This is a genomic window from Streptomyces sp. NPDC057950 (assembly GCF_042887295.1).
In the GTDB taxonomy this organism is placed as follows: domain Bacteria; phylum Actinomycetota; class Actinomycetes; order Streptomycetales; family Streptomycetaceae; genus Streptomyces; species Streptomyces kaempferi.
Map to the genome: position 1 here is coordinate 115,344 of NZ_JBHVPP010000018.1, position 113,095 is coordinate 228,438.

The 113,095-nt window shown below is 71.7% G+C and carries 101 protein-coding genes and 1 riboswitch (1 of these 102 running past the window's edge); of the genes, 60 read left to right on the plus strand and 41 right to left on the minus strand.

All coding sequences use genetic code 11. The annotated features are described in order from the left end of the window. Window positions 1-48 precede the first annotated feature (48 nt). Genes ACFVTC_RS27835 through ACFVTC_RS27845 form a run of 3 tightly spaced genes read left to right on the plus strand, consistent with a single transcriptional unit; the run spans window position 49 to window position 3,216 of the window. Window positions 49-1,773 carry a hypothetical protein gene (locus tag ACFVTC_RS27835; RefSeq protein WP_390131247.1) on the plus strand — a complete coding sequence of 575 codons (1,725 nt, stop codon included), beginning with the start codon at window positions 49-51 and terminating at the stop codon, window positions 1,771-1,773. Further along, window positions 1,766-2,143, plus strand: coding sequence for a hypothetical protein (locus ACFVTC_RS27840; protein WP_390131248.1), 378 nt, complete (start codon window positions 1,766-1,768; stop codon window positions 2,141-2,143). The genes ACFVTC_RS27835 and ACFVTC_RS27840 overlap by 8 nt, the downstream gene beginning before the upstream one ends. A 2-nt stretch (window positions 2,144-2,145) precedes the next feature. Then, the gene (locus tag ACFVTC_RS27845; RefSeq protein WP_390131249.1) at window positions 2,146-3,216 is read left to right on the plus strand and encodes a hypothetical protein; all 1,071 of its coding nucleotides are present in this window, start codon (window positions 2,146-2,148) and stop codon (window positions 3,214-3,216) included. 44 nt (window positions 3,217-3,260) lie between these two features. Here ACFVTC_RS27845 and ACFVTC_RS27850 read toward each other — a convergent pair whose 3' ends face one another. After that, window positions 3,261-4,145, minus strand: a complete 885-nt coding sequence (locus ACFVTC_RS27850; protein WP_390131250.1) for a GNAT family N-acetyltransferase — start codon at window positions 4,143-4,145, stop codon at window positions 3,261-3,263. A gap of 240 nt (window positions 4,146-4,385) precedes the next feature. On the opposite strand from ACFVTC_RS27850, the gene ACFVTC_RS27855 reads away from it, so the two are divergent. From ACFVTC_RS27855 to ACFVTC_RS27875, 5 genes are read left to right on the plus strand one after another with little or no spacing between them, the layout of a single operon-like run. Next, entirely contained in the window at window positions 4,386-5,906 is a 1,521-nt protein-coding gene (locus ACFVTC_RS27855; RefSeq protein ID WP_390131251.1) for an aldehyde dehydrogenase family protein, read from the plus strand. Window positions 5,907-5,956: 50 nt separating this feature from the next. After that, window positions 5,957-7,492 carry a GMC family oxidoreductase gene (locus ACFVTC_RS27860; RefSeq protein WP_390131252.1) on the plus strand — a complete coding sequence of 512 codons (1,536 nt, stop codon included), beginning with the start codon at window positions 5,957-5,959 and terminating at the stop codon, window positions 7,490-7,492. Next, window positions 7,492-8,640, plus strand: a complete 1,149-nt coding sequence (locus ACFVTC_RS27865; RefSeq protein ID WP_390131253.1) for a glycine betaine/L-proline ABC transporter ATP-binding protein — start codon at window positions 7,492-7,494, stop codon at window positions 8,638-8,640. Before ACFVTC_RS27860 ends, ACFVTC_RS27865 begins: the two co-directional genes overlap by 1 nt. A 1-nt stretch (window position 8,641) precedes the next feature. Then, complete coding sequence (locus tag ACFVTC_RS27870) at window positions 8,642-10,600, plus strand: ABC transporter permease (RefSeq protein WP_390131254.1); 1,959 nt, start codon at window positions 8,642-8,644, stop codon at window positions 10,598-10,600. A 1-nt stretch (window position 10,601) separates the two neighbouring features. Beyond that, the gene (locus ACFVTC_RS27875) at window positions 10,602-11,558 is read left to right on the plus strand and encodes an ABC transporter substrate-binding protein (protein ID WP_390131255.1); all 957 of its coding nucleotides are present in this window, start codon (window positions 10,602-10,604) and stop codon (window positions 11,556-11,558) included. Between the two features lie 61 nt (window positions 11,559-11,619). Here the strand turns inward: ACFVTC_RS27875 and ACFVTC_RS27880 are convergent, their stop codons facing one another. After that, entirely contained in the window at window positions 11,620-12,150 is a 531-nt protein-coding gene (locus ACFVTC_RS27880; RefSeq protein ID WP_390131256.1) for a carboxymuconolactone decarboxylase family protein, read from the minus strand. A gap of 46 nt (window positions 12,151-12,196) precedes the next feature. Here ACFVTC_RS27880 and ACFVTC_RS27885 point away from each other — a divergent pair, with 46 nt between their 5' ends. Further along, window positions 12,197-13,612 (plus strand): PLP-dependent aminotransferase family protein, encoded by a 1,416-nt coding sequence (locus ACFVTC_RS27885; protein WP_390131257.1) that lies wholly within the window; start codon window positions 12,197-12,199, stop codon window positions 13,610-13,612. Between the two features lie 290 nt (window positions 13,613-13,902). On the opposite strand, the gene ACFVTC_RS27890 is transcribed toward ACFVTC_RS27885, so the two are convergent. Next, complete coding sequence (locus ACFVTC_RS27890) at window positions 13,903-14,742, minus strand: hypothetical protein (protein WP_390131341.1); 840 nt, start codon at window positions 14,740-14,742, stop codon at window positions 13,903-13,905. 131 nt (window positions 14,743-14,873) lie between these two features. Between ACFVTC_RS27890 and ACFVTC_RS27895 the strand changes: the two genes are divergently transcribed. Both ACFVTC_RS27895 and ACFVTC_RS27900 read left to right on the plus strand, forming a co-directional pair. Beyond that, entirely contained in the window at window positions 14,874-15,230 is a 357-nt protein-coding gene (locus ACFVTC_RS27895) for a hypothetical protein (protein WP_390131258.1), read from the plus strand. 56 nt (window positions 15,231-15,286) lie between these two features. Continuing rightward, window positions 15,287-16,471, plus strand: coding sequence for a glutathionylspermidine synthase family protein (locus tag ACFVTC_RS27900; protein ID WP_390131259.1), 1,185 nt, complete (start codon window positions 15,287-15,289; stop codon window positions 16,469-16,471). A 54-nt stretch (window positions 16,472-16,525) separates the two neighbouring features. Here ACFVTC_RS27900 and rocD read toward each other — a convergent pair whose 3' ends face one another. Next, window positions 16,526-17,770: an ornithine--oxo-acid transaminase gene (rocD, locus tag ACFVTC_RS27905; protein ID WP_390131260.1), complete on the minus strand. Its 1,245-nt coding sequence runs from the start codon at window positions 17,768-17,770 to the stop codon at window positions 16,526-16,528. Window positions 17,771-17,852: 82 nt separating this feature from the next. Further along, a riboswitch (ZMP/ZTP riboswitch) is annotated at window positions 17,853-17,940 on the plus strand. A 31-nt stretch (window positions 17,941-17,971) separates the two neighbouring features. Here rocD and ACFVTC_RS27910 point away from each other — a divergent pair. Then, window positions 17,972-19,417, plus strand: a complete 1,446-nt coding sequence (locus tag ACFVTC_RS27910; RefSeq protein ID WP_390131261.1) for a glycine hydroxymethyltransferase — start codon at window positions 17,972-17,974, stop codon at window positions 19,415-19,417. Between the two features lie 29 nt (window positions 19,418-19,446). Here the strand turns inward: ACFVTC_RS27910 and ACFVTC_RS27915 are convergent, their stop codons facing one another. The 3 genes from ACFVTC_RS27915 to ACFVTC_RS27925 all read right to left on the minus strand — a co-directional run bounded on the left by ACFVTC_RS27915 (window position 19,447) and on the right by ACFVTC_RS27925 (window position 22,112). Next, complete coding sequence (locus ACFVTC_RS27915; protein WP_390131342.1) at window positions 19,447-20,049, minus strand: hypothetical protein; 603 nt, start codon at window positions 20,047-20,049, stop codon at window positions 19,447-19,449. A 607-nt stretch (window positions 20,050-20,656) separates the two neighbouring features. After that, window positions 20,657-21,550, minus strand: a complete 894-nt coding sequence (locus tag ACFVTC_RS27920; protein ID WP_390131262.1) for a hypothetical protein — start codon at window positions 21,548-21,550, stop codon at window positions 20,657-20,659. Further along, complete coding sequence (locus tag ACFVTC_RS27925; protein ID WP_390131343.1) at window positions 21,543-22,112, minus strand: RNA polymerase sigma factor; 570 nt, start codon at window positions 22,110-22,112, stop codon at window positions 21,543-21,545. The genes ACFVTC_RS27920 and ACFVTC_RS27925 overlap by 8 nt, the downstream gene beginning before the upstream one ends. Before the next feature lie 145 nt (window positions 22,113-22,257). Between ACFVTC_RS27925 and trpS the strand changes: the two genes are divergently transcribed. Together trpS and ACFVTC_RS27935 are read left to right on the plus strand one after the other, a co-directional pair. Beyond that, window positions 22,258-23,271, plus strand: coding sequence for a tryptophan--tRNA ligase (gene trpS / locus ACFVTC_RS27930; protein WP_390131263.1), 1,014 nt, complete (start codon window positions 22,258-22,260; stop codon window positions 23,269-23,271). 162 nt (window positions 23,272-23,433) lie between these two features. Continuing rightward, a complete protein-coding gene (locus ACFVTC_RS27935; RefSeq protein ID WP_390131264.1) occupies window positions 23,434-24,015 on the plus strand; it encodes a 2'-5' RNA ligase family protein in 582 nt (193 codons plus the stop codon). 7 nt (window positions 24,016-24,022) lie between these two features. Here ACFVTC_RS27935 and ACFVTC_RS27940 read toward each other — a convergent pair whose 3' ends face one another. Together ACFVTC_RS27940 and ACFVTC_RS27945 are read right to left on the minus strand one after the other, a co-directional pair. Then, complete coding sequence (locus ACFVTC_RS27940) at window positions 24,023-24,778, minus strand: decaprenylphospho-beta-D-erythro-pentofuranosid-2-ulose 2-reductase (protein WP_390131265.1); 756 nt, start codon at window positions 24,776-24,778, stop codon at window positions 24,023-24,025. A 42-nt stretch (window positions 24,779-24,820) separates the two neighbouring features. Further along, window positions 24,821-26,251, minus strand: coding sequence for an FAD-binding protein (locus ACFVTC_RS27945; protein ID WP_390131266.1), 1,431 nt, complete (start codon window positions 26,249-26,251; stop codon window positions 24,821-24,823). A gap of 142 nt (window positions 26,252-26,393) precedes the next feature. Between ACFVTC_RS27945 and ACFVTC_RS27950 the strand changes: the two genes are divergently transcribed. From ACFVTC_RS27950 to ACFVTC_RS27960, 3 genes are all read left to right on the plus strand, one after another. Then, the gene (locus ACFVTC_RS27950) at window positions 26,394-26,900 is read left to right on the plus strand and encodes a phosphatase PAP2 family protein (RefSeq protein ID WP_390131267.1); all 507 of its coding nucleotides are present in this window, start codon (window positions 26,394-26,396) and stop codon (window positions 26,898-26,900) included. Beyond that, window positions 26,893-27,834: a decaprenyl-phosphate phosphoribosyltransferase gene (locus tag ACFVTC_RS27955; protein ID WP_390131268.1), complete on the plus strand. Its 942-nt coding sequence runs from the start codon at window positions 26,893-26,895 to the stop codon at window positions 27,832-27,834. The genes ACFVTC_RS27950 and ACFVTC_RS27955 overlap by 8 nt, the downstream gene beginning before the upstream one ends. Before the next feature lie 210 nt (window positions 27,835-28,044). Then, on the plus strand, window positions 28,045-29,031 hold the full coding sequence (locus ACFVTC_RS27960) for a YihY/virulence factor BrkB family protein (RefSeq protein ID WP_390131269.1): 987 nt from the start codon (window positions 28,045-28,047) through the stop codon (window positions 29,029-29,031). Here the strand turns inward: ACFVTC_RS27960 and ACFVTC_RS27965 are convergent. Beyond that, window positions 28,985-30,280, minus strand: a complete 1,296-nt coding sequence (locus ACFVTC_RS27965; RefSeq protein ID WP_390131270.1) for a D-alanyl-D-alanine carboxypeptidase family protein — start codon at window positions 30,278-30,280, stop codon at window positions 28,985-28,987. The two genes, ACFVTC_RS27960 and ACFVTC_RS27965, sit on opposite strands and share 47 nt — an antisense overlap. A gap of 91 nt (window positions 30,281-30,371) precedes the next feature. Between ACFVTC_RS27965 and ACFVTC_RS27970 the strand changes: the two genes are divergently transcribed. Continuing rightward, entirely contained in the window at window positions 30,372-30,614 is a 243-nt protein-coding gene (locus tag ACFVTC_RS27970; protein WP_168529830.1) for an SCO4848 family membrane protein, read from the plus strand. A gap of 19 nt (window positions 30,615-30,633) precedes the next feature. Further along, the gene (locus ACFVTC_RS27975; protein ID WP_390131271.1) at window positions 30,634-31,932 is read left to right on the plus strand and encodes a metallophosphoesterase; all 1,299 of its coding nucleotides are present in this window, start codon (window positions 30,634-30,636) and stop codon (window positions 31,930-31,932) included. Between the two features lie 43 nt (window positions 31,933-31,975). Here ACFVTC_RS27975 and ACFVTC_RS27980 read toward each other — a convergent pair whose 3' ends face one another. From ACFVTC_RS27980 to ACFVTC_RS27990, 3 genes are all read right to left on the minus strand, one after another. Continuing rightward, complete coding sequence (locus ACFVTC_RS27980; RefSeq protein WP_390131272.1) at window positions 31,976-34,396, minus strand: sulfatase-like hydrolase/transferase; 2,421 nt, start codon at window positions 34,394-34,396, stop codon at window positions 31,976-31,978. Window positions 34,397-34,550: 154 nt separating this feature from the next. After that, complete coding sequence (locus ACFVTC_RS27985) at window positions 34,551-36,020, minus strand: ATP-binding protein (RefSeq protein ID WP_390131273.1); 1,470 nt, start codon at window positions 36,018-36,020, stop codon at window positions 34,551-34,553. Beyond that, a complete protein-coding gene (locus ACFVTC_RS27990; RefSeq protein WP_168529836.1) occupies window positions 36,017-36,706 on the minus strand; it encodes a response regulator transcription factor in 690 nt (229 codons plus the stop codon). Before ACFVTC_RS27990 ends, ACFVTC_RS27985 begins: the two co-directional genes overlap by 4 nt. 162 nt (window positions 36,707-36,868) lie before the next feature. Between ACFVTC_RS27990 and ACFVTC_RS27995 the strand changes: the two genes are divergently transcribed. Next, entirely contained in the window at window positions 36,869-39,283 is a 2,415-nt protein-coding gene (locus ACFVTC_RS27995; protein WP_390131344.1) for an MMPL family transporter, read from the plus strand. A gap of 148 nt (window positions 39,284-39,431) precedes the next feature. Here the strand turns inward: ACFVTC_RS27995 and ACFVTC_RS28000 are convergent, their stop codons facing one another. From ACFVTC_RS28000 to ACFVTC_RS28015, 4 genes are all read right to left on the minus strand, one after another. Continuing rightward, on the minus strand, window positions 39,432-40,106 hold the full coding sequence (locus ACFVTC_RS28000) for a TetR/AcrR family transcriptional regulator (RefSeq protein ID WP_390131345.1): 675 nt from the start codon (window positions 40,104-40,106) through the stop codon (window positions 39,432-39,434). Window positions 40,107-40,239: 133 nt separating this feature from the next. Continuing rightward, on the minus strand, window positions 40,240-40,758 hold the full coding sequence (locus tag ACFVTC_RS28005; protein WP_390131274.1) for a thiol-disulfide oxidoreductase DCC family protein: 519 nt from the start codon (window positions 40,756-40,758) through the stop codon (window positions 40,240-40,242). After that, window positions 40,755-41,162 (minus strand): hypothetical protein, encoded by a 408-nt coding sequence (locus ACFVTC_RS28010; protein ID WP_390131275.1) that lies wholly within the window; start codon window positions 41,160-41,162, stop codon window positions 40,755-40,757. The genes ACFVTC_RS28005 and ACFVTC_RS28010 overlap by 4 nt, the downstream gene beginning before the upstream one ends. A gap of 153 nt (window positions 41,163-41,315) precedes the next feature. Then, a complete protein-coding gene (locus ACFVTC_RS28015; RefSeq protein ID WP_390131276.1) occupies window positions 41,316-41,726 on the minus strand; it encodes a VOC family protein in 411 nt (136 codons plus the stop codon). A gap of 265 nt (window positions 41,727-41,991) precedes the next feature. Here ACFVTC_RS28015 and ACFVTC_RS28020 point away from each other — a divergent pair, with 265 nt between their 5' ends. From ACFVTC_RS28020 to ACFVTC_RS28030, 3 genes are all read left to right on the plus strand, one after another. Beyond that, on the plus strand, window positions 41,992-42,447 hold the full coding sequence (locus ACFVTC_RS28020; protein WP_390131277.1) for a TM2 domain-containing protein: 456 nt from the start codon (window positions 41,992-41,994) through the stop codon (window positions 42,445-42,447). Further along, a complete protein-coding gene (locus ACFVTC_RS28025) occupies window positions 42,440-42,847 on the plus strand; it encodes a DUF2752 domain-containing protein (protein ID WP_390131278.1) in 408 nt (135 codons plus the stop codon). The genes ACFVTC_RS28020 and ACFVTC_RS28025 overlap by 8 nt, the downstream gene beginning before the upstream one ends. Window positions 42,848-43,084: 237 nt before the next feature. After that, window positions 43,085-43,348, plus strand: coding sequence for a TM2 domain-containing protein (locus tag ACFVTC_RS28030; RefSeq protein WP_390131279.1), 264 nt, complete (start codon window positions 43,085-43,087; stop codon window positions 43,346-43,348). A 67-nt stretch (window positions 43,349-43,415) separates the two neighbouring features. On the opposite strand, the gene ACFVTC_RS28035 is transcribed toward ACFVTC_RS28030, so the two are convergent. The 5 genes from ACFVTC_RS28035 to ACFVTC_RS28055 all read right to left on the minus strand — a co-directional run bounded on the left by ACFVTC_RS28035 (window position 43,416) and on the right by ACFVTC_RS28055 (window position 47,759). Further along, window positions 43,416-44,195, minus strand: a complete 780-nt coding sequence (locus ACFVTC_RS28035) for a succinate dehydrogenase iron-sulfur subunit (RefSeq protein ID WP_390131280.1) — start codon at window positions 44,193-44,195, stop codon at window positions 43,416-43,418. Next, the gene (gene sdhA / locus ACFVTC_RS28040) at window positions 44,195-45,949 is read right to left on the minus strand and encodes a succinate dehydrogenase flavoprotein subunit (protein ID WP_390131281.1); all 1,755 of its coding nucleotides are present in this window, start codon (window positions 45,947-45,949) and stop codon (window positions 44,195-44,197) included. Before sdhA ends, ACFVTC_RS28035 begins: the two co-directional genes overlap by 1 nt. A gap of 24 nt (window positions 45,950-45,973) precedes the next feature. Beyond that, entirely contained in the window at window positions 45,974-46,465 is a 492-nt protein-coding gene (locus tag ACFVTC_RS28045; RefSeq protein WP_168529850.1) for a succinate dehydrogenase hydrophobic membrane anchor subunit, read from the minus strand. A 5-nt stretch (window positions 46,466-46,470) separates the two neighbouring features. Then, on the minus strand, window positions 46,471-46,851 hold the full coding sequence (gene sdhC / locus ACFVTC_RS28050; protein ID WP_390131282.1) for a succinate dehydrogenase, cytochrome b556 subunit: 381 nt from the start codon (window positions 46,849-46,851) through the stop codon (window positions 46,471-46,473). Window positions 46,852-47,132: 281 nt separating this feature from the next. Further along, a complete protein-coding gene (locus ACFVTC_RS28055; protein ID WP_390131283.1) occupies window positions 47,133-47,759 on the minus strand; it encodes a 2-oxo-4-hydroxy-4-carboxy-5-ureidoimidazoline decarboxylase in 627 nt (208 codons plus the stop codon). A gap of 309 nt (window positions 47,760-48,068) precedes the next feature. Here ACFVTC_RS28055 and ACFVTC_RS28060 point away from each other — a divergent pair, with 309 nt between their 5' ends. The 9 genes from ACFVTC_RS28060 (at window position 48,069) to ACFVTC_RS28100 (ending at window position 56,955) form a co-directional block, all read left to right on the plus strand. Next, the gene (locus tag ACFVTC_RS28060) at window positions 48,069-49,646 is read left to right on the plus strand and encodes a glycoside hydrolase family 20 protein (protein ID WP_390131284.1); all 1,578 of its coding nucleotides are present in this window, start codon (window positions 48,069-48,071) and stop codon (window positions 49,644-49,646) included. Between the two features lie 356 nt (window positions 49,647-50,002). After that, on the plus strand, window positions 50,003-50,740 hold the full coding sequence (locus ACFVTC_RS28065) for a DUF4328 domain-containing protein (protein WP_390131285.1): 738 nt from the start codon (window positions 50,003-50,005) through the stop codon (window positions 50,738-50,740). A gap of 157 nt (window positions 50,741-50,897) precedes the next feature. Continuing rightward, entirely contained in the window at window positions 50,898-51,491 is a 594-nt protein-coding gene (locus tag ACFVTC_RS28070; protein WP_390131286.1) for a hypothetical protein, read from the plus strand. Window positions 51,492-51,669: 178 nt separating this feature from the next. Next, window positions 51,670-52,065, plus strand: coding sequence for a hypothetical protein (locus ACFVTC_RS28075; protein ID WP_390131287.1), 396 nt, complete (start codon window positions 51,670-51,672; stop codon window positions 52,063-52,065). 113 nt (window positions 52,066-52,178) lie between these two features. Further along, window positions 52,179-53,651 carry an MFS transporter gene (locus tag ACFVTC_RS28080; protein ID WP_390131288.1) on the plus strand — a complete coding sequence of 491 codons (1,473 nt, stop codon included), beginning with the start codon at window positions 52,179-52,181 and terminating at the stop codon, window positions 53,649-53,651. 195 nt (window positions 53,652-53,846) lie between these two features. Then, the gene (locus ACFVTC_RS28085; RefSeq protein ID WP_390131346.1) at window positions 53,847-54,524 is read left to right on the plus strand and encodes an RNA polymerase sigma factor; all 678 of its coding nucleotides are present in this window, start codon (window positions 53,847-53,849) and stop codon (window positions 54,522-54,524) included. A gap of 35 nt (window positions 54,525-54,559) precedes the next feature. Continuing rightward, the gene (locus tag ACFVTC_RS28090) at window positions 54,560-54,826 is read left to right on the plus strand and encodes a hypothetical protein (protein WP_390131289.1); all 267 of its coding nucleotides are present in this window, start codon (window positions 54,560-54,562) and stop codon (window positions 54,824-54,826) included. A gap of 375 nt (window positions 54,827-55,201) precedes the next feature. Next, the gene (locus tag ACFVTC_RS28095; RefSeq protein ID WP_390131347.1) at window positions 55,202-55,864 is read left to right on the plus strand and encodes an RNA polymerase sigma factor; all 663 of its coding nucleotides are present in this window, start codon (window positions 55,202-55,204) and stop codon (window positions 55,862-55,864) included. Continuing rightward, window positions 55,864-56,955: a hypothetical protein gene (locus ACFVTC_RS28100; RefSeq protein ID WP_390131290.1), complete on the plus strand. Its 1,092-nt coding sequence runs from the start codon at window positions 55,864-55,866 to the stop codon at window positions 56,953-56,955. Before ACFVTC_RS28095 ends, ACFVTC_RS28100 begins: the two co-directional genes overlap by 1 nt. A gap of 301 nt (window positions 56,956-57,256) precedes the next feature. Here the strand turns inward: ACFVTC_RS28100 and ACFVTC_RS28105 are convergent, their stop codons facing one another. Continuing rightward, window positions 57,257-58,123: a L,D-transpeptidase family protein gene (locus ACFVTC_RS28105; protein ID WP_390131291.1), complete on the minus strand. Its 867-nt coding sequence runs from the start codon at window positions 58,121-58,123 to the stop codon at window positions 57,257-57,259. A gap of 271 nt (window positions 58,124-58,394) precedes the next feature. Between ACFVTC_RS28105 and ACFVTC_RS28110 the strand changes: the two genes are divergently transcribed. Continuing rightward, entirely contained in the window at window positions 58,395-59,975 is a 1,581-nt protein-coding gene (locus ACFVTC_RS28110) for a methylmalonyl-CoA mutase (RefSeq protein WP_390131292.1), read from the plus strand. A gap of 80 nt (window positions 59,976-60,055) precedes the next feature. Continuing rightward, the gene (gene leuE / locus ACFVTC_RS28115; protein ID WP_390131293.1) at window positions 60,056-60,706 is read left to right on the plus strand and encodes a leucine efflux protein LeuE; all 651 of its coding nucleotides are present in this window, start codon (window positions 60,056-60,058) and stop codon (window positions 60,704-60,706) included. 198 nt (window positions 60,707-60,904) lie between these two features. Here the strand turns inward: leuE and ACFVTC_RS28120 are convergent, their stop codons facing one another. The 3 genes from ACFVTC_RS28120 to ACFVTC_RS28130 all read right to left on the minus strand — a co-directional run bounded on the left by ACFVTC_RS28120 (window position 60,905) and on the right by ACFVTC_RS28130 (window position 64,691). Next, window positions 60,905-62,065: an acyltransferase family protein gene (locus ACFVTC_RS28120; protein WP_390131294.1), complete on the minus strand. Its 1,161-nt coding sequence runs from the start codon at window positions 62,063-62,065 to the stop codon at window positions 60,905-60,907. A 314-nt stretch (window positions 62,066-62,379) separates the two neighbouring features. Next, window positions 62,380-63,714 (minus strand): polysialyltransferase family glycosyltransferase, encoded by a 1,335-nt coding sequence (locus tag ACFVTC_RS28125; protein ID WP_390131295.1) that lies wholly within the window; start codon window positions 63,712-63,714, stop codon window positions 62,380-62,382. Further along, window positions 63,711-64,691 carry a glycosyltransferase family 2 protein gene (locus ACFVTC_RS28130; RefSeq protein WP_390131296.1) on the minus strand — a complete coding sequence of 327 codons (981 nt, stop codon included), beginning with the start codon at window positions 64,689-64,691 and terminating at the stop codon, window positions 63,711-63,713. The genes ACFVTC_RS28125 and ACFVTC_RS28130 overlap by 4 nt, the downstream gene beginning before the upstream one ends. A gap of 198 nt (window positions 64,692-64,889) precedes the next feature. Here ACFVTC_RS28130 and ACFVTC_RS28135 point away from each other — a divergent pair, with 198 nt between their 5' ends. The 13 genes from ACFVTC_RS28135 (at window position 64,890) to ACFVTC_RS28195 (ending at window position 84,780) form a co-directional block, all read left to right on the plus strand. Further along, window positions 64,890-66,239, plus strand: coding sequence for a DUF6716 putative glycosyltransferase (locus ACFVTC_RS28135; protein ID WP_390131297.1), 1,350 nt, complete (start codon window positions 64,890-64,892; stop codon window positions 66,237-66,239). 44 nt (window positions 66,240-66,283) lie between these two features. Then, window positions 66,284-67,591, plus strand: coding sequence for a cytidylyltransferase domain-containing protein (locus tag ACFVTC_RS28140; RefSeq protein ID WP_390131298.1), 1,308 nt, complete (start codon window positions 66,284-66,286; stop codon window positions 67,589-67,591). Between the two features lie 13 nt (window positions 67,592-67,604). After that, window positions 67,605-68,540, plus strand: a complete 936-nt coding sequence (locus ACFVTC_RS28145) for an N-acetylneuraminate synthase family protein (protein ID WP_390131299.1) — start codon at window positions 67,605-67,607, stop codon at window positions 68,538-68,540. 38 nt (window positions 68,541-68,578) lie between these two features. Next, entirely contained in the window at window positions 68,579-69,709 is a 1,131-nt protein-coding gene (locus ACFVTC_RS28150) for a hypothetical protein (RefSeq protein ID WP_390131300.1), read from the plus strand. Window positions 69,710-70,128: 419 nt separating this feature from the next. Continuing rightward, window positions 70,129-71,148, plus strand: a complete 1,020-nt coding sequence (pstC, locus tag ACFVTC_RS28155) for a phosphate ABC transporter permease subunit PstC (RefSeq protein ID WP_390131301.1) — start codon at window positions 70,129-70,131, stop codon at window positions 71,146-71,148. A 1-nt stretch (window position 71,149) separates the two neighbouring features. Beyond that, window positions 71,150-72,445: a phosphate ABC transporter permease PstA gene (gene pstA / locus ACFVTC_RS28160; RefSeq protein WP_390131302.1), complete on the plus strand. Its 1,296-nt coding sequence runs from the start codon at window positions 71,150-71,152 to the stop codon at window positions 72,443-72,445. Beyond that, window positions 72,445-74,220, plus strand: coding sequence for a phosphate ABC transporter substrate-binding protein PstS (locus tag ACFVTC_RS28165; protein WP_390131303.1), 1,776 nt, complete (start codon window positions 72,445-72,447; stop codon window positions 74,218-74,220). The genes pstA and ACFVTC_RS28165 overlap by 1 nt, the downstream gene beginning before the upstream one ends. After that, entirely contained in the window at window positions 74,217-76,865 is a 2,649-nt protein-coding gene (locus ACFVTC_RS28170) for a hypothetical protein (RefSeq protein WP_390131304.1), read from the plus strand. Before ACFVTC_RS28165 ends, ACFVTC_RS28170 begins: the two co-directional genes overlap by 4 nt. Window positions 76,866-77,250: 385 nt before the next feature. After that, the gene (locus tag ACFVTC_RS28175; RefSeq protein WP_390131305.1) at window positions 77,251-79,248 is read left to right on the plus strand and encodes an Ig-like domain repeat protein; all 1,998 of its coding nucleotides are present in this window, start codon (window positions 77,251-77,253) and stop codon (window positions 79,246-79,248) included. Between the two features lie 80 nt (window positions 79,249-79,328). After that, on the plus strand, window positions 79,329-80,237 hold the full coding sequence (locus tag ACFVTC_RS28180; RefSeq protein WP_390131306.1) for a sortase: 909 nt from the start codon (window positions 79,329-79,331) through the stop codon (window positions 80,235-80,237). Window positions 80,238-80,466: 229 nt separating this feature from the next. Next, window positions 80,467-81,270 (plus strand): phosphate ABC transporter ATP-binding protein PstB, encoded by an 804-nt coding sequence (gene pstB, locus ACFVTC_RS28185; RefSeq protein ID WP_390131348.1) that lies wholly within the window; start codon window positions 80,467-80,469, stop codon window positions 81,268-81,270. A 571-nt stretch (window positions 81,271-81,841) separates the two neighbouring features. Beyond that, a complete protein-coding gene (locus tag ACFVTC_RS28190) occupies window positions 81,842-83,131 on the plus strand; it encodes an amidohydrolase (protein WP_390131307.1) in 1,290 nt (429 codons plus the stop codon). Between the two features lie 578 nt (window positions 83,132-83,709). Continuing rightward, window positions 83,710-84,780 (plus strand): BMP family protein, encoded by a 1,071-nt coding sequence (locus tag ACFVTC_RS28195; RefSeq protein WP_390131308.1) that lies wholly within the window; start codon window positions 83,710-83,712, stop codon window positions 84,778-84,780. Between the two features lie 295 nt (window positions 84,781-85,075). On the opposite strand, the gene ACFVTC_RS28200 is transcribed toward ACFVTC_RS28195, so the two are convergent. Beyond that, on the minus strand, window positions 85,076-85,420 hold the full coding sequence (locus tag ACFVTC_RS28200) for a hypothetical protein (protein ID WP_390131309.1): 345 nt from the start codon (window positions 85,418-85,420) through the stop codon (window positions 85,076-85,078). 370 nt (window positions 85,421-85,790) lie between these two features. Here ACFVTC_RS28200 and ACFVTC_RS28205 point away from each other — a divergent pair, with 370 nt between their 5' ends. From ACFVTC_RS28205 to ACFVTC_RS28230, 6 genes are all read left to right on the plus strand, one after another. Beyond that, a complete protein-coding gene (locus ACFVTC_RS28205) occupies window positions 85,791-86,840 on the plus strand; it encodes a BMP family protein (RefSeq protein WP_153288961.1) in 1,050 nt (349 codons plus the stop codon). Window positions 86,841-87,095: 255 nt separating this feature from the next. Then, window positions 87,096-88,757 (plus strand): ABC transporter ATP-binding protein, encoded by a 1,662-nt coding sequence (locus tag ACFVTC_RS28210; RefSeq protein WP_390131349.1) that lies wholly within the window; start codon window positions 87,096-87,098, stop codon window positions 88,755-88,757. Beyond that, window positions 88,754-89,884, plus strand: a complete 1,131-nt coding sequence (locus ACFVTC_RS28215) for an ABC transporter permease (RefSeq protein WP_390131310.1) — start codon at window positions 88,754-88,756, stop codon at window positions 89,882-89,884. The genes ACFVTC_RS28210 and ACFVTC_RS28215 overlap by 4 nt, the downstream gene beginning before the upstream one ends. Continuing rightward, the gene (locus ACFVTC_RS28220; protein WP_390131311.1) at window positions 89,881-91,143 is read left to right on the plus strand and encodes an ABC transporter permease; all 1,263 of its coding nucleotides are present in this window, start codon (window positions 89,881-89,883) and stop codon (window positions 91,141-91,143) included. The genes ACFVTC_RS28215 and ACFVTC_RS28220 overlap by 4 nt, the downstream gene beginning before the upstream one ends. Continuing rightward, a complete protein-coding gene (locus ACFVTC_RS28225; protein WP_390131312.1) occupies window positions 91,140-91,583 on the plus strand; it encodes a cytidine deaminase in 444 nt (147 codons plus the stop codon). Before ACFVTC_RS28220 ends, ACFVTC_RS28225 begins: the two co-directional genes overlap by 4 nt. An 81-nt stretch (window positions 91,584-91,664) precedes the next feature. Then, window positions 91,665-92,948: a thymidine phosphorylase gene (locus tag ACFVTC_RS28230; RefSeq protein WP_390131313.1), complete on the plus strand. Its 1,284-nt coding sequence runs from the start codon at window positions 91,665-91,667 to the stop codon at window positions 92,946-92,948. A 733-nt stretch (window positions 92,949-93,681) separates the two neighbouring features. On the opposite strand, the gene ACFVTC_RS28235 is transcribed toward ACFVTC_RS28230, so the two are convergent. Next, the gene (locus ACFVTC_RS28235) at window positions 93,682-94,602 is read right to left on the minus strand and encodes an AEC family transporter (RefSeq protein ID WP_390131314.1); all 921 of its coding nucleotides are present in this window, start codon (window positions 94,600-94,602) and stop codon (window positions 93,682-93,684) included. Window positions 94,603-94,749: 147 nt separating this feature from the next. Here ACFVTC_RS28235 and ACFVTC_RS28240 point away from each other — a divergent pair, with 147 nt between their 5' ends. Then, window positions 94,750-95,136, plus strand: coding sequence for an STAS domain-containing protein (locus ACFVTC_RS28240; protein ID WP_390131315.1), 387 nt, complete (start codon window positions 94,750-94,752; stop codon window positions 95,134-95,136). Here ACFVTC_RS28240 and ACFVTC_RS28245 read toward each other — a convergent pair. Together ACFVTC_RS28245 and ACFVTC_RS28250 are read right to left on the minus strand one after the other, a co-directional pair. Further along, window positions 95,038-96,030, minus strand: a complete 993-nt coding sequence (locus ACFVTC_RS28245) for a sigma-70 family RNA polymerase sigma factor (RefSeq protein ID WP_390131316.1) — start codon at window positions 96,028-96,030, stop codon at window positions 95,038-95,040. The genes ACFVTC_RS28240 and ACFVTC_RS28245 overlap by 99 nt on opposite strands. Window positions 96,031-96,234: 204 nt before the next feature. After that, window positions 96,235-97,518, minus strand: a complete 1,284-nt coding sequence (locus ACFVTC_RS28250; RefSeq protein WP_390131317.1) for an MFS transporter — start codon at window positions 97,516-97,518, stop codon at window positions 96,235-96,237. A gap of 62 nt (window positions 97,519-97,580) precedes the next feature. On the opposite strand from ACFVTC_RS28250, the gene ACFVTC_RS28255 reads away from it, so the two are divergent. After that, window positions 97,581-98,588, plus strand: coding sequence for a LysR substrate-binding domain-containing protein (locus ACFVTC_RS28255; protein WP_390131318.1), 1,008 nt, complete (start codon window positions 97,581-97,583; stop codon window positions 98,586-98,588). On the opposite strand, the gene ACFVTC_RS28260 is transcribed toward ACFVTC_RS28255, so the two are convergent. Then, window positions 98,582-99,343: a prolyl oligopeptidase family serine peptidase gene (locus ACFVTC_RS28260; protein ID WP_390131319.1), complete on the minus strand. Its 762-nt coding sequence runs from the start codon at window positions 99,341-99,343 to the stop codon at window positions 98,582-98,584. The genes ACFVTC_RS28255 and ACFVTC_RS28260 overlap by 7 nt on opposite strands. A gap of 113 nt (window positions 99,344-99,456) precedes the next feature. On the opposite strand from ACFVTC_RS28260, the gene ACFVTC_RS28265 reads away from it, so the two are divergent. Both ACFVTC_RS28265 and ACFVTC_RS28270 read left to right on the plus strand, forming a co-directional pair. Beyond that, window positions 99,457-100,611 (plus strand): adenosine deaminase, encoded by a 1,155-nt coding sequence (locus ACFVTC_RS28265; protein ID WP_390131320.1) that lies wholly within the window; start codon window positions 99,457-99,459, stop codon window positions 100,609-100,611. A 141-nt stretch (window positions 100,612-100,752) separates the two neighbouring features. Then, complete coding sequence (locus tag ACFVTC_RS28270) at window positions 100,753-101,106, plus strand: ATP-binding protein (RefSeq protein ID WP_390131321.1); 354 nt, start codon at window positions 100,753-100,755, stop codon at window positions 101,104-101,106. 56 nt (window positions 101,107-101,162) lie between these two features. Here ACFVTC_RS28270 and ACFVTC_RS28275 read toward each other — a convergent pair whose 3' ends face one another. The 5 genes from ACFVTC_RS28275 to afsQ1 all read right to left on the minus strand — a co-directional run bounded on the left by ACFVTC_RS28275 (window position 101,163) and on the right by afsQ1 (window position 105,072). Continuing rightward, window positions 101,163-101,363 carry a PspC domain-containing protein gene (locus ACFVTC_RS28275; RefSeq protein ID WP_266701008.1) on the minus strand — a complete coding sequence of 67 codons (201 nt, stop codon included), beginning with the start codon at window positions 101,361-101,363 and terminating at the stop codon, window positions 101,163-101,165. A 93-nt stretch (window positions 101,364-101,456) separates the two neighbouring features. Continuing rightward, window positions 101,457-102,008, minus strand: a complete 552-nt coding sequence (locus ACFVTC_RS28280) for a VanZ family protein (RefSeq protein WP_390131322.1) — start codon at window positions 102,006-102,008, stop codon at window positions 101,457-101,459. A gap of 192 nt (window positions 102,009-102,200) precedes the next feature. Continuing rightward, entirely contained in the window at window positions 102,201-102,830 is a 630-nt protein-coding gene (locus ACFVTC_RS28285; RefSeq protein WP_390131323.1) for a hypothetical protein, read from the minus strand. Beyond that, a complete protein-coding gene (locus tag ACFVTC_RS28290) occupies window positions 102,827-104,398 on the minus strand; it encodes an ATP-binding protein (protein WP_390131324.1) in 1,572 nt (523 codons plus the stop codon). Before ACFVTC_RS28290 ends, ACFVTC_RS28285 begins: the two co-directional genes overlap by 4 nt. Beyond that, complete coding sequence (gene afsQ1 / locus ACFVTC_RS28295; protein ID WP_390131325.1) at window positions 104,395-105,072, minus strand: two-component system response regulator AfsQ1; 678 nt, start codon at window positions 105,070-105,072, stop codon at window positions 104,395-104,397. Before afsQ1 ends, ACFVTC_RS28290 begins: the two co-directional genes overlap by 4 nt. A 307-nt stretch (window positions 105,073-105,379) precedes the next feature. Between afsQ1 and ACFVTC_RS28300 the strand changes: the two genes are divergently transcribed. Then, window positions 105,380-106,156 carry a SigE family RNA polymerase sigma factor gene (locus tag ACFVTC_RS28300; protein ID WP_390131326.1) on the plus strand — a complete coding sequence of 259 codons (777 nt, stop codon included), beginning with the start codon at window positions 105,380-105,382 and terminating at the stop codon, window positions 106,154-106,156. 160 nt (window positions 106,157-106,316) lie between these two features. On the opposite strand, the gene ACFVTC_RS28305 is transcribed toward ACFVTC_RS28300, so the two are convergent. After that, the gene (locus tag ACFVTC_RS28305; RefSeq protein WP_390131327.1) at window positions 106,317-106,949 is read right to left on the minus strand and encodes a uridine kinase; all 633 of its coding nucleotides are present in this window, start codon (window positions 106,947-106,949) and stop codon (window positions 106,317-106,319) included. A 127-nt stretch (window positions 106,950-107,076) separates the two neighbouring features. Here ACFVTC_RS28305 and ACFVTC_RS28310 point away from each other — a divergent pair, with 127 nt between their 5' ends. After that, entirely contained in the window at window positions 107,077-107,484 is a 408-nt protein-coding gene (locus ACFVTC_RS28310; RefSeq protein WP_390131328.1) for a hypothetical protein, read from the plus strand. Between the two features lie 36 nt (window positions 107,485-107,520). Here the strand turns inward: ACFVTC_RS28310 and ACFVTC_RS28315 are convergent, their stop codons facing one another. From ACFVTC_RS28315 to deoC, 3 genes are read right to left on the minus strand one after another with little or no spacing between them, the layout of a single operon-like run. Further along, on the minus strand, window positions 107,521-108,420 hold the full coding sequence (locus ACFVTC_RS28315) for an aldehyde dehydrogenase family protein (RefSeq protein ID WP_390131329.1): 900 nt from the start codon (window positions 108,418-108,420) through the stop codon (window positions 107,521-107,523). Then, entirely contained in the window at window positions 108,413-109,849 is a 1,437-nt protein-coding gene (locus ACFVTC_RS28320; protein WP_390131330.1) for an aldehyde dehydrogenase family protein, read from the minus strand. Before ACFVTC_RS28320 ends, ACFVTC_RS28315 begins: the two co-directional genes overlap by 8 nt. A 5-nt stretch (window positions 109,850-109,854) precedes the next feature. Continuing rightward, window positions 109,855-110,850 (minus strand): deoxyribose-phosphate aldolase, encoded by a 996-nt coding sequence (gene deoC / locus ACFVTC_RS28325; RefSeq protein ID WP_390131331.1) that lies wholly within the window; start codon window positions 110,848-110,850, stop codon window positions 109,855-109,857. 133 nt (window positions 110,851-110,983) lie between these two features. On the opposite strand from deoC, the gene ACFVTC_RS28330 reads away from it, so the two are divergent. Next, the gene (locus ACFVTC_RS28330; RefSeq protein WP_390131332.1) at window positions 110,984-111,619 is read left to right on the plus strand and encodes a PH domain-containing protein; all 636 of its coding nucleotides are present in this window, start codon (window positions 110,984-110,986) and stop codon (window positions 111,617-111,619) included. Window positions 111,620-112,042: 423 nt separating this feature from the next. Here ACFVTC_RS28330 and ACFVTC_RS28335 read toward each other — a convergent pair whose 3' ends face one another. Continuing rightward, window positions 112,043-113,095: the 3' portion of a phospho-sugar mutase gene (locus ACFVTC_RS28335; protein ID WP_390131333.1), read on the minus strand. 585 nt of this gene lie beyond the right edge of the window; the window shows 1,053 of its 1,638 coding nt (coding positions 586-1,638); its start codon lies beyond the right edge, outside the window; its stop codon occupies window positions 112,043-112,045.

Sequence of the window (113,095 nt, forward strand, 5' to 3'; positions counted from 1 at the left end):
CCTCAGCAACCACAGCCACCACGGAACACTCTGTCCGGCGAGCCGGGTGTGCCGCCTGGGGCCAGTGAGGCGACGCGGCTGCTCTGCGCGGGCACCTACCTGGACGCGGGCTACCGCGACGCGGTGATCGAGGAGCTGTACGTCCACGAGGAGCGGCTCGCCGCCCCCTCGCTCGGCCACGACGCGGCGCGCGTCCTGGCCCACGCCCTGCGCGCACGCCGGCTCGAACTGGGCTGGGCGGCCGCGATCCTGGGACTGTGGGCGGTGGGTTTCCCGCTCTCCAACTACCTGCTGGCCGTCCTGCTGTTCCCGTGTCTGGTGCTCGCCACCGCCTCCTGGATCCGGGGCTCGCAGGAACGTCCTCCGTGGTACCGGAAGGTCCCGGCGTGGTGGCTGCGCTGGTGGGGGCGGTTCTTCCTGATCTACGCCTCGGTCACGACGGTGCGTGTGGCCTTCGGCGCCGTGGACCAGCAGGAACTCTTCGACTTCTTCGACTCCTTCCTCCCCACCCTTGTGGCGAGGGCGCTCTTCGAGAACGGCGGGGTGCGCATCCAGCCGGTCAACGCCTGGTCCGCGCTGCTTGTCCTAATGCTGGTGGCGGTGTGCGTCGCCGTGCAGCGCGGACAGTTCGCGCGGGCGCTGGCGCACGAGCTGCACCCGGCGCGTTTCGGCGACATGGCCGCCGACCCCGCCGAACTCGCCGAGGGGCGGCGCTTCCAGCGGCTGCGGCAGCGCATCCGCGTCGAACAGCACTCGCCGCTGGTGATGTACCACGCGGCGCACCCCTTCTGCGGTGCCGGGCAGGCGCAGGACACCTGGAGTCTCGCCGTCGAACTGCGGCCGGACCCGGAGCGCCGGGAGCCGCCGCTGCCCATCAACAACCGGGTGATCCTCGACCGCGTCCACGAGCTGCTGGCGCGGTTGCGACTACCCTCGCCGCACGCGGGCGGCGCGGTCCGGGACCGGCTGCGCCGCCTGGAGATCGACGAGTGCGTCTTCCTGCCGGTGGCGGGGCTGCCCCGCAGGGACCTCGCGCCCTACCACCAGGACGCGTTCGTCGTGCACAGCGCCGAGTCGGTCGAGGAGGGCGGCGAGACCCGCCGGCACTTCCTGCGGGCACGGGTCGGCGGCTGGGAGGAGGAAGTCGTCACCACCGTCTTCGTCCGCGTGCACACCCAGGGCGGCATGCTGATGCTGGAGATCGCCCCGCACGTCCTGCTGCCGGTGCGCGCCGACTTCGAGAACGCGGACCGCGTCGCCCACCAGCACCGTCACAACAGCCCGCTGGGCAAGGCGGTGTGGGCGCTCGCGCGCACGCCCCGGTCGGGGCCCCTCGCGGCCGTGACGGTGGGCCGGGGAGTGGCCCTGACCTGGCGGATCCTCACCGCGGGCTACGGCGCGGCGATGCCGGACGGGCCCGCCCGGTCGGTGCGCGAGCTGGGCTCCGGTGACACCGCCTCGCTCTTCCAGGAGATGGACGTCGCCCGCTATCTCAAGTCGATCCAGGACCGGGTCGCGCAGGGAGTGCGGCAGGTTCTGAAGGACTCGGGCTACCGGACCGACGAGTTCGCCCAGAAGGTCGTCAACGTGAGCGGCGGCAGCACCCTGATCGAGAACGCGCAGGGGGCGTTCGCCCTCGGCGACAACAACGTCGTCACCAACAGGGCGCCGAGTACACCGAGTACGCCGGGCGCGCCAAGTACGTCCGGTGCACGGGGCGCGTCCGACGCGCCGGGCACACCGAACGGGGCGGGAGGGGATGGGAATGGCTGACGAGCAGGCCGCCGGAAGAGGATCCATCAACATCAGTGGTGTCAGCGGGGCCTTCGCGATCGGCGACGGGAACAACGTCGTCAATCAGCCGGGCGCCGGAGCGCCGCCGCGCGACCCGGCGCACGAGGAGCTGCTGCGCCAGGTGCGTGAGCTCCGCGCCGACCTGGGGCGGCTGGTCGCCAGCAGCCAGACGGCCGGGTTGGACGGCGAACTCGCCGTGGCGCAGGCCGAGATCGAGGAGTCGGGCCGGGCGGGGCAGAGCCGGCTCACCCGGCTCCGGCAGGCCCTCACGGACGCAGGCGCGCTGACCGGGCTGCTGGCCTCGGCGGGCGCGGTGGCCGAATCCGTCGCCGCGCTGTTGGGGAACTGACCGTGGCCGGCAAGGACGAGGTCCACTGGAACGCCGAGACGCAGAGCTGGGAGACGGGCGGCGCGCCGCAGAGCCGCTACACCCCGCCGCCTCCGCCGCGCCCCGGGTTCGAGCCGGTCCACCCGCCCGCGCCCGCCCCCGGTCCGGCTCCTTTCCCGGGCCCGGGGGACGAGGCCGGTTCCGCCGGCGATTCCGGATCCGCCTCCGGCTCCGGCTCCGGTCCAGCCACCGGCGCGGGTTCCGACCAGCGGAGCCAGTACCCGGCCCCCGCCCTCTTCCCGGCCCCCGACCAGGGCGGATTCCACCCGCCCCATCCGGCCTACTCGATCCCTGCCTCCCCTCCCGCTCCGGGTCCCGCGTCGCGGCCCTCGGCGCGGCGCGTGGTCGCGGTGCTGACCGCGGCCCTGCTCGTCGGCGGGGCGGCGGGTTTCGGCGGCTGGTACGTGTGGAGCAGGGACAGCGGCGGCACGCACAAGGACGACGCCCGTACCAAGGTGTCCACCGCGCCCACCGGCCCGAGCGCGCAGGAGTCCACACCCGTGACCGGGTCCGCCTCCACCCCGGGACCGACCCTGGACGCCACCTCCGCGTCCCCCTCGGCGAGCGCTCTCCCGGCCGGGTACCACCGTGTTTCGAACGGCGAGTTCGGCATGGCGGTACCGGACGGCTGGCAGCCGCAGACGCAGAGCGGGAAGAACGGCGTCACGGTCTACTTCTTCCGGGAATCCGGCGGAGGTCCCCGCTATCTCCAGGTCTTCCGGGTCAGCGAGGACGACCCCACCCCGCGCGGCACGCTCACGGCCGCCGAGAAGGACCTCAAAAAACGGCTCCCGGGCTATCACCGCAACAGCCTTGAGACCGTCCCCGACGCCCGGGGCGAGGCCGCCGAGCTCGACTACTCCCACCCCAGCCAGAAGTGGGGCGTCGACCTGCGCACCCTGGACCGTGTCATCCCGGCCGGCGGCGGTGAGCTGTACGTCGTCCTCACCTCGGGACCGGTCGACGCTTGGCCCGAGCTGCGGCAGGTCCAGGAGGCGGCGGTGACGACGTTCTGCCTGGCCGGCGCCTGCTGAACCGAGGCACGGGCCGCCCGCCGCGGCGGCCGCCCCGGGAACGATCAGAGTCGCTTCTCGAACCAGTGAGCGGCGTAGACGTTGTCGTCGTACCGGGGGATCTCCTCGTATCCGCAGGCCCGGTACATCGACTGCGCCTCGGTGAGCACCGCGTGCGTGTCGAGCCTTACGACCGCGCAGCCGCGTCCGGCGGCCTCCTGCTCCAGTCCGTGGAGGATCCGTCGCGCCAGACCGAGCCGCCGGGCCCCTGGACGCACCCACACATGGCGGATCTCGCCGACCCCGGACTCCAGGAGCCGCAGCGCCCCGCACCCCACGGGACGCCCTTCCTCGTACGCGACGAGGAAAGCACCCGAGTCCCCGGACACCTCGTCGGGACGTACGAGGGCGGCGGGGTCGAACCCTTCCGGGAACCGCTCGTCGATGTCGGCGGCGTACCCGGCGAGGCAGTCGCGCGCGTCGCGGGAGGCGCCGTCGACGGATTCGACGGTGATGGCCGCCAGTCGCAGCAGCCGCTCGGCGGTGCCGATGGCGGCGGTGAGTTCGTCGCGCCGCCGCTCGTCGAGTCCGCCGAGCAGTCCTTCGGCGAGCGCGTCGGCCCGCCGGTTCTGCTCCTCGATCTCGTCGCGGCCGGCCGGCGTGAGCTCCGCGACGCGTAGCCGGCTGTCCTCGGCCGGCACGCTCACCCGAACCAGCCCCTGCGCCTCCAGCGCCCGGACCATCCGGCTCAGATATCCGGCGTCCAGGCCGAGCCGGCTGCGCAGCTCGCGCAGGGACACCCCGCTCCCGATCTCGAACAGCAGCCGTGCCTCGCCGAGCGGCCGGTCCTGTCCCAGGTAGCGGTCGTCCAGGACTCCGATGCGGCGGGTGAAGTACCGGTTGAAGCGCCGGAGCGCCCGTACGTCCTCCGCCGACACTGCCTCCGTCATTCTTTGACCTTAGTCAAAGAAGAAGGGGAGAGGAAGGAAGACGGAGGGAGGGAAGGCCGGGCGGGCCATCCAGCGTGTGCCGCTTCTGGTCATGTTTGTGCCGATTTTTCAGTGACGCGGCGCACTTCCGGTCACCGATCGTGCATGCAATCCGGGTCGGGGGGCATGCGCTCCCGGTCCCCGAGAGTGACACGTGTGTGACGCAGGGGAACGGATCAGGAACGGAAGGCAGCACCGACCATGGCCGGACACCAGGCTCAGCAGGCAGAACAGACCCTTCATGTGGGCGGGGAATGGCGCGCGGCCGCATCCCGCGCGACCCGCGAGATCCTCGATCCCGCGGATGCGAAGCCGTTCGCCGTGGTCGCGGAGGGTGACGAGCGGGACACCGACGCGGCCGTGGCGGCCGCGCGCGCCGCCTTCGACGCGGGCCCGTGGCCGCACACCCCCGTCGCCGAGCGGGCCGCGCTGCTGCGCCGTGTCGCCGACCTCCTGGTCCGCGACCGTGACGAGCTCGGGCTGCTGGAGAGCCGGGACGCGGGCAAGACGGTAGAGGAGGGGCGCGTCGACATCGACTGCGTCGCGGACGCCTTCCGGTACTTCGCCGACCTCGTCGTGGGGGAGGGCGGCGGCAGGGTCGTCGACGCCGGGTCCGAGGACGTCCACAGTGTCGTCGTGCACGAGCCGGTGGGCGTCTGCGCGCTGATCACGCCCTGGAACTATCCACTGCTGCAGGCCAGTTGGAAGGTCGCGCCCGCGCTGGCCGCCGGGAACACCTTCGTCGTCAAGCCGAGCGAGATCACGCCGCTGACGACGGTCGCGCTGCTGAGGCTGCTCGTCGAGGCCGGTCTGCCGGCCGGGGTCGCCAATCTCGTCACCGGGCCGGGGCACACGGTCGGTGCCCGCCTGGCCGAGCACCCCGACGTCGACCTCGTCTCCTTCACCGGTGGCCTGGTCAGCGGGACGAAGGTGGCCAGGGCCGCCGCCGACACCGTCAAGAAGGTCGCCCTCGAACTCGGCGGCAAGAACCCCAACGTCGTCTTCGCGGACGCCTGCGCGACGGACGAGGACTTCGACACCGCCGTCGACCAGGCGCTCAACGCGGCCTTCATCCACAGCGGCCAGGTCTGTTCGGCGGGCTCCCGTCTCATCGTCGAGGAGTCCGTGCGCGAGCGCTTCGTCGCCGAACTCGCGCGCCGCGCCGGGCGGATCAGGCTGGGCCGCGGCACCGAGGAAGGTGTCGAGTGTGGCCCGCTCGTCTCCGAGCAGCAGCGGGAGAGGACCGAGACGTACGTCGCCTCCGCGCTGGCTGAGGGCGCGGTGCTGCGGGCCGGCGGCCGGCGCCCCGAACCGTCCGACAGCAGGCCCGCCACCGGCTACTTCTACGAGCCGACCGTCCTCGACCAGTGCCAGCGCGGGATGAAGGTGGTCCGCGAGGAGGTCTTCGGGCCCGTCCTGACGGTGGAGACCTTCCGCACCGAGGAGGAGGCCGTCGCGCTCGCCAACGACACCGAGTACGGGCTCGCGGGTGCCGTCTGGACGTCCGACGCGGGCCGCGCCCGCCGGGTCGCCGGACGGCTGCGGCACGGCACCGTCTGGATCAACGACTTCCACCCCTACCTCCCGCAGGCGGAGTGGGGCGGCTTCGGCAAGAGCGGTGTGGGGCGCGAGCTGGGCCCGGCGGGCCTCGCCGAGTACCGCGAGACGAAGCACGTGTACCAGAACCTCGCGCCCAAGCCGGTCCGCTGGTTCGCGGGCTGACCCCAGTGCCGCGACCCCCCACCGCACACAGCACCCTGGAGCACGACCACATGCACGAGAACACGTACGAGAACACGTACGACTACGTCGTCATCGGAGGCGGAACGGCCGGCTCCGTGATCGCCTCCCGGCTCGCCGAGAACCCCGACGTCACCGTCGCGGTCATCGAGGGCGGCCCGAGTGACGTCGGCCGGGAGGACGTCCTCACCCTGCGCCGCTGGATGGGCCTGCTCGGTGGCGAACTCGACTACGACTACCCGACCACCGAGCAGCCCCGCGGCAACTCGCACATCCGGCACAGCCGGGCCCGGGTGCTGGGCGGCTGCTCCTCGCACAACACGCTCATCGCGTTCAAGCCGCTGCCCTCCGACTGGGACGAGTGGGAGGCCGCCGGCGCCGAGGGCTGGGGCGCGGTGCCGATGGAGGCGTACTTCGCGCGGCTCCTCAACAACATCGTCCCGGTCGACGAGAAGGACCGCAACGCCATCGCCCGCGACTTCGTCGACGCCGCGCGGTCCGCGCTGGGCGTCCCCCGCGTCGAGGGCTTCAACCAGCAGCCGTTCACCGAGGGCGCCGGCTTCTTCGACCTCGCCTACCACCCCGAGGACAACAAGCGGTCCAGCGCGTCGGTCGCCTATCTGCACCCGGTGATGGACGAGCGGCCCAACCTCACGCTGATGCTGGAGACCTGGGCGCACCGGCTGGAGCTGGCGGGGAGGCGCGCGACGGGCGTGCGCGTCCGCACCAAGGACGGCGAGGAGATCCTCGTACGGGCGAAGCGCGAGGTCGTGCTGTGCGCCGGCGCCGTGGACTCGCCCCGGCTGCTGCTGCACTCCGGCATCGGACCGGCCGCCGATCTGGAGGCACTCGGCATACCCGTCGCCCACGACCTGCCCGGTGTCGGCGAGAATCTGCTCGACCACCCCGAGTCGGTGATCGTGTGGGAGACGGACGGCCCCGTCCCGGAGAACTCCGCGATGGACTCCGACGCGGGTCTCTTCGTGCGCCGCGACCCCGAACACGCGGGTCCCGACCTGATGTTCCACTTCTATCAGGTCCCGTTCACGGACAACCCGGAGCGGATCGGCTACGAACGCCCCCCGCACGGCGTCTCGATGACCCCGAACATCCCCAAACCGCGCAGCCGCGGACGGCTGTACCTGACGAGCGCCGATCCGGCGGTCAAGCCCGCCCTCGACTTCCGCTACTTCACGGACGAGGACGACTACGACGGCCGCACCCTCGTCGACGGGATCCGCATCGCCCGCGAGATCGCGGCGACCGAGCCGCTCGCGGGCTGGCTCAAGCGTGAGGTGTGCCCCGGCCCGGACGTCACGGGCGACGAGGAACTGAGCGCTTACGCGCGCCAGGTCGCGCACACCGTCTACCACCCGGCGGGCACCTGCCGGATGGGAGCGGTGGCGGACACCGACGCCGTGGTGGACCCCGAACTGAGGGTGCGCGGCCTCGACGGCCTCCGCGTCGCCGACGCGTCCGTCTTCCCGACGATGCCCGCCGTGAACCCGATGATCGGGGTGCTCATGGTCGGGGAGAAATGTGCCGAGCTGATCGGGGGCGGTGCGTGATGAGTACCAGCGCCAGTAGTGCCAGTAGTGCCAGTAGTCCTGCCAGTAGTGCCGGTAGTGCCGGTAGTGCCCGTGACGTCGGTACGGCGAGCGGCGCCGGCAGCCCCGTCTTCTCCGTCGACGGCCTGTGGAAGGTCTTCGGACCCAGGCCCGAGCGGGTCCCCGCCGACCCCGAACTCGCCGCCCTCACCCCCGCCGAACTCCGCTCCCGCACCGGCTGCACCGCCGCCGTCCGGGACGTCGGCTTCGACGTGCGCAAGGGGGAGGTCTTCGTCGTCATGGGCCTGTCCGGCTCGGGCAAGTCCACCCTCGTACGGTGTCTGACCCGGCTCATCGAGCCGACCGCGGGCACGATCGCCATCGACGGCGAGGACGTACGCGCCATGGACCGGTCCCGGCTGCGCGAACTGCGCCGCCACCGCGCCGCGATGGTCTTCCAGCACTTCGGCCTGCTCCCGCACCGCTCCGTCCTCGACAACGTCGCCTACGGCCTGGAGATCCAGGGCGTCGGCAAGGCGGAGCGCCGCGAGCGGGCCGCCGGGGTCGTCGCCAAGGTCGGCCTCGAAGGCATGGAGCACCGGAGGCCCGGTCAGCTCTCCGGCGGTCAGCAGCAGCGCGTCGGGCTCGCCCGCGCCCTCGCCGTCGACCCCGAGGTGCTGCTCTTCGACGAGCCGTTCAGCGCGCTCGACCCGCTCATCCGGCGTGACATGCAGGAGGAGGTCGTCCGCCTCCACCACGACGAGGGCCGCACGATGGTCTTCATCACCCACGACCTGAACGAGGCCCTGCGCCTGGGCGACCGCATCGCCCTGATGCGCGACGGCCGCATCGTCCAGCTCGGCACGCCCGAGGAGATCGTCGGCTCGCCCGCCGACGACTACGTCCGCGAGTTCGTCAGGGACGTGCCGCGCGAGCAGGTCATGACGGTGCGTACGGCGATGCGGGCCGCGTCCGCGGACGAGGCCGCACAGGGCCCGGCGGTCGCACCGGAGACGACCGTCTCGCAGGCCATCGAGGCGGTGGCGCGCTCCGGCGGCCCGGCACGCGTCATGGAGAAGGGACGCTGCCTGGGGGTCGTGGACTCGGCGGCCCTGCTCGGGGTGGTGGCGGGGACGGACTCCGCGGCCCACGGTGAGGAGGTGGCCTGAGATGGCCGTCGTCACCGCGACCGTCGGGCACACCGGCGTCTCCGCCCTGCTCAAGAGCGCCACCCGGCACCGCGCCGTGGCCAAGATCCTGCTGCTCGCCGTAGCCGCGGCCGTCCTCGTCCCGGTCCTCGACTCCCGCTGGGCCAGCGGCACCTGGCCGCACGCGCTCACCGTCGACCTCGCCGGGCCGCTCGGCAGAACCAGCGACTGGATCATCGACAACCGGGACAGTCACCCGCTGTTCCTGTACTTCTTCGGCTACGTCAGCAACGCCGTCGTCCTGTGCGTACGCGCCGTCTATCTGGTGCTGCTCGCGGCGGGCTGGGCCGGCGTCACGGTGGCCGCGGGGCTCGTCGCCTGGCGGGCCGCAGGCATCCGGCTCGCACTCGGAACGACCGCCGCCTTCCTCGCCTGCGGGCTGCTCGGCATGTGGGTGCCCACCCTCCAGACGCTCGCGCTGATGGTCGTCGCCGTTCTCGCGTCCGTCGCCCTCGGTGCGCTGCTCGGCCTCGCCGCCGGGCTCTCCGACCGCACGTATCGCGCGCTGCGCCCGGTCCTCGACACCATGCAGGTGCTCCCGGCCTTCGCCTATCTGCTGCCCGTCGTCCTGGTCTTCGGCATCGGCGTCCCCGCCGCCGTCCTCGCCACCGTCGTGTACGCGGCGCCGCCCATGGCACGACTCACCGCGCTCGGCCTGCGCGACGCCGACACCGGTGTGATGGAGGCCGTCACCTCGCTCGGCGCCACGGCCCGGCAGCGGCTGCTGACCGCCCGCCTCCCGCTGGCCCGCAAGGAACTCCTGCTGGGCCTCAACCAGACGATCATGATGGCGCTGTCGATGGCGGTCATCGCCTCCGTCATCGGCGCGGGCGGCCTCGGCGACCGCGTCTACCAGGCCCTCGCCTCCGTCGACGTGGGCGCCGCGCTCGCCGCCGGCATCCCGATCGTGCTGCTCGCGGTCGTCCTGGACCGGGTGACCGGCGCCGCGGGCGAACGGCTCGGCACCCGCACCGGGGGAACCGCCCTGCTCTGGGCGTACGCCCTCGCCGCGGCCGTCGCCGTGGCGCTCGCCGGACGCCTCACCGGCCGGCTCGACTGGCCCGGCACATGGACCCTGCACATCGCCGAGCCCGTGAACCGCGTCGTCGGCTGGATGACCGACCACCTCTACTCCGGAGTCCCCTACCTCGGCGGCACCGCCGACTGGGCCGGCCACTTCACCACCTGGGTCCTGGACCCCCTCCGGGACGGCCTCCAGTCGCTGCCCTGGTGGTCGGTCCTGCTGATCGTGGCCGCCCTCGCCTGGCTGATCGGCACCTGGCGCACCGCCCTCACCGCGGTCCTCGCGATGGCCGCGATCGGGGTCCTGGGCGTGTGGAAGCCCTCCCTCGACACGCTCTCGCAGGTGCTCGCGGCCGTCGCCGTGACCCTCGTCCTCGGTTTCGCGACCGGCGTGGCGGCGGCGCGCAGCGAGCGTGTCGAGCGGCTGCTGCGGCCCGTCCTCGACGTCTTCCAGACGATGCCGCAGTTCGTGTACCTCATCCCCGTGGTGGCGCTGTTCGGCGTCGGCCGCGCGCCCGCCGTCGCCGCGGCCGTCGTCTACGCCCTGCCCGCCGTCGTCCGCATCACCACCCAGGGTCTGCGCGCCGTCGACCCCGCCGCGCTGGAGGCGGCCCGCTCGCTCGGCGCCACCGGCACCCAGCAACTGCGCCAGGTCCAGCTCCCGCTGGCCCGGCCGGCCCTGCTCCTCGCCGTCAACCAGGGGGTCGTACTGGTCCTCGCCGTCGTGATCATCGGTGGCCTGGTCGGCGGCGGCGCGCTCGGCTACGACGTCGTGTTCGGCCTCGCCCAGGGCGACCTGGCGACCGGCCTGGTGGCCGGAGCGGCGATCGTCTGCCTCGGCCTGATGCTCGACCGGGTGACCCAGCCGACCCGGCGGTCCACGAAGAAGGGCGCGTGACATGCGACTTCGTACGATTCCGGTGACAGCCGGTGTGTCCGCGCTGTTGCTGCTGACCGGCTGCGGCGCGGCCGACATGACCAAGCAGGCGTCGCCCTTCGCGGGCGCCCAGGGCGCCGGGACGGTGACCCTCTCGGTGCAGTCCTGGGTGGGAGCACAGGCCAACGTGGGTGTGGCGCAGTACCTGCTGGAGCACGAGCTCGGCTATCGCGTGGACACCGTGCAGGTCGACGAGGTCCCCGCGTGGGACGCGCTCAGCCAGGGCCGGGTCGACGCCATCCTCGAGGACTGGGGCCACCCCGACCAGGAGAAGCGGTACGTCGAGGACAAGAAGACGATCGTTCCGGGCGGCGGGCTGGGGGTCACCGGGCACATCGGCTGGTACGTGCCCACGTACTTCGCCCGGCAGCACCCGGACGTCACCGACTGGAAGAACCTCGACAAGTACGCCGGACGGCTGCGCACCGCGGAGAGCGGCGGCAAGGGCCAGCTGCTGGACGGCTCCCCGTCGTACGTCACCAACGACAAGGCGCTGGTCGACAACCTGAAGCTGAACTACCAGGTGGTGTTCGCCGGTTCGGAGGCCGCGCAGATCACGCAGATGAAGCAGTTCGCGAAGGAGAAGAAGCCCTTCCTCACGTACTGGTACTCACCCCAGTGGCTCTTCCAGAAGGTCCCGATGACGGAGGTGAGGCTGCCCGCCTACAAGGAGGGCTGCGACGCGGACGCGGCGAAGGTCGCCTGCGCCTATCCGCACACCCCGCTCCAGAAGTACCTCAACACGGACTTCGCGAAGAACGGCGGCAAGGCGGCCTCCTTCTTGAAGAAGTTCAAGTGGACCACCGAGGACCAGAACACGGTCTCCCTGATGATCGCCAACGACAAGCTGTCGGCGCAGGAGGCGGCGAAGAAGTGGGTGGACAGCCACGCGTCGACCTGGCGGGCGTGGCTGTCGTGACCCCGGTCGGCTCAGCCCGGTGACGAGCTGCGCGGCCCGGCCGCCGCCGTCACCACCGCCGTCAGTTGTACTGTCCCGGCGTGTAGTGGCCGGGTACGAGCCGGCAGGTCACCCCGAACCGGTTCCACGCGTTGATGACCGTGATCGAGGCGATCAGCTGCGCCAGCTCGGCCTCCTCGAAGTGCCGGGCGGCGCGCGCGTAGACCTCGTCGGGCACGAAGCCGTCGGTGAGTACGGTGACCGCCTCCGTCAGCTCGATCGCCGCGAGCTCCTTCTCGGTGTAGAAGTGCCGGGACTCGTCCCACGCGCTGAGCTGCACGATCCGCTCGACGCTCTCGCCCGCGGCGAGCGCGTCCTTGGTGTGCATGTCGAGGCAGAACGCGCAGTGGTTGAGCTGTGAGGCACGGATCCGCACCAGCTCGCCCAGCTTCGGGTCCAGCCCCTGCTGGGCCGCCGTGTCGAGCCGGACCATGGCCTTGTAGACGTCGGGGGCCAGCTTGGCCCAGGCCAGCCGGGGGCTGTGCTCGGGGGCGTACCGGTCGGCGGTGCCGGCGTCGGTCGCGGTGTCGGTGGGGGTTTCGTTCATCGTCATGCCTCGACCCTACGAACAAGGCAGCCCAGGAGTATGGTCCATTTCCATGGCGGAATCTTGGGCCACTTTCGGGATCGACCTCCATGTCGAGCCGACCGGACCGGGTGTCCGCAAGGGGCTGACGGACGCCTTGCGGGAGGCGGTCCGCGGCGGCCGGCTGGCCCCCGGCACCCGGCTGCCCTCCTCCCGCTCCCTCGCGGCCGACCTGGGCATCGCCCGCAACACGGTCGCCGACGTGTACACCGACCTGGTGGCGGAGGGCTGGCTCACCGCGCGCCAGGGCTCGGGCACGAGCGTCGCCGGACGTCCGGTGTCCGCGCCGTCGGCCGCCCCGGAACCGCGCCGCGCCCTCTCCCGGCCGGTGTACGACCTGATGCCCGGCAGTCCGGACCTGTCCTTCTTCCCCCGCGCTGCCTGGCTGAGGGCCTCCCGGCGGGCTCTGGCGACGGCTCCGCACGACGCCCTCGGCTACGGCGACCCGCGGGGCCGGGTGGAACTGCGCACCGCCCTGGCCGGTTATCTGGCCCGGGCCCGCGGAGTCCGCGCCGACCCGGAGCGCATCCTGATCTGCGCCGGTTTCGCGCACGGGCTGATGCTGCTCGGCCAGGTGCTGCGCGAACGGGGAGCGCGGGCGCTGGCCGTGGAGCCGTACGGGCTGGACGTGTACTGGGACCTGCTGGAACGGGCCGGTCTGCGGACACTGCCGCTCGGCTTCGACGCACTGGGCACGCGCACGCAGGAGTTGACGGCCGGTGACCTGCCCGGGGCGCGGGCGGTGCTGCTGACCCCCGCGCACCAGTTCCCGATGGGGCTGCCGCTGCACCCCGAACGGCGGGCCGCGGTGGTGGAGTGGGCGCGGCGCGGCGACGGGCTGATCCTGGAGGACGACTACGACGGGGAGTTCCGCTACGACCGCCAGCCGGTCGGCGCGCTCCAGGGACTCGACCCCGACCACGTGGTCTACCTGGGCACGGCGAGCAAGTCCCTGGCCCCGGGCCTGCGGCTGGGCTGGCTGGTGCTGCCGCCGTCGATCGCGCCGGAGACGGTCGCGGCGAAGGGCTGGGCGGACTGGTCCTGCGGGGTGCTGGACCAGCTGACGCTGGCGGAGTTCCTCACCTCGGGCGCGTACGACCGGCATGTCCGCGCGGCCCGCCTGCGCTACCGCCGTCGCCGGGACGCGCTGGTGGCGCAGCTCGCGGACCGGGCCCCCGGGGTCCGGGCGACCGGGATCGCGGCGGGTCTGCACGTGGTGCTGCGACTGCCGCCCGGCACGGAGCGGCCCGCGCTGCGGGCGGCGGCCTGGCACGGGCTCGCCGTCCACGGGCTGGACCGCTACCGCCACCCGGACTCGACGGCCGGGCACACGGACGCGCTCGTGGTGGGGTACGGGACACCACCGGACCACGGGTGGGCCGGGGCGCTGGAGGCACTGTGCGCGACCTTGGCCTCCGCCGGCGGGTAGGCACGGAACCGCCGTCCGGGGCGGAGGGGCTCACAGCCGTGTCGTGTCGTGCCGTGCCGTGTCGTGTCGTGCCGTGCCGTGTCGTGTCGTGTCGAGCCGAGCGGTGTCGTGTTGTGTCGAGCGGTGTCGTGTCGAGCCGTGCCGGTGCCGGTGCCGGTGCCGGGTTCGGGTTCTGGTTCGGCGACGGGCGGCGTCCACGCCACGCCCGGCCGGCTGCCGCTTGAGACAGGCGAAGACGCCGGCCCGGACCTCGCGCGGGGCCCGCCCGGCCCGCTCCCTCGTCGTCACCTTCAGGCCTCCTCCACCGGGGCCTCCCCGAACCGTGCCAGGGCCAGGGCCCCGGCCACCGCCACCAGGAACCCGAGCACCGCCAGCCACTCCAGCCCCTCCCGCGTACGGTCACCCAGCCAGATCACGCCCACCAGGGCCGGCCCGATGGTCTCGCCGATCACCAGGCCCGCGGTCGCCGTCGTCACCGAGCCGCGCTGCAGCGCCGTGGTCAGCAGCAGGAACGCGGCACCTCCCCCGACCAGCAGCGCGTACACCGCCGGATTGCGCACCAGCGTTCCCGGCGCGAGGTCGTCGATCAGCCGCACGGACACCTCGACCACCCCGAACCCGAACCCCGCCCCCAGCCCGAGCACCAGCGCCCGCCCGCGCCCCGACAGCCGCCCGCCCACCAGCCCCAGCAGCAGCACCAGTACCGCGGTCCCCAGCATCACGTACTTCAGCGTCATGGAGCCCGCCCGGTCCCCCTCGGCCCCGGACGCCAGCCCGAGCATCCCGAGCCCCGCGCACACCACCCCGACCGCCGCCCACTCCGACCCGCTGAGCCGCACCCGCAGCAGCCGCGCCGCCACCACGGCGGTCACCGCCAGGCTCGACGCCAGGGCGGCCCCCACCGCGTAGATGGGCAGCGACCGCAGCGCCGCGATCTGGAACACGAAACCGAGTCCGTCGAGCGCCAGCCCCGCGAGATACCGCCACTGCCGAAGTGCCCGCAGCAGCAGCGCCGCGTCCCCACCCGGACCGCCGGCGCCGCCGCCGGTGCCGGCCGCCGTCCGTGCGGCGATCGCCTGCAGCACCGTCGCCGTACCGAAACAGACCGACGCACCAAGCGCGCACATCATTCCAAAGAGCACGAAGTGACTGTAGGGGAAGCCGAATCGGAGGGGGGCACCGCGTACCGGCCGGGACCGGTCTCTACGCTGATCGCCGGCGCTGAGCCGGACGAACTCATCTGGACCACGGGGGACCGAACATGGCGGACACACGACGGCGACTGCGCTCCGGCACGGTCGTGCTCGGCGGCATGGGACTGCTCGCGGCGACCCTCACCGCCTGCTCCTCGGATCCGGACAAGCGCTGTGTCGACCGTGACAGCTACCAGGCGCTCAAGGGCTACAAGGTCGTCGCGGACAAGAACTGCACGTCCACGAAGTCCACCACGCACGGCAGCTGGTACTACGGGGGCGACAAGAAGAGCAGCTGGGTGGACGGCGGCTCGTTCACCAAGCCGGGCAAGGGATCCGGGTCCTCCGGAGGCAGCCACGGCCACGGCGTGGACCGCGGCGGCATCGGCGGCGGCAAGGGCGGGAAGGGCGGCTCCGGCGGCTGAGCGCGCCGACGCCACCGACCCCGTACCGCCCCGCACCCGATCGGACACATCACGCTGTGGAACGCCGTCCCCTCGAACCCCGCGCCGACTGGCAACAGACCGTCGAGCGGCAGGGTCTCGTCTACCCGCTGACCCGCTACCCGGACGACTCCCTGCGCCCCTACTGGGACGAGAGCGCGTACTACGTCTTCTCGCTCCCCGAGGTCGAGGCCCTGGAGGACACCGTCGCGGAACTGCACCGCATGTGCCTCGCGGCGGCCGGGCACATCGTCGAGGCGAACCGCTTCGCCGACCTCGGCATCACCGACCCGAGGGTCGTCCGGGCGGTGACCGAGGCATGGCACCGCCGTGCCGAACTGCCCTCCGTCTACGGCCGCTTCGACCTGCGCTACGACGGTACGGGCCCCGCCCGGCTGCTGGAGTACAACGCCGACACCCCGACCTCGCTCGTCGAGGCCGCGAGCGCCCAGTGGTTCTGGATGGAGGATCGTTTCCCCGGCGCCGACCAGTGGAACTCCCTGCACGAGCGCCTCGTCGCCGCCTGGCGGAAGCAGGCCGCCCTCCTCCCGCCGGGCAGCCCCCTGTACTTCGCGCACTCCGCGGAGGACGAGCTCGGCGAGGACCTGATGACCGTCGCCTATCTCAAGGAGACCGCCGAACAGGCGGGCCTCGACACCGACTGGATATCGGTCGAGGAGATCGGCTGGGACCCGCTGTCCGGCCGCTTCGTCGACAACCGGCTCCGCTTCATCCGCGCCTGCTTCAAGCTGTACCCCTGGGAATGGCTCACCACCGACCGCTTCGCCGGCCATGTCCTGGACACCCTCGACAACGGCGGCGGTACGGGCTCGACGATGTGGATCGAGCCCGCCTGGAAGATGCTCCTCAGCAACAAGGCGCTCCTGGCGATCCTCTGGGAGCTGTACCCGGGCCACCCCAACCTGCTGGCCGCCCATCTCGACGGCCCGCGGGACCTGGCCGCGACCACGGGGTACGTCGCCAAGCCCCTGCTCGGCCGCGAGGGCGCCGGCGTCACCGTCCACGAACCCGGCGCCGACCCCGTCCTGCGGGACGAACCCTGCTGCTACCAGGAGTTGGCCCCGCTGCCCTCCTTCGACGGCAACCACGTCGTGCTCGGCGCCTGGGTGGTGGAGGACGAACCGGCCGGACTCGGTATCCGCGAGTCGGCGGGCCTGATCACCGACGAGTACGCCCGCTTCCTGCCGCACGTGATCGTCTAGGAGCTGCCGCGAGGTCCCCGGCAGGTGCGCCCGCCGGGGAACACGCGGCAGCGCTCAGACACCCAGCACGCCACGCAGCTGGGCCAGCCCCCAGTCCAGGTCGTCCTTGCCGATCACCAGTGGCGGGGCGATCCGGATCGTCGCCCCGTGGGTGTCCTTGACCAGGACGCCCCGGTCCATGAGCTGCTCGGAGACCTCACGGCCCGTCCCGTACGCCGGGGCGATGTCCACTCCCGCCCACAGCCCGCGCCCGCGGACCCCGGTCACCCGGCCCGTGCCGGCCAGCAGCCCCAGCTCCCGGTGCAGATGAGCCCCCAGCTCCGCCGCCCGCCCCTGGTACTCGCCCGTCCGCAGCATCGCGATCACCTCCAGGGCCACCGCGCAGGCCAGTGGATTCCCGCCGAACGTGGACCCGTGCTCGCCGGGCCGGAACACGCCGAGCACCTCACCGCTCGACACCACCGCCGACACCGGCACGACCCCGCCACCGAGCGCCTTGCCCAGCACGTACACGTCCGGCACCACACCCTCGTGCTCGCACGCGAAGGTCTTCCCGGTCCGGCCCAGACCCGACTGGATCTCGTCCGCGACGAACAGCGCGTTCCACTCCCGTGTCAGGGCCCGCACCTCGGTGAGATAGCCGTCCGGGGGCACCACCACCCCCGCCTCGCCCTGGATCGGTTCCAGGAGCACGGCGACCGTCTCCTCGGTGAGCGCCGCCCGCAGCGCGCCCGCGTCCCCGTACGGCACGATGTCGAAGCCGGGCGTGAACGGACCGAAGTCCGCCCGCGCCGCCGGGTCCGTGGAGAAGCCGACGACGGTCGTCGTGCGGCCGTGGAAGTTGTCGGCCGCCACCACGATCCTCGCCCGGCCGTCGGGAACGCCCTTGACGCGGTACCCCCACTTCCGGGCCGTCTTCAGGGCCGTCTCCACCGCCTCGGCGCCCGTGTTCATCGGCAGCACCATCTCCATGCCGCACAGCTCCGCCAGCTCCGCGCAGAAGGCGGCGAACCGGTCGTGGTGGAACGCCCGGGACGTCAGGGTCACCCGCTCCAGCTGCGCCTTGGCCGCGTCGATCAGCCGCCGGTGGCCGTGTCCGAAGTTCAGCGCCGAGTAGCCGGCCAGCAGGTCGAGATAGCGCCGGCCCTCGACGTCCGTCATCCAGGCGCCGTCCGCCGTCGCCACGACGACCGGCAGCGGACGGTAGGTGGGCGCGCCGTGCGCGTCGGCGGCGGCGATGAGCCGTTCGGTGAGGGTCACGGAGTCTCCGTCTCCTGCGGCACCAGGGCTTCCTCCCATCGTCGCTCGCCCGGGGCGCCGGCGGCGAGCGCGCGCCCCCGGCGTCGCGTGGCCCGTGATCCGGCGTGCCCGGTAGGGTGACCGGCGGAGCCGTGACTGGCGCGCTGGGATGGGACCGACCATCGGGGAGCGGCTCCGTGAACCGTGTGCCGTGCGCCTGGGCCGACCCGTGAACGCCGAACGCCACGTCCGGAGGCCGTCATGTCCCAGCCCCTGTCCACCGAGTCCACCGCCTTCCGCAGCGCCCTCGACGTGATCCGGGCCGTGGAGCCCCGGGTCGCGGACGCCATCGGCCAGGAAGTCGCCGACCAGCGCGCCATGCTCAAGCTGATCGCGTCCGAGAACTACGCCTCCCCGGCCACGCTGCTGGCCATGGGCAACTGGTTCAGCGACAAGTACGCCGAGGGCACCGTCGGCCGCCGCTTCTACGCCGGCTGCCGCAACGTCGACACCGTCGAGGCCCTCGCCGCCGAGCACGCCCGCGAACTCTTCGGCGCCGAGCACGCCTACGCGCAGCCGCACTCCGGCATCGACGCCAACCTCGTCGCCTTCTGGGCCGTCCTCGCCGACCGCGTCGAGGCCCCGGCCCTCGCCAAGGCCGGCGTCCGCAACGTCAACGACCTCTCCGAGGCCGACTGGGCCGAACTGCGCCAGGCCTTCGGCAACCAGCGCATGCTCGGCATGTCCCTGGACGCCGGCGGTCACCTCACCCACGGCTTCCGCCCGAACATCTCCGGCAAGATGTTCGACCAGCGCTCCTACGGCACCGACCCCGCCACCGGCCTCATCGACTACGAGGCCCTGCGCGTGTCCGCCCGCGAGTTCAAGCCGATGATCCTCGTCGCCGGATACTCCGCCTACCCCCGCCTGGTGAACTTCCGGATCATGCGGGAGATCGCCGACGAGGTCGGCGCGACGCTGATGGTCGACATGGCGCACTTCGCCGGTCTCGTCGCCGGCAAGGTCCTCACCGGCGACTTCGACCCGGTCCCGCACGCCCAGATCGTCACCACCACCACCCACAAGTCGCTGCGCGGCCCGCGCGGCGGCATGGTCCTGTGCGACGAGTCCCTCGCCGAACAGGTCGACCGCGGCTGCCCGATGGTCCTCGGCGGCCCGCTCCCGCACGTCATGGCGGCCAAGGCCGTCGCGCTCGCCGAGGCCCGCCGCCCCGAGTTCCGCGACTACGCCCAGGCCGTCGTCGACAACGCCCGTGCCCTCGCCGAGGGTCTGATGCGCCGCGGCGCCACCCTCGTCACCGGCGGCACCGACAACCATCTGAACCTGATCGACGTCGCCTCCTCCTACGGCCTCACCGGCCGCCAGGCCGAGTCCGCGCTGCTCGACTCGGGCATCGTCACCAACCGCAACGCCATTCCCGCCGACCCCAACGGCGCCTGGTACACCTCGGGCATCCGCATCGGCACGCCCGCCCTGACCACCCGTGGTCTGGGGACGGCCGAGATGGACGAGATCGCCGGCCTGATCGACCGCGTCCTCACCGTCGCCGAGCCCGGCACCACCGCCAAGGGCAGCCCGTCCAAGGCCCAGCACGTCCTGGACCCGAAGATCTCCGACGAGATCTCGCACCGTGCGACCGATCTGCTGGCCCCCTTCCCGCTGTACCCGGAGATCGACCTCGGCTGACCCTCCCCTGGGGCCGGGCTCAGCCTGTCCTACAGGTCGATCAGCTCCTGTCGTGGTTCCCGCGGCGGTCCGGCGACGTCACGCCGGGCCGCCGCGCGGCGTATCAGAAGGGTGCCGCCCGCGCCGCCCAGCAGGCCCACCGCCAGTCCGGTCACCGCCCACTTCGCGGACACGCCCGGACCGGCGGCCCGCGCCGACGCGGGCACCTCCGGGGTCCCCGGACCGAACGGACCCCCGCGCTCCGCCAGCCGGTCGAACACCGAGCGGGGCGCCCGGTGCCAGCGGATGTCGTCGTCCGCCACGTCCGGCGAGGGATCCGACCGCACCCAGGGAGTGCCGTCCGGCGCCAGGAACACCTGGTCCTCACGCTCGATGGCGACGTCCCCGCCGGGTGCCCGGCTCGTCTGCGGCCAGCCTCCGACGCCCGTCATCCCCCAGATCACGGTGGCGCGCACCGGCGGATAGTCGCCTGCCGCCCATGTGCCGGGCACTCTCTCCGTCCCGGTGAACCGGGGTGCGAGCAGGCGCCAGAGCAGAGCGAAGTCCCGGTCCCCGGAGCGCAGGAGAGTGGTGTGCCCGGTGCCTCCGGCGACGACCAGGGCCATGTCCGGTGTGTCGGCCCGCGCGGCCATCGCGCCGGGAGCCGAGGCCCGAGCCGGCGAGGCGCCGAGCGTGGCCACCAGCGACAGCAGGAGCGGCAGCCACCACCGCGTACGCCCACCCCGCCATCGCGACCACTCCGCCCGCTCGCCCCCGCACCCCGCGCCGTCGTCGCGGCGACGCTCCCTCGTCGGGGCCCCGCATTCCGTCCCGCCGTCCCCCCGGCGCTCCGCCCCCCTGTTCCGTCTGTTCCGTGATCCCGCCCGAGGGGCCGGCCCGCCCGTCCGGCCCCCTCGGCTGCCCGTACGCAGGACCTGCCACCTCATCCGTTCCCCCCGACCCTCGTAGGCCCGAACCGCCCCCTCATCCCTTCCCCGGCCCCGAGCCGATTCGCCCGCCCGGCCGCCGCTCCTGGTACTTCACCCACCGTCCTCGCCCGCCGGGGTGTCTCCTGCCGCCCGAGCCCCGAGCCCCGAGCCCCGAGCCCCGAGCCCCGAGCCCCGAGCCCCGAGCCCCGCATCCGGCCGCCGCGGCCGGCCTCACAGGCCCCCCGCGGCAGCGGGGCCGCCGCGGCCCCGCACGCCGTGTGTCACTTCTGGTACACCGCTCGACCCGCCGGGGTTCCCACTCCCGGCCCGCCTACTTCCGCCGTTCCAGCGACCGCGCGATCTCCACCGCGCGGGCCTTCGACGCCACGCCCTCCAGACGGAGGGTCACCTCGCCCCCGCGCGTCCAGAGCAGCGTGGGCCCCGCGGTCCGCTCCGAGCGGGTGAAGCGGTCGCCGGACGTGCCGATCAGCCAGAAGCTGAGCAGATGCGGCCGGGGGAACCACAACGCCGGATCACCGAAGCCCGCGTCCGCGCCTCCGCTCCCGTCCGCGCCCAGCGACACCCACTCCGGCGGCTCCCGCACCGTCTTCGCGAAGCCGATGTCGAGGCCGGCCGGATACTCGTCCAGCCGGATCGTGCGTCCGTGCTCGCGCCAGCACAGGGTCGTCAGGAACCGCACCTTCGGCTCCCGAGTCACCGTCACCGCGTCCGGCACCCCGAGGGCGCCGGGCACGAGCGGCGCGAACCCCGCCTGCCGGCCCGCCTCGGCCAGGGTGAGCGACGGGCCGCAGCCCGGCACCTCGGCCCCGGGTGAGGGCACCGCCGACGGGTCGTACCGCACCTCGACCCCGCCGAAGCCGAACCAGTCGACGACCGCGGCGCGTACCGGAGGTGTGAGCACGAGCACCGTCAGCAGGCCGCACAGGCCCGCGGCCAGCACCCGCCCCCTCATCCGCACCCACCGACCCACCGCGCGCACGCGCTCACCGGGCCCCGGCCGGACGGCCACCGGGACCGGGATCCGCTCGGCGAGTATCCGCTCCAGCACCCGCTCGGCCATCGACTCGTCCCCGGCCCAGCCCGGCCCGTCGAGCGATCGCCCGAGCGCGCGCAACTCCGCCGCGAGCCGCGGGGCGCCCTCGCGGGCGGCTCGCTCCCGCTCACCGGGGGGCACCGAGCCCTGGTCCCCGTACGGCTCAGTCATGCGCGTCACCCCCTTCCCGGGGCTCGCCCGGCGTGAGGCCCGGCAGCAGTCGGCCGAGCTTGCGCAGGGCGCGGTTCAAGCGCGACTTCACGGTGCCCCGGGGCCAGCCCAGCGCCTGGGCCGTCTCCGGCTCGTCCATCTCCAGGAGATAGCGGTACGTCACGACGAGCCGGTGCTCCTCGCTCAGCTGATCGAGGGCCGCCAGCAGGGCCGCCCGGCGCTCCGCCCCCAGCACGGCGGCCGCCGGGTCCACCGATTCCGGTATCAGCGGGTCCGCTTCGGCGAACGCCGCCTCGCGGCCGGCCAGGGTCCGCTGCCGCGCCGCCGTGCGCACTGTGTTCCTCGTCTCATTGGCGACGATCGAGAGCAGCCACGGCTTGAACGCCGCGCCGTCCCGGAATCGCCCCAGCGCGCAGTACGCCTTGAGGAAGGCCTGTTGCACCACGTCCTCCGCGTCCGCACCCGCCCCGAGCGCGCGGGCCGCCCTGATCGCGATGCCCGTGTGGGCGCGGACCAGCTCCGCGTACGCCTCCGGCTCCCCGGCGCGTACGCGTGCGATCACCACGGCCTCGTCGACGACGATGCGGCCCCCCTCCCGCGTCCTCACACTCTTGCTACACCGCCGAAGGCCGATCGGTTCCCATCCGTGCCACGTCTGTTTCGCGCCAGTTCCGGACCGGGCGCCGACACCTGAGAGAATGGTGGGCATGGCCTCTGATCGTCCCCGCGTGCTCTCCGGAATCCAGCCCACGGCAGGCTCGTTCCACCTCGGCAACTACCTCGGCGCCGTGCGCCAGTGGGTGGCCCTGCAGGAGTCCCACGACGCGTTCTACATGGTCGTCGACCTGCACGCGATCACCGTTCCGCAGGAGCCGGCGGACCTGCGCGCCAACACCCGGCTCGCCACCGCCCAGCTGCTGGCCGCGGGCCTCGACCCGGAGCGGTGCACGCTCTTCGTCCAGAGCCACGTCCCCGAGCACGCCCAGCTGGCCTGGATCATGAACTGCCTCACCGGTTTCGGCGAGGCGTCCCGCATGACCCAGTTCAAGGACAAGTCCGCCCGGCAGGGTTCCGACCGCGCCTCCGTCGGCCTCTTCACGTACCCGATCCTCCAGGTCGCGGACATCCTGCTGTACCAGGCCAACGAGGTCCCGGTGGGTGAGGACCAGCGTCAGCACATCGAGCTGACCCGCGATCTCGCCGAGCGTTTCAACGGCCGCTTCGGCGAGACCTTCACGGTCCCGAAGCCGTACATCCTCAAGGAGACGGCGAAGATCTTCGATCTTCAGGACCCGTCGATCAAGATGAGCAAGTCGGCCTCCACGCCCAAGGGCCTCATCAACCTCCTCGACGACCCCAAGGCGACCGCCAAGAAGGTCAAGAGCGCGGTCACCGACACGGACACCGTCATCAGGTACGACACCGAGCTGAAGCCGGGTGTCAGCAATCTGCTGACCATCTACTCGACCCTCACCTCGACCGGTGTCACGGAACTCGAGGAGAAGTACGCGGGCAAGGGCTACGGTGCGCTGAAGACGGACCTCGCCGAGGTCATGGTCGATTTCGTGACGCCGTTCCGGGAGCGCACCCAGCAGTATCTGGACGACCCGGAGACGCTCGACTCGATCCTGGCCAAGGGGGCCGAGAAGGCCCGCGCGGTCGCCGGGGAGACGCTCGCGCAGGCGTACGAGCGGGTGGGTTTCCTGCCCGCCAAGCACTGAGAGCGCCCGCGCGACACCGTTCGACAGTCCGTACGAGACGAGAGCAACACCGGTACGACGGCCGGTATCGGGCCCTATCGCCGTACAGTCGACAGGACCCGATACCGGTAGTCGTTCCTGCGTGCGGGAACACCGGACATCGACACAACGACAGGAGACGACGTGGGGACCGTAACGATCGGAGTGTCGATCGCGGTCCCGGAGCCTCACGGCAGCCTGCTCCAGGAGCGGCGCGCGGGCTTCGGCGACCCCGCGGCTTGTGGCATTCCCACACACGTCACCCTGCTGCCTCCGACGGAGGTGGACGCCTCGGCGCTGCCGGCGGTCGAGACGCACCTCCTGGAGGTCGCGGCCGCCGGGCGCCCCTTCCCGATGCGACTGCGCGGCACGGGCACCTTCCGGCCGCTGTCGCCCGTCGTCTACGTCCGGGTGGTGGAGGGCGCCGAGGCCTGCACCTGGCTGCAGAAGCAGGTCAGGGACGCCTCGGGGCCGGTGGCCCGCGAACTCCACTTCCCGTACCACCCGCACGTCACCGTGGCGCACGCCATCGACGACGCGGCCATGGACCGGGCCTACGAGGAGCTCGCCGGGTACGAGGCCCAGTGGCCGTGCACCGGCTTCGCCCTCTACGAGCAGGGCACCGACAGCGTCTGGCGCAAGCTGCGCGAGTACGCGTTCGGCGGTGCTGTCGTCCCGCCGCAGGCCTGCGCGCCCGCGGACCAGGACACCACGCTGACGGCCTAGGGCGCGGTCAGATCGGCAGCCGCCGGAACACCGCTCGCGGCAGGTGCCGCAGCGCCGACATCACCGGACGCAGCGCCCCCGGCACCCACACCGTCTCCGAGCGCCGGCGCAGCCCCACCTCGATGGCCGTCGCGACCGCCTCCGGAGTGGTCGACAGGGGGACGTCGTCGAGGCCGGCCGTCATCTTCGTGCGGACGAAGCCGGGGCGTACGACCATCACGTGTACGCCGGTGCCGTAGAGCGCGTCGCCCAGGCCCTGGGTGAAGGCGTCCAGGCCCGCCTTGCTGGACCCGTAGATGAAGTTGGAGCGGCGGGCCCGCTCGCCCGCGACCGAGGAGAGCACCACCAGCGAGCCGTGCCCCTGCGTCTGGAGGGAGCGGGCGCACACCAGTGCGGCGGACACCGCGCCCGTGTAGTTGGTCTGCGCGATCCGTGCCGCGGCCAGCGGCTCCCGCTCGTCGCGCGCCTGGTCGCCGAGGACCCCGAAGGCGAGCAGCACCATGTCGAGGTCGCCCTCGGCGAAGACCTTGCCGAGCACCGCCTCGTGGGACTCGCAGTCGAGTGCGTCGAAGGCGACGGTACGGACGTCGGCGCCGAGTCCGCGCAGGTGCTCGGCGTCCTGTTCCAGGGCCGCCGAGGGCCGTCCCGCGAGCCACACCGTGTGGGTGCGGCGCGCGATCAGACGGCGTGCGGTGGCGAGCGCGATCTCGGACGTGCCGCCGAGGATCAGCAGGGACTGGGGGGCACCGAAGGCGTCCTTCATGTCAGCTCCTAGTGGGTGGGGCGTGGGGCGACGTGCCGTTGCTCAGAGTCCGAGCCGGCGGGACAGGTCCGAGGTGAACACGCCGCCGGGGTCCAACTCCGCGCGCAGCCGCCGGAACTCGGCCAGCCGCGGGTACATCAGGCCGAGCAGTTCGGGCCGCAGCCGTGCGTCCTTGGCGAGGTAGACGCGCCCGTCCGCCCCGGCCACCTCCTCGTCCAGTTCGTCGAGAAAGGTGCCGAGGCCGGGCAGGTCCGCCGGGATGTCCAGGGCGAGGGTCCAGCCGGGCATCGGGAAGGACAGCCAGCCGGGGTCGGCCGTTCCGAAGCGTTTGAGGACGGCGAGGAAGGAGGGACAGCCGCGCTCCGAGACGCGCCGCACGATCCGGCGCAGGGTCTCCTCCCGGCCGTGTCCGACGACGAACTGGTACTGAACGAAACCGGCGCGCCCGTAGATCCGGTTCCAGTGCGGCACCCCGTCGAGCGGGTGGAAGAAGGCCGGGATCGTCTGCAGTTCACCGGTGCGCGCGCGGGGCGCCCTGCGGTACCAGAGCTCGTTGAAGAGGCCGACCGTGGTCCGGCCGAGCAGTGCCCGCGGCACCAAGGCGGGCGCGGCCGGAATCCGTCCGGGGCGGAAGGCGAGGGGCTGTCGGCGCGCGCGGGCGGGCAGGGTGTCGAGGGGTGCGTGCTCGCCCCGCGTCAGCACCGCGCGTCCCGTCGACCGGCCGCGCGCGAGCAGGTCGATCCAGGCGACCGAGTAGCGGTAGCGGTGGTCGGCGGCGGTGAGGCGGGCCATCAGGTCGTCCAGGTCCGTCGCGCGTTCGGTGTCGACGGACATCAGCGAGGTCTCCACGGGCAGGAGCCGGACGGTCGCCGACAGGATCACGCCGGTCAGGCCCATCCCGCCGGTGGTGGCGTCGAAGAGGGCGCTGCCGCGTTCCACGGTGCGGATCCCGCCGTCCGCCGTCAGCAGCTCGAAGGAGAGCACATGGCGGGAGAACGAGCCCGCGCCGTGGTGGTTCTTGCCGTGGATGTCCGCGCCGATAGCCCCGCCGACCGTCACATAGCGGGTGCCGGGCGTGACCGGTACGAACCAGCCGAGCGGGAGCAGGACCTCCATCAGCCGGTGCAGGCTCACCCCGGCGTCGCACAGCACGGTGCCGCAGACGGCGTCGACTGTGTGGACGCGGTCCAGGCCCGTCATGTCGAGCACGGCCCCGCCCGCGTTCTGTGCGGCATCGCCGTACGCCCGGCCGAGCCCCCGCGCGATGCCGCCGCGCGCCCCGCACATCCGGACCGCGGCCGCCGCCTCCGCGTGGCTGCGCGGGCGCGCGAGCCGCGCGGCGGTGGGGGCGGTGCGGCCCCAGCCCGTCACGGTGACGGTCTCGGCCGTGACGGGGACGGATACGCGCCGGGGGGCGGGAGGGGGAGGGGGGCCGGTGTCGGAGCCGGCGTCGGAGGCGGTGTCGGCAGGCATGACCGTGACCGTATCGCCGAAAAAGGGGCATAACACCCCGCTCTCACGGGTGCCAACCGCTCCTCACCGAAATGGGTGATTAATGAGATGTCATCACAGATTGCCGTAATTCTGTGGTCACTCTCTAGAAGAGTGGGATCACATGGACGACCTGGACGACATGGACCGCCGGCTGCTGTCGGCATTCCAGGCGTGCGGCACGGATCCACGGGTGGCGGCGGTCGCGCGCGCCCTGTCCTGGAGCGGGGAGCACGCGGCGCTGTGGCTGGCGGCCGGGCTCACGGGTGCGGCCGTCGACCGGGGGCGACGCGGCGCGTGGATGCGCGGCACCGCGCTCACCGGTACCGCCCACCTCGCCAGCATGGCCCTGAAGCGGATCGTGCGCCGTCCGCGCCCCGCGCATCCGGCACCCCTGGTCCGTACGGCCGGGCGTCACTCGTTCCCCAGCTCGCACGCGACCTCGGCGACGGCCGCCGCGGTCGTCTTCGGAGGGCTCGGTGCCCGGGTGGTGGTGCCGCTCGCCGCCGCCATGTGCGTCTCGCGGCTGGTGGTCGGCGTCCACTACCCCTCCGACGTCGTCGCGGGCGTGGTCCTCGGAGCCCTGACGGCCTGGCTGGGGGTCCAGGGGACGGAGACCGGCCATGGCTGAGCGCACGGTGCTCCTGGAGCACCGCGGCACCCCGCCCGTGCCCGCCCGCACCCGCAGCCTCGCGCTCGGCCTGCTGAAGACCGCCCGGCCTCGGCAGTGGGTGAAGAATCTGCTGGTGGCGGCGGCTCCGGCGGCCGCGGGCCAGCTCTTCTCCTGGTACGCGCTGACCCGACTCGCCCTCGTCCTCGTCCTGTTCACGGCCTGCGCCGCCGCCGTGTACCTGATCAACGACGCCCGGGACGCCGTCGCCGACCGCGCCCACCCGGTCAAACGCCACCGCCCGGTCGCCGCGGGCCAGGTCCCGGTACGGGTCGCCTACACGGCCGGCGGCGTCCTCGCCGTCCTCGCTCCCGCCCTCGCCGCCTGGCTGTCCTCCCCGGTCACCGCGGCACTGCTGACCGCCTACCTCGGCATGCAACTCGCCTACTGCGTCAGCCTCAAGCACGTCCTGGTCGTGGACCTCGTCGTCGTGACGACCGGATTCCTGATGCGGGCGATGATCGGGGGCCTCGCCCTCGGCATCCCGCTCTCGCGCTGGTTCCTGATCACCACGGGCTTCGGCGCGCTGTTCATGGTGTCGGCGAAACGGTACTCCGAGGCCGTCCAGATGGCCGGGAAGGCGGGGGTCACCCGCGCGCTGCTCACCGAGTACACCACCGGCTACCTGCGCTTCGTCTGGCAGCTCGCGGCCGGGGTCTCCGTCCTCGGCTACTGCCTGTGGGCCCTGGAGGACAGCGGCGTGCCCAGCACCGGTGTGCTGCCCTGGCGCCAGCTGTCGATGGTCGCCTTCATCCTGGCCGTCCTGCGGTACGCGGTCTTCGCCGACCGGGGCACCGCCGGTGAACCTGAGGACGTCGTCCTGCGGGACCGGCCGCTCGCCCTGATCGCCCTGGTGTGGCTCACGATGTACGCCCTCGCGATCGTGGACTGGTGAGTCCCGCCCAGCGCACCGCGGCACCCCGGCCGCTCAGCCGGGAACTTCGGGAACTTCTCGGCTTCGCCGACCTCGGCCTGCTCGCCGTCGGGTTCACCTCGGGGTGCGCCGACACCGTCTCCGGCACGGGACCGGCATGGCGTTCGCCACCGTCCCGCGATTTCGGGGTACCCGGACATTGGTTTTCCGAGGCGAGGGCAGATTCGGATCATGGACTGGCTGAGAAAGCTCCCGGGCGTGGGCCCTTTGGTCACCCGTCTGATGGCGACGCACGCATGGCGGTCGTACGAGCGGCTGGACCGGGTGAAGTGGACGCGGCTCGCCGCCGCGATGACCTTCGTCAGTTTCGTGGCGCTCTTCCCGCTGCTGACCGTCGCCGCCGCGGTCGGCGCCGCCACGCTCAGCGTCCGTCAGCAGAAGCAGCTCCAGGACAAGATCGCCGAGCAGGTGCCGGGGATCTCCGACCAACTGGACATCAACACGCTGGTGCAGAACGCGGGCACGATCGGTGTCATCGCGGGCGCCGTTCTCCTGCTGACCGGCATCGGCTGGGTGGGTCAGATGCGGGACTGTCTGCGCGCGGTCTGGGAGCTTCCGGACAGTGAGGAGAACCCGCTGCTGCGCAAGCTCGTGGACGGTGGCGTCCTCGTGGGGCTCGGCGGCGCGGTGCTCGTCACCATCGGCGCCTCCGCCGCCGCCTCCACGACGGTCGGCTGGACCGCCCGGCTGTTCGGCGTCGACCAGAACGGCTGGGGCGGGGGGCTGTTGCACGCCGCGGCGTTCGCGGTCGCCGTGCTCGCCGACTTCCTGCTGCTCCTGTACCTGCTGACCCTGCTGCCGGGCGTCCAGCCGTCGCGCCGCCGGCTCGTCGTCGCCGCCCTCATCGGCGCCGCGGGCTTCGAACTGCTCAAGCTGCTGCTCAGCAGTTATATGAGGGGCATCGCGTCGAAGAGCATGTACGGCGCGTTCGGGGTGCCCGTCGCGCTGCTCCTGTGGATCAACTTCACCGCGAAACTGCTGCTGTTCTGCGCGTCCTGGACGGCGACGGAGCACGAGGAACCGGAACCCGAGGACCCGGAGCGCGAGGACCCGGAGCCCGGGGACCCGGCGCCCGGGGCCGACGCGCCGGGCGGCCCCGGGTCCGGTGAGATCAGCGGCGCCGGCGCATCAGGTCCGGCAGCGGCCAGCGGCGGTTGACCAGGAAGGCACTGCCGGCCAGCAGCAGGAGGAGACCGCCGGCGACGGCCAGCGCGATCCCGGCCCCGCTCGAACCGTCCTTGGCCCCCGCGGAGGCGGCCACCGGAGCCGTCGACCCCTTGCCCGTGCCGGACGCGGCGGACGCGGTGGCGGAGGGGCCGCCCGACGGGTCCGAGCCGGCCTGCGTACTGGTGTCCGAGCTCCTCGGCGGTACCAGCTCACCCACCGGCGTGATCTTGTCCGCCGCCTTGAAGCCCCAGTCGAGCAGCTGCGCGGCCTCCCTGTAGACCTCGTTGTGCTCGTGCTTCTCCGGGTTCATCACGGTGACCAGCAGCACTTTGCCGTTCCGCTCGGCGACACCGGTGAAGGTCGCCCCCGCGTTGGTGGTGTTGCCGTTCTTCACGCCGGCGATGCCCTGGTACGTGGAGATGTCGCTGTCGCCGGTCAGCAGCCGGTTGGTGTTCTGGATCTCGAAGGACTCACGGCTCATCTTGCCCTTCTTGTCCTTCTTCGTCTCACCGGGGAACTTCGCCCGCACCGTCGAGCAGTACTCCCGGAAGTCCTTCTTCTGCAGCCCGGAGCGGGCGAACAGCGTCAGGTCGTACGCCGAGGACACCTGGCCCTTCTCGTCGTAGCCGTCGGGGGTGACCACATGCGTGTCCAGGGCCTGCAGATCGTCGGCGTGCGTCTGCATCGCCTTGACCGTCGGCGCGACGCCGCCGTTCATCGCGGACAGCACGTGCACGGCGTCGTTGCCCGAGCGCAGGAACACCCCGAGCCACAGGTCGTGCACCGTGTAGGTCTCGTTCTCCTTTATCCCCACCAGGCTGGAGCCCGCGCCGAGGTCCGCGAGGTCGGTGACGGCGACCTTGTGCCGCTCGGTCCGGGGGAACTTCGGCAGCAGCGTGTCGGCGAAGAGCATCTTGAGGGTGCTCGCCGGGGGCAGCCGCCAGTGCGCGTTGTGCGCGGCCAGTACCTCCCCTGACTCGGCGTCGGAGACGATCCAGGAGCGCGCGGTGACGTCCTTCGGCAGTACGGGGGCGCCGCTGCCCAGGTCTGCCTGGGTCCCGGGCAGACCGAGCCGTGCGCCGCCCACCGTCGACATGTCCGCCGGGGGAGTGGCGCTCGGCGTCGGTGACGGTGACGGCTTGCCGGCGGCCATGACCGGAGCGGCTGTCAGCGAAAGGGACAACAGGGTGGCGGATGTGACCAACAACGATCGCTTGATGGTCTTCTTGATGGCGGGCACGGTCGAGAAAGTACATGGCTCCGGCGGTGAAGTCCTCTCACCCTGCCCACCCCGGCGACGGGTGACGGCCGATGGCGGCGATACTGGACCCATGAAGCTCAGCCGCCCCGTCTCCTGGTTCCTGCTCGCCTTCGGGGTGTGGAGCTGGGTCATCTGGATCACTTTCGTCAAGAACCTGTGGAAGGACGGCAGCGGGCTCGCGTTCGACGACGCGGGGGATCCGACGGCGTACTTCTGGGTCCATCTGACGCTCGCCGTAGTCTCCTTTGTCCTGGGGACGGTCGTCGGGGCCATCGGGTTCCGTGGCCTGCGCGCCTTGCGACAGACCTCATAGCGACGGGAGACCCGGGGTCGTGGTCATCGTCTTCCTGCTGGTGGGCCTGGCGGCCCTGACCGCGTTCGCGGGCCTGCACCGGTACCTCTGGCGCCGTCTGGTGCGCGAGACGACGAACGGTCCGGGGCTCGCGCGCCGCGCGGGCACCGTGGTCTTCGTCGCCGGCCCCGTGCTCATGGTCGGCGCGGTCGCCGCGGAACGCGGGGGCGCCCCCTTCTGGCTCCAGCGGACGCTGGCCTGGCCCGGCTTCCTGTGGATGGCGCTGGCCCTCTACCTGCTGCTCGCGGTCGTGGCGGGAGAGGCCGTACGGCCCCTGGTGACGCGGCTCGCGCGGCGGCGGACCGCCGACGGGCCGGAGCCGTCGCCCGTCGCTGTGGGGGCCGCGACGGGACCCGCAGCGCCTCTCCGCCCGGCCACGGAGCCGGTCGTCCCGGCCGCTGCGGGCGAGACCGGCGCCGCCGCGCCGGCCGCCGCGCCCGGACAGCCCGACGCCCCGTCTCGGCGGCTCTTCGTGTCCCGGGCCGTCGGCGGGACCGCCGCCGCCGTCGCCGTGGGAACCGTCGGATACGGCACCTACGGCGTCCTGCGCGGGCCCCGCGTGAAGCGGGTGACCGTACCGCTGGCCAGACTGCCCCGGTCCGCACACGGCTTCCGGATCGCCGTCGTCAGTGACATCCACCTCGGGCCGGTCCTCGGCCGGGACTTCTGCCGGCGCGTCGTCGACACGATCAACTCGACGCAGCCCGACCTGATCGCCGTGGTGGGGGACCTGGTCGACGGCAGCGTGAAGAACCTGGGACCGGCCGCCGCGCCGCTCGCCGGGCTGCGGGCACGGCACGGCTCGTACTTCGTCACCGGCAACCACGAGTACTACTCGGGCGCCGCGCAGTGGGTCGCGGAAGTACGCGAACTGGGGCTGCGTCCGCTGGAGAACGCGCGGACGGAACTGGCCGGATTCGACCTCGCCGGGGTCAACGACGTGGCGGGTGAGAGCGAGGGACAGGGCCCCGACTTCGGCAGGGCACTGGACGGCAGGGACACCGCGCGGGCCGTGGTGCTGCTCGCGCACCAGCCGGTGCAGATCCACGACGCCGTACGCCACGGTGTCGACCTCCAGCTCTCCGGGCACACCCACGGGGGCCAGCTCTGGCCCGGGAACTACGTCGCCGAACTCGCCAACCCCACCGTCGCGGGCCTCGAGCGGTACGGCGACACGCAGTTGTACGTCTCCCGGGGCGCGGGAGCCTGGGGGCCGCCGACCCGGGTGGGCGCGCCGTCGGACATCACCATCGTGGAGCTGGCCTCCCGGCAGGCCTGAGCGACGGCGTTCCGGCCCCGGGTGACTCAGGGGGCCGGGTGACTCACGGTGCCGGCGTCGAGCCGTACGCCGTCATGAAGCGGTCGCGGAAGGAGCTCATCTTCCAGACCGGGGCGTTGTGCTCGGGCTGCAGACCGTCCGTCCACCCCCAGTCGGCGATCTTGTCCAGGACCTTCGGGTCCTTGGCGACGATCGAGACCGGGACGTCACGGCTGGCGTGGTTGCCGCTGACCCGGGCGATGGGCTGGTGGTCGCCGAGGAAGATCAGCACGGTGTTCTCGTTGCCGTACTCGACCAGGTAGTCGATCAGGCTCGACACCGAGTACTGGATGGACTTGCCGTACTCCTGCTTCGACTTGGTGGAGTCGGTGATGATGTCGGCGGGCTTCTTGCCGGCCTTCTCGATCGAGTCGTAGATCGAGCCGTCGCCGACCTGGTCCTGCGGGACCAGCTTGGGGATCGGCGCCCAGGGCTGGTGGCTGGAGGTCAGGATGATCTCCGACATCAGCGGCTTGTCGTGCTTCTTGCCGTGCACCAGGCGTTCGAACGCGGTCAGGGCGTACTGGTCGGGCATCGTCGACCAGCTGAACTTCGGGCCCTTGTACTCGAGTTTGTGGGAGTCGTAGACCTTGTCGAGGCCGTAGAACTTGGACTCGGGCCAGGCCTTCTGGACGCCCGGCATGACGCCCACCGTGTCCCAGCCGCCCGACTTCTTGAACGCCTTGGTGAGGGTCAGGTGGTCGCCGGCGGTGACCGTGCGGTACCGCTGCTGGTTGCTGATCCACAGGCCGGACAGGAACGTGGAGTGGCCGAGCCAGCTGCTTCCGCCGTACGTCGCGGAGGTCAGCCAGCCGCTCTTCGCCGCGAACCCGGCCTTGACGAGCTTCTGGTTCTCGGCCGTGAGGGTCGCGTCCACCCCCGGCGCCATGACCGGGTCCTCGATCGCGCTGCGGCCGTAGCTCTCGATGAAGGTGATCATCATGTCCTTGCCGCGCAGGTCCGTCAGGAGCTGGTCCGGCGGGGTGTTGCCGAAGGCGTCCTTCTTGGCGAACTTGGCGAACGCCGCCTCGTCCCGCAGGGTCGCCTGCACCCGCTCGGTGCGGTCCGCCACGGACTTGGCCGTGCGGTCGGAGGCGACGGGCACGCCGGTGACCTGCACGCCGAGCGCCGCGCAGGCGATCCAGACGGTGCCGAGCACCAGGGTCGAGCGGGTGGCGGTCGCGGTGTGCCGGGACATCAGGCCGGCGAGCCGGACGACCGCGAGCGACATGACGGCGAGCAGGACGATCACGAACAGCACGAGGGCCACGACGATACCGAGCGTGGCCTGCTTGCCCAGCGTGTCCTGGAGATAGGCACGCGCGTCGGCGAACAGCGACCAGTCGAGGACGAGGTTGAACCCCCGCCCCAGGTACTCGTTGAAGCCGATGTCGAGGAGGTTCAGGATGGTCAGCACGCCCAGGAGCAGGCCGCCGGCCGCCGCCACGACCACCCGGGGCCTGCGGGGCAGGACGATCAGCACGGCCGCGCCGAAGACGGCTTCCACCGGGATGCGCACGAACTCGCCGGGCCGGAAACCGGCGCTGCTGTTCGGCATGAGCAGCGCGAACAGCACGAGCACGGCGGCGAGCCCGGTGGTGGTCCAGGTCAGGGCCCGCGCGGCGACGGGGTGCTTCGCCCGCCACCCCCGCCACCGCCCTTTGACCGGCGCCGGGCCGGCGGCCACGTCGTCTCCGGGCACGGCGGGTCCTGCGGGCTCCGCGGCCCCGGTGGTTTCCGTGGGTTGGGCGGGCACAGCGGGTTCGGCGGCCGCGGCGGGCTCTGTGGCCCCGGTGGTTTCCGTGGGTTCGGCGGGCTTCGCGGCCCCGTTGGATTCCGCGGGTTCGGTGGCTTTCGCGGCCCCGGTGGTTTCCGTGGGTTGGGCGGGTTCGGCGGCTGTGGTGGGCTCTGTGGCCCCGGTGGTTTCCGTGGGTTCGGCGGGCTTCGCGGCCCCGTTGGATTCCGCGGGTTCGGTGGCTTTCGCGGCCCTGGTGGATTCCGCGGGTTCGGCGGCCGCGGCGGGCTCCTGGGAGTCGGGTGCGGCGGTCTCGGCGACATCGGAGGAGTCGGTGGGTTCGTCCGCCTCGGTGGGCGCGGCGAGCCCGGGGGAGCCGGTGGACGCGGTGCCCTTCGCGGGCTCGGGAGACTCCTCGGTGGGCTCGGTGGGCTCGGTGGGCTCGGTGGGCTCGGTGGGTTCGGCGGCCCCCGGGCGGGCGGCGGATCCGGTGGCCGTGGAGGAGTCGCCGGGCACGTCGGCTTCGGTGGGTCCGGCGGCCTCGGCGGGGCCGCCGGTCGTCGCGCGGGCGGCGGTCTCCGGGGTCTGCGGCTCGGCGGGCGCGTCCGGCGTCCGGGCTTCCCGCGGGCGCGCCTCGTCGGACGTCTCGTCCGTGTCCGGCAGCTGTCGAGAGCTCGTGTTGAACGACACCCGAAGGTCCTTCCGTGCGAAGCCCGGTGATGGCGCGGCGGACCAGGCCCTACAGGCCGGGCCACCTGCTTCTCTGTACGGCACCACGGCGGACCGTGTTCAATGCCCCAGGTCTGCTTATGTTCAAGGGCACCACCGCATATGTTCAAGCAGGTCAGCGCGCGGGCAGTGTCACGGTCACCGCGAGCCCCTCGCCCGGCGCCGTCCGCACCGCCACATCACCCCCGTGAGCCGTCACCACCCCCTGCACGATCGCCATCCCCAGTCCGCTGCCCACACCGCCGCCCGCCCGGAAGAACCGGTCGAAGATGCGGGCCGCGTCGTCCTCGGCGAGCCCCGGACCCTGGTCCGCGACACACAGCCGTACGACCCCGTCGGCGCGCTCCAGACCGAGCCGCACCGGCACCTCGGCGGGCGTGTGGGTACGGACGTTGGCCACCAGGTTGCCCAGCACCTGCCGCAGCCCCGACTCGTCGGCGCGCACCAGCAGGGTGCCGTCCGCGCCCACCGTCACCGGCCGCCCCGGCTGCTGGGCGCGCAGATCCTCGGCGGCGTCCCGTACGAGCCGGCTCAGGTCGACGTTCCTGAACCGCAGCTCGGGCCGCTGGTCGAGGCGGGCCAGGGTGAGCAGCTCGTCCACCAGCCGCCCCATCCGGTCGGCCTCGGCGTTCATCCGGTCCCAGGCCCGGCGCCGCTCGGCCGGCTCGCTCAGCATCCCCTTGTCGTACAGCTGGAGGTAGCCGCGGATCGCGGACAGCGGGGTGCGCAGCTCGTGCGAGGCGTCCCCGACGAACCGCCGCAGCTGGGCGGCGCTGCGCTCACGCGTCCGGTAGGCGGCCTCCACCTGCTGGAGCATGGAGTTGAGGGCGAGCCGCAGCTGTTCGACCTCCTGGGTCGGATGATGGCTGGAGGGCACGCGCCGCGTCAGGTCACCTTCGGCGATCGCCGACGAGGTCTCCACCATGTCCTCCAGCGGCCGCAGCCGACGGCTCACGCTGAGCATGGTCAGCACCGCGAGCAGCGTCAGCAGCATGGTCCCCACGGCGAGATCGAGCCGCAGGGCCTTGGCTATGCCCTTCTGCAGCGCGTCGGTGGAGGTGGCGAGCAGCACGTAGGTGCCGTCGGCCAGCCGGGCCCCGGTCGCCCGGTAGGCGGCGCCGTGCACGGTGATGTCGTGCAGCGCGCTGTCGCGGACGAGGGCGCGCGGGTCGTCCACCGCGGCGACCAGCGCGCGCTGGGTGCCGGTCGGCTTGAACCCGCCGATGCTCAGCGGCCGCCCCCGGCCGTCCACCGCCGCGAAGATCGAGTCCGGCTGCGGGGAGCCGTCCGCGCGCGGGGTCAGGTGGTTGCGGACGAAGGACAGCGCGGTCAGCGAGTCGATCTGGTGCAGCGTGAGCTGTGAACCGGTAAGCGAGTCCCGCGTCTTGACCAGTTCCGTGTCGACCTGGTCGATCAGGTAGTGCCGCATGCCCATCAGGCTGACGGCGGTCGACACGATGATGCCCAGGGCGAGCAGCGCCACGTTGGCGAGCGTCAGCTTGCCGCGCAGTGAGTGGATCCCGTGGTGGCGGCGGGGACGCCGGATGCCCACCCGGGCCGCGAGGATGCGATCCGGGACCTTCATGCGAGCCCGTACCCGACACCCCGCCGGGTCTGGATGACCGGCGGTCCGAGGGGTTCGAGCTTGCGCCGCAGATAGCTGATGTAGGTCTCCACGACGGTCGACTCGGCCGAGTGCTCGTACTGCCACACATGCCGCAGGAGTTGCTCCTTGGGCACGATCCGGCCACCGTTGCGCACCAGGAAGCGCAGCAGCGCGTACTCGGTCGGGGTGAGTTCCACGGTCCGGTCGCCGCGGTGCACGGAGTACGTCGTCTCGTCCAGTTCCAGTTCGCCGTAGCGCAGCGGCGGGCGCTGCGGCAGGACGTCGGCGGGGCGGGTGCGGCGCAGGACGGCGGTGATACGGGCGACGACCTCGTCGATGTTGAACGGCTTGGTGATGTAGTCGTCGCCGAAGCCGAGCGCGCCCACGATCTCCGCGGGCGCGTCCCGGGCGGTGAGGAAGACGACCGCCAGATCGGGCTGCCGTATCCGCAGTTCACGGCCGAGGGCCCGGCCGTCGCCGTCCGGCAGCATCACGTCGAGCAGGGCCGCGTCGGGCCGGGTGCGCTCGGCGAGGGTGAGCGCCCGGCGGACGGTGCCCGCGGTCATGACCTCGAAGCGGTGGTAGCGCAGGGCGATGGCGAGGACGTCCGCGATGCTCGGCTCGTCCTCGACGACGAGGACGGTGGCACCCTCATGAGCGGTCATGCCCCCAGTATCCGCACGCGCCGCCCGCCGGCGGGCGGCTCCCGCCTTGGAGTTCCTTGAGAGTCATGGCCGGGTCGTTCATCGTGCGAGCACGCCGGTCGATGGTTCTTCCAGGACCTGGGGGACCGACCGACCGACTAAGGAGCGTTGAGCGTGGCGACATTGGCACGGTGGTGCTATCGGCACCGGCTGGTGGTCCTGTTGTTGTGGGTGGGGGCGCTGCTCGGACTGGGGGCCGCGGCGTCCACCGCGGGCACGGACTACGCGAACGTGTTCTCCCTGCCCGACACGGATTCCAAGCGTGCGTACGACCTGATGGAGAAGGCCTTCCCGGACCGCGCGGGCGACACCGACACGGTGGTGTGGAAGGTCGACGCGGGCACGGTCCGGGACCAGGCCGTACGCGCCCGCATCCAGCCGGTGCTCGAGAAGATCGGCGGGATGAAGGGCGTCGGCGGTGTCACCAGCCCGTACACGGGCGCGCAGGGCGCGGCGCAGATCAGTGAGGACGGGCGGATCGCCTACGCCCAGGTCACCTTCGCCGAGCAGGCCAACGCCGTACCCAAGGAACTGGTGCGGAGCGTCGTGGACACGGCGCAGGGCGCCGAACGCGCCGGTCTGCGCGTGGACCTGGGCGGTCAGGCGATCCAGCGGGTCCAGGAGCCGCCCACCGGGCTCGCCGAGATGGTCGGCATCCTGGCCGCTGCCGTCGTCCTCTTCCTCGCCTTCGGCTCGCTCTTCGCGATGCTGCTCCCGATCGGCATCGCGATCTTCGGCGTGGGCACCGGGCTGTTCTCCACCCAGTTGGTCAGCCATGTCACGGACGTGCCCGACCTGGCCCCGCTGCTCGCCACCCTGATCGGGCTCGGCGTCGGCATCGACTACGCGTTGTTCATCGTCACCCGGCACCGGCGCGGCATCCTGCGTGGCGCGGACCCCGAGGAGTCGGCGGTCACGGCGCTCAACACCTCGGGGCGGGCGGTGCTGTTCGCGGGGGGCACGGTGTGCATCGCGCTCGCCGGGATGCTCGTGACCAACCTGCGCTTCCTGGACGGCGTGGTCATCGGCACCTCGCTGACCGTCGTGTTCAGCGTGCTCGCGGCGGTCACGCTGCTGCCCGCGCTGCTCGGCTTCCTCGGCCCGCGGGTGCTCAGCCGCCGTCAGCGGCGCAAGCTGGCCGCCGAGGGAGGGCGTGAGCCGGAGTCCGCGAGCGGTCCGGCCGCGCGCTGGTCGGCGGGTGTGCAGAAGCGTCCGCGCACGATCGCCGCGATCGCCGTGGTCGTCATGGCGGTGCTCGCGCTGCCCGTGCTGTCGCTGCGGCTCGGTGCCACCGACCAGGGCAACGACGACGCGACCACGACGACGAGGAAGGCGTACGACCTGCTCGCGGAGGGCTTCGGGCCCGGCTTCAACGGTCCGCTCCAGGTGGTCTCGTCCGGCGGTGACACGGACGCGCTCGTGCGGAACATCCGCGCGACCGACGGTGTCGCCCGGGTCGCCGCGCTGCCGCCCGCCGGGGGCGTCACGGTCATCCAGGTCGTGCCGACCACCTCGCCGCAGTCCGAGAAGACGGACCGGCTCATCGACGCCCTGCGGGACAAGGCGATCCCGGACGCGGGCGCCCAGGCCCACGTGGGCGGTGTGACGGCGATCTCCAAGGACTTCTCCACGGTGACGGGGGACCGTCTCCCGCTCTTCGTCGCGACCATCATCGGCCTGGGCTTCCTGCTTCTGATGGTGGCCTTCCGCTCCCTGGTGGTGCCGCTGACGGCCGCCGTGATGAACCTGATCGCGGCCGCCGCGTCCTTCGGCGTCCTCGTCGCGGTCTTCCAGTGGGGCTGGGGCCTGGACCTGCTGGGCCTCGGCAAACAGGGGCCGATCAACGCCTTCCTGCCCGTCATCATGCTGTCGCTGCTCTTCGGCCTGTCGATGGACTACCAGGTGTTCCTGGTGAGCCGGATGCACGAGGAGTGGGTGCACACCAGGGACAACGCGCGGGCGGTGCGGGTCGGTCTCGCGGAGACCAGCCGGGTCATCAACTCCGCGGCCCTGATCATGGTCTGCGTCTTCCTGGCCTTCGTCCTGAGCGGCGACTCGGGGGCGGCGATGGCGGGCGTCGGCCTCGCGGCGGCGGTCGCGCTCGACGCGTTCATCCTCCGTACGGCGCTGGTGCCGGCCGCGATGCATCTGCTCGGCAACTCCAACTGGTGGCTGCCGGCCGGGCTCGACAAGCGGCTGCCGCACCTGGCGGTGGAACCGGCGGAGGAGACGGAGCCGGTGCCGGTGCCCGCGCAGGGTGGAGGAGCGACGGCCGTCCACGGCTTCGTCCGCGACGCGGCGGGCGAACCCCTCGACGGGGCGGTCGTCACGCTGCTCTCCAAGGGCGGGCGCCAACTGGACCGGGTGACGTCACTGGCCGACGGCTCGTACATCGTCTCGGTGCCGGCCCCGGGGACGTACCTCCTGGCGGCCACGGCACCCTCGTACACGGCCCGTGCCGGTCATGTACTCGTGGGCGGCGAACCGCTGGTGCACGACGTGGAGTTGACCGAGGACGAGGTGGACGCGGTCAACTAGCCGTGGGCCGGACGGCCTTCAGGATCTCGTCGGCGTCCGGGGTGACCTTGGCGCCGATCGAATCGGGCGGCACGGCGAGCTCTCCGGGGGCGTGGACGCGATGACCCGCGTACTCGTCCCCGGAGGAATCGGTTTCACCCGACGGTGATCACTCGGTCCGCCCCTTGACCGCCGGATCGGGCAGCAGCCTCGTCATCCCCGGCAGGAAGTCCGTGAACAGCTCGTGCACCTCGTGGACGAGCGGTCGCAGCACCCGGAAGCGGGCCAGTGAGACACCCCGGGTGGTCAGCCGGGCGCCGCGTTCGGCGAGCCGGTAGCTGCGCTCGCGTCCCTCCGTGCGGTCGAAGACCCAGTACAGGACGAGCCCCATCTGCGACAGCCACATCAGCTCGGGCAGGACGTCCCGCAGCTCGTCGGGGACCTTCGCCTTCGACCCCGCGAGCACCTTCCGGTGCAGGGCGATGGACTCCTCGCGCGGTCCGGCCGACTCGGGCGAGAAGGGGCTGAGCGGGCTGTCCGGATCGGCGGCGTTCTTGAAGAACTGCGCCGCGAACTCGTGGTAGGGCTCCGCCACGTCCAGCCATGCCTTCAGCACGCCCGCGATCCGCGCCTCCAGATCCTTCTCGCCTTCCAGGACCGGCCGGACCGCCACCCGGTGCTCGGCGGCGATCCGGTCGTAGAAGCCCTGGATCAGGTGCTCCTTGCCGGCGAAGTAGTAGTAGGCGTTGCCGACCGAGACCCCCGCCTCCTTGGCGATGGCCCGCATGGTCGTCTTGTCGTACCCCCGCTCCTGGAACAGCCGGAGAGCCGTCTCCAGGATCAGGGCGCGGGTCTGCTCACTCTTCGCGGGGCCTTTGTCCGGGCTCTTGTCCGGGCTCTTGTCCGGACTGGGGTCCGGGCCCTCGGGGCCCTTGCCGGATCCGGGGTCGTCTGTCGGTGCTGGCACGGTCATGAGCCTAACGAGTCGAACAGGTGCCGCCGTCACAGCCGGGAGGGTTGTAGAGCCATCCGATGGTCGGTTCGTACACCCATCCGTCGTCCCGCCGGTAGGCCTGCCCGCCCCATCCCCCGGCGCGGCGGTGGCCCGCGCGCCACTTGGCGGCGGCGAGCAGCGCGCCCCTCGCGAGCAGGGCACCGGCCGGGGTGCTCAGCCGGTGCGCGAGCGACCGGTACTCGCGCAGCGCCCACAGGCACACGACCCAGGCGGCGGCCCCCCGGTAGACCTGACCGGCGTCGCCCACGACGGTGATCTCGTCGAGGGTGGCCCGGTGGTCGAGCGCGGGGAACAGCCCCCGGGCCTCGTCGGAGGCGGCCGGCGTCAGCCGCAGCGGCACCAGTTGGGGCTGCTTCGCCAGCCAGTCGCGCAGGAAGGCGCACAGCGAGCACTGCGCGTCGTAGAGAACCGTGAGCCCGCGGACCGGGACGCGCGTGGCGTCCCGGTCCCGGGTGCCCGAGGAGGCGGTCACCGGGGTCACACCCCGGCCGCGGGCGCGACCCAGTCCGTCGGTCCGACGGGCGGCAACTGCTCCCGCTCCATCACGCCCCGCCGCCGGATCCTGTTGAGCACGTACACGTTGCCGAGATGCATGACACCGAGTACGAGCAGGACGACGCCGAGCTTGGTCGACAGGGCCTCGAAGACCCCGCGGGCGTTCTCGATGTCGTCGTCCCCGTTCAGGTAGAGCGCGACGAAGCCCAGGTTGACCAGGTAGAAGCCCACCACCAACAGGTGGTTGACGGCGTCGGCGAGCTTCTCGTTCCCGTGCAGCACGTCGGCGAGGAAGATCCGCCCGTTGTGGCTCAGTGTGCGCGCCACCCAGACCGTCAGCGCGATGCTGACCAGTAGATAGATGACGTACGCGACGACCGTGAGGTCCATGTCCCCACCCCTTCTTGAACGCGTTCAAAACGCTGTCGAGTAGGAATGTAGACCTGCTTTTGAACATGTTCAAGCCAGGAGTGGGGATGTGCCGGGCGTCACGTCCGCCGATGTCTCCGCGCCTGTTCCGCCACGTGGTCCGAGCGGCGACCCTCAGAGGTGGCGGGCGAGTTCGGGCCGCTTGGTGTAGTCCGTGAAGCCGATGACGTTGCCCCAGGGATCGGCGATCTCGACGGTCCTGCCGGTGGCGACCGGGAACACGGGAGCGAGCGGCCGGATGCCGGCCGCGGTCAGCGCGTCGGCCGTGGCCCGCGCGTCCCGGACCTCCAGCCACACCCGTGCCGGGGCCCATACCGGCGGCCGCGGACCGAGTTCCTCCTCCAGGCGCAGCAGCAGCCCCGGAGTCTCCTTGCCCACCTTCAGCAGGGCGATGCCGGCCTCGTCGAGCCGGAACGCCACCGGGAACCCGGCCCGTTCGTAGAAGCTCACCGCCGCGCCGAGGTCACCCACCGGCAGCAGTACGTTGTCGAGTCCGAGCAGCTCATGTGACACGTCATCTGACATGCCGTCAGATTAGGTGTTCGCCCGCCTTCGTCCGCGGGGGCTGACCGTGGGGGTCACTCGTTGGGCCGAGACCCGGTCCCCGCGCCGGCGGTGCCCCGCACCGTCCGCGGCGCCGGAAAACGGTGACGGGACGAGGTCGTCGCCCGCGTGTGGACAAACCCACTTCTCCGTCCGCGGTTTCCTGCTGCAAGATGGCGTGACTCATTTCCGACTTTCGTATGTGAGTCCACCGTCCCCACGCACGCGCCTACCAGGAGCCAGCACCTTGACCGATCAGCCGCAGCAGCCGCAGCAGCCCCCGAACCAGCCGCCCGGCTACGGCTATCCGCACGCCGGCGCGACTCCGCCCGGCGGCCCCGGCCCGTACGGCCCCGGGCAGCAGGGCCCCTACCAGCAGCCGGGGCCGTACGGGTACGCGCAGCCCGGTGGTTACCCGATGGGCGCCGTTCCGCCCGGCACGTACACCGGTGACCCGAACGCCCCCTACGGCTACGACCCCTACGGCCGCCCGTACTCCGAGAAGTCGAAGATCGTCGCCGGTGTCCTCCAGCTGACCCTGGGCAGCCTCGGCATCGGGCGGTTCTACATGGGCAATGTCGGCATCGGCATCGCCCAGCTCCTCACCTGCGGGGGCTTCGGCATATGGGCCCTGATCGACGGGATCATGCTGCTCACCGGCAGCGGCGCCACGGACTCCGAGGGCCGGGTCCTGCGTGGCTGACTCCGTCGCGGCGCGCGGGGTCGCGCTGCGGCACCCGGCGGCGGCACCCCTCGCGGTGCTCGCCGCCGGGGTGGCCGGGGCGGGCTATCTGTACGTCACCGATCCGCACGAGCCCGGCCATGTCCTGCCCGGGTGCCCGTTCCGTCTGGTCACCGGGCAGCTCTGCCCGGCCTGCGGCGGCACCCGCATGGTGTACGACCTGATGCACGGTCACTTCGCCGAGGCCTGGCTGGACAACAGGGCGTTGTTGCTCGCCTCGCCGTTCGCCCTCGCGCTGCTCGCGCGCTGGGCCGGAGAGGGGCTGCGCGGACGCCGCTGGAGGCCCGAACTGAGACCGCGCACGCAGGCGTTGATCCTCCTCGTGGCGGTGGCGTGGACGGTGGCCCGCAACCTCGTCTAGGGCGTGGGCGCGGCGGCCGTTCGCTCAAAGGGCCGCGGGTGGCCGGAATATGATCACGGGATGGGAACGATTGATCGATTTCTCTCCCCTTGGGGTCATTGATTTTCGTACGCTCCCACGGCACAGGGGGGATGGCGTGCACGTGATCCATGGGCGATCTCTGTCATGAGGTCCCTCCTGGACTCCGGCCGGAGCGCTTTGCTCCGGTTGTATTTCAGCCATCCAGGAGCAGCTTTCATGACCGTCCCCACCCCTGACGCCCCCTACGGCTACGACCCGCAGGGCCGTCCCTACTCCGACAAGTCCAAGATCGTCGCGGGCGTCCTCCAGTTGTTCCTGGGCGGATTCGGCGCCGGCCGCTTCTACGTCGGTTCCACCGGCGTGGCCCTCGGCCAGCTCTTCACCTGTGGCGGCCTCGGCATCTGGGCCCTGATCGACGCGATCCTGTTCTTCACGAGCAACGACCGCACCGACAAGCAGGGCCGCGTACTGCGCGGCTGACGACGGCAGTCGTGACGAAGGGCCCCGCTCCGGGACGGAGCGGGGCCCTTCGGGCAGCGGCGGCGGATCAGAAGCGACGCGTGATCAGCGCGCGCTTGACCTCCTGGATCGCCTTCGTGACCTCGATACCGCGAGGGCAGGCGTCCGTGCAGTTGAACGTGGTGCGGCAACGCCACACGCCGTCCTTGTCGTTGAGGATCTCCAGGCGCTGCTCGCCCGCTTCGTCACGGCTGTCGAAGATGAAGCGGTGCGCGTTCACGATCGCGGCCGGGCCGAAGTACTGGCCGTCGTTCCAGAACACCGGGCAGGACGACGTGCACGCCGCGCAGAGGATGCACTTGGTGGTGTCGTCGAAGCGCTCGCGGTCCTCGGCGCTCTGCAGACGCTCACGCGTCGGCTCGTTGGTGTCCTTCGTGATGAGGAAGGGCATCACGTCGCGGTACGCCTGGAAGAACGGGTCCATGTCGACCACGAGGTCCTTCAGGACCGTCAGGCCCTTGATGGCCTCGACCGTGATCGGCTTGTCGGGGTTGATGTCCTTGATCAGCGTCTTGCAGGCCAGGCGGTTCTTGCCGTTGATCCGCATGGCGTCCGAGCCGCAGATGCCGTGGGCGCAGGAACGGCGGAAGGTGAGCGTGCCGTCCTGGTCCCACTTGATCTTGTGCAGCGCGTCGAGGACACGCTCCTTCGGGTCGATCTCCAGCTGGAAGTCTTCCCAGACCGCGTCCGCCGAGACCTCGGGGTTGAAGCGGCGGATGCGGAACGTGGCGGTGATGTACGGCGAGTCGGCGAAGCCCGCCTCGGGCTGGCCGGCGCTGTCCGCCTTGTCGAGAGTCGGGGTAGCCATCAGTACTTACGCTCCATCGGCTGGTAGCGGGTCTGGACGACCGGCTTGTAGTCGAGACGGATGGACTCGGTGCCGTCGTCGCCGACCTCGCGGTACGCCATGGTGTGGCGCATGAAGTTCACGTCGTCACGGTTCGGGTAGTCCTCGCGGTAGTGACCGCCGCGGGACTCCTTGCGGGCGAGCGCGGAGACGGCCATGACCTCGGCCAGGTCGAGCAGGTTGCCCAGCTCGATGGCCTCGAGGAGGTCCGTGTTGAACCGCTTGCCCTTGTCCTGGATCGAGACGTTCTTGTAGCGCTCGCGCAGCTCCGCGATCTTCTCGACCGCCGTCTTGATCGTCTGCTCGGTGCGGAACACCATCACGTTGGCGTCCATGCACTCCTGCAGCTCGAGGCGGAGGGTCGCGACCCGCTCGGTGCCGGTGGAGTCACGCAGCCGCTCGACCTGGGTGACGACCTGCGAGGCCGGGTTCTCCGGCAGCTCGACGTAGTCGGCCTTCGCCGAGTACTCGGCCGCGGCGATGCCCGCGCGGCGCCCGAACACGTTGATGTCCAGGAGCGAGTTCGTGCCCAGACGGTTGGCGCCGTGCACGGACACGCAGGCGACCTCACCGGCCGCGTACAGGCCCGGGACGACCGTGGTGTTGTCGCTCAGCACCTCACCCTGGACGTTCGTCGGGATGCCGCCCATCGCGTAGTGCGCGGTGGGCTGGATCGGGATCGGGTCCGTGTAGGGCTCGATGCCGAGGTACGTACGGGCGAACTCGGTGATGTCAGGGAGCTTCGCGTCGAGCTGCTCCGGCGGGAGGTGCGTGAGGTCGAGGTAGACGTGGTCGCCCTCGGGACCGCAGCCGCGGCCCTCACGGATCTCCGTGTAGATGGAGCGGGAGACGACGTCACGGGACGCGAGGTCCTTCATGACCGGCGCGTACTTCTCCATGAAGCGCTCGCCGTCCTTGTTGCGGAGGATGCCGCCCTCACCGCGGGCGCCCTCCGTCAGCAGGATGCCCATGCGCCAGATGCCGGTCGGGTGGAACTGGAAGAACTCCATGTCCTCCAGCGGCAGTCCGCGACGGTAGACCGCGGCCTGGCCGTCACCGGTCAGCGTGTGCGCGTTGGACGTCACCTTGAAGAACTTGCCGGTGCCGCCGGACGCGTAGATCACGGACTTCGCCTGGAAGACGTGGATCTCGCCGGTCGCCAGCTCGTACGCGACCACGCCGGCCGAGCGCTTCACGCCGTCGACCTCGGTGATCAGCTGGTCGAGCACGTAGAACTCGTTGAAGAACTCCACGCCCTCCTTGACGCAGTTCTGGTACAGCGTCTGGAGGATCATGTGGCCGGTGCGGTCCGCGGCGTAGCAGGACCGGCGGACCGGGGCCTCGCCGTGGTTGCGGGAGTGACCGCCGAAACGACGCTGGTCGATCCGGCCCTCGGGCGTCCGGTTGAACGGCAGGCCCATCTTCTCGAGGTCGAGGACCGAGTCGATGGCCTCCTTCGCCAGGATCTCGGCGGCGTCCTGGTCGACCAGGTAGTCACCGCCCTTGACGGTGTCGAAGGTGTGCCACTCCCAGTTGTCCTCCTCCACGTTGGCCAGCGCGGCGGCCATGCCGCCCTGCGCCGCGCCCGTGTGGGAGCGGGTGGGGTAGAGCTTCGTCAGCACGGCGGTGCGGCTGCGCTTCGTCGCCTCGATGGCGGCGCGCATGCCGGCGCCGCCGGCGCCGACGATGACGGTGTCGTACTTGTGGATCTGCATGAGTCGGTTACCTCAGCCCCGTGCCTAGCGGATGTTCGGGTCGAAGGTGAAGATCACCAGCGTGCCCAGCAGGATGGTGAACACCGTCGCGGTGTAGAGCAGGCCCTTGAGCCACAGGCGGGTGTTCGCGCGCTCGGCGTAGTCGTTGATGACCGTGCGCAGGCCGTTGGCGCCGTGCAGCATGGCGAGCCACAGCATCGCGAGGTCCCAGGCCTGCCACCACGGGGAAGCCCAGCGGCCCGCGACGAACGCGAAGCCGATCTTGGAGACTCCGCCGTCGAGGACGAGCTGGATGAGCAGGTGGCCGAGGACCAGGACGACGAGGACGATGCCGGACAGGCGCATGAAGAGCCAGCCGTACATCTCGAAATTGCCGCGCGTCGACTTCGGGGTCTTCTTGGTGCGCTTGCGGGGCGCCTCGATGAGCGGCGCCGGGTTGTCGACGCCGTACGCCGAGTACGCGCCCGCGCCCTCGACGGGGCCGATGCCGGAAGCGGCAGTCTCTGTGGTGGACATCTGCGTCAGCTCCCGAAGACTTCGCGGAATGCGTGCCCGAGGACGGGGTACAGCGTCCCGGCCATCAGCACGACCCAGATACCGACGACGGACCAGAGCATCTGCTTCTGGTAGCGCGGGCCCTTCGACCAGAAGTCGACGGCGATGACACGCAGGCCGTTGAGCGCGTGGAAGAGGATGGCGGCGACGAGGCCGTACTCCAACAGCGCGACGATCGGCGTCTTGTACGTGGACACGACCCTGTCGTAGTCCTCGGGGGAGACACGGACGAGAGCGGTGTCCAGCACGTGTACGAACAGGAAGAAGAAGATGAGGACGCCGGTGACTCGATGAGCCACCCAGGACCACATTCCTTCCCGGCCGCGGTACAGCGTTCCAGCCGGCACGGAAGAACCCTCCGGGAGCGGGGATTGGGGCCTGCCGGCTTCTGTGTCGGTCGGCCCGGCCGGGTACGGTCCACCGGCCCCGGCCATCGTAGCGACGACTTGTCGGAACGTTTACAGCGGCCCTATCTATGTGATCAAACTGGCAGACAATCAGGCACGGACGGGCTACTGCGGACGCGGATCGAGGGCCGGGGCGCGGCCGGCGTGCCCCGAGGTCCTCGGGGTGGCGCCGCTGGGGCGTGCCAGGCGTCGCGAGGCGGGCGGGACTTTCGCAACACGTCCTAGGCGGGGCGCTCGAGTACGGGCGGCGCGCTGAAGTGCGGCACCAGGCGGGCCAGGCGGCCTCGGGCGAGGCGGCGCAGCTCGTCCGCCGTCGTGACCCGCTCCTCCTCCCGATCGTTCGTCAATCGTGACCGGATGGCGCCGAGCACCTGGTCGAGGGCCTCTTCGGGGGCTATGCCGTCCAGACAGATGACGAACACATGCCCGAAGCGGCTTTCGTACGCGGCGTGCGCGGCGCTCAGCGCGGTGTGGGCGGCGGAGTAGCCGCCGTCCGGGAGCGGCGTGAGCGACTCGCCGGCCAGCGCTTCGGCGAGATCGCCGGGCGTGAGGTCGTACGCCGCCTCGTCGGCCGCGGCCAGCAGGGCGTCCAGATCCGGATAGGGCCGGTGGGCGGCCAGCCGGCGGGCCCAGCGAGGATTGCGGCAACAGGTGAGCAGGGCGCGCTCGACCTCGTCGGCGGGCGCGTTGTTGAAGTGATGCAGGCGCGCCGGGGACGGTGGCGCGCTCTTCTGTTCGGGTAGGGCGACCTGGCCGGGGAGGCGTGGGAGACGGTGCGCGGGCAGCAGCGTGGGTCCTCGGCGATGGGATGGCGGCGGGTGCGTGCCGTGGCGCCCTGTGGACGTCACGTGTGGTGCGGCAGGGGATCAAGTGAGAAGTGTGCCGCCACGGTATCGATGATTGACGGGAGCTGTCCGTCCGATGCCTGAATTTCACCCGGAAGGGAGAGTTTCGGAACCTGCGGTGGACGGTTGTGAAGGAGAAGGGGACCGTGGTTCATGCGAGGGGTGTACGACGTGAGGTGTACGGGGTGCGGGATGCGTACGTGAAGGTGCGGGCCTCGACGGTCGGGGTGCGAGGGTGATCGTGAAGGGCGTGGTGCGGTGAGCACGGGCAGGCGGCGACGGGCGCCGGTACGGAGCGGGAGGCGGCCGGCGTTGACAGCCGGTGCGGTGGTCGTGGCGGCGGGCGCCGTGGTGACGGCCGTGACGCTGTGGCCCTCCGACGACGGCCGGACCGGGGCGAGCGTGTCCTCGGCGAGCGGGTCCGCCGACGCGAGCCGGTCCTCCGCGTCCGCCTCGCCCACCCGGATCTACCCCCTCTCCCAGGCCCCCCGCACGATCCCCGCCGTGCGGGAGCACACGGCTGCCCGGGGGCCCGGCTGGCGTCCGGCCGAGGGCGGCCGGGTCGTCGTGGACGACCCGGGCCTCGCCGACGAGGGAAAGCTGATCGCGGGGGAGTTGAAGCTGTCCTACGCGGGGCGCACGGAGGCCCGTGACGGTGACGTCGAACTCGGCCTGAACCACACGGCCGCCGACCCGGAGTCGTACACCCTGACGGTGAAGAACCGCCGGGTCACCATCTCCGCGCCCGGCCAGGCGGGTGTCTTCTACGGCACGCGCACCCTCAAGCAGGAGGTGCACGGCGGCGGCACCGCGCCGGAGGGCGTCGTACGCGACCGGCCCGCGAAACCGCGCCGCGGGTTCATGCTCGACATCGCCCGCAAGCACTTCACGGCGGCCTGGATCGAGGACCGCGTCCGCGAACTGGGCGATCTGAAGTTCAACGAGCTGGGCCTGCACTTCTCCGACGACCAGGGCTTCCGCATCCAGTCGGACACCCACCCGGAGATCGTGTCCAGGCAGCATCTGTCCAAGACCGAGGTCAAGGACATCATCGACCTCGCGGAGAGCCGGCACATCCACGTCGTGCCCGAGATCGACTCGCCGGGCCACCTCGGCGCGGTGATCGCCGCCCACCCCGACCTCCAGCTCCAAAACGCCTCCGGGGTCCCCACCCGGGGTGCCGTCGACATCTCCAAGCCCGCGTCGGCGGCCATCGTCGACGACCTGCTCAACGAGTACGCGGGCCTCTTCCCCGGTCCGTACTGGCACCTCGGCGGCGACGAGTACCAGGCGCTGACCGTGGCGAACCCGGCGGCCTCCTATCCGCAGCTGGCCGCCGCGGCCAGGAAGCGCTTCGGGGCCGGCGGGAGCGTCGCCGACCTGGCGACCGGCTGGCTCAACGACCGCGCCGCGGTGGTGCGCGGACACGACAGGACCGCGCGGGCCTGGAACGACGGGTTCTTCCGCGGGGGCGGCGTCCAGGCCGCCAAGGGCATCGAGGTCGCGTACTGGACCGGCAAGGAGTTCGGCGCCCGGCCGCCGGCCGAGTACCTGAGCGCCGGCCGCGAACTCATCAACTACAACGACGAGTTCCTCTACTACGTCCTCGGCGAACCGCAGACCTTCGTCTATCCGACCGGGCGGCGGATCTACGAGCAGTGGACCCCGCTCGTGCTGCGCGGCACCACACCGGTCCCGTCGCGGTACGACGGCCGGATCCTCGGCGGGAGCTTCGCCGTCTGGTGCGACCTCTCGGCCGCGCAGACCCAGGACCAGGTGGCGGCGGGCATCAGGATGCCGTTGCGCGCGACCGTCCAGAAGCTGTGGGACCCGCGCCGGCCGGCGCTCTCCTGGACCGGTTTCAAGAGCCTCGCGGACCGACTGGGCTGAACGGCCCCGCCGGGTCGGCCGGACCGACTGGGCTGAACGGGCCCCGCCGGGTCGGCCGGACCGACTGGGCTGAACGGGCCCCGCCGGGTCGGCCAGACCGACTGGGCTGAACCGGACCCGCCGGACCCGCCGGACCCGCCGGACCCGCCGGACCCGCCGGGCCGGCCAGCCCGGCCGGTCGGTGGCCGCCGCGAGGACCGGGGCGCAATCGGTTGGACGCCGGGGCCGGAGGAACGTATCTTCCGATGGTTCGTGTGCCGGGTGTGCCCCTGGGGAGGGAGCACACCCGGCTTCTTGTGCCGGTACCGCCTCGCGTACGTGCCGGAGATCCGGGGGGACCGATGTCCAGTACACCCATGTCCGACGCGCCCATGTCCGGTGCGCACACGCCCTTCCCCCCGCCCCTGCCGACGGGCATCCCCGTGCTGCCGCACGGTCCCGCCTGGCTGAGGTCGCCGGTCGGTCTGGGAAGGGCCACCGCCGCGCTCCTCGGCCTGGTCGTCGCGACCGACCTCCTCGCGATCTGGGCGGACCGCACGATGTACGGCGTGGCGTCCGCGCTGGTGGACGGCCGGACCGGGGAGGGCATCCGGCGGAGGGCGGACCACGCGGACTCGCTGTACTCCGCGGCCGGGTACGCGCAGACGGGCGCCCTGCTCGCGACCGTCGTCGTCTTCCTCGTCTGGTTCCACCGGGCGCGGGTCAACGCCGAGGTGTTCGACCCCTTCGGACACAGCAAGGCCCGCGGCTGGGCGGTCGGGGGCTGGTTCGTGCCGGTGCTGAACCTGTGGCGCCCGCGCCGGATCATGGTGGACATCTGGGACGCGAGCATCCCGCGGGGCTCCCGGAGCTCGCACGGCCTGGTCAACCTCTGGTGGGCGCTGTGGCTGACCGCGCTGCTCGCCGACCGGGCCTCCACGGCGGAGCACCGCGACGCCCGTACCGCGCTGGAGATGCGGCACGCGGCCGGTCAGGCGACGTTCGCGGACGCCGCCGACGTCGCCGCCGCCCTGCTGGCGATCCTCGTCGTCCTGCGGCTGACCCGGATGCAGCACGAGAAGGCGCTGCGCGGACCGGCCGCCGCAGCCGTCTGACAGCCACCGGCCGGGACACCGTTGTTGGCCGAAAATCTGTAGTTCCGCCTCCTGGACCGGCTCGGCGTGGTACCCCTGTGACACTCCCGCTGCTGAGCACGCAGTAAGGGAAAGTGCGGGCTCCGTATGGGGGAGCGCCCTGTCGAGGGGAGGCGTGATGAGTCTGATGGACCTGATCGCTCAGGCCGACGAGCGTGGTCTGGCGGCCAGCGGGCTGGCTTGTTTGGATCGGTGTGTGCCTCTGCTGGGAGGCGACGACGAGGTCCTGAGACCGCTGTGGTCGAGCCTCGCGGACGGTGGCGCCTGGGGTGAGTACCTCGATCGGGCACGGACCGAGCTGGAGGTGATCGATCCCGGGCGGGCCGGTGACGCTGACGGCGACGGCGACGCCGATGGTGAGGACGAGGCCGCCGTCCTGGTCCGCCGTATGCTCGCCGCCGCCCCGGACGACCCCTTCGCGCCCGACCTGCGGGAGTGGGCCGACGCGTGCTCGGTGGCGGCCCTGCGGATCCACCGGCTGCTCGACGCGGCCGCCGGCGACACGGACACGTGCCCGGTCTCCGCGCACCGTGAGGGCCGCACGGAGGGCATCTCCCCCCTCGTCGCGGCCGAACTGCGCCGTCAGGTCACCGTCCTGGAGCTGCTGGCGGGCCGGGGCGCGGGCGGACTGCGCCCCGCGCTCGAGGTGTCCACGGAAGGGCGGCGCGTGCTGCGTGCGGTGGTGTCACGACGCGCCCGCGGACGCTCGTGACGCGCAGCCCCGGGGCCGCGGCCCGGGACGCTCGACGGGAGCCCCTGGGTCGGCCGTAAACCTGATTCCTGCGGGGTTCCTGTGACTGTCCTGCGCGGGCGGATGGGGGTCCTGGGCCGGTGTCGCGGATGTGCCCGGAACGCGTGACGAAACCCGTCCTCGAAGCGCTTTCCCGAGTGTGAACGCACAGCGAACAACCAGGCCCCAGGCCGCGAGGAAGCCCGTGCGCTGGGCGGCGGACGCCGTCGCCACGATGCGCGAGGGTGCCCGGCTGCGCCTCGACTACTCGGCCCAGAGTGTGTGGCGCGTCGACCGGCTGATCGACGAGATACGCCGTGAACGGGCGCCGTATGCCGCCGTGGAGAGCGTGCTGCGCGGCTTCGGCGCGTACGCCGGTGAGGTCGTCGCCCGGTACACCGGCGCGGAGTGGTGGGAGACCGGCGGCGAGCACTGGCTGCGGACCCCCGACGGGCGGTTGTGGGACCCGATCGACGAGGCCCGCCGCTGCTACGGGGGCGACGGCTCGCTGCGACTGCTGTGCCGGGAGGCCACCGGGGACAGGGCGCGGCGCTGACGGGCTCGTACGGGCCGGACCGGCGGGATCACCACCTCTCAAGGTACGCGACCGTTCCCAAAAGGCGGCTCCCGGAGGGACCATGAGGACAACCGCCGGACCCGGGAGGCCTCGTGGCCGCGAACCGCCGCTGGTGGGCGCTGGTTGTCATCGCCCTCGCCCAGCTCATGGTCATCCTCGACATGACCATCGTGAACATCGCCCTGCCGTCCGCCCAGACCGCCCTGCACATGTCGGACGGGAACCGGCAGTGGGTCATCACCGCCTACACCCTGGCCTTCGGGGGCCTGTTGCTGCTCGGCGGCCGGATCGCCGACCTCGCCGGGCGCAGACTCGCCTTCATGACCGGCCTGTTGGGCTTCGCCGCCGCGTCCGCGCTGGGCGGCGCCGCGGCCGACTCGGGGATGCTGTTCGGGGCGCGCGCCCTCCAGGGTGTGTTCGCGGCGCTGCTCGCGCCCGCCGCCCTGTCGCTGCTCACCACGACGTTCACCGATCCCGGGGAACGCGGCAAGGCATTCGGGGTGTTCGGCGCGATCGTCGGCGCGGGCGCGGCGATCGGACTGCTCGCGGGCGGCCTCCTCACCCAGTACCTCGACTGGCGCTGGTGCCTGTACGTCAACGTCCCCATCGCCCTCGTCGCGTTCGCGGGCGCCTGGGTGCTGCTCGACGGCGGCGGCCGCTACGAGGACGCGCACCTCGACGTGCCGGGGGCGCTGCTCGGCTCCGCCGGCATGCTCTCGCTGGTGTACGGCTTCTCGGAGGCGGAGTCGCGGAGCTGGGGCGACGCACTGGTCCTCGGACTGCTGGCCGCCGGTGTCGTACTGCTCGGCCTGTTCGGGCTGTGGCAGACCCGGGCCCGGGTGCCGCTGCTGCCGATGTCGGTGGTGAGGGACCGGCAGCGGGTCGGGGCGTTCCTCACCATCCTGATGGTCACCATCGGGATGTTCGGGGTCTTCCTCTTCCTGACGTACTACTTCCAGCGCGTCCTCGGGTACTCGCCGCTGAGGACCGGGCTCGCCTATCTCCCCATCACGGTCGGCATGATCACCGGCTCCACGCAGGTCGCGGCCCGGCTGCTGAACCGGGTCCCGCCGCGCACCCTGATCGTCCCGGGACTGCTGCTCGCCGCGGGCGCGTTGGCGGTCATCGCCCAGGTCGGCGTGGCACCCGCGTACGCCTCGCACGTCCTGCCCGGCATGCTGATGCTCGGCCTCGGCATGGGCACGGCGATGATGACCTGCGTCTCGCTGGCCACGTCGAGCGTCGCGCCCCGGGACGCGGGCGCGGCTTCCGCGACCTTCAACACGGCCCAGCAGGTGGGCGGTTCCATCGGGACGGCGCTGCTCAACACGATCGCCGCGAGTGTCACGACCCGCTACGCGACCGCGCACGCCGGGCCCGGCGCCGACCGCCACGCCCTCGCCTCACGGGCCGCCGTGCACGGCTTCAACGTCGCCACCTGGTGGGCGATGGGCGCGCTGCTGCTGGCCGCGCTGATCGCCTGGGTCGTGGTGAACGCCGACCGGATGCCGGCGTCACACGGACAACCGGCCCCGGTGCCCGAACCGGTGGACACCGTCGGCTGACGGACGCCCGTACGCGAGCCGCACCACCGGCCGCGCGGACAGGGCGGGCCGGCGTCGGACCCGAGGCGGGGCGGAGGGCCTGACGGCCTGTGACATTTCCGTGGGGGGCGACGCTGATGACCACGGGGACGTCGACACGGCCGGCCGTGTCGCACGGTGCGCATTCAGGCGAACTCGGTACGAACGAGGACAGTGTTGGGCCAGGGAGGGGAACCCCGCCGCGTACAGGTGTACGACGGTGAGCTCGGTGCGGCCGTGGCGCGGGCGCAGGAGGGGGACGAGGTCGCCTTCGCGGTCGCCTACCGGATGGTGCAGCCGGGGCTGCTCGGCTATCTGCGCGGGATCGTCGGGGACGACGCCGAGGACGTGGCGTCCGACGCGTGGCTGGAGATCGCCCGTGACCTCGGACGGTTCCGGGGGGACGGCGCCGGGTTCCGAGGCTGGACCGCGACCATCGCCCGGCACCGCGCGCTCGACCATCTGCGGCGCCAGAAAGTACGCCCCAGGGCCACCCCGCTCGAGAACGAGGCCCTGGAACTGCCCGGCCACCACAGCACCCACGACCAGGCGCTGGAGACCCTCGGCACCGAGCGTGCCCTGGAACTGGTCGCGCGGCTGCCCCGAGACCAGGCCGAGGCCGTACTGCTGCGCGTGGTCGTCGGCCTGGACGGGCCCGCCGCCGCACGCGTCCTCGGCAAGCGCCCGGGGGCGGTGCGCACCGCGGCCCATCGCGGCCTGAGGCGACTGGCCCAGCAGATCGGCGCCGACGGGACGGACAACGCCACGGACGACGCCACGGACGGGGGCGCGGACGACGGCGCGACGGGTGATGTGACGCCCCGAGGCCGCCGGACGCCGGGGGATTCGGGATGAACGCCAGGAGCGGTCGGTGAGAGGCGGGCGGGTACATGGGTGAACGGCGCGCGGACACCGATCGCTTCCCCGGCCTCGCCTTCGGCCTCTCCCTCGACATGCTGCTCGCCGCCGTGCGGACCGCTCCCGTCGATCCCGATGCGGAGGGGCGGGCCGTCGCCGCGTACCGGGCCGCGCGGGAGAGGGGGGCGCACGGCGCGCGGACCCGGCGCCGGGACGACTGGACGGACGACCGGACCGGCCGGGACCCGGACACCGAGGCGGAGCCGGAGGAGCCGGAGGAGTCAGGGAAGAAGGAGTAGGAGCGAGGGAGCGGCTCTGGCCTGGTCCGCGGCGTTGCCGGGCGCGTTCCGCGAGAGGCGGTGTCGGCGGCTCGAGGACGCCCGTCCGGAGAGCCGATGGCAACGGCCGGGGCCGCCACCCCCCACAGGAGAGGCCCCGGCCGTCGCGCGGCACGGGCCGCGCGGCGGCCCGTACTCTCTACAGCGCCGCGACTGCGTTTTGTGTCACACCTCGCTCCGTCACGACATAGTTGCAAGTTGTACGGACGTGGACGGGGAGCTGTTTCAGGCCGTAACGTGCCATTCGCGCCGGTGCGCGGAGGAGCAGGCAACCACAACGGCGAGAGCCCGGTCCGCGAGAGCGGCGCCGGTTCAGGCGCAAAGAGGGGCGCGCGGGTGCTGGGGGACGACGCGGAGCTGACCACCGCGGTGCTTGCGGCGCAGGACGGGGACGAGACCGCGTTCCGGACTGTGTACCGCGCGGTGCACCCACGGCTGCTCGGATACGTACGGACGCTGGTCGGTGACCCGGACGCGGAGGACGTCACCTCCGAGGCATGGCTGCAGATCGCCCGTGACCTGGAGAGGTTCAGCGGTGACGCCGACCGCTTCCGCGGATGGGCCGCCCGGATCGCCCGTAACCGCGCCCTCGACCACGTACGCATGCGCGGGCGCCGCCCCGCGATCGGCGGCGACGAGACCGAACTGACCGGCAAGGCCGCCGAGTCGGACACCGCGGGCGAGGCCATCGAGGCGCTGGCCACCGACAGCACCCTCTCGCTGATAGCCCAGCTCCCGCAGGACCAGGCGGAGGCCGTGGTACTGCGGGTCGTCGTCGGCCTCGACGCCAAGTCCGCGGCCGAGACCCTCGGCAAGCGGCCCGGAGCCGTCCGCACCGCGGCGCACCGGGGTCTGAAGCGGCTCGCGGAGCTGATCGGCGGCGATCCGGAATCCCCGGTCGCGCTCGGCGCGGTCCCCCCACCACGAGAGTCGCGCACACGCGCGGTGACGTCCGCCGGTGTGACGCATACGCGTTCGCGGACGCAGAAGGACATGTGATGGCCGACGAGGACTACAGGTGGCTGGACCGCGAGGCCGCGGAGCGTCTGCTGCGCGGCGAGCTGCTGGAGACCGTCGACGCCGGCACCAAGGAACGCGTGGAGCGGCTCACCGAGGTGCTCGCCTCGCTGGTCGCAAAGCCCGCTCCGGACGGGGCCGAACTGCCCGGCGAGGCCGCCGCGTTGGCCGCGTTCCGGGCCGCCCGCGCCGGCCGCGACGGAGTCCCGGCGCAGCTCGCCGCGGGCCGGGACCCGCGGGCGGCCGCGCACTCCGCCGACGCCGGTCTGATCCGTCTGGGCGGCCCGGGTCCGGGCGGTCACCGGGCCCGGTGGGGTCGGCCGGTGCGCTTCGGGCTGGCCGCCGTGCTGGCCGTCGGCATGATCGGCGGGGTCGCCGTCGCCGCCGGAACCGGAGTGCTGCCGACTCCGTTCAGTGACGACAGGCCGCATCCGGCCGCCACGGTTTCCGCGGCCCAGACACCGCAGCACCCGATGGTCTCGCCGTCGCCGGGGGAGTCGCAGGCGGACGGCTCCGAAACACCGCTGCCCGGTGCCACGGTGAGCGGGCCGGCCGGTTCCGGCTCCTCGGACGACGTGCTGGCCGGCGGCTCCGAGAGCGGACAGTCCCACTCGTCCGGGCCGGGCCGGCCGGGCCGCTCCCAAGAGTGGTGGAGCAGGACGCGCTCGTCGTGCCGGGATGTCCTGGGCGGCAAGAACCTGGAGGCCGGCCGCAGACGCGTCCTGACGGACGCGGCGGGCGGCGGTGGCCGGGTGAAGACGTTCTGCAAGCGTGTCCTGGGCTGGACGGGAGCCGGTTCCGGCGAGGGCCGGGACGACCGGGGCGGTCAGGGTGACGGGCAGGGCGGCTCCGGTCCCGGGCACGATTCCGGGCACGGTTCGGGCGGCGGCAAGGGGGGCGACGACGGCGGCCACATGGTCCCGGGCGACAACGGACACCATCACAGCGGGGTCTTCCCCCCGGCCTCGCCGTCTGCCCTGGCACCGCAGCCGCCGCTCGAGTCGGCGCTGTCCTCGGCCTTTCGGGACGCCGCGCGGACGGACGCCGCGTTGCCGCGTCGCTCGGCGGTCTGAGCAGCTTCCCGGCCATCGGTTCCCGGCCATACTCCGGGTGCCGCCGTCGGTCACGGGGCCCGCGAGGCCCCTTCGCTCACACGCTCTGGGCTGCGGTTTCGTGTTTCGTTGAACTTTTTCCCGCGCTGGTGTGACGTTTTCGGCCGCGTCGACGCAGTACTGGGTGAGCCGACTGGTCATCGGCCGTCGCACCGAGCCGGGGTTCCCCCCGTACCCAGGCTCGGTGCACACCGGCGCGGGCGGGACACGTTCCCCCGGTCCCGCCCGCGCCCCGCACACACTGAGCGCCCCGCACCCGCCGTCACCAGTACACGACGACCTTGTCCCCCGTGCGGACCTGCGCGAACAGCGCCGCGATCTTCCCCTCTTCCCGTACGTTGACGCAGCCGTGCGAGGCGCCCGCGTAGCCGCGGGCCGCGAAGTCGGCGGAGTAGTGGACCGCCTGGCCGCCGCTGAAGAACATCGCGTACGGCATGGACGTGTGGTAGATCGTCGACACGTGGTAGCGGGACTTGAAGTTCACGCTGAACACGCCCTCGCGGGTCGGGGTGTACTGCGCGCCGAACCGCACGTCCATCACCGAGACGGTCCTTCCGTCGACCATCCAGCGCAGGGTGCGGCTCGTCTTGCTGACGCACAGCACCCGGCCGGTCATGCAGCGCGGGTCGGGCGGCGCCGCGGGCCGGCCCCCGAACGCGTACAGCTCCCACCGGGCCGGCTCGTGCGTCATCGACAGCAGCCGCTGCCAGGTCACGGCGTCCAGCTCGCCGGTGCGCGCGAGCCCCCGCTTGCCCTGGAAGCCGCGTACGGCGGTGACCGTCGCGAAGTCGTACGTCCCCGTCGGGCCCTCGAAGAGCCAGGCGAGCTGGCGCAGCCGGGCCTGGACCTCGCGGACGTCCCGGCCACGGTCGCCGCGGGACCACAGCACCTTGGGGGACGGTGTCATGGAAGCGGTCGGGCCGGGCTCCCGGGACGCGGCACCCGGCACGGCGCTCCCCGCGCTCGGCTTGGCGTCGTCCGACGCGGCCGCCGAGCCGTTCGTCGTGCCGGTCGTCGCCCTCGCCGGCGCCCGCGTCCCGTGCGCGTCGACGGCCTGAGCCCGGCAGCCGCTCACCGCGATGAGCGCCAGCAGAGCGGCCAGTGATCTTCCCCTGCCCGTGGTGCGCATTCGAACCCCCGTCGTCTCACCCGTCCACCGCACGCCGATGTGCCAGGTATACCCCTGGGAGACACCCTGAGGATGTTCCCCGCGCGTGACCGGTCGTGAACCGCGCGGCATGGTGGAGAGCGGAGGTGTGCGCCAAGAGAGGGGAACGGATACGCGCACCGGTCTGTGAGCAAGGTCCCAGCCAGGGTCCCTCCACCGGGCGCACGGCCACCGCTACAGTCCGTCGCGAGGGTCGGACCTACCAGTGAGTAACCCAGCGGGAGGCACAGCGATGTCGCGCGAGTCGGAGTCCGGACTGCCCATCGAAGCGGTCTACGGACCGGAGGTCCTGAAGGACTGGGACCCGGCGGAGAAGCTGGGCGATCCCGGCGCCTACCCCTTCACCCGGGGGGTGTACCCGTCGATGTACACCGGCCGTCCCTGGACGATGCGCCAGTACGCCGGCTTCGGCACGGCGGTGGAGTCGAACGCGCGGTACAAGCAGCTGATCGCGAACGGCACGATGGGCCTCTCGGTCGCCTTCGACCTGCCCACCCAGATGGGCCACGACTCGGACGCCGCCATCGCGCACGGCGAGGTCGGCAAGGTCGGCGTCGCGATCGACTCGGTGGAGGACATGCGGATCCTGTTCGACGGCATCCCGCTGGACCAGGTCTCCACCTCGATGACGATCAACGCCCCCGCGGCGCTGCTGCTGCTCATGTACCAGCTGGTCGGCGAGGAACAGGGGGTCCCGGCCTCCCGGTTGACCGGCACGATCCAGAACGACGTGCTGAAGGAGTACATCGCGCGCGGCACGTACATCTTCCCGCCCAAGCCCTCGCTTCGTCTGATCGCGGACATCTTCAAGTACTGCCGGACCGAGATCCCGAAGTGGAACACCATCTCGATCTCCGGCTACCACATGGCCGAGGCGGGCGCGTCCCCCGCACAGGAGATCGCGTTCACCCTCGCGGACGGCATCGAGTACGTCCGCACGGCGGTGGCGGCGGGCATGGACGTCGACGACTTCGCTCCCCGCCTGTCCTTCTTCTTCGTCGCCCGTACGACGATCCTGGAGGAGGTCGCCAAATTCCGTGCCGCGCGCCGCATCTGGGCCCGCGTGATGCGCGAGGAGTTCGGCGCGAGGAACCCCAAGTCACTGATGCTGCGCTTCCACACGCAGACCGCGGGCGTGCAGCTGACGGCCCAGCAGCCGGAGGTGAACCTGGTGCGCGTAGCCGTCCAGGGGCTGGGCGCGGTCCTCGGCGGCACCCAGTCGCTGCACACCAACTCCTTCGACGAGGCGATCGCGCTGCCCACCGACAAGTCGGCGCGTCTGGCCCTGCGGACCCAGCAGGTGCTGGCCTACGAGACGGACGTCACGGCGACCGTCGACCCCTTCGCGGGCTCGTACGTCATCGAGAGGATGACCGACGACGTCGAGACGGCCGCCGTCGACCTCATGACGAGGGTCGAGGAGATGGGCGGCGCGGTCAGCGCCATCGAGCACGGCTTCCAGAAGGGCGAGATCGAGCGCAGCGCGTACCGCATCGCGCAGGAGACCGACTCCGGCGAGCGGGTCGTGGTCGGCGTCAACCGCTTCCAGCTCGACGAGGAGGAGCCGTACGAGCCGCTCCGGGTCGACCCGGCCATCGAGGCCCAGCAGGCCGCACGCCTCGCCGGGCTGCGCGCCGAACGCGACGGGGCGGCGGTCGAGGCGGCCCTCGCCGACCTGAAGAAGGCGGCCGAGGGCACGGCCAACGTCCTCTACCCGATGAAGGACGCCCTGCGCGCCCGCGCCACGGTCGGCGAGGTGTGCGACGCGTTGCGCGAGGTGTGGGGGACCTACGTGCCGACGGATGCCTTCTGAGACACCCTCGTGCACGCGACGGTGGCTGAACCGCGAGACGGGCACGCGGGGTGTCGTACCCCCGTGCGACACTCCTCTTCATGCTTGGTGTCATCGACCTCCCCACCTATCTGGCGGGCCTTGTCCTGATCGTTCTGCTCCCCGGACCGAACTCGCTCTACGTGCTGTCCGTCGCCGCCCGGCGGGGCGTGCGCACCGGGTACAAGGCCGCCGCGGGCGTGTGGTGCGGGGACACGGTGCTGATGACGCTGTCGGCGGCCGGTGTCGCCTCGCTGTTGCAGGGCAACGCCGTGCTGTTCGGGATCGTGAAGTACGCCGGGGCCGGGTATCTGACGTGGCTGGCGTTCGGCATGCTCCGGTCCGCGTGGACGATGTGGCGGACGCGGCGGGAGCGGGTCGAGGAGAAGCTCCCCGAGCAGTCGGCGGCCGAGGAACGGCCGTACCGGCGGGCGCTGGTCATCAGCCTGTTCAACCCCAAGGCGATCCTGTTCTTCGTCGCCTTCTTCGTGCAGTTCGTGGACCCGGGATACGCCTATCCGGCCCTGTCCTTCGTGGTCCTCGGCGCCTTCGCCCAGCTCGCGAGCTTCCTGTACCTCACCGCGCTGATCTTCAGCGGGACGAGACTCGCGGAGGCCTTCCGGCGCCGCAGGCGGCTGTCCGCGGGCGCCACGACCGCCGCGGGCGCCCTCTTCCTCGGCTTCGCGGTCAAGCTCACGCTCGCCAGCGCCTGAGGGCCGTGCCGTGATGCCCGGCGGGCGTGCGGGTCGGGCGCCCCGGCCGGTGCCTCCGCCCCGGCCGGGCCGGGTCCGACCTTCACCCCGACCCGACCGGACTCGACCCGCCCCGACCGAACGGGGCGGAACCGGGAGCGGCACCAGCACCGGTGGGAGGGGTCCGGCGGGGACCGTCCCCGCCCGCCGGAAGGGTCCCTACGCCCGCGGTTTCGCCAGCGCCGCGCGCAGCTTCGGTGTGAGCCGGTTCTCCACGTAGCGGTTGAGGAGCCAGGCCAGCAGCAGCATCGTCGCGACGGTCAGCGGCAGGGCGCCGTACGACGGGATGTGCAGGGTGCGGTGGTAGGCCTTGATGACGACCCAGCCCAGGTGCTCGTGGACCAGGTAGAAGGGGTACGTCAGGGCGCCCGCGACCGTGAGCCAGCGCCAGTTCGCCCAGTTCAGGTAGCCCAGGGCGATCGCGCCGACGGCGACGTAGCCGAGGGTGACGACCAGGATGATGCCGTACGAGCTGCGGTAGGAGAAGAACTCCGGGTTCGGCGCGTGCCACAGGCGGTCCACCGCGTAGTGCTGGCCGATCAGCCAGCTCACGCCCACGATGCCCCAGGCGTACGCGTCACGCCGGTTGCGGTGCAGGAGGTAGAGGCCGACTCCGCCGATGAAGTACGGGGCGTACTCCGGCATCAGGACGGCGTTCAGGAGCGGTTCGTTCGCCGTCTGGGCGATCGCCGCCGCCAGCGTCCAGCCCGCGCAGAAGAGGATGACGCGCTGACGGTTGGCGCCCGGCAGGACGATGCAGAGCGCGAAGAGCGCGTAGAACCGGACCTCCGCCCACAGCGTCCAGCAGACTCCCAGCACCCGGTCCACACCCAGCGGCTGCTGGAGCATCGTCAGGTTCAGCAGGGCATCGCTCGGCCCGACGGTCTTGTACGCGACCACCGGCAGCGCGAACACGGCCGTCACGATGATCACCGCTGCCCAGTAGGCGGGCAGCAGCCGTGACGCGCGGGACGCGAAGAACGACCGGAGCGGCCGGCCCCAGCCGCTCATGCAGATCACGAAGCCGCTGATCACGAAGAAGATCTGGACGCCGAGGCAGCCGTACGCGAAGTACGAGTGCAGGCTGGGGAACTGGTGTCTGGGGGAAGTGCCCCAGGCCTGTGTGACCTCGCCGTCACGGCCCCCGTAGTGGTACGCCGCCACCATCAGCGCGGCGATCAGCCGCAGTCCGTCCAGGGCGCGCAGACGGGACTCCCGGGGCTTCGCGCGCGACGGCGGGCGGGTGTCGGGCGCCGGAAGGACGGCGCGGATCGCCGGACCCTCGGACGTCACGCGCGTGTCCTGGGGGGTGTTGGTCACGGAATTCCTCTTCGCGGGCGTTTCATGCTGACGGGTTACACGCAGCACGCTAGTCCGATTCGAGGAAGCATCCGATTGTCCAAGTGACGATTCCCCCTACGGACGCCATGAGTTCACTCGCCCGTCGCTTCCGGTTCCCCATTTCCCCGGCCGCCCCCAATTCCCGATAAAGGGCCGGCCCGGCGAAGGGGGACAGGGTGGAACCGGTCGACGACGGCCGGATCACCTCGCCGACGGGAGAATGCGAAACGGGCGTGGGGGCCGGTTTGTCGTGAACCGGCCCCCACGCCCGCGGGGATTTCTGGGTGGGACGCTCAGCGTCCTACGGCCCGGCGCAGGCTGCGTGCCCGGCGCGCGACACGGCGGACCGTGGCGTTGCGCGGCAGGAAGGCCAGCTGGGCCGGGACCGCGCCGGGCAGCGCCAGCGAGGTGAGGCGCTTGCGCTTGAAGTACCGCCAGGTGTGGGTGTTCAGGTGCTGCGTCAGGTAGCGCTCTGCGGCCGGGCGCAGGTCCGGCAGGATCTTCGGCTGCATCGCGTAGCCCACGGCCCGTACGAGCCCGCTCAGCGCCTCCGTGGTCATGCCCACGCGCTGGGCGGCGACCGCCGCCTTGTCGGTCAGCTCCGGCAGCAGGGCGTCCACGATCGTGACCGGGACGCGGTTGCTGTTCTCGTACGGCACCAGACGGTCCAGCAGCGTGTCGGTGCCGATGCGGGCGACGGGCAGGCCGTAGAGCGCGGACGCGGTGAGCAGCGCGGTGGAGAAGCAGCCGACGACGAGCGCCGGACGCATGCGCTGGTACAAGACCTCGGCGAGGACGGGGGTGTCGAGCACCGTCAGTTCGACGTCGAGCTTCCCCGCCTCCTTCTCCAGGACGCGCGACCAGCGGGCCGGCGCCGTGGGGTGGGGCTTGAACACGACCCGGGTGTGGCCGAGCGCGACGGCGCCCCTGAGCATCCGTACGTGCAGGTCCTCCTCCTGTTCGGCGGTGAGGATGCCGAGGGCGGAGAGGTACTGGCCGAGCAGCAGCGCGGGCTCGTCGATCGACGGCAGTTCGTCGCCGGTGTCGACGAGTTCGGCGAGCACCTTCGAGAACGCGTCCGTCGGCACGATCTCCGGCTCGACGCCGAACTCGGTCAGCAGCAGCGGCGTCAGACCGGGAACCAGGTCCAGGTGGAGCAGGCGGGTCACCCGGGTGCCGACCAGCGGGTCGATCTTGTTGCGGGTGGGGCCGTAGCTCATCAGGCCGTCCGCGTACACGGTGACGGGCGCGCCGGTGAAGATCTGGGCGAGGCCGAGAGCGGGGTTGACCTGGATCGACTCGACGGCCAGCTCGATGTCGTCGTCGCCGAGGTTCCAGGCCAGCCGCAGATGCCGCTCCCACAGGGGCGTGTCGTCGAGGCGCGGGGCCCAGCCGCCGGGGTGGAACGGCGTGATCGTCTCGTTCCACGACAGCACGTCGTCGAAGCGGCCGCGCAGCCGGCCGAAGCCGGGCATCTCGTCCACTGCGGGTGTCGTCTCGGGCGTCGCCGCGTTGTTGGAGACGAGCAGGATGCGCCGGTCGGCGGGGCCGAAGCAGTCGGCGTCCAGGGCCGCGGCGAGCGTCGCGGTCCCGTACAGCGTGGACGCCATGAAGATCTGGGTCGTCACGCTGCCACCCCTGCGCCCGCGGTGGGACGGCGGCGCAGCCGGCGCAGCCGGGTGGCCCGCTGGACGTCCATCGAATCGAGTGCCTCGTCGAGCACGTCCTGAGGCATGCGCTGCAGTGCCGCCGCACTCATCGACTTCAGTTTCCGCGCCACGGGCGGCTCGAACCTTTCCATGGATCCCAGGTGGTGGGAAATAATCGCGCAGTACGTGCGCACGGCTTTGGGCAGCAGTCTCGACGCGTCGGGGTCCTCGGCGGTCTCCGCCACGACCTGGTCGAAGGCGCGGATGAAGTCCAGCTGGCGCACGTCCCCGATCTGGGTGAGGGAGGAGGCGACACCACGTCGGTAGAACACGCCGAGCAGGCTCACCGCGGCGAAGGACTCCGCCTCGCGGTGCAGTTTCCAGATCCACGGACGGTCCTCGGCCGTGCGCAGTCCGTGGGTGAAGTGCAGCAGTCCGCGGTCGGCCAGGCGGCGGTGGTAGATGCCCGCCCAGGCGTACGCGTAGTCGACGGAGGTGGACCGGTCGGAGGGCAGTATGGCGTCCCGGGGGTTCATCACGACGCCCCGGCGGCCGTGCGGGACCCGGTGGATGGTGCGGGCCCGCGCGGTGCACTGGACATGGTCCGTACGGACGAAATCGCAGCCCAGGTCTTCGATGGCGGTGACGAGTTGCTCGTAGTAGCCGGGGGCGAGCCAGTCGTCCCCGTCGAGGAACGTGAGGTATTCGCCGCGCGCCGCGTCGATGCCCGTGTTGCGCGCGGTCGCCAGCCCTCCGTTCTTCTCATGTCTGACATGCACCGCGCCGGGGAGCTCGCGCTCCGCGCGCGCGAGAATCTCCGGTGTCTCGTCGCTCGAACAGTCGTCGACGAGAATGAATTCGAAGTCCTCGCGCACGTTCGCACGCAGGCTCTTCAGGGTGTCGGGTGCGTATTGCTGCACGTTGTAGAACGGCACGATGACGGAGAGCTTGACCACCCACGTGACGTTAGGGGGCGGTCCGGCATTCGTCTTGGCCGTTGGTGAGATGTCAGGTGAACGACGCGTGGCGAAGCCGTGAACCAGGCTGATTTCTCGATGGTTCGCGGCTTGATTCGCCATTCGTCGATGTGCTGTTAACCGTTTGTTGCATTCAGGTTGGGCCGTTACTCGGAATGGCTTCCTAGCGTCTTGGACGTGCCAGCAAGTACCAGGAAGTCCCTGCGGGTCGCCGTTCTCGCGGATTCCGACACACGGTGGAAGTGGGGTTCGCTCACCGCGAACCGCATATCGCCGACTGAAACGTCCAATACGGACATTCAGGATTCGGACCTCCGCCTCGACGGCTATCTCCTGCGTGGCCGTGCCACCCCCACCGCCCGCCAGCTCGAAGAGGTCGGCGTCCGCGCGGATTCCCTCCGTGAGGTGACCGCCGTCGAATTCCTGCGCGCCATGGAGCGGGAGCGCTACGACGTCCTGGTCCTCGCCCTCGTCGGGGGTGCCGTCCAGGCGGTCCTGCACGGTCTGGCCCACCTGTGGGACGGGCGCGAGGAGCGGCCCGTGGTCGTCACCGGCTACGTCGGTGTCGTCTACGAGAAGCTCGCCGACGGCCTGCTGCTGCGGCACGGCGCGGACCTGGTCCTCGCCAACTCCCGCCAGGACGCGGACCGCTTCCGGGACGTGTACGAGGGAGTGGGCGCCGACGCCTCGTCCGTGACGGAGGTGGCGCTGCCCTTCCTCGGCGGGGCCGCCTACCGCAAGAACGACCCGTACACGGTCGTCTTCGCCGCCCAGCCCTCCGTACCGGAGAGCCGCAAGGACCGTACGTACCTGCTGGACCGGCTGATCGCCCACGCCCGCCTGCACCCCGACCGCGAGGTGCTGCTGAAGCTGCGCTCCAAGCCGGGCGAGCACACCACGCACATCGAGGAGCTGCCCTACCAGAAGCTGGCGCAGAAGACCGATCTGCCCGCCAACTTCCGGCTGGTGTACGGACACATGGGCGAGGTGCTCGACCGCACCGACCTGCTGGTGACCGTCAGCTCCACGGCGGCCCTGGAGTCCCTGCACCGCCGTATCCCCACCGTCGTCCTCAGCGACCTCGGGGTGCGCGAGTCGCTCGGCAACCACCACTTCGTGGGCTCCGGCTGCCTCGCCTCCTGGGACCAGCTCGACGCCGGACACCAGCCGGCGCCCGATCCGGCGTGGGTGGCCCGGCAGGGCGTGGCCGCCGGGGACCCCTCCGCCGGGGGAGGTTCGTACGAGACGGCCTTCGACGAGGCGCGCACCCGCATCGCCGAACTGCTCGCGGGCCCCGGGCTGCCGCCTCTGGCCCCTTACTACACACCGGTCACCGCACCCGGCTACCTCCCCGGGATCCTCGCCCGCCACCACCTGGCCCCGGACGGCAGCCCGCTGCCCGGCGCCCCCACGGCCGACAAGGAGCCCAGCCCCGTACGGCAGATCGTGCGCCGGGCCGCCCGCGGTGCCTACCGCCACGGAGTGCAGCGCGTGGCTCCGGTGATCCGGCGGATGGGAGAGCTGTGACCGCCGCCGATCCCTCCAGCCTTCCTCGTCAAGGAGAACAGCGCATGACCAACTCGGAAGCGGGCCGGCCGACGCCGGTGCGCCGCGTGCTCGCGGTGATCCCCGCGCGCGGCGGCTCCAAGGGCGTCCCCGCGAAGAACCTCCTCCCGGTCGGCGGCATACCGCTGGTGGCCCGCGCGGTGCGCGAGTGCCGCGCCGCCCGCCTGGTGACGGACGTCGTCGTCTCCACCGACGACCAGGCCATCGCGGCCGCCGCCCGCCAGGCCGGCGCCGAGGTCGTACTGCGTCCCGCCGCCATCGCCGGTGACACCGCCACCTCCGAGGCCGCCGTCCTGCACGCCATGGACGCGCACGAGGCGCTGCACGGCTCCCCGGTCGACGTGGTGCTGCTCGTCCAGTGCACCAGCCCGTTCATCATCCGCGAGGACGTGGACGGCGTCGTCGACGCGATCCTCGCGAACGACGCGGACACGGCGCTGACCGTGGCCCCCTTCCACGGCTTCGTCTGGCGTGACGGGGACGACGAGCCCGCCGTCCCGGTGGCGGCCGACGCCGGGCGTGCCGCGGTCGCGGGCGGCACCGACACCCTGGTCACGGACACCGGCACCAGTGGCGGCTACGGCGTCAACCACGACAAGTCCTTCCGCCCGCGCCGGCAGGACCGCCCCCAGGACCTCCTGGAGACCGGTGCCGTCTACGCCATGGAGGCGGCCGGCTTCCGCGTCGCGAAGCACCGTTTCTTCGGCCGCACCGAACTCGTGCGCACCGACCCGGCCCGCGTCCTGGAGATCGACGACCCGCACGACCTCGCCCGCGCCAGGGCCCTCGCGCCGCTCTTCGACGCGAACCGTCCCGGCGCCCTCCCGACCGCCGCCGACATCGACGCGGTCGTCCTCGACTTCGACGGCACCCAGACCGACGACAGGGTGCTGATCGACTCCGACGGACGGGAGTTCGTCTCCGTGCACCGCGGGGACGGACTCGGTATCGCCGCCCTCCGCAACAGCGGACTGACGATGCTGATCCTGTCCACGGAACAGAACCCGGTCGTCGCCGCACGGGCCCGGAAGCTCAAGATCCCGGTCCTGCACGGCATCGACCGGAAAGACCTCGCACTGAAGCAGTGGTGCGAGGAGCAGGGCATCGCGCCTGAGCGCGTGCTCTACGTCGGCAACGACGTCAACGACCTCCCGTGCTTCGCCCTCGTGGGCTGGCCCGTGGCGGTCGCGAGCGCCCATGACGTCGTGCGCGGCGCCGCACGCGCGGTCACCACCGTCCCCGGTGGCGACGGCGCGATCCGAGAGATCGCCAGCTGGATCCTCGGCCCTTCTCTCGACTCCCTCGACAAGTAAGGAACGTTTCACCATGAGCAACTCCCGTCTGCGCACCTTCGGTTCGAAGACGGCCGGCCCCGGCCAGCCCGTCTACGTCGTCGGCGAGATCGGCATCAACCACAACGGCGAGCTCGAGAACGCCTTCAAGCTGATCGACGCCGCCGCCGAGGCCGGCTGCGACGCCGTCAAGTTCCAGAAGCGCACCCCGGAGATCTGCACCCCGCGCGACCAGTGGGACATCGAGCGCGACACCCCCTGGGGCCGTATGACCTACATCGACTACCGCCACCGCGTGGAGTTCGGTGAGGACGAGTACCGCCAGATCGACGAGTACGCCAAGAGCAAGAACATCGACTGGTTCGCCTCCCCGTGGGACACCGAGGCCGTCGCCTTCCTGGAGAAGTTCGACGTCCCGGCCCACAAGGTCGCCTCCGCCTCGCTGACCGACGACGAGCTGCTGCGCGCCCTGCGCGCCACGGGCCGCACGGTCATCCTCTCCACCGGCATGTCGACGCCGAAGCAGATCCGCCACGCGGTCGAGGTCCTCGGCAGCGACAACATCCTGATGTGCCACGCCACGTCGACCTACCCGGCGCAGGCCGAGGAGCTCAACCTCCGCGTCATCAACACCCTCCAGGCCGAGTACCCGAACGTTCCGATCGGCTACTCCGGTCACGAGACGGGCCTGCAGACCACGCTCGCCGCGGTCGCCCTCGGCGCCGCCTTCGTCGAGCGTCACATCACCCTGGACCGCGCGATGTGGGGCTCCGACCAGGCCGCCTCCGTCGAGCCGCAGGGCCTCACCCGCCTCGTCCGCGACATCCGCACCATCGAGGCCTCCCTCGGTGACGGTGTCAAGAAGGTCTACGAGTCCGAGCTCGGCCCGATGAAGAAGCTGCGCCGCGTCACCGGCGTCGTCGCCGAGTCGGAGATCGCCGCCGCCGCGGGCGAGCCGGTCTCGGTCTGAACGCCCTGATTTCCTTACGACGGGACGGTCGTACGCCGATGAGCCCCCGCGCCGGTACCCCCGGCCCCCACACGCTGGCCTTCGTCGAGAGCCCGGTACAGCTCCTGAACGTGCTGGAGTGGGCGCATGTCCACGCCCCGCACGCGACGGAGGCCGGCGACCGGGCACCCGGCGCGGGAACGGACCGTCCGTCCGTCCGTCCCGCCGGCGCGGGGCTCACCCTCGTCGTCCTCTCTCCCAACGACCCGATGACCCGTGGGCAGTTGCGTCGCATGGCCGAACTGGCCCGTGACGAGGGTCATCAGGTCCGCTGGGAGGAGGCGCGCGGTGGCACCACGGCCCCCTTCCACACGATCGGCGGCCTGGCCCCGCTGCTGCGCAGAGCCCACCGCATCGTCATGGGAGACCCGTTCTCCCGTTACGTGCAGCTCCTGCTGACGATCACGAAGGCACGCGACCTGGTGGTCGTGGACGACGGCACGGCGACGATGGAGTTCGTCGCCCAGCTGGCCCGCGGCGAACGCCTGGTGCGCTGGCACCGGCGCGGAGGCCGTCCCGGCGCCCGCGACGTGCTGTTCGCCCCGATCTCGTCGTCGGCCCGCCGCCGGCTCACCCCGAGCGAGGGGCGGCGGGTGGAGGTCTTCTCCTCCATGCCGATCGACTCGGCGCCGGACGGCGTCACCATCACCGCCAACGACTTCTCCTGGACCCGCGCCCGCTTCGGGCCGCCCCGGATCACCAAGGGCGCGGACCTGGTCGGCACCTCCCTGGTCGAGACGGGCGTGGTGGACCCCGACCGCTATCTGGAGGCGGTCCGCTCCCTCGCCAAGACCCACGGTGCCACCCGCTACTTCGCCCACCGCCGCGAGAGCACCGACAAGCTCCACCGGCTGGCCGTCGAGACGGGGCTGGAGATCGTCCGCCCCGACCTCCCCCTCGAACTCATCGCCCGCCGCGGCCCCATCGGCCGCACGATCCTGAGTTTCCCCTCGACCGTCGTGCACACGCTGCCGCTGGCGCTGGTGGGGACCGACGTCCGGGTCGCCGTCTGCGACATCGACCCGGCCTGGCTGACGGAGACGGCTTCCCCGCGCGCCCAGGGGTTCCTGTCGGGCGTCACGGGCACGGCCCGGGACGTGCACCGGCTGTCCTCCGTCGCGACGGCGTAGGGAACCGGCGGCACGCGCCCGCCCGCGACACCCGGCGGAGAACGACGACCGTTCACCGTCCCCCGTTCACCGACGCCCGGCCCCTCCCCGCGCAGACGCGCCAGATTTTCGCCCCGCCCGAACTCCGGGCGGGGCGTTCGGCGTTGGGGGCACGGCCGACGGGACGAGGAGCACTTTCAGCCACAACCCCGGCGATACCGGGACGGTGAATCCCACAAGCCCCGCATTCGGGACGGCGCGTACCGCCTCACAGGTTTTCCCGAACTTCTCCACACCTACTGCACCGAACAGACACGGGTTGTTCGCGATTCGTCCATTGATCGCGCGTTGGGCCGACACGATCCGGCCATTGAATCTCCCCGCACGGCACCAATCGGTCGCCGCCTGCCTGTTCCGTTGACGTAGTGGGGGGACCACACGTGGCGTCCACACATGTGGAGTCCGACAGACCGGATTCCGACAGACCCGCGCCCAGGCGGCCGGCCGCCGCCCGTGGGCTCGGGGACCGGATCTTCCGGTATCAGCTGACGGCCAGCGGTGTCGTCGTCCTCGCCATCATGGCGGGAGTCGGCCTCTTCCTGCTGCTGAGGGCCGGTCAGGCGCTCAAGGCCACCGGCTTCTCCTTCCTCACCACCGCCGCATGGCAGCCGGACGTCCACCACTTCGGCATCGCGGCCGTGCTCACCGGCACCCTGCTGATCGCCGGCGTCGCGGTGACGCTCTCCGTGCCGCTGGCCGTGGGAACCGCGCTCTTCATCTCCGACGTGGCCCCGCGCAAGCTGCGCCGCACGCTGGTGACGATGGTCGACCTGATGGCGGCCGTACCGTCGGTGGTCTACGGACTGTGGGGCCTGTTCTTCCTCCAGCAGCACGTGATCGGGCTCTCGCGCTGGCTGTCGAGCTGGCTCGGCTGGATCCCGCTGTTCACGGTGGACGGCGCCCAGCCGGGCGAACCGCTCGCGTCGGACAGCGTCTACACCGCCTCCACCTTCGTCGCCGGGATCGTCGTCGCCCTGATGGTCGCGCCGATCCAGTGCTCGGTGATGCGCGAGGTCTTCGCGCAGGCCCCGGCGGGCGAGCGCGAGGGCGCCTACGCGCTCGGCGCCACCCGCTGGGGAATGATCCGCGCGGTCGTCCTGCCCTACGGCAAGGCCGGCATCATCGGCGGCACCATGCTGGGCCTCGGCCGGGCGCTCGGGGAGACGATCGCCGTCTACCTGATCATCTCGCCGGTCTTCACCATCCAGCCGCACATCCTGCAGACCGGCTCGAACTCGGTCTCCTCGCTGATCGCCCTGCACTACGGCGACGCCTCCACCTTCGGCATGTCGGCGCTCATGGCAGCGGGCCTGGCGCTGTTCCTGCTCACCCTGGCGGTCAACTTCACCGCCTCCTCGGTCGTGGCCCGCTCCCGGTCCGGCGCACAGAGCGAGGCATGAGATGACCGTCGTCGAACAGACCCCCGTCCCGGCCGCCGCCCTGTCGGCCGCGCCATCGGTCCCCGCCCCGTCGGCGCCCGCGCCGGAGCCCGTACAGCCCCCCGACCGGCCGCGCCGTATCGGCGGCGTCAGCCGTCCGGGCGTGCTGTCGCTCACCGGCGCCGCCGCCTCCGCGCTGTGCGCGACCATCCTGCTGTACGGCGAACTCGCGCCGTTCTCCGGCGCGTTGGGCTTCACCCTCACCGCCTACCTGCTCTTCCTCTCGATCTACGCGGTGTTGACAGGATTCGAGGAGGACCGGCAGGCCGTACGCGACCGGGTCATGACCGTCGTGCTGTGGACCGCGGCCACGCTGCTGTTCTCGGCGCTCGTCCTCGTCGTCGGCTTCACCGCCTGGCGCGGCCGGGAGGCGCTGCCGCACGGCAACTTCTTCACCCAGGACATGCAGGCGGCGGGCCCGCTCGACCCGCTGACGGACGGCGGCATCGCCCACGCGATGGTCGGCACCATCATCATGACCGCCATCGCGCTCGCGATCACGATCCCGCTCGGCCTGGCCTGCGCGGTCTACCTGAACCAGATCCCGGGCCGCTTCTCCCGCTTCGTGCGCACCATCGTCGAGGCGATGACCGCGCTGCCCTCGATCGTCGCCGGCCTGATGGTCTACGCCGTCTGGATCCTCGGTCTCGGCATGCAGAAGTCGGGCCTCGCGGCGGGCTTCGCGATCAGCGTGATGATGCTGCCGATCGTGATCCGCGCCGCGGACGTGGTGCTCCGGCTGGTTCCGGGGACGCTGACCGAGGCGGCCGAGGCGCTCGGCGCACCGCGATGGCGCACCGTCTGGCACGTCGTCCTGCCCACCGCCCGGTCCGGGCTCGCCACGGCCGTCATCCTCGGCACCGCGCGCGGCATCGGGGAGACCTCCCCCGTCCTGCTGACCGCCGGCTTCACGGCGGCGCTCAACACCGACCCCACCAGCGGGCCGATGGTGTCCCTGCCGCTGGCCGTCTTCAACTTCGTCAAGTCGCCCCAGCCGACCATGATCGCCCGCGGCTTCGGCGCGGCGGCCGTCCTCATGGCCCTGGTCCTGGTGCTGTTCGTGATCGCCCGCGTGATCGGCGGCCGCGGGCCCGGTCACCAGACCAAGCGGCAGGCCCGCCGCACCGCCCGTGCCTCACGGCAGGACCTGGCGCGCTTCGACGAACTGCGCGCCCCCGGCCTCTCCCTGTTCGAGGCCGGACCCCCCGCCGAAGCGTCCGCCCCAGCCGACCCCACCGCCTCCGGAGAGAACGACTGATGCGCAGCCACCTCATTACCGCCTGCCGGCGCCTGCGCGCGCTGGGGACCCTGGGCGCCCTGTTCGCCGTGATCGCCGGACTGCTGGCCGGGCCCGCGGCCGCGCCGGCGGCTGCCGAGAGCTACACCCCGGTCGCCGGAGCCGGCTCCACCTGGGCCGAGAACGCCATCGACCAGTGGCGCAAGGCCGTCAACCAGTACGGCATGCGGATCAGCTTCGCCGGCACCGGTTCCTCCGACGGCCGCCGCCAGTTCCTCAGCAACACGGTCGACTTCGCGGTCTCCGACATTCCCTTCCAGACCCACCCGACCGACGGCTCGGCCGCCGAACGCCCCTCGGCCGGCAGCTACGCCTACATGCCGATCGTGGCCGGCGGCACCGCGTTCATGTACCACCTCACCGTCAACGGCAAGCGGGTCACCAACCTCCGCCTCTCCGGGGACGTCGTCACCAAGATCTTCACCGGCGTCGTCAAGACCTGGGACGACCCGCTGGTCAAGGCCGACAACCCGGGGCTCCAGCTGCCGCACCGCCCCGTCGTGCCCGTCGTCCGCTCCGACGGCTCTGGCTCCACCGCCCAGTTCACGATGTGGATGGCCAACCAGCACAAGTCGCTGTGGCAGGCGTACTGCGGCAAGGTCGGCCGCTCCGGGGCCTGCGGGCAGACCTCGTACTACCCGACCGTGCCCGGCATGATCGCCCAGAGCGGCGACCCGGGCGTGGCGGGTTACGTCGCCCAGAACTACGGCGAGGGCGCCATCGGCTACGTCAACTACTCGTACGCCATCAACGAGGGCTATCCGGTCGCCAAGGTCCTCAACCACGCGGGCTACTACACCGAGCCGACCCCGAAGAACGTCGCCGTCTCGCTCCTCAAGGCGAGGATCAACACGAACAAGCACTCCGCCGACTACCTCACCCAGCAGCTCGACGGCGTCTACAACGACAGCGACAAGCGCAACTACCCGCTCTCCAGCTACTCGTACATGATCCTTCCGCTGCGGGTGCAGGGCATCTTCACCGAGGCCAAGGGCAAGACGCTCGGCGCGTTCTCCTACTACTTCATGTGCCAGGGCCAGCAGCAGATGCCCAAGCTCGGCTACTCGCCGCTGCCCATCAACCTGGTGCAGGCGGGCTTCGACCAGATCCGCCGGATCCCCGGTGTGCAGACCAAGAACATCAACATCAAGGGCTGCAACAACCCGACCTTCTCCTCCGACGGCCACAACAAGCTCGCCGAGACCGCCCCCTACCCCGCCGCCTGCGACAAGAAGGGCGCCCCGGCCTGCAACACCGGCAGCGGCGGCGCCAAGTCGGGCGGCGGCTCGGGTGGTTCGGGATCGACGGGCGGCACCTCCGGCGGCACCTCCGGCGGTTCCGCGAACGGCGGCACGAGCGGCGGGAGTTCCGGCGGTGACGGCGGCACGGGCGGCACCGGAGGCACCGGCGGCTCGGGCGGCTCGACGGGCGGCAGCGCCCAGCCCGTCGTCGACCCCGACACCGGGCAGACCCTGGCGCCCGGCACCGGCGGCGGATCGGGCACCGGCGGCGGCACCGCCGTGGACGGCACCATCGCCCTCGCCCAGCCGATCGCCGTGGCCGGACACAGCGGCTGGACCGGCACCCAGACCCTGATGCTCCTCGCCGCGGCCCTGGTGCTCGGACTGCTGCTCCTGCCGTCCCTCGTCTCCCGGGCGATGGCCGGGCGCGGCGCGAGCGGCGGAAGCGGCCGGAAGGGCGACACGGAGAACCTCACGGACGGGGGCGCGCGATGAAGCGCATACGCAACCTGCTGGTGCGGCTCGTCGCCGGCACCGCGGTGGGCGCCCTGGCCGGCCTCGCGGTCGCCCAGGCCGCACCGCCCGCCACCGCCGCGAGCCCGGCCGCCTCCGCCGTCACCGTCGCCGGCCGCGGCGAGTTCAAGGACATGAGGTTCACGGTCAGCCAGACCAAGCACCTCACCAGCCAGGCGATCACCGTCTCCTGGTCCGGCGGCGCCCCGACCGCCCTGGCGGGCACGCTGTTCAACACCGACTTCGTACAGATCATGCAGTGCTGGGGCGACGACGACGGCAGCGTGCCGGGCAACCCCGGCCCGTCGCGCACCCAGTGCCAGTACGGCGCCTCCCCGACCACCGACCGGGGCAACTGGCCGGGCAACGAGTACGACGACACCCGCAAGATCTTCTACAGCGCCGACCCCACCAACTACGGTCAGGACGACCGCTACGGCGCCGGCGGCGTCTCCGGACAGGGTGAGGTGCCCTTCAAGTCCGTCGACGGCACGCTGATCACCTCCGGCACCCAGAACAACGCCCTGTACAGCCGCAACACCACCAACGAGGTCGACTTCGCCCGCACCGGCGCCGACGGCAAGGGCCAGGAGTTCTTCGAGGTGCAGACCGCCAACGAGGCCCCGCACCTGGGCTGCGGCGTCCCGGTCGAGTCGGGCGGCCGCACGACCCCGCGCTCCTGCTGGCTGGTCATCGTCCCGCAGGGCCACCTCGACCTCGACGGCAAGCCGTACGCCGACACCAGCCAGGTCAACGCCGGCTCCCCGGTCTCCTCCACCAACTGGAAGAACCGCGTCGCCGTCAAGCTCGACTTCAACTCGGTCGGCACCAACTGCGCCCTCGGCTCCGACGAACGCGCCACCACCGGCAGCGAACTCGCCGCCGACGCCATGAACAGCTGGCAGGCGGCCCTCTGCCCGACCGGCAAGGTGTTCGGCTACACCGAGCTCGGCGAGCCCGACACCCGCGCCCGCCTCACCGGCGACGGCTCCTCCGGGCTCGCCTTCACCACCCGCGCCCTCGGCACGGACCCCGGCACGACCGCCCCGGCGGACAGCACCGTCTACGCGCCCACCGCGCTCTCGGGCACCGTCATCGGCTTCACCATCGAACGCAGACCCAAGGCCGGAGCCTCCGAGGAGACCCGCCGACTCGCCGGAACCAAGGTCGACTCCATCGACCTCACACCCCGACTGGTCGCCAAACTGCTCACCGAGTCCTACCGCAACTCCCCCTGGGGAGCGGTCCTCGGCTCCACCGTCGCCCAGGGCTACGGCTGGGCGAAGAACAACCCGGCCGGCCTGGCGAGCGACCCCGAGTTCCTCGCGCTCAACCCCGAGTTCGCGGAACTGTCCGTCCCCGAGACCCCGGCCACCGACACCGACCTGCTCACCTCGCTCGGCCGCACCGACTCGGCCCGCGCGGTCTGGCAGTGGATCAACTCGGACAAGGAGGCCCGCGGCTTCCTCGCCGGGGTGTCCGACGACTGGGGCATGCGCGTCAACCCGTACTTCAGTACCAACGCGGACCTGAACCCGACCGATCTCGCCTTCGACCCGGCGGCCACGGACACGTACCCCAAGAGCGACCCCTGGTGCACGGTTCCGCCGAACTCCGGCGCCACCAAGGACAACCAGCAGTGCATGATCGACTTCCACCCGTACGTGACGGACATGCACTCCGGCGCCCTGCACACCCGACGCGCCGACAGCCTGTGGAAGGCGACCTGGGACCCGCTGTCCAGCCCGCCCGCGTACAAGAGCCCCGGCCCGCAGACAGTGGGCTCCCGGTTCGTGATCACCGTCACGGACGCGGCCTCCGCCACCCGCTACGGCCTGCAGACCGCACGGCTGCGCAACACGGCCGGCACGTTCGTCGCGCCCACGACCGCGTCCCTCACCGCCGCCGCGGCCTCCGCGTCCGGCGCCCACGCGGCCGAGATCACCCCCGCCAAGGCCACCGCGAAGGGCGCGTACCCGCTCGCCCAACTCGTGTACGCGGCGGCACGCCCGGCCAAGCTCGACGCGGCGGCCCGCAAGGACTACGCGGCACTGCTGACGTACGCGGCCGGCACCGGGCAGGTCCCCGGCGCGGACCCGGGCCTGCTCCCGGCCGGCTACGCCCCGCTGTCGAAGGCGCTGCGCGCGAAGACGGCCCACGCCGCCGACGCCCTCGTCCACTACACCGGGCCGTCCGCCACCGACGGCGGGTCCTCCGGGACCTCCGGCGGTCCGGGCGGCGGCACCGGCGGCACCGGGGGCACGGACGACTCCGGTGGCACCGCGTCCGGGGGCGGCACCGGCACCACGCCCGACTCCGGCGGTACGGCGTCGGGTGGCGGGAGCGCGAGCCCCACGCCCAGCGGCGCGCCCTCGTACGACGGTGGCAAGGCCGTCGAGACCACGGCTCAGGGCACCACACCGGCCGACCCCGCGAACTCGCTCCGCTACGCCGTCCCGGTCGGCGCCGCACTCGGTGCCGTGGCCGGTATCGGCGCGCCCTTCGCGGGTGGCGGCAGGCTGCGCTTCCCGCTGCGCGTGCCGCTCCCCGGCGGCCGCACCCTGACGATCCCCGCCCTGGCCCTCCCGGAACGGCTGCGCGCGCTGCTGCCCCCGAGACGGGGCTGAGCCCCGTGCCCCGTCCAGCCGGAGCGGCCGCTCCCGACCAGGAAAGCCGGGTCCCCCGGGCAGGGGCTCACGGACGAGGAGCGGGGTCCACCGGGCCGGGGAGTCCGGCCGACCGGGCCGCGGCTCCTGGAAGACGGGGCCGGGCCGTCGCGGGCCCCCGCACGCGGAGGCCGGGCCCGCCGGGCTGAGGCTCCCCGAGGAGCGGGTCCGACCCGGCGGGCCCGCGCCTCACGACGACGGAGCCAGGTCCGCCCGGACCGGGGCTCCCCACAGACGGCCGTCCGCCCCGAAAGGCAGTCGGGGCGGACGGCCTGACCCCCCACCCTGCCAGATCCACCCACGCAGAACCGCCGTACAACCGACGCACAACCACAGGAGAACCTCGATGCGCACAACGCGCCTCACCGCGGCCATGGTCGCCGCAGCCGTGGTGTCCGGCACGCTGGCTCTCGCGAGCCCGGCGTCCGCCGACCCCACCCCCGCCGGGACCTTCCGCCAGCTTGTCGGCGTGGGTTCCGACACCACCCAGGACGTCCTCAACGCCCTCGCCGGTGACACCGTCAACGGCAAGAGCTACGCCGACACCGCCGTGAAGGCGGGCAACGCGGGCATCGCCTCGTACGACGCGTTCGCCCCCGACGCCGCCACCTCCACCATCCAGACCCGCCCCGGCGGACCGGCCTTCCAGCGCCCCAACGGGTCCGGCCCGGGGCGGACCGCCCTCAGCATGTCGCTGACGGGTGACAAGTTCCCCAGCTCGACCGGTGTCGCCATCAAGGGCCAGGTCGACTTCGCGCGCTCGTCCGGCGCCCCGAGCACCTCCGGCACCACCCTCACCTACATCCCGTTCGCCCGGGACGCGGTGGGCGTCGCCGTGCGCGGCTCGGCCCTCGACACCCTGACGGTCGACCAGCTGCACGACATCTACACCTCCGGCGACACCCGCCTGAAGGTGCTGAACGGCCAGACCCTGCACGCGGTCCTCCCGCAGGCCGGCTCCGGCACCCGCAAGTTCTTCCTCTCGGCCATCGGCCTCACCGAGACCACGGTCTCCTCTGAGATCCCGACCGTCCAGGAGAACCAGGCCAACGCCGCGCTCACCCAGGACGGCGCGCTCGTCCCGTTCTCCGTGGGCAGCTGGATCGCCCAGAACAACGGCATCGCCCCCGACTACAGCAAGGCCGCGGTCGCCGCCGGCGCGCACCTGGCTGGCGTCCAGCTGCCCGGTGACACCGGTGTCACCAGCCCGGTCACGACGGTGAACGGCAAGCTCACCCCGGTCGCCGGCTACTTCGAGAACGTGACCTTCGGCCGCGACGTCTACAACGTCGTCCCGAGCCGCGCGATCGACCCCGCCGGCGTCTTCTTCGACAAGGCGCTGTACGACATCTTCGTCACCAGCGGCACCCACGAGGCGGCCCTCGCCAGCGACACGGCCGAGAAGGTCATCGCCGACTTCGGCTTCCTGAACGAGTCGTACAACGGCTCGGTCAACCCGGCCAGGCACGCCAAGCTCGGCGGCCTGGAGGTGTCGGGCGTCGACGTCAACACGCCCGCCAAGCCCGCGCTGAAGGCCACCACCGGCGACGCGAGCCTCAAGCTGACCTGGACCGCGCCCGTCCCCGCGCCCGCGCTGCCCGTCACCGACTACCGGGTCACGCTGACCGGTTCGGACGGCGCCGTCGTGGCCGTCAAGGACGTCCCGGCCACCACCACGTCGTACAGCTTCAGCGGCCTGGCCCTCGGCACCTACACGGCCTCGGTCTCCGCCGCCAACCTCAACGGCGCGGGTTCCGCCGCCACTTGGACCGGCGCCGTCAAGTACACGAGCTCCGTGAAGGCCACCGCCGCGACGACCGCGTACGGCAAGACCCCCAAGGTCGCCGTCACCGTCACCGGTTCGCACGGCGTCGTCCCGACCGGCAAGGTCACCGTCAAGGACGGCACCACCACGCTCGGCACCGGCAACCTGGACGGCTCCGGCAAGGTCTCCATCGGCCTGTCCAACCACCTCAAGGTGGCCGCGCACAACCTGTCGGTGTCCTACGGCGGCGGCACCAAGCTCAACACGTCCTCCACGACCGCCAAGCTGACGATCACCAAGGCCACCCCCTCCGTGGGCACCACCGCGCCCGCCTCGGTCAGCCACAACAGCCGCGCCAAGGTCGGCGTGAAGGTCACCACGACCGGCACCACCCCCACCGGCACGGTCCGCGTCTACGAGGGCTCGCACGTGATCGCCACCGGCACGCTGAGCGGCGGCAAGTTCACCCTCACGCTGCCGAAGCTGAGCCGCGGCAAGCACACCCTGCACGTGTGGTACGTCGGTTCCTCGACGGTGAACTCGAAGAACGGCGCGAACTTCACCATCAAGTCCACCTGACGCACGACCCGTCGGGGAGACCGCGACCACGGTCTCCCCGACGGCCCCACCGACGAAGCCATGGAAGGAGACGCGCCGCCGTGACGGTCGCCGTACAGACCACGCTCACCACCCCCGCGCCGCGGCTGGGCGTTCGAGGCGTCACCGCCGTCCGGCACCTCGCCCGGGGCGGCCTGCTGACCCTGGCCGCCCTGCTGCTCGGCCTCACCGCGCAGCTGCTGCTCGTCAGCGGCATCCAGGAACGGGCCGCGCAGCACACCTCGTACGACGCGCTGCGCACCGAACTCGCCCTCGGCACCGCCCCGGTGGCCCAGACCGACCAGCAGGGCGACCTGCTCGCGCCCGGCACCCCGGTCGCGCTCATCGACATCCCCGCCGCCCACATCCACCAGGTCGTCCTCGAGGGCACCGACTCCGGCGTCCTCACCGACGGGCCCGGACACCGCCGGGACACCCCGCTGCCCGGGCAGTCCGGCACCAGCGTGCTGATGGGCCGCGCGGCCGCCTACGGGGGGCCCTTCGGCAGCCTCGACGGGCTCGCCGCGGGCGACACGTTCACCGTGACCACCGGCCAGGGCAAGGCGAAGTACCAGGTCCTGGGCGTACGACGGGCCGGCGACCCGGCTCCCGCCCCCGTGGCCTCCGGCAAGGGCCGCCTGGTCCTCGTCACGGCCACCGGCCCGCACTTCATGCCCGGCGGGGTGCTGCGCGTCGACGCCGACCTGATCTCCACGCCAGCGCAGACCCCGGCGGCCGTCATCCGCTCCGGCACGCTCCCGGAGTCCGAACAGCCCCTCGCACACCCGTCCGGCGTGCCGTGGCCGCTGGTCATGTGGCTCCAGGCGCTGGTGGCCGTCGCCGTCGCCGCGGTGTGGACCTGGCACCGCTGGGGCCGGCACCAGACGTGGATCGTGTTCGCACCGGTCGTCGCGGTCCTGGGTCTCCAGGTCGCCGTGCGCACCACCGAACTGCTCCCGAACCTGACGTGACCCCACTGCCCGCCGGTCACCCCGACCGCTCGCCCGCCCGCCCGACCCATCGACCCGACCCCGCCATGAGGTGCCCGACGTGACCGATGCGATTGCCGCGCGTGACAGCGCCGCACCCGAGACCATCCCGCCCCGGACCACCGTGGCCGACACCGTGCTGCTGCCGCCGATCCCGGCCACTGCGCTGCCGGCCGCGGCGCTCCCGGCCACTGCGCTCCCGGCCGCCCCGATCCCGGCGTCCGGACCGGGAGCCCCCGCGCCCGCGACGCTCGAAGCACGGTCGGTGTCGGCCTGGTTCGGCAGTCACCAGGTACTGCAACGGGTCTCCCTCACCATGCCCGCCGGGCAGGTCACCGCCCTGATCGGCCCCTCCGGCTGTGGCAAGTCGACCTTCCTGCGCACGCTCAACCGGATGCACGAGCTGATCCCCTCGGCCGCGATGGGCGGCGAGGTGCTCTTCGACGGCGAGGACATCTACGCCCCCGAGCGCCGCCTGACCGACGCCCGCCGCAGGATCGGCATGGTCTTCCAGAAGCCCAACCCGTTCCCCGCCATGTCGATCTACGACAACGTGGTGGCGGGCCTGCGTCTGACGGGCACCCGCGTCGGCCGTCGCGAGAAGGACGAGCTGGTCGAGGAGAGCCTGACCAGGGCGGGCCTGTGGAAGGAGGTACGGGACCGGCTCCGGCAGCCCGGCGGCGCGCTCTCCGGCGGCCAGCAGCAGCGGCTGTGCATCGCCCGCGCCCTGGCCGTACGCCCTCAGGTGCTGCTGATGGACGAACCGTGCTCGGCGCTCGACCCCACGTCCACCCGCCGGGTCGAGGAGACCATCCACGAACTCGCGGGCCAGGTGACCGTCGTGATCGTCACCCACAACATGCAGCAGGCGGCCCGCGTCTCCCAGCAGTGCGCGTTCTTCCTCGCCGAGCAGGGCACCCCCGGCGGCATCGTCGAACACGGCGACACCGAACACATCTTCGGCACCCCTGAGGACCAGCGCACGGCGGACTACGTGGCGGGGCGCTTCGGCTGACATCCCCGGCCGTGGAGGCGGGACGTGGGCAGTGGGGCCGCCCGGCGCGTCCCGCTCGCGGCGTCCCGCTCGCGGCGCCCCGCGCACCGCCGCCGGCCGGCCCTCGCGCCCGGGTGGACGGGGAGTGGTGTCCGGGCGTCCAAACGCATGATCTTGCCCAGGTCTGTGGGACCGTAGAGGTATGGGAATGGGCTCGGACACCCCGAGCGTTCCCCTATGGGAGTCCGCGGGCAGCCCCGGCGGACCGGATCGAGAGAGGGTCGGCGGCCCGTATCAAGGGTTCGCGCCGCCCCGTGGTCACGGACCGTCACCGCAGTCGGTCACCGGCGCGGACGCGGCGGCAGTCGTCCAGCACACGGCGGTCGTCGTTCGGCCGGGATGCGGCCCGGCCGGGGCGCGCATACCGTCTGGCTCAAGATCCCGTCGTCCGGAAAGACGGGCGAGCGTACCCATCCCACCTGAAACCTATGCGTCGCGCGGCTAAGTGTTTTCCCCTAACGGGCTGAACTTTTGTTGATCGTGGGTCAGTTGGCCGCCCCGTCGCCCTACCCTTCAGAGGGTGAACCAATTGATGTCCCGAGAGTACGAGGCCGATGTCCCCGGGGGAGCGGCGCTCCCCGGCACCCTGCCCGACGCCCTGCGTGCCGAGCTGATCGCGTTCCGACGTGACATGCACATGCATCCGGAGCTCGGCAACCACGAGTTCCGTACCACCGCGGCGCTCAAGGCACGCCTGGAGCGGGCGGGACTCGAGCCCCGCGTGCTCGACATCGGAACCGGGCTCATCTGTGACATCGGGATCGAGGGCGCGGGGGAGGGTGAGAGGGGCGAGGAACGGGACCGCGTACGGGCCGGCGCACAGGACGGCGCGGTCGACGGCGGACGCGGCATGCTCGCCCTGCGCGCCGACATCGACGCGCTGCCCATCCCGGACACGAAGAGTGACTGCGCGTACCGCTCGACCGTGCCCGACCGCGCGCACGCCTGCGGCCACGACGTGCACACGACCGTCGTCCTCGGCGCCGGGCTCGTCCTCGCCGAGCTGCATCGCCAGGGGCTGCTGCCGCACCCCGTACGACTGATCTTCCAGCCCGCCGAGGAGGTCCTGCCCGGGGGCGCGCCCGACGCCATCGAGTCCGGAGTGCTGGAAGGCGTGGGGCGGATCATCGGCGTGCACTGCGACCCGAAGGTCGACGCCGGGCGGATCGGGCTGCGCCACGGTCCCATCACCTCCGCCTGCGACCGGCTGGAGGTCTCCCTCGACGGTGCCGGCGGCCACACCGCGCGCCCCCACCTCACCACCGACCTCGTCACCGCCGCCGCGCGCGTCGTCACCGACGTGCCGTCCCTCGTCGCCCGGCGCGTGGACGCCCGCAGCGGGCTCGCGGTGACCTGGGGGCGGATCGAGTCCGGGCACGCCTGCAACGTCATCCCGCAGCACGCCGAACTCTCCGGAACCGTACGGTGCCTCGACCTGGAGGCATGGCGGCAGGCGCCCGACCTGGTGCACGAGGCCATCGACGAGATCGCGAACCTGTACCGCGCCAAGTCCGAGATCAATTACATCCAGGGGGTCCCGCCGGTCGTCAACGACCCGGCGGTCACGGAGCTCCTCCACGACGCCATGACCTCGCGGCGCGGCCCGTACTCCGTCGAGGACACCGAGCAGAGCCTCGGCGGCGAGGACTTCTCCTGGTACCTGGAACACGTGCCCGGTGCCATGGCCCGCCTCGGAGTCCGTACACCGGGCGAGCGCACCACCCGTGACCTGCACCGCGGTGACTTCGACGCGGACGAGTCGGCCATCACGGTGGGAGTCGAGCTCTTCACCGCGGCGGCCCTGTTGGACGCGATCCGCTAGGGCGTGTTGCGAAAGTCCCGCCTGCCTCGCGGCGCCCGGCACGTTCCCGCACTGCCTCGAGGGCGTGGGAGGTGCCCCCACCCGCCGCACCGGGCGAAAACCCGGGTACGTCCCGTACGCGGGCTTCCGCCCGCCACGCCGAGAGCACGCACCGGACGCCGCGCGGTCCGCCCTCCGGGCGGACGACGGGACTTTCGCAACACGCCCTGGAACCCGTGGCGGCTGTGGGTCCCCGGGTCCCGTCCGGCACGATCCGCCGGACAGGACCGGGCCCCGGACGCGGTCCCACGAGCGCGAGACGCGCACTCGGAGATGGCTCATAAACGACGTAGGGGTACCCGGCCGGCGGTCCGTCCGGTGCCCCGATCGGTGCCCCTTCGTCCACTTGCGTCACCCCGGCGTAACCGGTGGCGCGCAAACGTAACCCGGTGGCGGCACGGTTCGGTAACGGCCAGGAGAAACCCCGTTCCCCTGCCCTTCTACGCGCGTTACTGTGCGCCGAAACCGCTGCGGTGCGGCGTGTTGGGGAAGCGGACCGGCGACGGCCGTGGGGATGAAGGGTGCTTGCTGTGCGTCTGATGTCTCGGAGGACCAGGTTCTCCCAAGCGGCGGTGGCTGTCTCGGTCATAGCCCTCGCGGCCGTGGGTTGCGGTAAGTCCAGCACCGACTCGTCCGGTGGCGGTTCGGACAAGAGCTCGTCGGGTTACTCGGGCAAGGGCATAGGCCTCGCCTACGACATCGGCGGCAAGGGCGACCAGTCGTTCAACGACGCCGCGTTCGCCGGTTTCCAGAAGGCCGAGACCGAGTTCAAGATCGGCGGCCGGGACATCGAGCCGCAGGACGGCGAGTCCGACGCGGACAAGGTGCAGCGTCTGGAGCAGCTGGCCAAGTCCGGGTACAACCCGGTGATCGGTGTCGGCTTCGTCTACGCTCCGGCGATCAAGGAAGTCGCGGCCAAGTACCCGAAGATCACCTTCGGCATCATCGACGACGAGCAGGACAAGGCGGCCAACGTCGCCGACCTGGTCTTCCACGAGGAGCAGGCTTCCTACCTCGCGGGTGTCGCGGCGGCGAAGGCCACGAAGAAGAACCACATCGGCTTCATCGGCGGCGTCGACATCCCGCTGATCCACAAGTTCGAGGCGGGCTTCGACCAGGGCGCCAAGTCGGTCAACCCGAAGATCAAGATCGAGTCGCAGTACCTGACGCAGACCCCGCAGGAGGGTGGCTTCGCCAGCCCCGACAAGGGCAAGGACGCGGCGGCCGGCCAGATCGAGAAGGGCGCCGACGTGCTCTACCACGCGGCCGGCCTGTCCGGTCAGGGCGTGATCTCCCAGGCCGCCGCCAAGAAGGTGTGGGCCATCGGCGTCGACTCCGACCAGTACGCGCAGAGCTCCCTGGCCAAGTACAAGGACTGGATCCTCGGCTCGGCCCTGAAGAACGTCGGCGGCGCCGTGTACGACCTGGCCAAGTCCGTCGTCGACGGCAAGCCGCTGAGCGGCGTCGTCCGCGGTGACCTGAAGTCGGGCGGCGTGGGCTTCGCCGACACCAACCCGAAGTACAAGGCCATGCCGGACGTCGTCGCGGCCGTCGACAAGGCCAAGCAGGACATCATCGCCGGCACGGTCACCGTCAAGACGACCCCGTGAGGCGTGTCCGTGGTCGCTGACCACGGAAGGGGAGCCCCCGGCCCGTACATCGGGCCGGGGGCTCCCCTGTGCGTGCGCGGTCGTCCCCCCGTCGTCCGCGAGCGCGGGGCGCGGCTCGGGCGAACCGGTGACTAAGGGCCGTCCCGTACTCCCCGGCGGGCGCACGACGACAGCTACGGCACCTCGCCGCGTTGTCGGATCGCCCGAATACGCCCAGTATGAGGACGACCCTCCGCCTTGCGATGCACCGCATCTGACGCCGCGCGCTGATCCACCGGGGATTACGTGACAGCCCTTAGACCGGTTCCTCCGTCTCGACGGTGACCCGGTACACCTCGACCCCGGACGACCTCGTGTCGGTGGTGCAGACGGCCTTCGACGTCTCGCCGTGGCGGGTGCTCACCCACTTGCCGTACACGTTGGCCTTGTCGCCGCGGGGCCCGATGCAGACCACCTTCACGCGGTGCTCACTGAGGCGGGTGTTCCCCCCGGTGCACTTGGCGTAACCGGTCGAGCGGTCCGCGGAGATCCGCGTACTGCAGGTCGACGCGGCCATGGCGGGCGTCGCGACACCGATCACGGTGCCCGACAGCACGACACCGACACCTATCGCGGTGGCGGTGAACTTGTTGAGTTTCACGATCCCCCTTGGATCAGAAGCGATTGCGGCGGGCTGGTCCGGCCCGCCGCCGCAGGCTGGTCAGGCCTGCGGAGATGCGCATCTCGACCAGGGATTCTTCCGGTGGTTACCTGTCGAAAAGATCCGACCTGGGAAGGATCTTGGGATGTGTGCCGGTCTGGTACATGACACCGGAGGGGCGGCTGCCGGGCCCGGTGGGCGGGCGGGTTTGCCGAGCGGACGCGTCCTCTGTGTTCGGCGGCCGTTCGCCGAGGGTTCAAAACGGTCGGATAACACTCTGGCAAGGTGGGTTCTCTGCTATGTCTACGCGCGTTACGCTGCGGCGGAATCAGCGCCTGGTCTGGGCGCCTGCACAAAAGGAGTCACGTTCATGCGCCGGGTGTCCCGAATCGCGGTTGCGGGCGTTGCAACCGCATCCCTCGCCGTTGCTCTCTCCGCCTGTGGCGGCTCGTCCACCGATGCCTCCAGTGGCGGCTCGGCCAAGGGTAAGGGCATCGGTCTCGCGTACGACATCGGCGGCAAGGGCGACCAGTCCTTCAACGACGCCGCGTTCGCCGGTTTCCAGAAGGCCGAGAAGGACCTCAAGATCGGCGGCCGGGACATCGAGCCGCAGGACGGCGAGTCCGACGCGGACAAGGTGCAGCGTCTGGAGCAGCTGGCCAAGTCCGGTTACAACCCGGTGATCGGTGTCGGCTTCGTCTACGCCCCGGCGATCAAGGAAGTCGCGGCCAAGTACCCGAAGATCACCTTCGGCATCATCGACGACGAGCAGGACAAGGCCGCGAACGTCGCCGACATGGTCTTCCACGAGGAGCAGGCCTCCTACCTCGCGGGCGTGACCGCCGCGAAGACCACCAAGAAGAACCACATCGGCTTCATCGGCGGCGTCGACATCCCGCTGATCCACAAGTTCCAGGCCGGTTACGTCCAGGGTGCCAAGTCGGTCAACCCGAACATCAAGATCGAGTCGCAGTACCTGACGCAGACCCCGCAGGAGGGTGGCTTCGCCAGCCCCGACAAGGGCAAGGACGCCGCCGAGGGTCAGATCGACGCGGGCGCCGACGTGCTCTACGCCGCCGCCGGTCTGTCGGGCCAGGGCGTCATCCAGTCCGCCGCCTCGCACAAGGTGTGGGCCATCGGCGTCGACTCCGACCAGTACAAGCAGGACGCGCTGGCCAAGTACAAGGACTACATCCTGACCTCGGCCACCAAGGACGTCGCGGGGGCGGTCTACAACCTCGCGAAGTCGGTGCAGGACGGCAAGCCCGAGACCGGCGTCGTCCGCGCCAGCCTCGCCACGGGCGGTGTCGGCCTCGCCGACTCGAACCCGGCGTTCAAGAACAACGCCGACCTGCAGGCCGCGCTGAAGAAGGCCGAGGCCGGCATCAAGGACGGCTCGATCACGGTCAAGACCTCCTGATCCGGATCCCGGTCCCCGCCAGGTCACGACGTCATCACCAGACGTCGAAACCATGGCCATGGCGACGCTGAAATGGCAGCGTTACGGCCACGGAACGGGGTGCGGGGAGGATGACTCCTCGCGCCCCGTTCGCGCGGCAAAATGCTCGGACTGCATCGGAACTGATCGAAAGTGATCATCTTCGGTCCGTCCGGGCACTATTTAAAGCAGGGGCGCTACGCGCGTAGATGGCCCCTTTTCCAAGGAGAGTGCGCCATCGACGCGTCCAGCAGCCCTCCCCTCACCGCGCAGTCGACAGCGGTCGAGCTGGCGGGGATCACCAAGCGGTTCCCGGGTGTGGTGGCCAACCACGACATCCATCTGCGTGTCCGCAAAGGGACGGTCCACGCCCTCGTCGGCGAGAACGGTGCCGGCAAGTCGACGCTGATGAAGATCCTCTACGGCATGCAGAAGCCGGACGAGGGGACGATCGCCGTCGACGGTGAGCAGGTCAGCTTCTCGTCGCCCGCCGACGCCATCACGCGCGGCATCGGCATGGTCCACCAGCACTTCATGCTCGCCGACAACCTCACCGTCCTGGAGAACGTCGTCCTGGGCAGCGAGAAGCTGTACGGCATCGGCGGCGGGGCCCGTAAGAAGATCAAGGAGATCTCGGACCGGTACGGGCTGAACGTCCGCCCGGACGTGCTCGTGGAGAGCCTCGGCGTCGCCGAGCGCCAGCGCGTCGAGATCCTCAAGGTCCTCTTCCGCGGCGCCCGCACCCTGATCCTGGACGAGCCCACCGCCGTCCTGGTGCCGCAGGAGGTCGACGCGCTCTTCGACAACCTGCGCGAGCTCAAGGCCGAGGGCCTGGCCGTCATCTTCATCTCGCACAAGCTGGGCGAGGTCCTGTCGGTCGCCGACGAGATCACCGTCATCCGGCGCGGTACGACGGTCGGTACCGCCGTTCCGGCCGAGACCACCCCCCGCCAGCTCGCCGAGATGATGGTCGGCAGTGAGCTGCCGACCCCGGAGACCGCCGAGTCGACCGTCACGGACAAGCCGGTGATCGAGGTCGAGGGCCTCACCGCCTACGCGGAGGGCGGCGCCTCCCTCGGCGAGCTCGCCGAGCCGACGGGCGCCGGCCTGGTCACGGAAGCCAAGGCCGAGACCGCCGCCGCGGTGCGACGCGTTCTCGACGACGTCACCTTCACCATCCACGCGGGCGAGGTCATGGGCATCGCCGGTGTCGAGGGCAACGGCCAGACCGAGCTCATCGACGCGCTGATCGGCCTCAAGCACGCCGACGCGGGCTCCGTCTCCTTCCTCGGCGAGCAGATCACCGGCTGGCCCACCCGCAAGCGCCGCGAGCAGGGCATCGGCTACATCCCCGAGGACCGCCACCGCCACGGCCTGCTGCTGGAGTCCCCGCTCTGGGAGAACCGCATCCTCGGCCATGTCACCGAGCGCCCCAACGCCAAGGGCTTCTGGCTCGACATCAAGGGCGCCCAGGAGGACACCCGGCGGATCGTCGAGGAGTACGACGTCCGCACCCCCGGCATCGACGTCACCGCCGCCTCCCTCTCCGGCGGCAACCAGCAGAAGCTGATCGTCGGCCGCGAGATGAGCCACAAGCCGCGCTTCCTGATCGCCGCCCACCCCACCCGCGGTGTGGACGTCGGCGCGCAGGCCGCGATCTGGGACCAGATCCGCGAGGCCCGCCGCGAAGGGCTGGCCGTACTGCTGATCTCGGCCGACCTGGACGAGCTGATCGGCCTGTCCGACACCCTCAGGGTGATCTACAACGGCAGGCTCGTGGCGGACGCCGACCCGGCGACCGTCACCCCGGAGGAACTCGGCTCGGCCATGACCGGCGCCGCCTCCGGACACCTGGAGCACGTAGCGGAAAGCGCCGCCCCGGAGGACGAGGCCCGATGAAGAAGTTCGACAAGGAGCGCGTGCTCCTCGCGGTGGCCGGCCCGGTCATCGCGCTCGTCACGGCGATCGCACTGACCTCGGTCGTGCTGCTCGCCTCGGGCAAGAGCGCGTTCGAGCCGTACTCCCTGATGCTTCAGCAGGCGACGTACTCCGACACGCAGGTACTGATCGTCAACCAGGCGTCGCTGTACTACATCGCGGCACTCGGCGTGGCCATCGGCTTCCGCATGAACCTGTTCAACATCGGTGTCGACGGCCAGTACCGCCTCGGCGCGATGATGACCGCGGTGGTCGGCGCACACCTCGCGCTGCCGTCCTTCCTGCAGATCCCCGTGCTGATGATCGTCGCCATGTGCACCGGCGCCTTCTGGGCCGGCATCGCGGGCCTGCTGAAGGTCACCCGCGGAGTGAGCGAGGTCGTCGCGACGATCATGCTCAACGCGATCGCCACCAGCCTCATCGGCTACCTCACCGCGGAGAACATCTGGGGTGTGCAGGTCGGCAACAACAACACGACCGGCATCATGAAGAAGTCCGGCTGGTTCCCCGGCATCAACCTGGGCTCGGACGTCGGCGAGATCTACGGCATGGTCTTCCTCGCGGTCCTCCTGGGCGTCCTGTACTGGCTCGTCCTCAACCGCACCCGCTTCGGCTTCGACCTGCGCGCCACCGGCGCCTCCGAGGAGGCCGCCGCCGCCTCCGGCGTCGACGCCAAGCGGATGGTGCTCACCGCGATGCTGATCTCCGGCGCGGTCGCCGGTCTCTCCGGGCTGCCGCTTCTCCTCGGCGACGCGCACACCTACAGCCTGAGCTTCCCCGCGGGCCTCGGCTTCACCGCCATCGGCATCGCGCTGCTCGGCCGCAACAACCCGGGCGGCATCGCCCTCGCCGCACTCCTGTGGGCCTTCCTCGACAAGGCGTCCCCGGCTCTCGACTACGCGACCCCGGTGGCGTACGAGAAGGAGATCGCCACGATCATGCAGGGCCTGATTGTCTTCGCGGTCGTCATCTCGTACGAGGCCGTACGTGTCTGGGGCCTGCGCCGCCAGCAGAAGCGGGTCGGTGAGGAACTGGCCGCCGCGGCCGCCGCCAACAACAACTCCCCGAAGGAGGTGGCTGCCCGATGAGCACCGCGACCGTCGCCAAGCCGCAGGCGCAGCAGCCCGGCAAGGGCAGCCGCCGAATGTCCCTACCGGTACTCCTGCTGGTCATCGCGGGTGTACTGATCCTGACCTCGATCGTCCGCCTGATCACCGGCGCCGAGGGCATCACCTCCACCGGACAGATGTCCACGGCGCTGCGCCTCGCGGTGCCGATCGGCCTCGCGGGTCTCGGCGGTCTGTGGGCCGAGCGTGCGGGCGTCGTCAACATCGGCCTCGAGGGCATGATGATCCTCGGCACCTGGTTCGGCGCCTGGGCGGGCTACCAGTGGGGCCCGTGGACCGGTGTCGCCTTCGGCATCATCGGCGGCTGCCTCGGCGGCATCCTGCACGCCATCGCCACCGTGACCTTCAACGTCAACCACATCGTCTCCGGTGTGGCCATCAACATCCTGGCGCTCGGCACCACCCGCTACCTCTCCAAGTTCACCTTCGAGGACGCGCCGCAGGGCTCCTCCAAGCAGTCCCCGCCGATCGACTCGCTCGGCACCTTCGACATCCCAGGGCTGTCGAGCTGGCTGTCCACCATCAACGGGAAGCACTGGTTCCTGGTCTCGGACATCGCGGGCCTGCTCGGCGGACTGGTCACCGACCTGTCGCCGCTCACCCTCGTCGCGGTGGCCCTCGTCCCGGCGACCTGGTGGGTGCTGTGGCGCACGGCCTTCGGCCTGCGCCTGCGCTCCTGCGGTGAGAACCCGGTGGCCGCCGAGTCCCTCGGTGTCAACGTCTACAAGTACAAGTACATCGCCGTGATCATCTCGGGTGGCTTCGCCGGCCTCGGCGGGGCGTTCCTGTCCATCGTGGCGTCCAACGTCTACCTCGACGGCCAGACCGCCGGGCGCGGCTACATCGGTCTCGCCGCGATGATCTTCGGCAACTGGATGCCGGGCGGCCTCGCCCTCGGCGCGGGCCTGTTCGGCTACACCGACAGCCTCAACCTGCGCGGCGGCGGCACCAACGTGCACGCGCTGATCCTGCTCCTCGCGATCCTGCTGGTGTTCGCCGTGGCCTACCTGGCCTGGAAGAAGCGGGTCGTGCCCGCGGTCGTCACCGCCCTGGTCTCGGCGCTGATGTTCGTCTGGTACCTCGCCACCGACGAGGTCCCGCAGCAGTTCGTGAGCGCCACTCCGTACGTCGTGACCCTGCTCGTGCTCTCGCTGTCCGCCCAGCATCTGCGGATGCCGAAGGCGGACGGTCTGCCCTACCGGAGAGGACAGGGCAAGTGACCTCCCCGGAGGCCGGATCCGCGGCGCCCGGATCTCGGGGAGCCGGATCCGCGGACGCCGACTGGGAGGCCCTGCGGGAGCTCGCGCGGGACGCCATGTCCCGTGCCTACGCCCCCTATTCGGGGTTCCCGGTGGGTGTCGCGGCGCTCGTCGACGACGGCCGGACCGTCACCGGCTGCAACGTCGAGAACGCCTCGTACGGGCTCGGGCTGTGCGCCGAGTGCGGTCTCGTCTCCCAGCTGCAGAACAGCGGCGGCGGCCGGCTGACGCACTTCACCTGCGTCGACGGGCGGGGCGAGATCCTCGTGCCGTGCGGACGCTGCCGTCAGCTGCTGTACGAGTTCGGCGGCCCCGACCTGCTCGTGGAGACGCCGGCCGGGATCCTGCCGCTCTCCGAGATGCTGCCGCAGGCCTTCGGGCCGGAGAATCTCACCAAGTAACACCTCCGCGGCCCCTCCCGACGACCGGACGACCGGGTCGGGAGGGGCCGCGGATGTTCGGAAGCCTTCGGAAGGAAAGTCATGGCCATGGACGCCGTCTCCGTCATCCGCACCAAGCGGGACCGCGGTGAGCTCAGCGACCCACAGATCGACTGGGTCATCGACGCGTACACCCGCGGCGAGGTCGCCGACTACCAGATGGCCGCCCTCAACATGGCGATCCTGCTCAACGGCATGAACCGTCGCGAGATCGCCCGCTGGACCGCCGCGATGATCGCGTCGGGCGAGCGCATGGAGTTCTCCTCGCTGTCCCGTCCGACCGCCGACAAGCACTCCACGGGTGGCGTCGGTGACAAGATCACGCTTCCGCTGGCTCCGCTGGTCGCGGCCTGCGGTGCCGCGGTGCCGCAGCTGTCCGGGCGCGGCCTCGGTCACACCGGCGGCACGCTCGACAAGCTGGAGTCGATCCCCGGCTGGCGGGCCCTGCTCTCCAACGACGAGATGCTGCACGTCCTCGACACCACGGGCGCGGTCATCTGCGCGGCGGGCGACGGTCTGGCCCCCGCGGACAAGAAGCTCTACGCCCTCCGCGACGTCACGGGCACCGTGGAGGCGATCCCGCTGATCGCGTCCTCGATCATGTCGAAGAAGATCGCCGAGGGCACGGGCTCGCTGGTGCTCGACGTGAAGGTGGGCACCGGCGCCTTCATGAAGACCATCGAGGACGCCCGGGAACTGGCCTCCACGATGGTCGGCCTGGGCACCGACCACGGGGTGCGCACGGTCGCGCTGCTGACCGACATGTCGACCCCGCTGGGCCTGACGGCAGGCAACGCGCTCGAGGTGCGGGAGTCCGTCGAGGTGCTGGCAGGCGGCGGCCCCTCGGACGTCGTCGAACTCACCCTCGCCCTGGCTCGCGAGATGCTGGACGCCGCGGGTGTGAAGGACGCCGACCCGGCGAAGGCCCTCGCCGACGGTTCCGCGATGGACGTCTGGCGCCGCATGATCGCCGCGCAGGGCGGTGACCCGGACGCCGAACTCCCCACCTCGCGCGAGCAGCACGTGGTGACGGCGGCGTCCTCGGGCGTGCTGACCCGCCTCGACGCGTACGACATCGGCATCGCCGCCTGGCGGCTGGGCGCCGGGCGTGCCCGCAAGGAGGACCCGGTGCAGGCGGCCGCCGGCGTCGAGCTGCACGCCAAGCCCGGTGACACCGTCACGGCGGGCCAGCCCCTGCTGACCCTCCACACCGACACGCCCGAGCGCTTCGCGTACGCGCTGGAGTCGGTCGAGGGTTCGTACGACATCGCTGCCGCGGGCACGGAGTTCAAGCCGAACCCGATCGTGCTGGACCGGATCGCCTGACGTTCCGTCGCGACACGTCCCGGGAGGGGCCGGCGCCAGGTGCGCCGGCCCCTCCTTGCGTGCAGCCTGACCGAGTTCGGTGCGGACTTCTTTCTGGTGCGGGTCGGGTGCGGGTCGGGTGCGGTGCGGGCGGTGCGGGCGGTGCGGGCGGGCGGCGCGGGTGCGGTGGCTTGGGTGCGGTGGCTTGGGTGCCGGTGGTGATGGGGCGGGGCCGTGCCGGTACGTCGAGCCCGTCGCCGTTGGATCAGGCGTGGGACTGGTGGGGAGCTGTTGTTCGATCCGGGCGTAAGCGACGGGCTGCGACGTACCGGCACGGCCCCTCGCGTGCGTCGCCGGGTGCGGTGGCTTGGGTGCGGGTGGTGGTGGGGCGGGGCTGTGCCGGTACGTCGAGCCCGTCGCCGTTGGATCAGGCGTGGGACTGGTGGGGAGCCGTTGCTCGATCCGGGCGTAAGCGACGGGCTGCGACGTACCGGCACGGCCCTTCGCGTGCGTCGCCGGGTGCGGGGGCTTGGGGGCGGGTGGTGGTGGCACGGCCCCTCGCGTGCGTTGCCGGGTGTGGTCGGGGTGGTGGTGGCACGGCCTCTCGCGTGCGTTGCCGGGTGTGGTCGGGGTGGTGGTGGCACGGCCCCTCGCGTGCGTTGCCGGGTGCGGGGGCGTGGTGGGTCGGGGCCCGGTCGGTGATGGGCTGCGACGTACCGGCGCCGCGCCTCGGTTGCGTCGCCGGGGGCGGGGGTCAGCCGAGCGTGGCGGCGATCACCACCAGGGCCGGGACGGACAGGATCGTCGACAGCAGGATCGACTCGCGGGCGAGTGTCTCGCCGACGCGGTAGCGCGAGGCGTAGGTGAAGAGGTTCTGGGCGGCCGGCAGCGCCGAGGTGACCACGACGTCGAGCAGGGGCGCGCCGTGCAGCCCGAACACGCCGGCCGCAAGCGCCCAGGCCACCGCGGGCTGGCCGACCGCCTTCAGCGCGACGGACAGCAGCACCGGGTGCCGGTCCGCGCCACGGCCGGGCAGCGTGCTGCCGCACAGCGAGATGCCGAACGCCAGCAGTACCGCGGGCACCGACATGTTCCCGATCAGGGTGAGCGGGTCCATGACCGGCCCCGGCACCCTCAGACCGCTCGCCGACACGGCGACCCCGGCGAGCGAGCCGACGGCGATGGGATTGCGCAGGGGGGTGACGAGCCGCAGCCACACCGAACCCTTCTCGCCCGGCCCCGAAAGGTCCAGGACGGTCAGGGCGACCGGCGTGACCACGATCTGCTGGAACAGCAGCACCGGCGCGACCAGCGAGGCGTCACCGAGCACGTACACCGCGATCGGGATGCCGAGGTTGCCCGAGTTGACGTAGCTGGAGCACAGCGCGCCGATCGTCGTCCGGCCCACACCCCAGCCGCGTACGGCGCCCACCACGACGAAGGCGCCGGCCGCCGCGGCGGTGCTCATGGCGGTGACCAGCAGTCGGCTGGAGAAGATCACCGACAAGTCGGCGCGGGCGAGCGTGGTGAACAGCAGCGCGGGTGAGGCCACATGGAAGGCGAGCTTGGTCAGCACCTCCCGGCCGTTCTCCCCGAGGTAGCCCCGGCGGCCGATCAGCCAGCCGACGCCGATGACGACGGCGATCACCGCGAACCCGGTCAACACCCCCTGCACGGCACCTCCTTGTGGGACGGGAGGCGGCCTGGAGGACGGTCGGGCACGGGTTCGTGGGGCATACACCCAACCCTCCGGGGAAGGCCGGGCGCGGGTCAATGTGATCCTTACGGCACGCGGGCGGGAGTGGGCGGCCGTGAGACCCCGATGAGTTCGGGCCCTCCGGCCGGTCTACCGACCGTGGACGCCATGACACCCGCCGTACTCGTGCTGCCCGCGCCCGTCACCCGCGACGAGGTGCCGCGGCTCTGTGACGCCGTGCGCGCGCGGCTGGCGGCGACGGGCGGCGGAGTGGTCGTCTGTGACGTCGCCGGGCTCGGGCCGCCCGGACTCGCCACCGTCGACGCCCTGGCCAGGATGGAGCTCGCCGCCCGCCGGGCCGGCGGACGCATACGCCTGCGCGATCCGGACCCGCCGCTGCGCGCCCTCCTCGATCTAGTGGGCCTCCGCTTCGAGCTGGAGGGGCAGACCGAAGAGCGGGAACCAGCGCTCGGTGTCGAGGAAGCAGTGGAACCCGGTGATCCGGCCGTCTGAGATCTCCAGGGCCTGGATCGCCCAGGCGCCGAAGCCGCCCTTCTCCGGGTCCGGCTTGTAGTGCGCGAAGCCCGGCAGGCCGTTCACCGAGACCGGGAGCAGGCGCGAACCCGCACAGGAGGCGCCGAGCGTCGTCATGAAGCCCGTGATGTCGCCGGGGCCGCGCAGCCACAGGTCGAACGGCGGCATCGTCATGATCGCGTCCTCGTGGAGCAGCGCGGTCAGCGCCGTCATGTCATAGCCCTCGAACGCGGCGACATAGCGCTCCAGGAGCTTCTGCTGCTCCTCGTCGAGGGGGTCGGAGACGGCGCCCGGGGTGCTCTCCCGCTCCGCGAGGGTGGCGCGGGCCCGCTGCAGCGCGCTGTTGACCGAGGCGACCGTGGTGCCCAGCAGCTCGGCGACCTCGCCGGCCTTCCACGCGAGGACCTCGCGCAGGATGAGCACGGCCCGCTGCTTGGGCGGCAACTGCTGGAGGGCGGCCATGAACGCGAGCCGCACCGACTCCTTGGCCACCGCCGCCTCGGCCGGGTCGTTGATGGTGGGCAGCACACGGGCGTCGGGCACCGGCTCCAGCCAGGTGTTGTCCGGGCGCGGGGTGAGCGCCGCCCGGGCGAGCGGGGACGGGCCGGAGAGATCCATGGGCCGGGCCCTTCTGTTGCCGGCGTTCAGCATGTCCAGGCACACGTTCGTGGCGATCCGGTACAGCCAGGAGCGTATCGACGAGCGGCCCTCGAACTTGTCGTAGCTCCGCCAGGCGCGGACCATCGTGTCCTGCACCGCGTCCTCCGCCTCGAAGGAGGAGCCGAGCATCCGGTAGCAGTATCCGGTCAGCTCGACCCGGTGCTTCTCCAGCCGGACGTCCAGGTCTGTCGTCGTCGCCGTGCCCTCGCTCATGGCCAACCCACCCCTGTGGCTGTTCCCGTCGCGCCGCCGCTTCGCTGCGCCGGCACCTCGGAAGCTACCGCAGCCCACTGACAATGGTCCGCGAAGTGGGAAAAGGAGCAGGCCGGACCGGCTGCCCCGGGACCTGAACGGACGCCCACACCCTTCGCCCGCGCGTTCGACGATGCCGTGCCGGACGTCCTCCGGCGAGCCCGCTCAGTGGGCCAGGACCGGCTTGTGGGCCGCCCGGACCCGCGCCGCGTGCGAGCCGAAGAGGGTGATCGACACGACGCCGAGCACCGCGAGCAGCCCGAGCACCACCGTGCCGGCCCAGCCCCCCGCGTGGAAGGCGACGGCGCCGAGGGTGCTGCCGGCGCTGGAGCCGATGTAGTAGGCGGACTGGTAGAGGGCGGACGCCTGGGCGCGCCCCTCCTTGGCGGTGTGGCTCACCGACGAGGACGCCACCGCGTGGCCCGCGAAGAAGCCCGCGGTGATCAGGACCAGGCCGAGCAGGACCAGCGGGAGGGAGTCGGCCAGCGAGAGGAGGAGCCCGGCGGTGGTCGTACCGCCCGCCAGGTAGAGGGAGCCGCGCCGGCCCAGGCGGTCGACCAGCCGGCCCGCCGTCGACGCCGACACCGTACCGACCAGGTAGACCAGGAAGATGGAGCCGATGACGCCCTGGGGGAGCGAGAACGGGGCGTCGGTCAGGCGGTAGCCGATCACCGTGTAGACCCCGCCGAAGACCATCATGAACAGCGCGCCGATCGCGTACAGCCGGCACAGCAGTGGGTTGGCGAGGTGGTCGCGGACCGTGCGGACCAGCGCCCGCGGCCGCGGCGAGCCCGGTGTGAAGTGCCGGGGCGCGGGCAGCAGCAGCCGGAACGCCACCGCGCACGCCACCGCGATCACGCCGATGGTGGCGACGGCGATCCGCCAGCCCCATTCCTGCGCGACCCAGCCGGTGATGACCCGGCCGCTCATCCCGCCGACACTGTTGCCCGCCACGAAGAGGCCGATCGCCGTGATCAGGGCCTTGGGACGGACCTCCTCCGCCAGGTACGCCGTCGCCGACGCGGGCAGCCCCGCCAGCGCCGCGCCCTGCACCGCGCGCAGCGCCACCAGCGCGCCGATCGAGGGCGCGAAGGGCACGAGCAGCCCGACCGCCACCGCGACCACCAGCGACGCCGTCATCAACGTACGCCGTCCGTAGCGCTCCGAGAGCGCGCTCATCGGGAGGACGAAGAGCGCGAGGCCGCCCGTCGCCGCCGACACCGTCCAGCTGGCCTGGCTCGCGGTCACGCCGAGGTCCGTGGAGATGAGCGGGAGGAGGGCCTGCGTGGAGTAGAGGAGCGCGAAGGTCGCGACACCGGCGAGGAAGAGGGCGAAGCTCATCCGGCGGTAGCCGGGCCCGCCCGGGGCCAGACGGGAGTCGGCGGACGCGGGGACGGCGGCTGCGGCGGCGTCCACGGTGGTGGACGCCCCGGTACTGGCGGGAGGCATGCTTCGAACGTAAGGTCCCGGCATTCATCCGTCCAATGCATGGAATCGCCATAATCGTTCCCATGGAGCATCAGCAGAGGTCACAGGGCCACTTGTCACCGTCCAGTGACACAGAAGACATCGTCGCGGTCCTCGTCCCGCGGCTCGCGCACTTCGCCGGGGTCGCCCGCACCGAGCATGTGACGAGGGCCGCGCAGGAGATGCGGGTCCCGCAGTCGACCCTCTCGCGGGCCATGGTCCGGCTCGAACAGGACCTGGGCGTCGACCTGTTCGCGCGCCGCGGCCGTACGGTCGCCCTCACCCCCGCCGGCCGTACGTTCCTCTCGTCCGTCGAACGGGCCCTGGCCGAGATCGGGCGCGCCGCCGACGAGGTGCGCGCGGACGCCGACCCGGCCACCGGCAAGGTCGCCTTCGGCTTCCTTCACACGATGGGGTCGGAGACCGTCCCCGGGCTCATCCGGGCCTTCCGCGCCGACCACCCGCGAGTGCGCTTCAGCCTCGTCCAGAACTACGGCGAGGCGATGCTGGAGCGACTGCGCTCGGGCGAGCTGGACCTGTGCCTCACCTCGCCCGTGCCCGACGCGCCCGACCTGGTCGGCCGCCTCCTCGACGAGCAGAAGCTTCTGCTCGTCGTCCCCGCCGACCACCGGCTCGCCGGCCGCCGGCGCGTCCGGCTGGCCGAGGCCGCCGACGAGACCTTCGTGACCCTCGAACCCGGCTACGGCATGCGGCGCATCGCCGACGACCTCTGCCAGGAGGCGGGATTCAGGCCGCGGATCGCCTTCGAGGGCGAGGAGACCGAGACGCTCCGCGGTCTCGTCGCCGCCGGTCTCGGTGTCGCCCTGCTGCCGCCACCGGCCGTGCCCCGGCCCGGAGTCGTCGAACTGACGGTCACCGCTCCGCGCGCGGTCCGCGAGATCGGGGTGGCGTGGCTGGACGGCCACCCCGACACCCCGCCCGTGGCGGCCTTCAAGAAGTTCCTGCTGTCACGACGGGGCCGCCTGCTCCCGGACCAGGGGTACGGGGAGCACCGGGAGCGAACCTCCGGGGCGCGGGACAGCCGTCAGTGACGCAGCGCCTTCCCGAAGCCGGAGGCGAGCGGCATCCGCAGGCCCAGCGGCGGTGGCGCCGCGAGCGCGTCCTCCAGCGGACGTGACAGCCCGCGTCCGAACAGCGCCCCCATCACGAAGTCCTCGGCCAGCGCGTGGACTTCGGTCCGGTGCTGGTGCAGTCCGTGCCCGTCGGAGTGGACCTCGAAGCGGCAGACGTCCCGGTTGGACTTCTTGGCGCGGGCCGCGAGCCGGAAGGACAGCTCCGGGTCGGTGCGCTCGTCGTTGGTGCCGTGCACGATCAGCACGCGCCGCCCGGTGAGCTGCTTCACCGGTTCGGGTGGCGCCGCCACGTCCTCCTCGGGCAGCCAGGGTGCCAGCGCCAGCACGGAGTTGACGGCGGTGTGACCGGCCGCGCGCAGCGCCGCCCGGCCTCCCATGTCGACCCCGGCGAGGCAGACGGGAACGTCGCCGTAACGTCGTACGACCTCGTCGGCCGCCCAGGACGCGTCGCCCGCGAGATGCGCCTCGCTGCCGTTCCAGCCGCGGAAGCGATAGTGCACGACATGGGCGGCCAGCCCCTCCGTCTGTCCCGCGCGTGCGAGGCGGCGGCCCAACGCGCGTACGGAGGCGGTCGCCCACATGGGGGAAGGTCTGCGGCCGGAGGTCTCGTCGCCGCCCGGGAGCAGCAGGACCACTCCGCTGACCGCTGTCGGCTCCGGGCCCAGTGCCCTCCCCAGCCGGGCGCTGCGTACCGGCGTCGCTTGCTGTGCCATGACAGAACAGTGTCAGAAGTGACGGTGTACGCCACCCGTCCGCCGGGTCACCGTTACATATCGACGGATCGGGACGACGGAACATCTACGCGCGTAGGGGCTACAGTGCGCGAATGACGAGCCAGATCCGGAACACCCCGAGCTCGGAACAGATCCGCCGGGCGCCCAAGGTCCTGCTGCACGATCACCTCGACGGGGGCCTGCGCCCCGGGACGATCGTCGAACTCGCCCGGGAGACCGGCTATTCCGGGCTCCCCGAGACCGACCCCGGCAAACTCGGCATCTGGTTCAGGGAGGCAGCCGACTCCGGCTCCCTGGAGCGGTACCTGGAGACCTTCGCGCACACCTGCGCCGTCATGCAGACCCGTGAGGCGCTGGTGCGGGTCGCGGCCGAGTGTGCCGAGGACCTCGCCGAGGACGGGGTCGTCTACGCCGAGGTGCGTTACGCCCCCGAGCAGCATCTGGAGGGCGGGCTCACCCTCGAAGAGGTCGTGGAGGCGGTCAACGAGGGCTTCCGGGAGGGCGAGCGCCTGGCGCGGGAGAACGGCCACCGCATCCGGGTGGGCGCGCTGCTCACCGCGATGCGGCACGCGGCCCGTTCCCTGGAGATCGCCGAACTCGCCAACCGCTACCGGGACTCGGGGGTCGTCGGCTTCGACATCGCGGGGGCCGAGGCCGGCTTCCCGCCCACCCGGCACCTCGACGCGTTCGAGTACCTCAAGCGCGAGAACAACCACTTCACCATCCACGCGGGCGAGGCCTTCGGGCTGCCGTCCATCTGGCAGGCGCTCCAGTGGTGCGGCGCGGACCGGCTCGGCCACGGCGTCCGGATCATCGACGACATCGAGGTCGCGGAGGACGGCACGGTGACGCTCGGGCGCCTCGCGTCGTACGTCCGTGACAAGCGCGTCCCGTTGGAGCTGTGCCCCAGCTCCAACCTCCAGACCGGGGCCGCCGACTCCTACGCCGAGCACCCGATCGGGTTGTTGCGGCGGTTGCACTTCCGGGCCACGGTGAACACGGACAACCGGCTCATGTCCGGGACGAGCATGAGCCGGGAATTCGAGCACCTTGTCGACGCGTTCGGTTATTCACTCGACGATCTCCAGTGGTTCTCGGTCAATGCTATGAAGTCAGCATTCATTCCTTTCGATGAACGACTCGCGATGATCAATGACGTGATCAAGCCGGGGTATGCCGAGCTGAAGTCCGAATGGCTGTTCCAGCAGACCGCTTCCACCAGGGGTTCCTTGGAGAACCAAGCCTGATCGGAGTGGCGGGGGACGGGCGGGTCTTCACGTGTTCTCCATGACTCGACCGGTTTTCGATGTTTGCGGTGTGCCGCTTTGCGTGTTTACGGTTTTGGACCGCTCACATCCCCGTCACACGGATCCAAGGACGCATTCCATATGAAGCAGTCTGCTGCCAAGACCCTCGGTGTCGCCGCTCTCGGTGCCGCTTTCGCCGCCGTCGGCGCCGGCGCCGCGAACGCGGCACCGGCCGTGCCCGACGCCTCCTCGGCGCTGGACACCGTCACCCAGGCGCTGCCCGCGCAGAGTGTGGCCAATGTGCTGCCGGGCGCGGGTCAGGCGCTTGCCCAGGGTCAGAGCGCGCTCGGTGCGGGTGTGACGGCCGCCCAGCCCGCCGCCTCGAGGGTGCTCGCGAACGGCCCCACCGCGCCGGTGGCCGGCCTGCTCGGCGGTCTGCCGCTGCAGGGCCTGCCGACGCACGGCCTGCCGGTGAACGGACTGCCGCTCGGCTGACCCACGTCGTCCGGGCTCCGGCCCGCACACGCGACGACGGTCTCGCCGACGCGTGACTACCAGGCGGTGCGGACCTTGTCCTCGGACGGGAACAGGATCCACAGCGCTATGTAGAGCAGGAACTGCGGGCCGGGCAGCAGACAGGACAGTACGAAGATCACCCGCATCGTCGTCGCGGAGGTGCCGAAGCGCCGTGCCAGCGCTGCGCACACTCCGCCGATCATGCGGCCGTTGGTGGGGCGGGCAAGGGCGCTCATGAGGACTCCTTCGTGAACCGTGCCTGACTGTGTGCCGGATGCCCGGCCTCGATGTCTTCAACGCTACGGTGACGAAGGGGACGAAGCGTCGCTCTACGGTGCGATGCCGACCCTGGGAATCGTCGGGGTCCGACCCTGAGCCGTGTCCTCCCGGGGAAGGGCCGAACGGCGCCTGGTCTCGGCCCGGCGGCGGAGACCCGCCCTGGCGGCGGGCACGACCGCGACATGGGCCAGGGCCACGCCGACGGTGTTGAGCAGCAGCGAGTCGACGTCCACGACCTGCCCGGGAACACCGGTCTGCAGCAGTTCGATGCCCAGTGAGAGCAGGGCGCCGGCGGCGACCGTGCGGACCAGGGACCCGAGGGGGGAGGAGGCCGGTCTGCCGCCCGCCAACGGGAGCAGAACACCGAGCGGGGCGAGCAGCCCCAGTCCCTCGCCGATGCGGCGCGCGGCCTGCGCGGCGCCCAGGGCCAGGTCCGCCCGGATACCGGCGAACGGGCGCAGGTTCGCGGGGCTCACCCAGGGGACGTCCAGCGGACGCAGCGTGACCCAGGCGACGAGCGCGAGATGCGCGACGAGGAGGAGAGCTCCTGCCGCACGGACGCGGATCACGGCGCTGCCGCCGTCTTCGCCTTGACGTTGCACGCCTCCCAAGACGCGGCGACCGGCCGGATCGGTTCCGGCCGGGCGGCGGGCTTGGCGCACAGGGGTGAGGCGTGCGCCACACCGACGGGTCCCCGGGCCGGTCTCCCGGCTCTCCGCGGCGGTCGGGGACACATCCCCGGCCCGGTCTCCCGGCTCTCCGCGGCGGCCGGGGACACATCCCCGGCCCGTCGGTCAGGCGCCGTCGACCGCCGTGGAGGGCGGGGCCTTCGTGCCGGGGGCGGAGCGGACGTCCGAGGTGCACTGGTAACGGCGCGGCGCGGTCGCGTCGGGGCCGCCGAGGACCACCGAACCGTCGTCCTCCGCCGCGGCGGAGTCGGAGAAGGTGCAGACGAGCTGGGCCAGGGCCGCCGGGGTCAGCTCCCGGGGCGGGGTGCTCAGCCGCAGCGTGTCCTCCGGCTCCCCGGCGCCCCGGAGGCGGGGTCCGCTCACGGTCATACCGCCACGCACGTCGGTCGTGTACCCCGCCTGCTGCTCCGGAGTGGAGGGGGAACCGGCGAGCTCGTCGAGGAGCCCCTGCGCCACCAGGACGCGCCGCGCGCTCTCCGTCGCGCCGTCGGGCACCCGCACGGAACGGTCGACCGTCACCAGTTGCCCCGAGCACAGCAGGAACACCTGCACCGGGATGCCGCGGGAGGCCTGGGTGGAGACGTCCGGGCCGGACAGGGTGCACGGGACCCGGGAGGGCGCCGGGCCGAAGTCCGTGGGGACCTGGGTGGAACGGATGCCGCAGCCCGCGAGCAGCAGTGCGAGGAGCGGGAGGGCCGGCCACCACAGCGCGCCTCGACGTCGTACGGTCGTCATCCGGCGCTGCCCTTCGTGGCGTTCCGGTTCCGCTCGCGCTCGTCGTCGGCGAGCAGTTCGGAGGCGTCCTGCGGGAGCCGGAGCGTGAAGACCGCTCCTCCCGCGGGCGCGTTCGCGGCGGTGATCTCGCCGCCGTGGATGTGCGCGTTCTCCAGGGCGATCGACAGCCCCAGGCCGCTGCCCTCGGAACGCGGGCGCGACGCGCTGGCCTTGTAGAAGCGGTCGAAGACGTGCGGCAGGACGTCCTCGGGGATGCCCGGACCGTGGTCCTGGACCTCGATCAGCAGGTCGTCGGCCTCCTCGCGGACCGAGACACGCACCGGACTGCCGCCGTGCTTGAGCGCGTTGCCGATCAGGTTGGCCAGGATCACGTCCAGGCGGCGCGGGTCGAGACGCGCCATGATGCCGCGCTCCGCGTCCAGGTCCACCGCGTCCAGCCAGGCACGGGCGTCGATGCAGGCGGTGATCTGGTCGGCGATGTCCACGTCGTCGAGGACGAGCCGGGCGGTGCCCGCGTCGAAGCGGGTGACTTCCATGAGGTTCTCGACCAGGTCGTTCAGACGGCGTGTCTCACTGACGACCAGACGCACGGCGGGCTCGATCATCGGATCGACGCTGCCGGTCTCCGCGTCCAGTTCCTCCTCCAGGATCTCCGTCACCGCGGTGATCGCCGTCAGGGGCGTACGGAGTTCGTGGGACATGTCCGCCACGAAACGGCGGGACGCCTCGTCGCGGGCGCTCATGTCCTCGACGCGCTTCTCCAGTGCCTCCGCCGTGTGGTTGAACGTCCGCGACAGATCCGCGAGTTCGTCCGTCCCCGACACGCGCAGCCGGGTGTCGAGCTTGCCCTCGCCGAGGCGGCGGGCGGCGATACCGAGCCGGTGCACGGGCTTGAGGACCGTCGTCGCGGCGGCCTGCGCGAGCAGCGCCGAGCCGATCAGCGCGAGGCCGGTGGCGATACCGAGCGACCAGGCCAGCGAGTTGAGGTCCTTGGCCTCCGGTTCCAGCGACTTGAGCATGTAACCGGTCGTGGTTCCGCCGATCACCTTCGCGCCGCCCACCAGATACGGCTTGTCGTGGTCGGTGACGCGCTGCCAGTACAGGTGGTAGGCCGACTTGTTGTTCGAGGAGAGCGACTGTTCCTTGTTCACCGCCTTCTGGAGGGACGCGGGCACGTCCTCCAGCGTGAAGGTGTCCAGCTCCGAATTGCCCACCACGGTCCCGCCGCTGCTGTCCCGGGCCACCAGCAGCACGCTGAAGCGCTGGCTGCTGTTCGCCATCTGCCCCGCGGCGCGCTGCAGTTCGTCCTGGGCCGGACGTACCGGCAGCAGGCTCGCGTGGTTGCGCATCTCCTGCTGGAAGTCCCGCAGCACCGCGTCCTGAGTGCGCGTCAGCACGGCCTCGCGGTTGAGCCAGTACGCGATGCCGGACGCCGACACGGCGGCGGTGAGCGCCACGAGTCCGAAGACCACGACCAACCGCAGCCGCAGACTGGTGAAGCGCAGACCCGCCAGTATCGTCCTGCGCGCCGCGGCCCAGCCGCGGAGCTTGTCCTGCGGTGGGGTCACTGAGGACTGTCCAGCCGGTAGCCGACCCCGCGGACCGTACGGATGAGCGTGGGGGAGGACGGGACGTTCTCGACCTTCGCGCGCAGCCGCTGCACGCACGCGTCCACCAGACGCGAGTCGCCCAGGTAGTCGTGCTCCCAGACCAGCCGCAGCAACTGCTGGCGGGACAGCGCCTGTCCGGGACGGCGGCTCAGCTCCAGGAGCAGCCGCAGCTCGGTGGGCGTCAGCTGCAGGTCCTCGCCGTTCTTGGTGACCGTCATCGCCGCCCGGTCGATGACGAGGGAGCCGAACGTCGCCGAGTCGGTGGCCTCGCGCTCGCCACGCCGCAGCACGGCCCTGATACGGGCGTCGAGCACCCGCCCCTGCACCGGCTTGACGACATAGTCGTCGGCGCCGGACTCCAGCCCGACCACCACGTCGATGTCGTCGCTGCGCGCGGTCAGCAGAATGATGGGCAACTGGTCCGTGCGCCGGATGCGCCGGCACACCTCGAACCCGTCGATGCCGGGCAGCATCACATCCAGCACGATCAGGTCCGGCCGCTGCTCGCGCAGCAGCTTCAGACCGTCCTCGCCGGTGGCAGCGGTGGCCACACGGTGACCCTGGCGCGTCAAAGAGAGCTCCAGGGCCGTACGGATGGCGTCGTCGTCCTCGATCAGCAACAGGGAAGGCACGGACGTCATTCTGGCCCATGGTGAGGGGGTCTTTCGACAGTTGGAGCGCTCCCACCCATCTCTCGCACAGAAGGGGCGCATCGGAGGGCGTCCGGGAAGCCTTGCCGCTCTTCTCCGTGATCGCGTGATGACGCGCCCACGGAGGGCCCCTGTGACAGGTCTGTGACAGTCGGCGGACACGGCCATGAAGTGGCCCGGGCAAGCTTTTCGACACAAGCAAGGAAGCACGGAGCGAGCACGGGGCCGAAGCACGACAGGCGCCGGGCGCGTACGGAAGAAACCGGGACTCCACGACGGGGGGCGCGAGATGGACACGCTGCACAGCACCAGTACGAGCGCAGTTGTCACGCGGCTCCACGACGTCACCCGGAGCACGGAGAAGTCCGGTGCCGTGAGCCCGCGGGGGTGCGCTCGCGGCACCGGGCGTCAGCACACCGCGTACATGACGGTGGTTGACGGGTTCACGGGGGAGAACGCCGTGGCGGCCACCGCCGCGGCAACGGCCGGCGGAGCTCACGGGGGAGCCGCGTACGGGGAGGCCACGGGGGAGCGTCGCTCGCTGTCGGAGGCGGAGTTCACCGCCTACGTCCAGGAGCGCCGCGCCTCCCTGTACGCAACCGCCTACCACCTGACGGGGGATCGGTTCGAGGCCGAGGACCTGCTGCAGAGCGCACTGTTCTCGACGTACCGGGCCTGGGAGCGGATCAGTGACAAGGCCGCGGTGGGGGGCTACCTCCGTCGCACCATGACCAATCTGCACATCAGCGCGTGGCGCCGCCGCAAGCTGAACGAATACCCGACCGAGGAACTGCCGGAGACCGCCGGTGACACGGACGCGATGCGCGGCACCGAGCTGCGCGCCGTGCTGTGGCAGGCGCTCGCCCGGCTGCCCGAACTCCAGCGCACCATGCTGGTCCTTCGTTACTACGAGGGCCGCACGGACCCGGAGATCGCGCAGATCCTCGACATCAGTGTCGGCACGGTGAAGTCGAGCATCTGGCGGTCGCTGCGCCGGATGCGCGAGGACGAGGTCCTCAGCTTCGGCCGTGACGAGGAGGAGTCCTTCGGGGAGCTCGTCGCCTGAAGGTCAGCGGGGGGAAGCGGTTCGCGCGGGGAACGGTTCCGGGGGGAGCCGACGGGGGCCCGCGGAGAACCACGGGGGAAGCGGAAAAGGTCCGGGCGGACGGGGGGTCCGCCTGGACCTCTTTTCGTGTGCGGGCCCGGCGTGTCGCCGAGGCCCGCGGCTACGCCGCCGCCGTACGGCTGTGCGTGGCGCCGGCCGCCGTGGCCAGCCGGCCCAGGGCCTCGTCCTTGTCGCACGGGTGTGCGCCCAGCGCGGTCTGACGCGCCACGATCGAGCGTTCGGCGCGCATCAGGCGCCAGCCGCGACGGAGCAGGAACGGGACCGACTTGCGGCCCTCCTTGAGATCCCGCACGAAGCGCCGGCGGAACGTCGTCACCGGACCGCGGGACAGGCACAGCGCGTCGCCCAGCAGACCCAGTTCACGGCAGTGCTCGACGATCTCGGCGGCGAAGATGCCCTCCGCGATGAACAGCGGCGTCCGTTCGATGCGCAGCGCCTCCGCGCCGGTACGGGCGCTCAGCGAGATGTCGTACACGGGAACGGTCGTACGTCCGGTACGGCACAGTTCCTCGATCGCGGCGACCGCCTTCTCCGCGTCCCAGGACCGCGGGTGGTCCCAGTCGATGTCCGAACTCCCGTCCACCAGCGGCAGTGTCGGGTCGTCGCCCTCCTTGTAGAAGTCGTCCAGGCGCAGCACGGGCAGGCCGGAGCGGGCGGCGACGAGGGACTTGCCCGAGCCGGAGGGGCCACAGAGCAGCGCCACACGGGTCGGTATCGGGGGAGGAGGACTCACGACACACCAGTCTGACGCATCGCGCACGCGGTGCCGACCCTGCGGGTCGTCGTTGGAGCGCACATCACACCTCAACTACCCTTCGCATCGAACCGATTACTTTGCGCTGCAGAAGGTGGCACCCGTCATGGCACGACACGCATCAGGCAAGAACCCCACCGCGCGGCGCGCGCTGGTCGCCCTGGCGACCGCGGGTGCGGCACTCGGGGCGGGCGCGGCCACGGCCGCCGCGGACACGGCCCCGGCCGTCGACGCGATGCGCTCCCGGTCCGCGTCGGCGGGCAATCTCGACGCGCAGGCGGGCGCGCAGGCGCTGAGCGGCACGCTCGGCTACATCACGGGTCCGCTCGCGGATCTCAAGCCCAACCCGCTCGCGGGCACGGGCGTCGACCCGCTCGACAACGGGATCGGCGCCCAGCTGGCCGACTTCAAGCCGCTGACCTCGCAGGCCCTGACGCGGCCGCTGGCGCAGGCGCCGTCGCTGGGCAGCGTCCCGGTGGTGGGCCAGGCGCTGGGAGTGGTGGGGAGCGCGTGAACTTCCCCGCGCCCCTCGGGGGCGCGGGGAACCATCTCAGTACGATGAGCCCGAGGCGCCCAGCGAACCGGTCGGGTGCCAGACGGTCTTCGTCTCCAGGAAGGCCGTGAGGCGCTCGATGCCGGGGGTCACCGCGTAGTCCACAGGCTGTGGACGCAGAACCCGCTTCAGGTTGTCGGCCGCGGCGATCTCCAGCTCCTTCGCCAGCACGTCGTCCGCGCCCGCGAGGTCGATCGCGTTGACGTCCTGGTGCGCTGCGAGGGGGGCGGCGATCTCCGCCGTCCTGCCGGAGAGGACGTTGACGACACCGCCCGGGAGGTCGGAGGTCGCCAGCACCTCGCCGAGCGAGAGAGCAGGCAGCGGGGACTTCTCGCTCGCGATCACCACGGCCGTGTTACCGGTGGCGATCACCGGGGCGATCACCGAGACCAGGCCCAGGAACGAGGACTCCTGGGGCGCGAGGACGGTGACGACGCCGGTCGGCTCCGGGGTCGACAGATTGAAGAACGGGCCCGCGACCGGGTTGGCCCCGCCCACGACCTGGGCGATCTTGTCGGTCCAGCCCGCGTACCAGACCCAGCGGTCGATCGCCGCGTCGATCTGGGCGGCCGCCTTCGACTTCGACAGGCCCTCCGCGTCCGCGACCTCGCGCGCGAACTGGTCGCGGCGGCCCTCCAGCATCTCGGCGACGCGGTAGAGGATCTGGCCGCGGTTGTACGCGGTCGCGCCGGACCAGCCGCCGAACGCCTTGCGCGCGGCGACCACCGCGTCACGGGCGTCCTTGCGGCTCGACTGCGGGGCGTTCGCCAGCCACTTGCCCTTCGAGTCCGTCACCTCGTACACCCGGCCGCTCTCGGAACGCGGGAACTTCCCGCCCACGTACAGCTTGTAGGTCTTGAAGACACTCAGACGCTGCTCTTCGGACTTGTCAGACATCGAGGTACGCCTCCAGGCCGTGGCGACCGCCCTCGCGGCCGAAGCCCGACTCCTTGTACCCGCCGAACGGCGAGGTCGGGTCGAACTTGTTGAACGTGTTGGACCAGATGACGCCCGCGCGCAGCTTGCCGGCGACGGCCAGGATCCGGGAACCCTTCTCCGTCCAGATGCCCGCCGAGAGGCCGTACTGGGAGTTGTTGGCCTTGGCGACGGCCTCGTCCGGGGTGCGGAAGGTGAGGACGGAGAGCACCGGGCCGAAGATCTCGTCGCGGGCGATGGTGTGCGCCTGGGTGACGTTGGTGAACAGCGTCGGGGCGAACCAGTACCCGGAGGAGGGCAGTTCGCAGGCCGGGGACCAGCGCTCGGCACCCTCGGCCGCACCCTGCTCGACGAGCGAGGTGATACGGGCCAGCTGCTCGGCGGAGTTGATCGCGCCGATGTCGGTGTTCTTGTCGAGCGGGTCGCCCAGCCGCAGGGTGGAGAGCCTGCGCTTCAGCGAGTCCAGCAGCTCGTCCTGGATCGACTCCTGGACGAGGAGCCGGCTGCCCGCGCAGCAGACCTGGCCCTGGTTGAAGAAGATCCCGGTGACGATCCCCTCCACCGCCTGGTCGATGGGGGCGTCGTCGAAGACGATGTTCGCGCCCTTGCCGCCCAGTTCGAGCGTGACCTTCTTGTCGGTGCCGGCCACCTGGCGGGCGATCGCCTTGCCGACGGCCGTGGAGCCGGTGAAGGCGACCTTGTTCACGTCCGGGTGCTCGACGAGGGCCGCGCCCGCGTCGCCGTACCCGGGAAGGATGTTGACGACGCCCTTGGGCAGGCCCGCCTGGCGGCAGATGTCCGCGAAGAACAGCGCCGACAGGGGAGTGGTCTCGGCGGGCTTGAGGACGACCGTGTTGCCGGTCGCCAGCGCCGGTGCGATCTTCCACGCCAGCATCAGCAGCGGGAAGTTCCAGGGGATGACCTGGCCGGCCACGCCCAGCGGACGCGGGCCCGCGCCGAAACCGGCGTGGTCGAGCTTGTCGGCCCAGCCCGCGTAGTAGAAGAAGTGCGCGGCGACCAGGGGGAGGTCCGCGTCGCGGGTCTCCTTGATGGGCTTGCCGTTGTCCAGCGTCTCCAGGACGGCGAGCTCGCGGGAGCGCTCCTGGATGATGCGGGCGATGCGGAAGAGGTACTTGGCGCGCTCGGAACCGGGCAGCGCCGACCACTTCTCGAAGGCCCTGCGGGCCGCCTTCACGGCGCGGTCGACGTCCTCGGCGCCCGCACGGGCGACCTCGGAGAGGACCTCCTCCGTGCTGGGGCTGACGGTCTTGAAGACCTTGCCGTCCGCCGCCTCGGTGAACTCGCCGTCGATGAACAGGCCGTACGAGGGGGCGATGTCGACGACCGAGCGCGACTCGGGCGCCGGTGCGTACTCGAATGCAGATGCCATGGTGATCAGTCCACCGTCACGTAGTCGGGGCCGGAGTAGCGGCCGGTGGCCAGCTTCTGACGCTGCATCAGCAGGTCGTTCAGGAGCGAGGACGCGCCGAAGCGGAACCAGTGGTTGTCCAGCCAGTCCTCGCCCGCGGTCTCGTTCACCAGGACCAGGAACTTGACGGCGTCCTTGGTGGTGCGGATACCGCCGGCCGGCTTCACGCCGACCTGGATACCGGTCTGCGCGCGGAAGTCGCGGACCGCCTCCAGCATGAGCAGCGTGTTCGACGGCGTCGCGTTGACGGCCACCTTGCCGGTGGAGGTCTTGATGAAGTCCGCGCCGGCCAGCATGCCGAGCCAGGAGGCCCGTCGGATGTTGTCGTACGTCGACAGCTCGCCGGTCTCGAAGATGACCTTCAGACGGGCGGCGCCCGAGGCCTCCTTCACCGCGACGATCTCGTCGTACACCTTCAGGTAGTGGCCCGCGAGGAACGCCCCGCGGTCGATGACCATGTCGATCTCGTCGGCGCCCGCGGCGACGGCGTCCCGCACGTCGGCCAGCTTCACGCCGAGCGCGGCGCGGCCCGCCGGGAAGGCGGTGGCGACGGAGGCGACCTTCACGCCGGAGCCGGCCACGGCCTCCTTGGCGGTGGCCACCATGTCGGGATAGACGCAGACCGCGGCCGTGGCGGGCGCCGTGCGGTCGGTCGGGTCCGGGTGGACCGCCTTGACGCCGAGCGCCCGGACCTTGCCCGGGGTGTCCGCGCCTTCCAGCGTCGTCAGGTCGACCATCGAGATGGCGAGGTCGATCGCGTACGCCTTCGCGGTCGTCTTGATGGAACGGGTGCCGAGCGAGGCGGCGCGCGCCTCCAGGCCGACCGCGTCGACGCCGGGCAACCCGTGCAGGAAGCGGCGCAGGGTGCTGTCGGACGCGGTCACGTCGCCGAGTGCGTGGGTGGGGGCACCACCCTGCTCGAGCGATGTCGAGTGCTTGGGGGAGGGTGCAGTGGTGGGCATGGTCACCACCCGAGCATATCTACGCGCGTAGCGGCTGTACAGCCCCGGGGGCGGGTGCGGAAGGGACCGGTGGAACAGGCGAGGCGCCGGGGGCGGGGGAGGCCGTCGCGAGCCGTCGGGCAGAATCGAGGGCATGACGACGCCCGATCACCAGCCACCTCCGCCGGACGCCCCGCGCCCCGAGTCGAGGGACCGGATCTACCGGTCACCCGCCGGCCTCGCGGGCGGCGTGCTGCTGCTCGCCATCATCGGCTGGCTCGGCATCGACGCGCTGGTCTCGGCACACGGGCGTACACCGTGGCTGACGCTCGCCGCGATGATCCTGCTGGTTCCGCTGGTGAGCGCCTTCACGCTGCGCCCGGCCGTCTACGCGAACGAGGACCGGCTGCGCGTCCGCAACCCGTTCCGCGTGATCGTGCTGCCCTGGAGCGCGATCGCCTCGCTGCGCTCCGGCTACTCCAACGAGGTCGTCACCACGGACGGCACCAAGTACCAGCTGTGGGCGATCCCCGTCTCGCTGCGCTCCCGCAAGCGCGTGGCCAGGCGGCAGGCCCGGGGGGCCGCGGCCGGTGCGCGCGGGCGCGTGGCCCCGGCCGCGCCCGCGCGCGCCCAGGCCGACCAGGCCATGGACGACCTGCGCGAGCTCGCCGCGGCGCACCCGGCCGCGGAAGGGGCGCAGGGCGCGGTCAGCGTGCGCTGGGCGTACGAGGTCATGGGCCCCGCCCTCGCGGGCGCCGTGGTGCTGGCGATCCTGCTCGCGGTGGGGTGACGACGCCACCGCGGTGCGGCGGGTGAACCGGCGGGCCGTTCGCGGAGGTGGCGAGGGGTGGTGTCCGTTCGCCGGACGGGCGGGACGCGGTGTCCGTTCGCCCGGGTGGTGGACGGCCGACGTGCGCTCCGCGGGAGCGGGTGGAGGGCTGTGCCTGTGCCGGTGACGCCGGGACGGGTGGAGGGCCGTGCCTGTGCCGGTGACGCCCTGGGACTCGGCGGTGCGCTACCGGTAACCGTTCCTCGGTCGGGTGGCGGCGCACGGGAGCGCTGCGTCAAGTGCCGGGCGGAAATCACCCGTAAGGGCGGTGGAGGGGTGGTGCGGGGTCCTCGGCGGGCCCCGCCCGGTCCCGGCTCCGTGGGCCCGCCCCGGCCTGATCCGTGGGCCCACCGGGTCCCGCCCGGTGGGCCCACGGGGCGGGCGTCAGATGCCGGCCGCCGCCGACAGGTCGCGCTTGATGGCCGTGAGCAGCTCGGCGGCCTTGGCGTGGGCCGCGGCGAGTCCGGCGTGCGAGCCGACCGGGACCACGACCTCCAGGTAGCACTTCAGCTTCGGCTCCGTGCCGCTGGGGCGGACGATGACGCGGGCGCCGTCCAGCGTGTAGCGCAGACCGTCCGTGGGCGGGAGCGTGTCCGTGCCCAGGGTGAGGTCCTCGGCCCGGGTGATGGGCAGGCCCGCCAGTCGGGTCGGCGGCTGTTCGCGCAGGCTGCGCATGGCGTTCGCGATCACCGAGAGGTCCTCGACACGGACGGAGAGCTGGTCCGTGGCGTGCAGGCCGTGCTCCACGGCGATGTCGTCGAGCAGGTCCAGCAGGGTGCGGCCGTCCTCCTTGAGCCGGGAGGCGAGCTCCGTGATCAGGAGGGCGGCGGTGATGCCGTCCTTGTCGCGCACCCCCTCGGGGTCGACGCAGTAGCCGAGCGCCTCCTCGTAGCCGTAGCGCAGGTCCTCGACGCGGGCGATCCACTTGAAGCCGGTCAGGGTCTCCTCGTACGCCAGACCCGCCTTCTCGGCGATCCGGCCGAGCAGGGAGGAGGAGACGATCGACTCGGCGAAGGTGCCGCGGACTCCGCGGTCGACGAGGTGCCGGGCGAGCAGCGCGCCGACCTCGTCGCCGCGCAGCATCCGCCAGCCCGCGCCGCCGCGGCCCTTCACGGCCACCGCGCAGCGGTCCGCGTCGGGGTCGTTGGCGATGATCAGGTCGGGGTCCGTCTCACGGGCCTTCGCGAAGGCGAGGTCCATCGCGCCGGGCTCTTCCGGGTTCGGGAAGGCGACGGTGGGGAAGTCCGGGTCCGGCTCGGCCTGTTCGGCGACCAGCACGGGGGCGGGGAAGCCGGCGCGGGCGAACGCGGCGAGCAGGACGTCCTTGCCGACGCCGTGCATCGCCGTGTAGACGGTGCGGGCGGTGCGCGGGGAGCCCTGGGCGAGTACGGCGTCCGTACGGGCCAGGTAGGCGTTCAGGACGCCCTCGTCGAGGGT

What these genes read in the sequence shown, in the direction of transcription:
- ACFVTC_RS27945 (WP_390131266.1), bottom strand. Translation starts at nt 26,251, where the DNA reads ATGCCTGCCGACACCGCCTCCGACGCCGGCTCCGACACCGGCCCCCCT.
- ACFVTC_RS28105 (WP_390131291.1), bottom strand. Translation starts at nt 58,123, where the DNA reads ATGCGCACCACGGGCAGGGGAAGATCACTGGCCGCTCTGCTGGCGCTC.
- ACFVTC_RS27840 (WP_390131248.1), top strand. Translation starts at nt 1,766, where the DNA reads ATGGCTGACGAGCAGGCCGCCGGAAGAGGATCCATCAACATCAGTGGT.
- ACFVTC_RS27890 (WP_390131341.1), bottom strand. Translation starts at nt 14,742, where the DNA reads ATGATGTGCGCGCTTGGTGCGTCGGTCTGTTTCGGTACGGCGACGGTG.
- ACFVTC_RS28285 (WP_390131323.1), bottom strand. Translation starts at nt 102,830, where the DNA reads ATGACGACCGTACGACGTCGAGGCGCGCTGTGGTGGCCGGCCCTCCCG.
- ACFVTC_RS27990 (WP_168529836.1), bottom strand. Translation starts at nt 36,706, where the DNA reads ATGACCGCTCATGAGGGTGCCACCGTCCTCGTCGTCGAGGACGAGCCG.
- trpS (WP_390131263.1), top strand. Translation starts at nt 22,258, where the DNA reads ATGGCCTCTGATCGTCCCCGCGTGCTCTCCGGAATCCAGCCCACGGCA.
- ACFVTC_RS28070 (WP_390131286.1), top strand. Translation starts at nt 50,898, where the DNA reads ATGAGTCTGATGGACCTGATCGCTCAGGCCGACGAGCGTGGTCTGGCG.
- ACFVTC_RS28310 (WP_390131328.1), top strand. Translation starts at nt 107,077, where the DNA reads ATGGCACGACACGCATCAGGCAAGAACCCCACCGCGCGGCGCGCGCTG.
- ACFVTC_RS28175 (WP_390131305.1), top strand. Translation starts at nt 77,251, where the DNA reads ATGCGCACAACGCGCCTCACCGCGGCCATGGTCGCCGCAGCCGTGGTG.
- ACFVTC_RS27855 (WP_390131251.1), top strand. Translation starts at nt 4,386, where the DNA reads ATGGCCGGACACCAGGCTCAGCAGGCAGAACAGACCCTTCATGTGGGC.
- ACFVTC_RS28015 (WP_390131276.1), bottom strand. Translation starts at nt 41,726, where the DNA reads ATGTCAGATGACGTGTCACATGAGCTGCTCGGACTCGACAACGTACTG.
- ACFVTC_RS28195 (WP_390131308.1), top strand. Translation starts at nt 83,710, where the DNA reads ATGTCTCGGAGGACCAGGTTCTCCCAAGCGGCGGTGGCTGTCTCGGTC.
- ACFVTC_RS28150 (WP_390131300.1), top strand. Translation starts at nt 68,579, where the DNA reads ATGAGCCCCCGCGCCGGTACCCCCGGCCCCCACACGCTGGCCTTCGTC.
- ACFVTC_RS28240 (WP_390131315.1), top strand. Translation starts at nt 94,750, where the DNA reads ATGAGTTCGGGCCCTCCGGCCGGTCTACCGACCGTGGACGCCATGACA.
- ACFVTC_RS28030 (WP_390131279.1), top strand. Translation starts at nt 43,085, where the DNA reads ATGACCGTCCCCACCCCTGACGCCCCCTACGGCTACGACCCGCAGGGC.
- ACFVTC_RS27985 (WP_390131273.1), bottom strand. Translation starts at nt 36,020, where the DNA reads ATGAAGGTCCCGGATCGCATCCTCGCGGCCCGGGTGGGCATCCGGCGT.
- ACFVTC_RS28255 (WP_390131318.1), top strand. Translation starts at nt 97,581, where the DNA reads ATGGAGCATCAGCAGAGGTCACAGGGCCACTTGTCACCGTCCAGTGAC.
- ACFVTC_RS28315 (WP_390131329.1), bottom strand. Translation starts at nt 108,420, where the DNA reads ATGTCTGACAAGTCCGAAGAGCAGCGTCTGAGTGTCTTCAAGACCTAC.
- ACFVTC_RS27950 (WP_390131267.1), top strand. Translation starts at nt 26,394, where the DNA reads ATGGACGACCTGGACGACATGGACCGCCGGCTGCTGTCGGCATTCCAG.
- ACFVTC_RS27850 (WP_390131250.1), bottom strand. Translation starts at nt 4,145, where the DNA reads ATGACGGAGGCAGTGTCGGCGGAGGACGTACGGGCGCTCCGGCGCTTC.
- ACFVTC_RS28170 (WP_390131304.1), top strand. Translation starts at nt 74,217, where the DNA reads ATGAAGCGCATACGCAACCTGCTGGTGCGGCTCGTCGCCGGCACCGCG.
- ACFVTC_RS28205 (WP_153288961.1), top strand. Translation starts at nt 85,791, where the DNA reads ATGCGCCGGGTGTCCCGAATCGCGGTTGCGGGCGTTGCAACCGCATCC.
- ACFVTC_RS28100 (WP_390131290.1), top strand. Translation starts at nt 55,864, where the DNA reads ATGGCCGACGAGGACTACAGGTGGCTGGACCGCGAGGCCGCGGAGCGT.
- ACFVTC_RS28330 (WP_390131332.1), top strand. Translation starts at nt 110,984, where the DNA reads ATGACGACGCCCGATCACCAGCCACCTCCGCCGGACGCCCCGCGCCCC.
- ACFVTC_RS27910 (WP_390131261.1), top strand. Translation starts at nt 17,972, where the DNA reads ATGTCCCAGCCCCTGTCCACCGAGTCCACCGCCTTCCGCAGCGCCCTC.
- ACFVTC_RS28145 (WP_390131299.1), top strand. Translation starts at nt 67,605, where the DNA reads ATGAGCAACTCCCGTCTGCGCACCTTCGGTTCGAAGACGGCCGGCCCC.
- ACFVTC_RS27870 (WP_390131254.1), top strand. Translation starts at nt 8,642, where the DNA reads ATGGCCGTCGTCACCGCGACCGTCGGGCACACCGGCGTCTCCGCCCTG.
- ACFVTC_RS27960 (WP_390131269.1), top strand. Translation starts at nt 28,045, where the DNA reads ATGGACTGGCTGAGAAAGCTCCCGGGCGTGGGCCCTTTGGTCACCCGT.
- ACFVTC_RS28270 (WP_390131321.1), top strand. Translation starts at nt 100,753, where the DNA reads ATGAAGCAGTCTGCTGCCAAGACCCTCGGTGTCGCCGCTCTCGGTGCC.
- ACFVTC_RS28065 (WP_390131285.1), top strand. Translation starts at nt 50,003, where the DNA reads ATGTCCGACGCGCCCATGTCCGGTGCGCACACGCCCTTCCCCCCGCCC.
- ACFVTC_RS28010 (WP_390131275.1), bottom strand. Translation starts at nt 41,162, where the DNA reads ATGGACCTCACGGTCGTCGCGTACGTCATCTATCTACTGGTCAGCATC.
- pstA (WP_390131302.1), top strand. Translation starts at nt 71,150, where the DNA reads ATGACCGTCGTCGAACAGACCCCCGTCCCGGCCGCCGCCCTGTCGGCC.
- sdhA (WP_390131281.1), bottom strand. Translation starts at nt 45,949, where the DNA reads ATGCAGATCCACAAGTACGACACCGTCATCGTCGGCGCCGGCGGCGCC.
- ACFVTC_RS28140 (WP_390131298.1), top strand. Translation starts at nt 66,284, where the DNA reads ATGACCAACTCGGAAGCGGGCCGGCCGACGCCGGTGCGCCGCGTGCTC.
- ACFVTC_RS28230 (WP_390131313.1), top strand. Translation starts at nt 91,665, where the DNA reads ATGGCCATGGACGCCGTCTCCGTCATCCGCACCAAGCGGGACCGCGGT.
- ACFVTC_RS28165 (WP_390131303.1), top strand. Translation starts at nt 72,445, where the DNA reads ATGCGCAGCCACCTCATTACCGCCTGCCGGCGCCTGCGCGCGCTGGGG.
- ACFVTC_RS27920 (WP_390131262.1), bottom strand. Translation starts at nt 21,550, where the DNA reads ATGACTGAGCCGTACGGGGACCAGGGCTCGGTGCCCCCCGGTGAGCGG.
- ACFVTC_RS27865 (WP_390131253.1), top strand. Translation starts at nt 7,492, where the DNA reads ATGAGTACCAGCGCCAGTAGTGCCAGTAGTGCCAGTAGTCCTGCCAGT.
- ACFVTC_RS27955 (WP_390131268.1), top strand. Translation starts at nt 26,893, where the DNA reads ATGGCTGAGCGCACGGTGCTCCTGGAGCACCGCGGCACCCCGCCCGTG.
- ACFVTC_RS27970 (WP_168529830.1), top strand. Translation starts at nt 30,372, where the DNA reads ATGAAGCTCAGCCGCCCCGTCTCCTGGTTCCTGCTCGCCTTCGGGGTG.
- ACFVTC_RS28045 (WP_168529850.1), bottom strand. Translation starts at nt 46,465, where the DNA reads ATGTCCACCACAGAGACTGCCGCTTCCGGCATCGGCCCCGTCGAGGGC.
- ACFVTC_RS27860 (WP_390131252.1), top strand. Translation starts at nt 5,957, where the DNA reads ATGCACGAGAACACGTACGAGAACACGTACGACTACGTCGTCATCGGA.
- rocD (WP_390131260.1), bottom strand. Translation starts at nt 17,770, where the DNA reads ATGGGAGGAAGCCCTGGTGCCGCAGGAGACGGAGACTCCGTGACCCTC.
- ACFVTC_RS27940 (WP_390131265.1), bottom strand. Translation starts at nt 24,778, where the DNA reads ATGAAGGACGCCTTCGGTGCCCCCCAGTCCCTGCTGATCCTCGGCGGC.
- ACFVTC_RS28300 (WP_390131326.1), top strand. Translation starts at nt 105,380, where the DNA reads ATGGACACGCTGCACAGCACCAGTACGAGCGCAGTTGTCACGCGGCTC.
- ACFVTC_RS28260 (WP_390131319.1), bottom strand. Translation starts at nt 99,343, where the DNA reads ATGGCACAGCAAGCGACGCCGGTACGCAGCGCCCGGCTGGGGAGGGCA.
- ACFVTC_RS28320 (WP_390131330.1), bottom strand. Translation starts at nt 109,849, where the DNA reads ATGGCATCTGCATTCGAGTACGCACCGGCGCCCGAGTCGCGCTCGGTC.
- ACFVTC_RS28275 (WP_266701008.1), bottom strand. Translation starts at nt 101,363, where the DNA reads ATGAGCGCCCTTGCCCGCCCCACCAACGGCCGCATGATCGGCGGAGTG.
- ACFVTC_RS27880 (WP_390131256.1), bottom strand. Translation starts at nt 12,150, where the DNA reads ATGACGATGAACGAAACCCCCACCGACACCGCGACCGACGCCGGCACC.
- ACFVTC_RS27885 (WP_390131257.1), top strand. Translation starts at nt 12,197, where the DNA reads ATGGCGGAATCTTGGGCCACTTTCGGGATCGACCTCCATGTCGAGCCG.
- ACFVTC_RS28215 (WP_390131310.1), top strand. Translation starts at nt 88,754, where the DNA reads ATGAAGAAGTTCGACAAGGAGCGCGTGCTCCTCGCGGTGGCCGGCCCG.
- ACFVTC_RS28110 (WP_390131292.1), top strand. Translation starts at nt 58,395, where the DNA reads ATGTCGCGCGAGTCGGAGTCCGGACTGCCCATCGAAGCGGTCTACGGA.
- ACFVTC_RS27895 (WP_390131258.1), top strand. Translation starts at nt 14,874, where the DNA reads ATGGCGGACACACGACGGCGACTGCGCTCCGGCACGGTCGTGCTCGGC.
- deoC (WP_390131331.1), bottom strand. Translation starts at nt 110,850, where the DNA reads ATGCCCACCACTGCACCCTCCCCCAAGCACTCGACATCGCTCGAGCAG.
- ACFVTC_RS28245 (WP_390131316.1), bottom strand. Translation starts at nt 96,030, where the DNA reads ATGAGCGAGGGCACGGCGACGACGACAGACCTGGACGTCCGGCTGGAG.
- ACFVTC_RS28265 (WP_390131320.1), top strand. Translation starts at nt 99,457, where the DNA reads ATGACGAGCCAGATCCGGAACACCCCGAGCTCGGAACAGATCCGCCGG.
- leuE (WP_390131293.1), top strand. Translation starts at nt 60,056, where the DNA reads ATGCTTGGTGTCATCGACCTCCCCACCTATCTGGCGGGCCTTGTCCTG.
- ACFVTC_RS28035 (WP_390131280.1), bottom strand. Translation starts at nt 44,195, where the DNA reads ATGGCTACCCCGACTCTCGACAAGGCGGACAGCGCCGGCCAGCCCGAG.
- ACFVTC_RS28090 (WP_390131289.1), top strand. Translation starts at nt 54,560, where the DNA reads ATGGGTGAACGGCGCGCGGACACCGATCGCTTCCCCGGCCTCGCCTTC.
- ACFVTC_RS27875 (WP_390131255.1), top strand. Translation starts at nt 10,602, where the DNA reads ATGCGACTTCGTACGATTCCGGTGACAGCCGGTGTGTCCGCGCTGTTG.
- ACFVTC_RS27915 (WP_390131342.1), bottom strand. Translation starts at nt 20,049, where the DNA reads ATGGCCGCGCGGGCCGACACACCGGACATGGCCCTGGTCGTCGCCGGA.
- ACFVTC_RS28190 (WP_390131307.1), top strand. Translation starts at nt 81,842, where the DNA reads ATGTCCCGAGAGTACGAGGCCGATGTCCCCGGGGGAGCGGCGCTCCCC.
- ACFVTC_RS28220 (WP_390131311.1), top strand. Translation starts at nt 89,881, where the DNA reads ATGAGCACCGCGACCGTCGCCAAGCCGCAGGCGCAGCAGCCCGGCAAG.
- ACFVTC_RS28250 (WP_390131317.1), bottom strand. Translation starts at nt 97,518, where the DNA reads ATGCCTCCCGCCAGTACCGGGGCGTCCACCACCGTGGACGCCGCCGCA.